At 41.8% G+C, this 115,343-nt stretch carries 81 protein-coding genes, 1 pseudogene and 1 CRISPR repeat array (1 of these 83 only partly in view); of the genes and pseudogenes, 43 read left to right on the top strand and 39 right to left on the bottom strand.

Annotation, left to right across the window (positions count from 1 at the left end; all coding sequences use genetic code 11):
- On the bottom strand, positions 1-480 hold the 5' end (the start) of the coding sequence (locus RMX69_RS14145; RefSeq protein ID WP_289797617.1) for a CTP synthase. It extends 1,158 nt beyond the left edge of the window; only the first 480 of its 1,638 coding nucleotides appear in the window; its start codon is at positions 478-480; its stop codon lies beyond the left edge, outside the window.
- A gap of 84 nt (positions 481-564) precedes the next feature.
- On the opposite strand from RMX69_RS14145, the gene RMX69_RS14140 reads away from it, so the two are divergent.
- The 4 genes from RMX69_RS14140 to RMX69_RS14125 all read left to right on the top strand — a co-directional run bounded on the left by RMX69_RS14140 (position 565) and on the right by RMX69_RS14125 (position 4,724).
- Positions 565-2,346, top strand: coding sequence for an N-acetylmuramoyl-L-alanine amidase (locus RMX69_RS14140; RefSeq protein ID WP_322637817.1), 1,782 nt, complete (start codon positions 565-567; stop codon positions 2,344-2,346).
- A gap of 265 nt (positions 2,347-2,611) precedes the next feature.
- Entirely contained in the window at positions 2,612-3,985 is a 1,374-nt protein-coding gene (locus RMX69_RS14135; protein ID WP_322637839.1) for an IS110 family transposase, read from the top strand.
- A gap of 87 nt (positions 3,986-4,072) precedes the next feature.
- Positions 4,073-4,321: a hypothetical protein gene (locus RMX69_RS14130; protein ID WP_322637816.1), complete on the top strand. Its 249-nt coding sequence runs from the start codon at positions 4,073-4,075 to the stop codon at positions 4,319-4,321.
- Positions 4,308-4,724 (top strand): putative toxin-antitoxin system toxin component, PIN family, encoded by a 417-nt coding sequence (locus RMX69_RS14125; protein WP_322637815.1) that lies wholly within the window; start codon positions 4,308-4,310, stop codon positions 4,722-4,724. The genes RMX69_RS14130 and RMX69_RS14125 overlap by 14 nt, the downstream gene beginning before the upstream one ends.
- 80 nt (positions 4,725-4,804) lie before the next feature.
- Here the strand turns inward: RMX69_RS14125 and RMX69_RS14120 are convergent, their stop codons facing one another.
- The 3 genes from RMX69_RS14120 to RMX69_RS14110 all read right to left on the bottom strand — a co-directional run bounded on the left by RMX69_RS14120 (position 4,805) and on the right by RMX69_RS14110 (position 8,282).
- Positions 4,805-7,354, bottom strand: coding sequence for a DEAD/DEAH box helicase family protein (locus RMX69_RS14120; RefSeq protein WP_322637814.1), 2,550 nt, complete (start codon positions 7,352-7,354; stop codon positions 4,805-4,807).
- Positions 7,355-7,836: 482 nt separating this feature from the next.
- The gene (locus RMX69_RS14115) at positions 7,837-8,079 is read right to left on the bottom strand and encodes a DUF1902 domain-containing protein (protein WP_322637813.1); all 243 of its coding nucleotides are present in this window, start codon (positions 8,077-8,079) and stop codon (positions 7,837-7,839) included.
- A 71-nt stretch (positions 8,080-8,150) separates the two neighbouring features.
- Positions 8,151-8,282 (bottom strand): hypothetical protein, encoded by a 132-nt coding sequence (locus RMX69_RS14110; protein WP_322637812.1) that lies wholly within the window; start codon positions 8,280-8,282, stop codon positions 8,151-8,153.
- Positions 8,283-8,477: 195 nt separating this feature from the next.
- On the opposite strand from RMX69_RS14110, the gene RMX69_RS14105 reads away from it, so the two are divergent.
- Complete coding sequence (locus tag RMX69_RS14105) at positions 8,478-8,855, top strand: hypothetical protein (RefSeq protein WP_322637811.1); 378 nt, start codon at positions 8,478-8,480, stop codon at positions 8,853-8,855.
- 65 nt (positions 8,856-8,920) lie between these two features.
- Here RMX69_RS14105 and RMX69_RS14100 read toward each other — a convergent pair whose 3' ends face one another.
- Positions 8,921-9,526 (bottom strand): pentapeptide repeat-containing protein, encoded by a 606-nt coding sequence (locus RMX69_RS14100; protein WP_409878026.1) that lies wholly within the window; start codon positions 9,524-9,526, stop codon positions 8,921-8,923.
- 14 nt (positions 9,527-9,540) lie between these two features.
- Between RMX69_RS14100 and RMX69_RS14095 the strand changes: the two genes are divergently transcribed.
- The gene (locus RMX69_RS14095) at positions 9,541-10,083 is read left to right on the top strand and encodes a YraN family protein (protein WP_322637809.1); all 543 of its coding nucleotides are present in this window, start codon (positions 9,541-9,543) and stop codon (positions 10,081-10,083) included.
- Positions 10,084-10,153: 70 nt separating this feature from the next.
- Here RMX69_RS14095 and RMX69_RS14090 read toward each other — a convergent pair whose 3' ends face one another.
- Positions 10,154-10,543, bottom strand: a complete 390-nt coding sequence (locus RMX69_RS14090) for a hypothetical protein (protein WP_012412259.1) — start codon at positions 10,541-10,543, stop codon at positions 10,154-10,156.
- A gap of 245 nt (positions 10,544-10,788) precedes the next feature.
- Between RMX69_RS14090 and queA the strand changes: the two genes are divergently transcribed.
- Together queA and RMX69_RS14080 are read left to right on the top strand one after the other, a co-directional pair.
- On the top strand, positions 10,789-12,018 hold the full coding sequence (queA, locus tag RMX69_RS14085; protein WP_322637838.1) for a tRNA preQ1(34) S-adenosylmethionine ribosyltransferase-isomerase QueA: 1,230 nt from the start codon (positions 10,789-10,791) through the stop codon (positions 12,016-12,018).
- Positions 12,019-12,127: 109 nt separating this feature from the next.
- Positions 12,128-13,222: a tetratricopeptide repeat protein gene (locus tag RMX69_RS14080; protein ID WP_289797625.1), complete on the top strand. Its 1,095-nt coding sequence runs from the start codon at positions 12,128-12,130 to the stop codon at positions 13,220-13,222.
- A 206-nt stretch (positions 13,223-13,428) separates the two neighbouring features.
- Here the strand turns inward: RMX69_RS14080 and RMX69_RS14075 are convergent, their stop codons facing one another.
- A complete protein-coding gene (locus tag RMX69_RS14075) occupies positions 13,429-14,124 on the bottom strand; it encodes a potassium channel family protein (RefSeq protein ID WP_289797626.1) in 696 nt (231 codons plus the stop codon).
- A gap of 151 nt (positions 14,125-14,275) precedes the next feature.
- Entirely contained in the window at positions 14,276-15,610 is a 1,335-nt protein-coding gene (locus RMX69_RS14070) for a TrkH family potassium uptake protein (RefSeq protein ID WP_289797627.1), read from the bottom strand.
- 264 nt (positions 15,611-15,874) lie between these two features.
- Here RMX69_RS14070 and RMX69_RS14065 point away from each other — a divergent pair, with 264 nt between their 5' ends.
- Positions 15,875-16,717 carry a methyltransferase domain-containing protein gene (locus RMX69_RS14065; protein ID WP_322637808.1) on the top strand — a complete coding sequence of 281 codons (843 nt, stop codon included), beginning with the start codon at positions 15,875-15,877 and terminating at the stop codon, positions 16,715-16,717.
- Positions 16,718-16,814: 97 nt separating this feature from the next.
- On the opposite strand, the gene RMX69_RS14060 is transcribed toward RMX69_RS14065, so the two are convergent.
- Positions 16,815-17,279 (bottom strand): hypothetical protein, encoded by a 465-nt coding sequence (locus RMX69_RS14060; RefSeq protein ID WP_289797629.1) that lies wholly within the window; start codon positions 17,277-17,279, stop codon positions 16,815-16,817.
- Positions 17,280-17,711: 432 nt separating this feature from the next.
- Entirely contained in the window at positions 17,712-18,455 is a 744-nt protein-coding gene (locus RMX69_RS14055; protein WP_118170349.1) for a response regulator transcription factor, read from the bottom strand.
- A 156-nt stretch (positions 18,456-18,611) separates the two neighbouring features.
- On the opposite strand from RMX69_RS14055, the gene RMX69_RS14050 reads away from it, so the two are divergent.
- Positions 18,612-19,676 carry a YheT family hydrolase gene (locus tag RMX69_RS14050; RefSeq protein WP_322637807.1) on the top strand — a complete coding sequence of 355 codons (1,065 nt, stop codon included), beginning with the start codon at positions 18,612-18,614 and terminating at the stop codon, positions 19,674-19,676.
- A gap of 93 nt (positions 19,677-19,769) precedes the next feature.
- On the opposite strand, the gene RMX69_RS14045 is transcribed toward RMX69_RS14050, so the two are convergent.
- Positions 19,770-19,937, bottom strand: a complete 168-nt coding sequence (locus tag RMX69_RS14045) for a hypothetical protein (protein ID WP_180277755.1) — start codon at positions 19,935-19,937, stop codon at positions 19,770-19,772.
- A gap of 294 nt (positions 19,938-20,231) precedes the next feature.
- Between RMX69_RS14045 and hetI the strand changes: the two genes are divergently transcribed.
- The gene (hetI, locus tag RMX69_RS14040; RefSeq protein WP_322637806.1) at positions 20,232-20,951 is read left to right on the top strand and encodes a 4'-phosphopantetheinyl transferase HetI; all 720 of its coding nucleotides are present in this window, start codon (positions 20,232-20,234) and stop codon (positions 20,949-20,951) included.
- A 53-nt stretch (positions 20,952-21,004) separates the two neighbouring features.
- Here the strand turns inward: hetI and RMX69_RS14035 are convergent, their stop codons facing one another.
- From RMX69_RS14035 to RMX69_RS14005, 7 genes and pseudogenes are all read right to left on the bottom strand, one after another.
- On the bottom strand, positions 21,005-21,808 hold the full coding sequence (locus RMX69_RS14035) for an SDR family oxidoreductase (RefSeq protein ID WP_322637805.1): 804 nt from the start codon (positions 21,806-21,808) through the stop codon (positions 21,005-21,007).
- A 571-nt stretch (positions 21,809-22,379) separates the two neighbouring features.
- Positions 22,380-23,894, bottom strand: a complete 1,515-nt coding sequence (locus RMX69_RS14030) for a thioester reductase domain-containing protein (protein WP_322637804.1) — start codon at positions 23,892-23,894, stop codon at positions 22,380-22,382.
- Positions 23,895-23,896: 2 nt separating this feature from the next.
- Entirely contained in the window at positions 23,897-25,573 is a 1,677-nt protein-coding gene (locus RMX69_RS14025) for a PfaD family polyunsaturated fatty acid/polyketide biosynthesis protein (RefSeq protein WP_322637803.1), read from the bottom strand.
- 149 nt (positions 25,574-25,722) lie between these two features.
- Complete coding sequence (locus tag RMX69_RS14020) at positions 25,723-30,471, bottom strand: PfaB family protein (protein ID WP_322637802.1); 4,749 nt, start codon at positions 30,469-30,471, stop codon at positions 25,723-25,725.
- Positions 30,472-30,767: 296 nt separating this feature from the next.
- Positions 30,768-32,495 (bottom strand): SDR family NAD(P)-dependent oxidoreductase, encoded by a 1,728-nt coding sequence (locus RMX69_RS14015; RefSeq protein ID WP_322637801.1) that lies wholly within the window; start codon positions 32,493-32,495, stop codon positions 30,768-30,770.
- Between the two features lie 178 nt (positions 32,496-32,673).
- Positions 32,674-38,037 (bottom strand): polyketide synthase, encoded by a 5,364-nt coding sequence (locus tag RMX69_RS14010; protein ID WP_322637800.1) that lies wholly within the window; start codon positions 38,035-38,037, stop codon positions 32,674-32,676.
- A 273-nt stretch (positions 38,038-38,310) separates the two neighbouring features.
- Positions 38,311-38,588, bottom strand: a pseudogene (locus tag RMX69_RS14005) (hypothetical protein).
- Positions 38,589-40,143: 1,555 nt separating this feature from the next.
- On the opposite strand from RMX69_RS14005, the gene RMX69_RS14000 reads away from it, so the two are divergent.
- The 7 genes from RMX69_RS14000 to RMX69_RS13970 all read left to right on the top strand — a co-directional run bounded on the left by RMX69_RS14000 (position 40,144) and on the right by RMX69_RS13970 (position 49,014).
- Complete coding sequence (locus RMX69_RS14000) at positions 40,144-41,334, top strand: ABC exporter membrane fusion protein (RefSeq protein WP_322637799.1); 1,191 nt, start codon at positions 40,144-40,146, stop codon at positions 41,332-41,334.
- Between the two features lie 73 nt (positions 41,335-41,407).
- Positions 41,408-42,586, top strand: coding sequence for an ABC transporter permease DevC (devC, locus tag RMX69_RS13995; RefSeq protein WP_069073678.1), 1,179 nt, complete (start codon positions 41,408-41,410; stop codon positions 42,584-42,586).
- Positions 42,587-42,743: 157 nt separating this feature from the next.
- Complete coding sequence (locus RMX69_RS13990; protein ID WP_322637798.1) at positions 42,744-43,748, top strand: NAD(P)-dependent oxidoreductase; 1,005 nt, start codon at positions 42,744-42,746, stop codon at positions 43,746-43,748.
- Positions 43,749-43,979: 231 nt separating this feature from the next.
- Entirely contained in the window at positions 43,980-44,963 is a 984-nt protein-coding gene (locus RMX69_RS13985) for a glycosyltransferase family 2 protein (protein WP_289797637.1), read from the top strand.
- A gap of 232 nt (positions 44,964-45,195) precedes the next feature.
- Positions 45,196-45,663, top strand: a complete 468-nt coding sequence (locus RMX69_RS13980; protein WP_322637797.1) for a DUF2141 domain-containing protein — start codon at positions 45,196-45,198, stop codon at positions 45,661-45,663.
- A gap of 210 nt (positions 45,664-45,873) precedes the next feature.
- A complete protein-coding gene (locus RMX69_RS13975; RefSeq protein WP_322637796.1) occupies positions 45,874-47,160 on the top strand; it encodes a glycosyltransferase family 2 protein in 1,287 nt (428 codons plus the stop codon).
- Positions 47,161-47,736: 576 nt separating this feature from the next.
- Positions 47,737-49,014, top strand: coding sequence for a glycosyltransferase (locus RMX69_RS13970; protein WP_322637795.1), 1,278 nt, complete (start codon positions 47,737-47,739; stop codon positions 49,012-49,014).
- A gap of 208 nt (positions 49,015-49,222) precedes the next feature.
- Here RMX69_RS13970 and RMX69_RS13965 read toward each other — a convergent pair whose 3' ends face one another.
- From RMX69_RS13965 to RMX69_RS13935, 7 genes are all read right to left on the bottom strand, one after another.
- Complete coding sequence (locus RMX69_RS13965; protein WP_322637794.1) at positions 49,223-49,864, bottom strand: Uma2 family endonuclease; 642 nt, start codon at positions 49,862-49,864, stop codon at positions 49,223-49,225.
- Positions 49,865-49,952: 88 nt separating this feature from the next.
- Entirely contained in the window at positions 49,953-50,477 is a 525-nt protein-coding gene (locus RMX69_RS13960; protein WP_289797642.1) for a DUF2085 domain-containing protein, read from the bottom strand.
- 34 nt (positions 50,478-50,511) lie between these two features.
- On the bottom strand, positions 50,512-52,623 hold the full coding sequence (locus RMX69_RS13955; RefSeq protein WP_322637793.1) for a TIGR00300 family protein: 2,112 nt from the start codon (positions 52,621-52,623) through the stop codon (positions 50,512-50,514).
- 750 nt (positions 52,624-53,373) lie between these two features.
- The gene (locus tag RMX69_RS13950; protein WP_322637792.1) at positions 53,374-54,981 is read right to left on the bottom strand and encodes a DUF1565 domain-containing protein; all 1,608 of its coding nucleotides are present in this window, start codon (positions 54,979-54,981) and stop codon (positions 53,374-53,376) included.
- Between the two features lie 277 nt (positions 54,982-55,258).
- Entirely contained in the window at positions 55,259-57,640 is a 2,382-nt protein-coding gene (locus tag RMX69_RS13945) for a phosphoketolase family protein (protein WP_322637791.1), read from the bottom strand.
- A 288-nt stretch (positions 57,641-57,928) separates the two neighbouring features.
- Positions 57,929-58,636 carry a ribosome maturation factor RimM gene (rimM, locus tag RMX69_RS13940; RefSeq protein ID WP_322637790.1) on the bottom strand — a complete coding sequence of 236 codons (708 nt, stop codon included), beginning with the start codon at positions 58,634-58,636 and terminating at the stop codon, positions 57,929-57,931.
- Positions 58,637-58,858: 222 nt separating this feature from the next.
- Positions 58,859-60,142: a valine--pyruvate transaminase gene (locus RMX69_RS13935; protein WP_289797649.1), complete on the bottom strand. Its 1,284-nt coding sequence runs from the start codon at positions 60,140-60,142 to the stop codon at positions 58,859-58,861.
- Positions 60,143-60,495: 353 nt separating this feature from the next.
- On the opposite strand from RMX69_RS13935, the gene RMX69_RS13930 reads away from it, so the two are divergent.
- Positions 60,496-61,605 (top strand): S-(hydroxymethyl)glutathione dehydrogenase/class III alcohol dehydrogenase, encoded by a 1,110-nt coding sequence (locus RMX69_RS13930; RefSeq protein ID WP_289797650.1) that lies wholly within the window; start codon positions 60,496-60,498, stop codon positions 61,603-61,605.
- A 737-nt stretch (positions 61,606-62,342) separates the two neighbouring features.
- Here the strand turns inward: RMX69_RS13930 and RMX69_RS13925 are convergent.
- Positions 62,343-64,022: an ATP-binding protein gene (locus RMX69_RS13925; protein WP_289797651.1), complete on the bottom strand. Its 1,680-nt coding sequence runs from the start codon at positions 64,020-64,022 to the stop codon at positions 62,343-62,345.
- A gap of 322 nt (positions 64,023-64,344) precedes the next feature.
- A complete protein-coding gene (locus RMX69_RS13920) occupies positions 64,345-66,255 on the bottom strand; it encodes a GTPase family protein (RefSeq protein WP_322637789.1) in 1,911 nt (636 codons plus the stop codon).
- Between the two features lie 225 nt (positions 66,256-66,480).
- On the opposite strand from RMX69_RS13920, the gene RMX69_RS13915 reads away from it, so the two are divergent.
- Together RMX69_RS13915 and RMX69_RS13910 are read left to right on the top strand one after the other, a co-directional pair.
- Positions 66,481-66,798: a DUF433 domain-containing protein gene (locus RMX69_RS13915; RefSeq protein WP_289797652.1), complete on the top strand. Its 318-nt coding sequence runs from the start codon at positions 66,481-66,483 to the stop codon at positions 66,796-66,798.
- The gene (locus tag RMX69_RS13910; protein WP_289797653.1) at positions 66,795-67,169 is read left to right on the top strand and encodes a DUF5615 family PIN-like protein; all 375 of its coding nucleotides are present in this window, start codon (positions 66,795-66,797) and stop codon (positions 67,167-67,169) included. Before RMX69_RS13915 ends, RMX69_RS13910 begins: the two co-directional genes overlap by 4 nt.
- Here RMX69_RS13910 and RMX69_RS13905 read toward each other — a convergent pair.
- The 4 genes from RMX69_RS13905 to RMX69_RS13890 all read right to left on the bottom strand — a co-directional run bounded on the left by RMX69_RS13905 (position 67,166) and on the right by RMX69_RS13890 (position 71,403).
- On the bottom strand, positions 67,166-67,879 hold the full coding sequence (locus RMX69_RS13905; protein ID WP_322637788.1) for a serine/threonine protein kinase: 714 nt from the start codon (positions 67,877-67,879) through the stop codon (positions 67,166-67,168). The two genes, RMX69_RS13910 and RMX69_RS13905, sit on opposite strands and share 4 nt — an antisense overlap.
- Positions 67,880-67,991: 112 nt before the next feature.
- Positions 67,992-69,098, bottom strand: coding sequence for an AI-2E family transporter (locus tag RMX69_RS13900; protein ID WP_289797655.1), 1,107 nt, complete (start codon positions 69,096-69,098; stop codon positions 67,992-67,994).
- Between the two features lie 120 nt (positions 69,099-69,218).
- Positions 69,219-70,652: a bifunctional orotidine-5'-phosphate decarboxylase/orotate phosphoribosyltransferase gene (locus tag RMX69_RS13895; protein ID WP_322637837.1), complete on the bottom strand. Its 1,434-nt coding sequence runs from the start codon at positions 70,650-70,652 to the stop codon at positions 69,219-69,221.
- A gap of 154 nt (positions 70,653-70,806) precedes the next feature.
- Positions 70,807-71,403: a cytochrome b/b6 domain-containing protein gene (locus RMX69_RS13890; protein WP_322637787.1), complete on the bottom strand. Its 597-nt coding sequence runs from the start codon at positions 71,401-71,403 to the stop codon at positions 70,807-70,809.
- Positions 71,404-72,014: 611 nt separating this feature from the next.
- Between RMX69_RS13890 and RMX69_RS13885 the strand changes: the two genes are divergently transcribed.
- The 4 genes from RMX69_RS13885 to RMX69_RS13870 all read left to right on the top strand — a co-directional run bounded on the left by RMX69_RS13885 (position 72,015) and on the right by RMX69_RS13870 (position 75,988).
- Positions 72,015-73,490 (top strand): SIMPL domain-containing protein, encoded by a 1,476-nt coding sequence (locus RMX69_RS13885; RefSeq protein WP_322637786.1) that lies wholly within the window; start codon positions 72,015-72,017, stop codon positions 73,488-73,490.
- A gap of 225 nt (positions 73,491-73,715) precedes the next feature.
- A complete protein-coding gene (locus RMX69_RS13880) occupies positions 73,716-74,561 on the top strand; it encodes an AraC family transcriptional regulator (RefSeq protein WP_322637785.1) in 846 nt (281 codons plus the stop codon).
- 63 nt (positions 74,562-74,624) lie between these two features.
- Positions 74,625-75,176, top strand: coding sequence for a DUF6640 family protein (locus RMX69_RS13875; protein WP_289797658.1), 552 nt, complete (start codon positions 74,625-74,627; stop codon positions 75,174-75,176).
- Positions 75,173-75,988, top strand: coding sequence for a nickel/cobalt transporter (locus RMX69_RS13870; protein WP_322637784.1), 816 nt, complete (start codon positions 75,173-75,175; stop codon positions 75,986-75,988). Before RMX69_RS13875 ends, RMX69_RS13870 begins: the two co-directional genes overlap by 4 nt.
- 92 nt (positions 75,989-76,080) lie before the next feature.
- Here the strand turns inward: RMX69_RS13870 and RMX69_RS13865 are convergent, their stop codons facing one another.
- A complete protein-coding gene (locus tag RMX69_RS13865) occupies positions 76,081-77,679 on the bottom strand; it encodes a PAS domain-containing protein (protein ID WP_322637783.1) in 1,599 nt (532 codons plus the stop codon).
- Between the two features lie 551 nt (positions 77,680-78,230).
- Here RMX69_RS13865 and RMX69_RS13860 point away from each other — a divergent pair.
- Both RMX69_RS13860 and RMX69_RS13855 read left to right on the top strand, forming a co-directional pair.
- Entirely contained in the window at positions 78,231-80,228 is a 1,998-nt protein-coding gene (locus RMX69_RS13860; RefSeq protein ID WP_322637782.1) for an AAA-like domain-containing protein, read from the top strand.
- Between the two features lie 466 nt (positions 80,229-80,694).
- Entirely contained in the window at positions 80,695-81,498 is an 804-nt protein-coding gene (locus RMX69_RS13855) for a PEP-CTERM sorting domain-containing protein (RefSeq protein ID WP_322637781.1), read from the top strand.
- A 167-nt stretch (positions 81,499-81,665) separates the two neighbouring features.
- On the opposite strand, the gene ebsA is transcribed toward RMX69_RS13855, so the two are convergent.
- Complete coding sequence (ebsA, locus tag RMX69_RS13850; protein ID WP_289797664.1) at positions 81,666-82,040, bottom strand: type IV pilus biogenesis protein EbsA; 375 nt, start codon at positions 82,038-82,040, stop codon at positions 81,666-81,668.
- 617 nt (positions 82,041-82,657) lie between these two features.
- Between ebsA and RMX69_RS13845 the strand changes: the two genes are divergently transcribed.
- Positions 82,658-84,088, top strand: coding sequence for a glycosyltransferase family 2 protein (locus tag RMX69_RS13845; RefSeq protein ID WP_322637780.1), 1,431 nt, complete (start codon positions 82,658-82,660; stop codon positions 84,086-84,088).
- A 65-nt stretch (positions 84,089-84,153) separates the two neighbouring features.
- Here the strand turns inward: RMX69_RS13845 and dnaX are convergent, their stop codons facing one another.
- Complete coding sequence (dnaX, locus tag RMX69_RS13840) at positions 84,154-87,492, bottom strand: DNA polymerase III subunit gamma/tau (RefSeq protein WP_322637779.1); 3,339 nt, start codon at positions 87,490-87,492, stop codon at positions 84,154-84,156.
- A gap of 366 nt (positions 87,493-87,858) precedes the next feature.
- On the opposite strand from dnaX, the gene RMX69_RS13835 reads away from it, so the two are divergent.
- From RMX69_RS13835 to RMX69_RS13805, 7 genes are all read left to right on the top strand, one after another.
- A complete protein-coding gene (locus RMX69_RS13835; protein ID WP_289797668.1) occupies positions 87,859-88,557 on the top strand; it encodes a hypothetical protein in 699 nt (232 codons plus the stop codon).
- A gap of 197 nt (positions 88,558-88,754) precedes the next feature.
- Positions 88,755-92,612 carry a CHAT domain-containing protein gene (locus RMX69_RS13830; RefSeq protein WP_322637778.1) on the top strand — a complete coding sequence of 1,286 codons (3,858 nt, stop codon included), beginning with the start codon at positions 88,755-88,757 and terminating at the stop codon, positions 92,610-92,612.
- Between the two features lie 170 nt (positions 92,613-92,782).
- The gene (locus tag RMX69_RS13825; protein ID WP_322637777.1) at positions 92,783-93,664 is read left to right on the top strand and encodes an HAD family hydrolase; all 882 of its coding nucleotides are present in this window, start codon (positions 92,783-92,785) and stop codon (positions 93,662-93,664) included.
- 332 nt (positions 93,665-93,996) lie between these two features.
- Positions 93,997-95,682 (top strand): M14 family metallopeptidase, encoded by a 1,686-nt coding sequence (locus RMX69_RS13820; RefSeq protein WP_322637776.1) that lies wholly within the window; start codon positions 93,997-93,999, stop codon positions 95,680-95,682.
- Between the two features lie 61 nt (positions 95,683-95,743).
- Entirely contained in the window at positions 95,744-95,926 is a 183-nt protein-coding gene (locus RMX69_RS13815; RefSeq protein ID WP_322637775.1) for a hypothetical protein, read from the top strand.
- Between the two features lie 84 nt (positions 95,927-96,010).
- Entirely contained in the window at positions 96,011-96,367 is a 357-nt protein-coding gene (locus RMX69_RS13810; RefSeq protein ID WP_289797673.1) for a GNAT family N-acetyltransferase, read from the top strand.
- A gap of 745 nt (positions 96,368-97,112) precedes the next feature.
- On the top strand, positions 97,113-98,786 hold the full coding sequence (locus tag RMX69_RS13805) for a fasciclin domain-containing protein (RefSeq protein WP_322637774.1): 1,674 nt from the start codon (positions 97,113-97,115) through the stop codon (positions 98,784-98,786).
- 51 nt (positions 98,787-98,837) lie between these two features.
- Here RMX69_RS13805 and RMX69_RS13800 read toward each other — a convergent pair whose 3' ends face one another.
- Positions 98,838-99,503, bottom strand: coding sequence for a class I SAM-dependent methyltransferase (locus RMX69_RS13800; RefSeq protein WP_322637773.1), 666 nt, complete (start codon positions 99,501-99,503; stop codon positions 98,838-98,840).
- A gap of 67 nt (positions 99,504-99,570) precedes the next feature.
- Between RMX69_RS13800 and RMX69_RS13795 the strand changes: the two genes are divergently transcribed.
- From RMX69_RS13795 to RMX69_RS13785, 3 genes are all read left to right on the top strand, one after another.
- Positions 99,571-99,978, top strand: coding sequence for a hypothetical protein (locus tag RMX69_RS13795; RefSeq protein WP_322637772.1), 408 nt, complete (start codon positions 99,571-99,573; stop codon positions 99,976-99,978).
- A 371-nt stretch (positions 99,979-100,349) separates the two neighbouring features.
- The gene (locus RMX69_RS13790; RefSeq protein WP_322637771.1) at positions 100,350-101,123 is read left to right on the top strand and encodes a hypothetical protein; all 774 of its coding nucleotides are present in this window, start codon (positions 100,350-100,352) and stop codon (positions 101,121-101,123) included.
- A gap of 151 nt (positions 101,124-101,274) precedes the next feature.
- Positions 101,275-101,595, top strand: a complete 321-nt coding sequence (locus tag RMX69_RS13785) for a hypothetical protein (protein ID WP_322637770.1) — start codon at positions 101,275-101,277, stop codon at positions 101,593-101,595.
- Between the two features lie 129 nt (positions 101,596-101,724).
- On the opposite strand, the gene RMX69_RS13780 is transcribed toward RMX69_RS13785, so the two are convergent.
- From RMX69_RS13780 to RMX69_RS13770, 3 genes are all read right to left on the bottom strand, one after another.
- Positions 101,725-102,609, bottom strand: a complete 885-nt coding sequence (locus RMX69_RS13780; protein WP_322637769.1) for a hypothetical protein — start codon at positions 102,607-102,609, stop codon at positions 101,725-101,727.
- Positions 102,610-102,678: 69 nt separating this feature from the next.
- Entirely contained in the window at positions 102,679-103,272 is a 594-nt protein-coding gene (locus RMX69_RS13775; protein ID WP_289800030.1) for a DUF1517 domain-containing protein, read from the bottom strand.
- 84 nt (positions 103,273-103,356) lie between these two features.
- The gene (locus RMX69_RS13770; protein ID WP_322637836.1) at positions 103,357-104,928 is read right to left on the bottom strand and encodes a pentapeptide repeat-containing protein; all 1,572 of its coding nucleotides are present in this window, start codon (positions 104,926-104,928) and stop codon (positions 103,357-103,359) included.
- Positions 104,929-104,998: 70 nt separating this feature from the next.
- Here RMX69_RS13770 and RMX69_RS13765 point away from each other — a divergent pair, with 70 nt between their 5' ends.
- From RMX69_RS13765 to RMX69_RS13745, 5 genes are all read left to right on the top strand, one after another.
- Positions 104,999-105,835, top strand: a complete 837-nt coding sequence (locus RMX69_RS13765; protein ID WP_322637835.1) for a prephenate/arogenate dehydrogenase — start codon at positions 104,999-105,001, stop codon at positions 105,833-105,835.
- 507 nt (positions 105,836-106,342) lie between these two features.
- A complete protein-coding gene (locus RMX69_RS13760; RefSeq protein ID WP_289797677.1) occupies positions 106,343-106,639 on the top strand; it encodes a hypothetical protein in 297 nt (98 codons plus the stop codon).
- Positions 106,640-107,038: 399 nt separating this feature from the next.
- Positions 107,039-108,600: direct repeats of the CRISPR family, unit length 37 nt; unit sequence ATTGCAATTCATCAAAATCCCTATTAGGGATTGAAAC.
- 280 nt (positions 108,601-108,880) lie between these two features.
- Positions 108,881-109,627: an SDR family oxidoreductase gene (locus RMX69_RS13755; RefSeq protein ID WP_322637768.1), complete on the top strand. Its 747-nt coding sequence runs from the start codon at positions 108,881-108,883 to the stop codon at positions 109,625-109,627.
- Between the two features lie 6 nt (positions 109,628-109,633).
- The gene (locus RMX69_RS13750; RefSeq protein WP_289797679.1) at positions 109,634-110,572 is read left to right on the top strand and encodes an SMP-30/gluconolactonase/LRE family protein; all 939 of its coding nucleotides are present in this window, start codon (positions 109,634-109,636) and stop codon (positions 110,570-110,572) included.
- A 223-nt stretch (positions 110,573-110,795) separates the two neighbouring features.
- Positions 110,796-111,362: an antibiotic biosynthesis monooxygenase gene (locus tag RMX69_RS13745; RefSeq protein WP_322637767.1), complete on the top strand. Its 567-nt coding sequence runs from the start codon at positions 110,796-110,798 to the stop codon at positions 111,360-111,362.
- Between the two features lie 179 nt (positions 111,363-111,541).
- Here the strand turns inward: RMX69_RS13745 and hetF are convergent, their stop codons facing one another.
- Positions 111,542-114,046, bottom strand: a complete 2,505-nt coding sequence (gene hetF, locus RMX69_RS13740; protein WP_289797681.1) for a cell division protein HetF — start codon at positions 114,044-114,046, stop codon at positions 111,542-111,544.
- Positions 114,047-115,343 lie beyond the last annotated feature (1,297 nt).

Raw genomic sequence — 115,343 nt, 5'->3', positions numbered from 1 at the left:
CTGGCGAATTGCTTCCAAAAACGGCAGTGACTCAATATCTCCCACTGTCCCGCCGATTTCTGTAATTACTACAGAAGGATTTGTACTTTTAGCAACTCGCAGAATCCGCTCTTTAATTTCATTGGTAATATGAGGAATTACCTGTACAGTACCGCCATTGTAGTCTCCGCGCCGCTCTTTATTGATGACTGCCTGGTAAATCGAGCCAGTAGTCACGCAGTTCAAACGCGACATCGAGGTATCGGTAAAGCGTTCGTAATGCCCCAAGTCCAAATCTGTCTCTGCACCATCTTGGGTAACAAATACTTCCCCATGCTGAAAGGGACTCATCGTCCCAGGATCGATATTAATATAAGGGTCGAGTTTGAGAATCGACACCGAATATTCGCGCGACTTGAGCAAACGCCCTAGACTTGCTGCTACAATGCCCTTACCAATACTGGAAACTACGCCTCCAGTAACAAAGATAAACTTAGTCATAGTATTTTGAATTTCTAACAACTTCTAAAAATACATCCCGTCATTGTGCCACAGTTGTTGTGGTGTCATCTTCTGTGATTTGCTGTGAAAAACCTCTTAGGATTAGTAATATTAGGCTGTATTCTCACCTCCTCAGTAACCTTGGCAGAGCCATCTCTCATAGTCGTTTTTCCCCAGACAAACTACCAGACAAGTGCCCAAAAAATCTTCTTTCTGGGCACTGCACCACCAGATGGTCAGGTTTTGATCAATAGTAAGCCAATTAACCGCAGCAAAGCTGGTCATTTTTCGCCTAGTTTCCCCTTACAGTTGGGGGAAAATCTTTTTACTGTGCGTCACCAGAATCAAGAACTTAAAATTAAGGTGATCGGGCTTAACGCTAGCCCTGAACTACCACAGGGGGTAGCCTTTGCGAAAGATTCTCTGACTCCCGCAGTTGACATTGCCAGATTACCGGGAGAAGTAATTTGTTTTAGCGCGATCGCACCTCCTAACGCTAATGTCTCTGTAACCCTGGCTAATCAAACTATTGCCCTTTTACCACAACCTCAACAAGCACAACTACCAAGTAATTTGGCAGCTTTGACAGGTCAAAATCAGCCTCATGCCCAGTCTAGCGTAGGCAACTATCAAGGTTGCACCGCAGTAGCAACAGTTGCCGATCTAGGAAAACCTCAATTTCAACTGACGCTTGATGGGAAGACAATAACTCAATCAGGATCTGGTAAGATTGAAATCCTCTCAAGATCACAGTTGCCAGTTTCTGAGGTTACAGTAGAGTTAGGCGTTGCTCGTACTGGCCCTAGCACCGATTATTCCCGACTTACACCATTGCCCAAAGGCACACGCGCAACAGTTACAGGTAGGGAAGGTGAATGGTTGCGCCTAGATTATGGCGCTTGGATTAATAGTAAAGAAACCCGCATTCTCCCTGGTGCAGTTCCGCCACAAACAATAATTCGCAGTGTCGGATACCGTCAACTCCCTAGTGCGACAGAGATAGTTTTCCCCTTGCAAGTTCCCGTACCCGTGAGCGTACAACAAAGTGAGCAAACTCTCGCTCTCACTCTCTACAATACCACTGCCCAAACAGACATCATTCGCCTGGATGACAACCCCCTAATTAATCGCCTAGACTGGCAACAGGAAGCCCCAGGACAAGTAAAATACACCTTTAACCTCAAAAAAGCTCAACAGTGGGGATACAAGCTGAGATACGACGGTACAACCCTGGTTTTGGCTTTGCGTCATCCGCCTAAAATCGGGAACACAAGACGAAAGCTTTTAGCTAATTTCAAGATTGTACTAGATCCAGGGCATGGCGGTAAAGAATCTGGTGCCAGTGGGCCAACTGGATATTTAGAAAAAGATGTCAATTTGGTAGTTTCCAAGTTGTTGCGGGACGAATTGGTGAAGCGAGGGGCAACGGTGGTGATGACGCGGGAGGACGACAAGGAAGTTTCGCTAGTAGAACGTCAGGCAATTATCAGTCAAGAAGAACCTGCGATCGCTATTTCCATACATCACAACTCTCTACCCGATAATGGCGATGCCGAGAAAACCAAGGGATTCGGCACGTTTTGGTATCATCCCCAAGCCCACAGCCTCGCAATATTTTTACAGAACTATGTAGTCAAAAAACTCGGCAGACCTCATTATGGGGTGTTTTGGAACAACCTAGCACTGACACGTCCCGCTGCTGCGCCATCAGTATTGCTGGAATTGGGTTTTATGAGTAATCCTGATGAATTTGAGCAGGTAGTGAACCCAGAAGAACAGAAGAAAATGGCAAAAGCGATCGCTCAGGGGATTACTGAGTGGCTTAGGAGCAACTGCACAGGCGGCACTGCCACCCGCGATGAATGAAAGAAACTATTTTGAGGCGACTAATGAACGGGTACATTAGAATTATCCTGACAGTTAAAACCGAACCCACAATAGTGTGTTGAGCCTGATTAGGAGCATGGTTCTGGGGCATTATGGCTATGACATTGGTGAAGGACTTGCGTTTCCTATCCCGTTTGAAAGATTATCTATGAGTACCTCCCCAGGTCAGGACATCCATAATAACTAGAACAGGGTTGCAGCAATGAAATTGCCAGCAAATCAAGAGAAGAACCAGCCTGTACCTGTGGTAAAACCTTCATCCACTTTAGAAGAAATTAACCAGAATGCAGCCGGAATAGACCTTGGTAGTGGAGAACATTGGGTTTGTGTACCCACTGATAGGGCAGATAAAAATGTTCGCCGATTTGGGTGTTTTACCCCTGATTTAATTGCAATGGCCAATTGGTTAAAGGAATGCCGAATAAATACCGTGGCAATGGAAGCCACAGGAGTTTCTTGGATTCCAGTGTTTCAGATATTAGAATCCAAGGGTTTTGAGGTCAAATTAGTCAATGCTCATCACGTTAAAACAGTCCCTGGGCGCAAAACAGATGTGTTAGATTGCCAGTGGTTACAAAAGTTACATACATATGGACTACTGTCTGGTTCTTTTCGACCAGAAGACCAAGTTTGTGTGCTACGCAGTTATATCCGTCAGCGAGATACCTTAATCAAGAGTGCTAGTGCCCATATACAACGGATGCAAAAAGCACTCATCCAGATGAATTTACATCTCCACAAAGTCATCAGCGATGTGACTGGTTTGACCGGAATGAAGATTATAAAAGCAATCCTTGCTGGTGAACAAGACCCACAAGTTTTAGCATCCCTCAAAGATCCACATATCAGAAGCAGCACAGCAGATATTGCTGCATCTTTAACTGGTGATTACCGCCGTGAACATTTATTTGTTCTCCAGCAAGAATTAACACTGTATGAGGTTTATCAACAACAGATTATTGCTGTTGACGCTGAAATTGAAAAATGTTTAGCATCTTTTGAACCTAAAACTTTAGATGAACCGCCAACAACAGGAAGAAAACGCAGAAAAAAACCGACTGCAAATCACCCCGATTTTGATTTGCATAAATATCTTTATCGGATGGCAGGAGTAGATTTTACATTGATTGATGGTCTTGATGCTTTAACTGTTCAAACCATTTTATCTGAGGTGGGATTAAACCCGAAACGTTTTCCTAGCGTTAAACACTTCACCTCTTGGTTGGGTTTATGTCCTGGTCAAAAAGTGACCAGCGGTAAAGTCAAAAGCTCTCAAACTCGTACTGTTGTCAATCGTGCTGCAAATGCTTTTCGTATGGCGGCTTTTTCTCTGACTCACAGTCGTTCTGCTCTAGGTGCATTTTATCGCCGCTTACGTTCTCGCTTGGGTGCGCCCAAAGCAATAACTGCTACTGCACACAAGCTGGCTCGTTTGTTCTATCAAATTTGGACAACTGCTGGACGATATACTGATCCAGGTATGGACTACTATGAGCAAAAATACCAGGATCTGATTCTCAAAAATCTCCAGAAGAAAGCCCAAGCTTTTGGTTTTCAACTTGTCCCCAAATCTCAAGATAAGGAGGAAGCTTCATTTTATCAAACCCTTTCTACATAAGCTTTACGTCAAGTGTTTCTTGAAAGTGAGATAAATTTTGAGGTACAACACTAGTTCCTAATTGTATTTGGTGGAGTGCGATAGACCATGATTACTAAAGAAGAAATTACTATCAAAGTTCCGTCTGAGGTAGCAGAGGCATACCGCAATGCCACTGAAGAAGAACGAGAACAATTGCAACTTAAGATTGTGGCAATTATGCAGTCTCAATTTACAACTCCGAGACTTGAATCCATTGCACGTTTAAGAAACACGATGGATAAAGCTAGTGTTGAGGCACAAGAGCGAGGATTAACGCCTGAAATCTTAAAATCAATTTTGAATGATGACAAATAATCGACGGTTCGTTTTTGATACTAATGTGCTAATTAGTGCATTTTTGTTTAGTCAAAGCAAGCCACGTCAGGCATTAGATCAAGCTCAGGATATTGGCATTATCCTATTATCAAATTCTGTATTATCGGAGTTAGAAGAAGTTTTATATCGTCCCAAATTTGATAGGTATCTCACTAAAGAAAGGCGGCAAGAATTTATAGAAAATTTAACAGAAACCTCTCAGTTGATTGACGTGACGGAGCAGATTAATGAATGCCGAGACATAAAAGATAACAAATATTTGGAATTAGCACTCAGTGGTCAAGCAGAGTGTATTGTTACCGGAGATGATGATTTGCTAGTGCTAAACCCCTGGAGGGACATTGAGATTCTGAATGTTCAAGAATTTTTAGCAAGCAAATAAAGCGAAGAAACTACAACGTTTTGAACCAAATTAGTTCAGAATTGCTTGACCAAGATTAGCGATCGCTCCTTTCGCTACATTTATTTCTTTGTAGTAACTTCAATGTTGTAAACCTGACGACCAAGCCTATCTTGAATATACTTGAGAAGTTCTGCTTTATGTTTAAGTAACCATTTACAATTATTGCCGGAGTGTAAATATATACTATAGCCGCGAGTGGATCTGTCCCATTCTATTTTGTCAACTGCTTTGCAATGGTAAAATAAATTAATTATTCTTGTTAGAGTCCTCACAGAATATTGACTTTCTGTTCTAAATGATAAATCCAGATTTTTGGGAATACTCAATTTTGTTGTCTTGCACTGAAAATCAATTTCATTCCTGCCTTTACATTTATTGCAAATAACACACAGAGTTTGTGAGTTTTTTATAGATGTTTCTCCACCCATAGAAAACGGTTTAATATGGTCAATTTGTAATTTACCTTCTGCCTTGACTCCACAACATAGGCAAGCATAACCGTCTCGCTCTTTTACTTGTTCTTTTTCTTCTTCCGTGAGTTCCCTCGGTGGTTGAGGCATACGCTTAGATGTAGATGTAGGTGCTTTACTACCATCTCCATCAGTAATTATTTTATTGATAACCAACTGAAGGGCTGTTAGAAGACGATTTGGTGTTTTATAGAAAGTTTCCCACAACATTCCAGCTTTTGAAAACTCTTGCTTGACATAGTTGTTTAGTTGTGGATTTGAAAAATTAATTAGCTCATGAGCAATTTTATCTAAGTCATAGATTTCTCTTTCTTCAAAGGAATGATACGGGGGTTTAGAATGTAGATCATCTTGAGCAATGTGACGAACAATCTTAATTAAATCTGAATTAAGTCTTCTGCCAATGTCATCAGTTTCATCGTCAAAATAGTTATCTATCCATTCTTCAATTTGAGGCTGCATCCATTTATCATCAAGATACTCTTTAGACCATTCATCTAATAGCTTTGGGTCAGTAATAGAGCTAATAAAAGCCTCAAACTTGGATTGTGTATGTTCATAGACCATGACAAATTCGGTAAATGGCTCCATTGAGTCATTGTCATTATCAGAGTTAGCATATACAATTTCAGTTTTATACCATCCAATAGGAAATATTTTATTGTATTCTATTGGATGAACTTCATTATTCTCTAATGACTTCGATAATTCTTCGATTAGACGAATTGATATATATTCGAGTGGATAGTTTTCTCCTTTATCAGGCTTTACAGGATCAGGTTCAGGATCACCATCTACTGGGTTAACCCAATCAATTAAACGTTTCCAGTCATCGAAGAATAAAATAACATTTGCCTCATCACTGCTCCCTCCTGCTTTTTTCCCACGTAAAGCTCTACCAATCATTTGAGTCATTAGAATTGAACTTGTTGTTTGGCGAGTAATAAATACAGTTTGAACATTGGGAACATCAACCCCTTCTGTTAACATTCGTACATTGATTAAAACATCAAGCTTATTACTCTTAAAATCATCTAAAATTCTTTTATTGTCATCTGATTTCCGTTTATTTCTTGCATCTGCCGAACCTGGATCAGCATCTATACGCGAATAGATTGCATCTGCTTTAATGCCCTTTTCAACAAGTTTATTCTTTATGTGTTCACATTGAAACCAACGGTCAGCAAAGATAATAGTTTTACCATAAGTATCTTTTTTAGATACATAACTGTTTACGATAAAGTTGTTTCTATGTTTGTCTTTTGCAAGAATTTCGATAATTGATTCGGGAAGGTCTTTATGTTGCTTAACTAATCGGTCGTATAATTTATCATCAACTTCCATTTCTGTGCCAGTTGAAACTTCAATGTAATTAGGTCTAGCTAAAATATCTTGTGTTATTAAAGTTTCTTTATCAGCTTGATAAATAACTCCATTATCTCCATCTTGAAATATTTTCCGTAGCCAACCTCTTCTAGCCTTATCTGTATAAGTTGGTGTAGCTGTTAAACCAAGTATATTGCAATTGGGTACTAGCTCTCGAAGTCCTTTTTCACCAATTAATAAATTTCTGCAACCATAAGCCGGTGAATGGTGAGCTTCATCAACTATTATAAAAAGTCCTGTTTCTTTAGAATCCTCAATAAATTTTCTAAAAGCTGTTTTAACTTTATTACCCAAACCGTCTAGAGCATCAGGGTGTAAATTACTGATAGCTGTTTGTATTGTCATAATGACAATATCATCGGTTAGTTGTATAGATGATGCTTTGGCATGAGAAGGATTGCTGGAAACGCGCCTAATATTTAATATTTTTTTAGAATGTGAAATATCTCTGGCATTTTCACAAAAAGTTGAGAATGCTTGATCCAGTAGATAAAACGAAGGAGCTAACCAAAGGATTTTAATATTTTTAGGGATTACATGATCACACAACCACTTAACAGCTGTAAATGTTTTGCCTGCACCTGTTGGAAGTACTAATAGTCCACTCCTCGGTTCTTTACTGTCAAGCTTAAATGTACTACTGAGTTTTTTAAACGCCTCGACTTGATGCTGAAAGGGAGGCTTAGGGGAAAAGTGAGTATCTTTTTTTCTCAGTTGCTCAAGATTGAACGATTCATACTCTTTATACTCCATAAATATTCTCTTTTTTTGAACACAAGTTTTTGTGGATGAATACAATTTGTATTTCAAACTTATAATTCCCACAATTTTGTGTAAAGTATCACTGTGTCGAATCGGGAAAATTGTACATTAAGAAATTTGATAAACCTCGACTGCGCAAGAATGGCGCTCAAAATCATTGATCTAGCTTGCCTATGCTAAATAAAGTAAGAAATTTTGTGCAGTAGTTTCTTACTTTAGAGTTTTTCAAAGCATTTTTTCCTCTGCTGCTTTGAGGCGATCGCTCTCCTAATAAACTCAAAAATGCTTATCTAAACCAGCTTGTTTCAATACTCCATTTGCAGTATGACGTGATTTTATTTTACTATCAACTACAAAGTTATTATCTGTAATTGGGCTATACCAAATTTAATGATCTCCTTTCCCTTGCCTTTTAAAATAACATCCGGCTTCTGTTAAAAGCTTTTTAACTTCAGGAGTAAAGGAAACACTCATTAGCCAGCCACTTTGATTAATTCATGACGATGCGTTGTTAAGTATAAATCAATGTAATCTTTGTTGCCAGATTCAACTCTATTTAATTCAATAAGTTCTGGAATCATAGCTTTGAGTTTTGCTGTTAACATCTCAATAGTAGAAGCTTCTGTAACCAACCCAGGTAGATTATCACTGCTAGCTACCCACACATCAACCTCAGAATCCCAAAAAGCGCTTACTTTGACAATAAAAGTATTCATAATTCGCTTTTTTAGCTATCGCACGTATGTAAGCAATTTTAATTCAGAACTTTGAAAATTTTGCAAGTAACTTACAATCTTGACTTTTTATCAGGTGCGTAGGCGTAGCCCGCACTTCGGCTCATTTCGGCTACGCTCAATGACCAACGCTCAGTGACCATCGTAGACATCGCCCCACTGCCAAACCCAAAAGATGGAGCCATGCAGAACATAGCAAAAACAGCCTCAAGTTATTGAAAAGTGAAGTATTGCAGCTATTTATCTAGTGCTTTACGCTTCCCATCAGGTATTAAGAGTTACTAGAATACCTCGCTATATATTGATTTCAGTGCTTTTACCCTGCCAGAACCGCTTTGATCGCGGGTAGAAATATATGAAATCTGATATTTTTAAACTGTATGTATTTTAAGTTAGGCGGCATAGTAGGTGCGATCGCTATTTTATTAAGTAATGGTAGTGCCATCGCTGAAGATGCACAAAGATATATCACTGTAGGGCATGATAAATTAGGAAACAGTGTAGCTCTGGATACGGAAACTATAAAAGGCACTACATACAAGCTTTACGGAATGTATGGTGATGGCATTTTCGAGACTACATTCGATGCTTCGTGCAAAGAATCGCGGCTTTTTCGGAATCGCATTGCCATTTATGGTTCGGAGGGACAGCTACTTCAAGAGGATCGAGAAAAAGGAGAAATACCTTTTGTAGCTAATTCTTCACCAGGCAAAGGAATGCAAATTGTTTGTCAAAAGATTGGTGCAGATGGTTGGTAGGTTAAGTAGGGAGTGGGAAATGGGGAATGCCCCATGCCCAATCACTAGTGCCCAGGTAGAAAATACTAAGGACAAAACAACGTGTCACGCGTATCTCGTCCTGTAATCGGATTAGTCCCTTTGGCAAGTTTGCACAATTTTTTTTGCTCATCGGGACGCAGCAGCGTATCGGTAAAATCTGCCCCGTCAATGATTGCACCATCAAATCTGGCGTTAGCAGCAAAGGCACCCTCCAATAGTGCATTTGTCAAATTTGCTCTGACTAAACGAGCTGAGTCTAAAGTGGCATTTCTCAAATCAGAACCTTCCAAATTCGCAGACTCTAAATTTGCTGCAAAGAAACTGACACCGTTCAAATTAGCTCGGCTGAAGTTGCTCTGGCGAAGATTAGCTTTAGTAAAGCTAGAGTCTGTTAAATCACGTCCTGAAAAATCAGCCTCTACCAAAATTTCCTTATTATATTCAAGTGCCAGAGCTGTTGGAGTAAAACCGACTGTTGCGGTGATGCCAACTATTCCCCACAGGAATAAGCTGAGTATACTTACCCAAATGTGATGGTTTGTTTTACGCTTCAATTCCAACTCAGTGCTGAATAAGTTGAGTGTAGAACCCGTTGTGCGTAGGCATAGCCCGCCGCAGGCATCGCTTAACCTAGAATTCACAGAATTCATCATATTTTTAGTCAATGGCTAACCTTCCTCCATCTCATTATCCAGATATTGGTCATTTAGGAGAAGACCTAGTAGCCCAATGGTTGCAATCTACTGGTTGGATAATTCTCCATCGTCGCTTTTCTAGCCGCTGGGGAGAAATTGATATTATTGCTCAATATGATGGACGAACTGGGGAAAAACTCTTTACTCAGGACTCCTTACGGGCTAAACGCCCCGCTACCGCTAACAGCACTCAGCACTCAATATTGGCATTTGTTGAAGTTAAAACCCGTAGTTCAGGTAGTTGGGATGCCGGGGGAAGAAGCGCAATCACTCCACAAAAGCAAGCAAAAATCTGGCGTACAGCTGGAATCTTTTTAGCGCAGTACCCTGAGAAGGCAGATTATTCTTGTAGGTTTGATGTTGCTATTGTCTACTGCCAAAAAATATCAAAAAATCTGACTGGGGTTACAGCAAATCAGGAAGCTCTAGCTACTTCATCAGTACCCGGATATAAGTTTAAGCTGCAAGAATACATTCTGGCAGCTTTTGACTCTTCAATTGATAATGGTTAATTGGTAATGGATAAAATATCTTAATTACCAATGACCAATAATTTTGTAGTGGCGTTACAACCAAATAGTCTCAGGCCAGAGTTTCTGGACAGTAACCTAAGCCCCTGACAAACTGTTGCCGGAACGCTTCAATTTCGTCTCTTTCTGGGCTACCATGAGAAACGATCGCTACCTGATAGCGACGCATCACATCCACAGGGCACTGTCCCGCTTCCAAACTCCAAAGTGCCATTTGCACCCTCATTGGCGGTTCGTAGCTAATTCCTAATTCATTTAGAAAAGCCCGAAAGTCGCCATCTTCTTGGGGCGAGACTTGACCTTTGAGTTTGATCCTAACCACCCAGCCATCAATTTGATGAATTACGGTGACGAACGAAACTGGTGTCTGGGGTCTAGCGTGGAGGTGTTGAACGACCCTCAGGGTTAGACTGGCATTTGCCAGATAGTACAAGTATTCCATGTTTGTTGGTGCTTGGGATCAAAGCCAATCCTACATATCTATATTCGTCAATAAGTACCTGTTCCCGGTAGGGTAAAAGCCCCCGTTTTTAGATGGGGAGGTTTACCCAATTTTTATGTTAATTTTTCCGTGTTACTTAATAGTAACAATCTTATAGCCTTGCGACAAAACTGAGCGAAAATGCCTTAAAGTTCCTTTAGAAGGGAAAACTTAACTCAACCTTTTTAAGAGAGTATAAATACTAAATAAAGCAAAAACTAGTACAAGCCAATTTGAAAGATACATCTCGTCCACAAGCAAAAGATTTGGAATTAGATTGCTCGGTAGCTGGCTATGACTACACACTACCTCCAGAACTCATTGCCCAAAACCCAGCAGTTCCTAGAGATAGCTCACGGTTACTGGTAGTTGATTCTCCCACTACAGGCATCGAAACAGCACCTCTACACCATATTTTCCATGATTTGCCTGCACTGCTACGCTCTGGTGATTTGTTGGTTATGAACAATACAAGAGTCATTCCAGCGCGGCTTTATGGTCATAAATCCACTGGTGCGAAAATCCAGGTTTTGCTGTTGGAAGAACGGCAGCATAACTGTTGGTTAGCTTTAGTTAAGCCAGGAAAAAGCTTCAAACAGGGAGCGAAGATTATCTTTGAACCAAGGCAATTAGGGATTCGGGATTATAAAGATTCTTCGCCAATCCCCAGCGATGCACTGAGCCTGTCGTTGGCGCAGCCTCTCGTAGAGAAGTGTCCCCAACTCACGGCTACGGTTCTAGAAACAGACGCAGCTACCGGGGGGCGTTTGTTGCAATTTGATGTACCAGAGGGAAAGACTTTGGTAGAACTGTTAGAGGTATTTGGTGAAGTACCGTTACCACCGTACATCACTACCTCAAAAGCTGCTGATGAACAGTATCAGACAGTTTATGCTAAACAACCAGGAGCGATCGCAGCTCCAACGGCAGGATTACACTTTACCCCAGAGTTATTACAAAAGTTGCGCGATCGCCAAATCAATCAAGCTTTTGTGACGCTACACGTTGGTGTCGGCACATTTCGCCCTGTGGAAGTAGAGGACGTAACTACCCATCAGATGCATGAAGAATGGATTGAAGTCCCTGCTGCTACAGTAGAGCAAATCCGCGCTACTAAAGCTGCTGGCGGTCGAATTATTGCTGTCGGAACAACGGCAGTAAGGGCTTTAGAAGGGGCGGCTCAATCTGGTAATTTACAACCATTTTGCGGAAAAACAGACTTGTTTATTTATCCCGGCTATCAATGGCGGGTGGTAGATGGTTTGATTACGAATTTTCACTTACCGCGTTCTAGTTTATTGATGTTGGTAAGTGCCCTAATTGGTAGACAACGGTTATTGAATATATACAATGAAGCGATCGCTTTTAAATATCGCTTTTATTCATTCGGTGATGCCATGCTAATTTTGCCGTCAGGTGTGGGAGTGGGGAGTTAGGAGTTAGGAGTGAGGGGTTAGGAGTTAAAAGTTGGAAATTAGGAATTTTTTCTTTCGTGGTGGGTACTCTGACTTATAGGAGTTAAAAATAAGTACAGGTCTGCTATTAATGTCTGAAAAATACCTATTTTCTCATTGGTTAAATTTATTTTGTCAGGTAACACTCGGTGGCTGTTCTGCATTTTTGCTCTTGGCTGCACCGACAATTACTAATTTTCCAGTTAGCAAGCTGCTGGCAGAAACTGCAATTTCTCAGGATCTCGAAGTAGCTAGCTTTTTCCAGCAGGGAGTTACGCGCTATAACCGCCAAGACTTACAAGGTGCAGAATATGCCTTTCGCCAAGCGTTGCAGCGAGATCCTAACCTTGGGGCAGCACGGAATTATCTGGGTAATATATTAATAGAGCAAAATCGCCTGGATGAAGCTTTACAAGAATTTACAGAGGCGATAAAACTTAATCCCAATTCTAGCGAAGCTTATTACAACTTAGGGTTAGTGTTGCATCGACAAGGAGAAAAAGATGCAGCAATTACGGCTTATCGCCAGAGCTTAGTGATAGATTCCACAAGGGTGGCAGCACTGTATAATCTGGGTTTGTTGCTGTACGAACAAGGAAAGTTAGAGGAAGCGATCGCAGCATACCAAAAAGCGATTAATCTAGATGGCAGCAATGCCAATGCTTATCTTAACTTAGCGATCGCCTTGCAACAACAAGGTCAAATCGAGCCTGCGATCGCTACTTATCGCCAAGCTTTGAAGCTAGATCCTAAAAATGCCACAGCCTACAGCAATATGGCAAATTTGCTAGCAATGCATGGTCAAGCTCCTGAGGCTATTTCTGTTTATCGGCAAGCTATTCGCCTAAATCCGAAAAGCGCCTCAACTTACTATAACTTGGGAGTAACTTTATATAATCAGGGCGAGTTCAAAAAAGCCAGTGGAGTTTTGAAACGCGCTCACAACGAATATCGCGAGCAAGGCAACATTGAACAAGCCCAGAAAATTGAGCAGCTAATGCAGCAAATTGCTCAGAAAACTGGGCAACAGCAACCTCAAGCTAGTCAAACAGCTACTCCTTCTCAGAGTTCAGATTCTACAGCACAAACACCTGAGTCACAGACGCCAAATCAACCAGAAACGTCCGCGAACCCTGGCGATGTGCCTGTCTCAGTTGAACCACAATCCACTTCAACAAGTCCCTGACAATAAAAACTCAGAGTTAAGGCGATTTGCCCTCATCCCCCAACCCCTTCTCCCAAAATTGGGAGAAGGAGAACGAATTTCAAAGTCCCTCTCCCAAGCTTGGGAGAGGGCTTTTGATTCATGCAATAAGTCTATTCTCTACTGGAAGTTAGGTTGGAGTAAAAGTTGCACACAGCATAACTCCTAACTCCTAACTCCTAACTTTTTTAAATCGGCAAACGATTAATATCTTTATTGCAACCAATAACAACCATTGCTGAACCACGCTCTAAACGCTTGGTAGCGTCAGGATTAATTTGAAATTTACCATCCTGGCTTACTGCTAACAAATTTAAACCATAGCGGTTACGAAGTTGCAGTTCAGTGATGGTTTTGCCGTGAAATTCATCAGGCACAATCAACTCTACAATACTGTTATCTGGGTCGAGGTCAAACCGATCTAGAATTGCTGGTTTGGTAAGAGTACGCGCTAAGGCACAACCCGCTTCATACTCAGGAAAAACAACATGATCTGCTCCTACTCGCCGCAATAGTTTACGGTGAACTTCACTAGAAGCTTTAGCAACTACATGAGGTACACCAGCCTCTTTCACATTTAGAGTGGTTATGATACTTTCTTGAACGTAGTTGCCAATTGCAACAATTACAGTATCAAATTCAAAAATTCCAGCTTCTTTGAGTGCGGCTGGTTCTGTAGAGTCTAGTTGCAAAGCATGACCAACTATTCCCTCAGTTAATGCTTCTGAAACTCGTTTTTCATCAATATCTGTTGCCAGCACTTGATAACCAAAATTGTGCAGCGTGGAACAGACAGACCTTCCAAAACGACCTAACCCAATTACAGCAAATTGGTGGTTATCTTTACGTAAACTGCGAAAAAAACTTAATGATGACAGATTCACCGTTGTTATCCTTATTATGGCTCCCTGTATTTAGGGCAAAAAACGGTTATACCGCTTGAATTAAAAATTTTATTTTTGCCTTCTAATGTATATTTTATCAGTTTGGGCATTGGTTATTCTTTCTCCCCCATTCCCTATTCTGTCTCCATAACTATCCCACAAGTAAATTTTCTTCAGGATAGTGAATTCTCGTAGGGCGGGGATCTCCTAGTACGGCAGACATCAGTAGTAAAACACCTACTCTTCCAACGTACATAGTGACAATTAAGATGAGCTTTGCTGCTGTAGATATAGTTCCTGTAATGCCTGTAGAAAGCCCTACAGTAGCAAAGGCTGATACTACTTCAAACAAAATTTGAATAAAATCTAATGTTGGATCTGTGAGGCTAATTAAAATCGTGGCGAAAATCACGGTCGCTACCGATCCTACTAACACACCTACAGCTTTTAAAATTAAAGTTATTGCTATCTTGCGATCATACAACAAAACTTCTTCTTTTCCCCGGAGAATAGCTTTTGTACAACTGGTTAGAACTCTTAAAGTTGTTGTTTTCATACCTCCCCCTGTACCACCTGGACTTGCACCAATAAACATTAGTGCAATCGTAATAAATAGACCAGCCGTAGTCATTTTGCTAATATCAATGGTGTTAAAACCAGCAGTTCTGGGAGTAACTGATTGGAACCAAGCTACTAATATCTGGTCACGAAAACTTAGAGAGCCAAATGTTGCAGGGTTTCTGATTTCTATACAGAAAAAGGCTATTATTCCTATTACTAATAATATCAGAGTTGTACTAGTCGCAACTTTGAAATCTAGGGTAAAGACTTGGGTTTGAGTTTTTTTGTGGATGCAATCGCGCAACCAAAGATACATTTCCAAAATTACCTGATAGCCAATTCCCCCAAAGATAATCAACATGCTAATGGTGAAGACTACTAAAAAGGATGATTGATAGCCAATTAAGTTATCTTTAAACAAACTAAAACCAGCATTGTTCCAAGCATTGATGCTATGGAAAATCGCTAACCAAAGTCCTTGACTCCATCCATACTCTGGAACAAAAGCTGGTATAAGTAAGAAGACTCCGGTAATTTCAAAAATTAAAGTTGTGGCAATAATTGAACGGATAACTTGGGAGCTACCACTCATCCCTGGTCGGTCTAAAGCTTGTTGAATGGCGATTTTTTGCCGCATATCAAACTTACGACCAATTAGCAAAATCAGAAATGTGGTGGTTGTCATGTAGCCCAACCCGCCAATCTGAGCTAAGAGGGCAATAAATAACTGACCCCAAAAGGAAAAATAAGTACCAGGATCGACTACTGATAAACCTGTGACACAAACTGCGGATGTGGAAGTAAATAGTGCCACAATCAGGTTATCCCATGTACCATCGCTAGTTGAGAAAGGCATCATCAACAGGATAGTACCAACAGCAATGACAGCCAGAAACCCCAAACAAATTGTGCGAGCGACAGTCATAATTAATTCAAAATTCAAAATTCAAAAAGTCAGATTTAAAATGGGTTGCCAGATGCTTTAAGCTGTAGCCCTATTTAGGAGAATTGACATAAATTCGACTCAGTAAAGTTTATTAAGGTAAAACTGAGAAATTTTTCCCAGGAGGATAAATCTCGGTTTACCTTCCCTGGAAGTAAAAATACCCTTATTTAATTAAAAACATACATGGTAGCCTACCTGTATGTTTTTTTTTGAATTCTACTTCGTCTCAATACTACTTTTTTCATGAGTGCAACACTTTACCAGCAAATTCAGCAGTTCTACGATGCTTCCTCTGGTCTGTGGGAACAGATTTGGGGCGAACACATGCACCACGGCTACTATGGTGTCGATGGCAGCCAGAAAAAAGACCGCCGTCAAGCTCAAATTGATTTAATCGAGGAACTGCTCAATTGGGCGGGGGTACAAGCAGCAGAAAATATCCTCGATGTGGGTTGTGGTATTGGCGGCAGTTCTTTATATTTGGCAGAAAAGTTTAATGCTAAGGCTACAGGAATTACTTTGAGTCCTGTGCAAGCTGCCAGAGCAACGGAACGCGCAACGGAAGCGAATTTGAGTCTGAAAACTCAGTTTCAAGTCGCCAATGCTCAAGCAATGCCTTTTGCTGATAATTCTTTTGATTTGGTTTGGTCGCTAGAAAGCGGCGAACACATGCCAGATAAAACTAAGTTTCTCCAGGAATGTTATCGGGTATTGAAACCTGGCGGGAAGTTAATTATGGTGACTTGGTGTCATCGACCGACTGATAAGTTACCACTGACGGCGGATGAGGAAAAGCATTTGCAGGATATTTATCGGGTGTATTGTTTGCCTTATGTGATTTCTTTACCAGAATATGAAGCGATCGCACGTCAACTTCCATTAAACAATATTCGCACCGCCGATTGGTCAACCGCCGTCGCTCCCTTTTGGAATGTAGTCATTGATTCGGCGTTCACTCCCCAAGCACTTTGGGGCTTACTCAATGCCGGTTGGACTACCATTCAAGGGGCGTTATCGCTGGGGTTGATGCGTCGCGGTTATGAGCGTGGGTTAGTTCGGTTTGGTTTATTGTGCGGGAATAAGTAGAAAAGTTCTTTGTTAGAAAACCGCGCTGTTTCACCACAGCGCGATCGCACTACAATTTAAGAAATTCAATGACGGCTAATATCTACCTTCAAAAACCTTACTTTGCTGTGAAATTGCCTATAATGCCACCAGCTTCGAGCGAACACCTAAAAAGTGTACCTGTTTCGCTATTCCCATCAGGCCCATCATTTACATCAAGGCTACCGAGATTCAGGGTTTGCCAATCTTTTGGCCCAGAAGTAGTATAAACTAGAGAACTAAACGAGAAACCGTTTCCAACACCATTAATCGAAACTGCTTGACACGAGCTATTATTTCCATAAATTCTGACTGACGTTGGGTGAGAACCTGGTGACAGTTGCAAGGTTCCTACAACTTGAACACTGTAACTACAGTTATTGATAATTCCCCCATAACTCGAAGTGCTTAAACATGAATTGTCTTGGGGAAAGGAATTCTTCATAGTAGCTCCTGGTGCCGTTACTGCCAAAGCTTGGTTCGCTATTAAGCTTATAACTCCAGCCAACATACTTACCAAATAACCTTTTATAAAAAACCGCATTTTTTTAACTCCAATTTTGTATATATTTCAGTTTCATAAATTGAATTTACCTAAGAATTAAGCACGTTTTTGACAAAGTTATTCTGTCGTTACAATACTTTTTTATAACTTTTTCATATAATATTTAAGCTGTCAAAAACTTTGAAAATAATGATAATCAAAAAGAGGCAAAGAAGTGCGATCTATACTCGCATCCTCTCCCTCTATACCACATGATTATCATTTTGATTAAACTTATTTTAAGTATTTTAACTCATTGACAAAATCAGCTTTATCTTAAAATCTCAAGGATGCGTTTGTAGAGACGTTGCAATACAACGTCTCTACACAGCAGAAAGTCTTACCAATAACCTTAACTAAGCGGTAAGGAATAAGAGTTACAGAGAAGTTCTTGCCTAAGTGATAGCTTAGTTAAGGCAATTTAGCGTCATTTTATTCAACGACTGTTACCGAAGCCCCTTCATTTGCTGGAGGTACACCGGGCAATTCAAGACAATATCCAGCACCATACACTGTCTTGATATAGCGGGGATGGCGGGGATCTGGTTCTAGCTTGGTTCTCAAGTGGCGAATATGCACTCGAATCGTTTCTATGTCATCATCAGGATCGTAGCCCCAAACTTCTCTGAGGATTTCGCTGGGAGAAACTGTTTGACCGTGGCGTTGCAATAAGCAGTGAAGTAACTCAAATTCCAAGTGAGTCAATTTCACCGTCTCATTGAACCATATTGCCTCAAATCTTTCGGGAACGAGGGTTAATGAGCCATAGTTGAGAATCTCACTGTGCTTTGCGGCTTGGGGAATCCGGTCAGTCCGCCGCAAAAGTGCCCGCACTCGCGCCAGCAGTTCTTCAACTTCAAAAGGTTTGGTGAGGTAGTCATCTGCGCCAGCATTAAAGCCTTCCACCTTGTCCTGAGTTTGGCTCAAAGCCGTCAACATTAACACGGGAATCTCAGAGGTGCGATCGTCGCGGCGCAGGCGTTGGCAAACGGTAAACCCATCTACTCTGGGCAACATTAAATCGAGCATGATCAAGTCTGGTTGTAGCTGGAGAGCCAGCGCCTGACCTTTGATGCCGTCTTCAGCTTGACTAACATCGTAGCCAGCCATTTCCAAGTTGACGGCAACTAGTTCTGAAATCGCTGGGTCATCGTCTATGACAAGAATCCTCGGCATTCTTAAAAATTACTACTACTTATTAAGGATAATTAACAACCTTTGATAGATACAAAGATTTTTGAATCAATGATGAAAAAGTTTTTAAATCTTACATAAATATTAAGATTAAATGACTGTGAAATCAAGACTCAATTACACGAAATCTTATAGTCTATGATGTGTTATACTCCCACCTACAATCCGTCTTGGTTTTTACAAAACGGTGTGATTATGACTGTATACACCGCTTTGTGGGGAAAACGTAACTGGCAAAGTACTACTAAAGACCCAGAACCGTCTTATCACGAGAAAATCTTCATTGGTGGTCAAGGTGTGCCAATTTTCGGCTTGGTTGCCATCCCGGAAAATGCTCATAGCACGATTATCGGCACTTATGGCATTACTGGAGAGTTAAAAACAGAGTGGTTTTTGAGAGTGCTAGGACGTAAGGCTTACGCTCAAGGATACGCGATTGTGTTATTTGATTGGCGGGCCCACGGCAAAAGTGCCGAATTGTCCCCGACTCTCACCTCTGATGGTTTGTATGAGGGGGAAGATTTTGTTCGCATCGCCGCCGCAGCTAAGGCAATGGGATGTCCGGGGAAATTTTGGTTTACAGGGTATTCTTTAGGGGGGCAATTGGCGCTATGGGCGGTGAAGGTTGCTAGTGAGGTGATTAGGGACTATGGAGATTTAGGACTAGAAGATAGGGATATTGGCGGTGGTATGGTGATTTGTCCAAGCTTGGATTCGGAGCGATCGCTATCTTATCTGGTTACAAAGCCCTTTGGCAGATATTTGGAAGCGGGGATTGCCCAAAATTTAAAAAAACTGGCGTGGCGGATACATGATGCCCATCCTGGAAGCCTTGACCCAGAAGCGATTGAACGGGCGAATAGCATTTGGGGTTTTGACAATGAACTGGTAATTAAGCGACTTGGTTTTCCTTCCGTGGAAGCATATTACCAAGCTAGTAGTGCTTTACAGATATTGCCGCAAATCTCGAAACCGACTTTGATTTTATATGCTGCCGATGACCCACTTTTTGACCCAAGTATCATACCGGAATTAGAAGAAGCGTGCGATCGCAATCCTGCAATAGATTTGTTACTCACTCAATACGGCGGCCATGTTGGCTATTTGAGCAGTAAAGACTGCCAGCGTCAGGTAAACGATTCTGATCCTTGGTGGGCATGGAATCGGGTCTTACAATGGTTAAAGCAACAACGAACAGAGTAATAGGCGAGACGATATTCTAGTTGTAGAATACTCGACGGATGGAGTCGTATTGCTTGGAAGCCCAAAATAGAGAGGATGGCATTGACCCAGAGGCTACCACAATATCATTGGTAAACCAGCAAGAACAGAAGCAATACCTGTCCAGAGAGTAAAACGCGCAATATCTAACTCATCCAAAGCAACGCTCATTTGCCTAATTGCTAATAGCAGCGCTGCTAGTAGCAGTATAAAAAAGGCAAAGTACTCCAAATTAATGATCATTCATCCTCACTATGTTCTACAAAAAAGTAGTTGTAATAGGTTTTTAACAAGCTTTGGCAAGAGTTTTTTGTTCCAGATTTAACACTTTCTGAAAAAAACTATTTACTACTGAAGAGATATCTACTTCAGAACACTTGCAGACATTGGTCGTAGTTCCTTTGAGGTATGGAAAATTCTAGGAAAAACACGCGCAGTTGTATATAGTAATGCTAAAGCGTTAAACCAGATCCACCCATAATAATCGTCGTAATTAAACAAACTATTAAAGTACAATTCCCTTGACTTTTTGACTCAATGACCGCTTCTAATGATATTTGGCTACCTGCACCCACGGATTTCACTTTGCTACCGGATGATATTCATGTCTGGCGTATAGAACTTGACCAACCAGAACTACAACTACAAAATTTAGCAGCAACTCTTTCCAGTGACGAAATGGCCCGTGCGGAACGGTTCTATTTTCAGGAACATCGGCAGCGTTTTATTGCTGGTCGTGGTATTTTGCGAACTATATTAAGTCGCTATTTAGATATCAAGCCTTTACAAGTGCAGTTTAATTATCAACAGCGTGGCAAACCAGTATTAGCAGATACATTTGCCGATAATGGACTGGCGTTTAACTTGTCTCATTCCCAAGGGTTGGGTTTGTGTGCAGTGAATTGCACCAGAGAAATTGGTGTAGACCTAGAATATATTCGCCCGATGTCTGATATTGAAGCTCTTGCCAAACGGTTCTTTTTACCGAGAGAATATGAAATGTTGCGATCGCTATCTCCCAACCAACAGCAAGAGGTATTTTTCCGTTACTGGACTTGTAAGGAAGCTTATTTAAAAGCAACTGGAGACGGACTATCCCAGTTAGAGCAAATTGAAGTGTCGCTCACTCCCACAGAACCAGCCAAGTTACAGATAACTGAAGACTGGAGTTTATTTGAACTAGTACCCGCTAACAATTATGTTGCTGCTGTTGCGGTAGCAGATTTTGGCTGGGATTTAAAGTGTTGGCAATACTAATTCTAGGCATTAGTCATTAATTAAGTTAATTATTCTTCCCCTGCTCCCCCTGCTTATTTATCTTCCTGCATATTTCTGACAATTTTTGTTACCAGATTTCTAGGTACAAATCTGACGCTTTTTGCAAGTATTGTATTGAGTAAACCAGGAATGACAATGGTTTGACCCTTCATTAAGGCACGAAAACCAACTTCTGCTACTGTTCGTGCATCCATCATCCTCTTACCCTTGAGCAACTTAGAGTCAGCCATTCCGGTTCTTTCGTGAAAAGCGGATGCGGTTGAGCCTGGGCAAAGAACTGTCACAGTGACACCAGTACCTTCTAATTCATTAGCGATCGCTTCCGAAAACGATAAGATATAAGCTTTAGTAGCAAAATAAACTGCCATCAAAGGCCCTGGTTGAAAAGCAGCAGCCGAGGAGACGTTTAATATCTTACCTTCACCTTGCTTGACCATGTGTTTCAGGAATAGCTTGGTTAAATGGGTGAGACACACCAAATTTACTTGTAGCATTTCCAGTTCAGTAGCTAGGTCTGTTTCGTGAAATAATCCATAGATACCAAATCCGGCATTATTTACCAGCACATCAACATTAATATCGGCTTTTTGTAACTCCGTGAAAATTTCTTCAGGAGCCGTTGATATAGATAAATCTTTAACAATAGTTTTGACAAAAATTCCAAATTTCTCTTGGAATTTAGCTGCAATTTCTACTAGCTTTGGCCCGTTTCTATCTACTAAGACCAGATTGTAATCATGAGCAGCAAAAATACAGGCTAATTCGTAGCCAATTCCACCGGCTGCCCCGGTAATAAGAGCAGTTTGTTTGCTCTGTCTTTGAAGTGTTGTTTTCATTTAAGAATATTGGTGAATTCAACTTGATCAAGCTGCGTTGCATTTACAGTGGTTCTCGTTCTACAATTAAGTACGCGTAATATCTCAACCTACAAGAAATATCTTGAGTTATTACTCTTTCAAATGCTTGTTTAGTGCATTGGATAGATGTAGCAGTCCAAACGCAAATTTAGGACTTATGCATCGAAGAAGTTGGGCATTAAATAAGTTCGGTTATTTCAGACTACTAGCATAAGGCTTTTAATCACTCACAAAAGCCAGCAGGTAAAATCAAACTTTTATGCCCGACATTAACCATTCTATCCTCAATTGCTTCTGTCAAGGGGTGAATACTAAATATTTACATGATTGAGCATAAAAAAACAGGGCAATTATATTGCCACTGTTGGTATATAAGTTGTTGCTGGCATCTGAAATATTAACTATTCAGCAGTACTGAGTTTTAAAAAACATCGACTGAATAAACTTGTTTTGTTGTATTTGTAGGGTGTGTTAAGGCTTCCGTAACGCACCGAAAGTATCCGGGATAATACGTTACGTTCCTAACACATCCTACGCAAGTTGTGAATTTCTAAGCGAGATTCAAGAAGCCGCTTTGAATCAAGTAGGAAGTATAAGTCATAAACAATTGAGAGTCAATGGGAGGACAAGCAATAGAACTACCTGCCAATGCATGAAGAGTATCTTGGCAGCTAATATGGGGTCTTCTAGCTTGTAAATACAAATCAGGAATAGTCAGTTGTTCATCAGACCAACGTTCCAGCAAAAATGGTCGCAGAGTGTATAAAGGATTGTCAGCAGAAGTGACATTATTGATTAACTCTGATTGCCATTTTTCGTAAGGAATCATCTCAACTGAATAACCAAAAGAGCGTATCCACTCAACTAGCATTTTTAAAGCGGCGGGTTGGGGATGTTGTAAATTGAAAGCCTTACCTATGGATTCTTTCTGTCTTGACAGATAAACGATCGCTTTACTTACATAGTCCACAGGTGACATATCCAACATATAATCTACATCAGGAAAATATCCCATTTGTAGACAACCTTTGGTCATCAGATTGATAAAGTCATGTGTGTTACAAATACCTGTTTTGCTATCACCAGAAATCAGTGGTGGTCTGTGGATAGTTACAGGCAGTCCACGGTCACGAGCAATTTTGACTAACTTTTCAGCTACCCATTTAGTTTGGGAGTAACCAAGATAAATACCTTCCCAATGATTGAATTCATCCTGCTCTTTGACAACCTTGCCAGCATAAGCAGTGGATTCAAAAACAGCAACACTAGAAACGTAATGTACAGGCTTGACTTTAACTTGACAAGCCAATCTCAAAACTTCTTGCGTTCCTAAAACATTGGCTGCTTTCAGTGCTGAGTAAGGAAAAACATAATTTAACAAAGCACCACTATGATATATAGTATCAATATTGGTAGCTAAAATTTGAAACTGTTCCGAACCAACACCTAACAATGGCAGAGATAAATCGCCGACAATCGGAATAATTCTGGAGGTAAATTCTTCCTGCCAAATAGCATACTGTTCCAGATTATTTTGGAGTTTGCTTTTGCCTTCTTGGGCATTAGCAGCACGTACTAAGCAATAGATATCCGCATTAGTTTCTTGTAGCAATTCCCGGATGATGAAAGCTCCTAAAAAGCCTGTTCCTCCAGTTAAAAAGATGTTCTTGGGTTCACCCACAAGTACATTAGATGCAGCACCAGGATGGATGGTAGGATCAAGAACAGCCTCAGCACCTAAATCTAGAACAGAGGGTGCAGTATTGGCATTAGAGGCTACTACCTTTGTATCTTGAACTGGTGAACCTTCTTGCACTTCTTCAGCTAAACGCTGTGAAAGAGCTTCAATATTTGGATAATGCCACAGCAGCAACGGAGATGGTTGAAATCCGAGCAACTTCTCTAAGTTACTGACTAGAATCATTGCTTGGGCTGAATCCAAACCATAGTTTTCTAAATGTTCTTTGACATCTATTTCATCAGTTGCTACGTCTAGCAATTTAGCTAAATTAGATACCAAAAATATTTGAATATCGTCTGCTGTGAAAGACTGTTTTATAGTCATTTTTAAATCTCCAACAAGGATGTAGAACGAACAGGGTGATACTGACTGTAATAATCGGAAGTTTGCAGCCCTTGAATTTTCAAATTTTGGACACGATACAAAAAGGCTGCACCAGTCATAATTTGATTAGCAACATCAACTACCTGACGATTATTTGGTTCAGACAAATAAGAACCGCGTACCCAGTCATTGAAACCGCCCATTGCCGGGCCACACCAAATTTGATAATCGACTTCTCTACCTTTTTCACCAGAACTAGACCAGCGAGAAGATAATCCTAGATACCAGCGGAAAATCAACGCCATTTTCAGTTTGGGATTATTGACTGCTTTCCCAAGTTTTTCAGGATTCTTTTGGGACAAATAAGCCGCAGTTCCTTCCCATACTTCGGCAATAGTTTTACGAAAAACTTGTTTTTCTAATTTCTCTCTTTCTGCCAAAGGGATGCTTTCAATGGAATCATAAGCGCGATAGAGTTCAAATAATTTCTGCGCTCGCATGGGGAACATTGTACCCCGTTTGAGAACTTGCAATTTGACTCCCATTTCAAACATATCTGCTGCTGGGGCCATTATCATATCAGCCATTTCTGCTTGGGCTAGTAACTTTTTGGTATGTTCACAAGCCCCAGATTCAACACATGACTGATTAATGGAACCGGTCATTATATAAGCAGCACCCATCATGAAAGCTGCTAATGCTGATTGTGGTGTTCCAATTCCCCCTGCAACGCCGATTCTAATCGGTGTTTGGTAATGATATTGTGCTTGAATTTCATCACGCAAAGCAATAATAGAAGGTAACAAGCAAACCAGGGGACGGTTATCTGTATGACCTCCAGAATCAGCTTCGACGGTAATATCATCAGCCATCGGAACTTTAGTTGCAAGGGTTGCTTGTAACTCGGTAATTAACCCTTGTTGAAGAAGTTCTTTGAGAATTCTTGCTGGTGCTGGTTGCAAAAATTTAGTCGCAACTTCTCGACGAGAAATTTTGGCAATGACTTTATTTTTGATTTCAATTTGATTGCTGCTATTTAAGCTCAATCCAGCAACACGGTAATAAACAATGTTGGGTGTCAAGTCGAGAAATGCAGATGCTTCTACTGTTCTCACTTGATATTTGAGGTATAAATCCACTGCGCGGCGTTCAATCGCAGGTTCATTGGGACTGTGGATTAAATTAAATGCGTAGGGCCCTTGAGGTAAAGCTTGTTGGATGCGATTGATGGCTGCTTCCAAACGTTCTGGAGTTAAACCACCTGCACCAAAGGAACTCAAAATTTGCTCTTTTCCGAGTGCAATGACCATTTCTTCGGAAGCAATTCCGCCAGCCATTGCACCTGTAACGTAAGCATATTTTACTCCATGAGAGGAGAGAAAATTGGGATCTCCAAACTGTTGAATGCGGATTGGGGCTGCAAATGTCAGCAATTCTACTTGTGCTGTTGTGCCATTATCACCAGGGCATAAATACCCCTCGTTTGTGACACCGATTTTTCCGGCAACTTTCACGATGTAGCAGGGTTTATTTAACACCATCAATTTATCTTTGATGGTTTGTTTTTCAAAAGATACAGTTTCTAAAGAACCTTTCCAAACCTGGTTTTTGTTATATGACCAGGAAGAAAAATTAAGGCCATTATCGTGTTTACTTAGTACCGTATCTACGGTTGTCACGGCAGTTATCCCTCGGATTACAATTATTAAATAAGGGGAGTGGGGAGTGGGGAGTGGGGAATAGGGAATGGGGAAGAAATATTTTCCTTTTATCAATCCACCTTTCCCCTTACCCAAGGTTATTGACGGTTGAAGTATGTAGACTTATGTCAAGATTCGTCGTTAAGTAAGTTTTGGGCGCAAGCTAGTTGCAATTGAATGATTTCGCTCATTTGCTGACTGTAATCTTGTCTAGCTTGTAAGAAGGCTGTGTGTGCTTTAGTTATCTTTGAATTATTCGCATTGAGCTTTTGATACTGGGTCTTATTTAAATCGAACATGCTGATGATGCTACTAATTTTTTTAGTGATGACAGGTGGCGAATGAAGAAGATTTTGCTGCCCAATTGCACTTGACTCAGAAGATTGTAATTGTTCTCTAGTTTCAAAAACGTTATCAATGATATTTTTCGGTTTTACTTCTTCTGGCTGAGGCAAGATGTTAGGGGAATGACTTTCTTGTTGAGTTATGTGGTTGGAAGTGTTAAGAAAATCTGTGATTTCAGGTTGTTGGAGATTAGGTATATTTGGATGCTGTATTTTGAAGCGATCGCATTTAATATCCTCAACCAAATCTTTAACAATCTGGCGATTTTCTTCACTCAAAATTGTAGCAGCGATTGCTTTTCCACCCAAGGTAACTGTTCTCAATGTTGCTTTATTTTGATTAGCAGTTCCTTGAGCTTTGTTGTACAACGGTGATAAATCGACATTCACCTGATGACTGAGTAGTTTTGCTAATGCTTTGACCATTGCAGCATGGTCATCCATCCCTCTACGATTTAGAGAAACTGTGATATGTTCTTGGTTGCCGAGAATTTTGTCAATCCATCGCGAACAGACATTACCTGCGCCTGCTTCTAGAAATATTTTGACTCCATCACCATAGACACGATTAACTAATTGCGGAAAATCAAGTTCTTGGCACAATCCTTTGGCGATGTTGTGGGCAATGGTATCACTATCAAGTACGATTGGTTGATAATCGGCGGCTGAGTAAAACACAATACCAGGGAGATTTTGCGATGGTAAGGTGTTTACCTTCTTGATTTCCTCGTACTGCGATCGCATTGCTTCACAATGTATCACATGGTCGAAGGGCGCGGGGAAGGCATTACAACCTAATGTTTCAATCACTCGCTTACAGGCGGCATCATCACCAGCAATTAATACTTCTTCTGGTGTGTTGATTTGAGTTAAGTAGACGCGATTCTCATGTTTCAGGCATTCTCTAACTTGCGATGGAGTAGCCATGAGAACATAGGTATTCCAAAGATTGTTGTTTGGTGAATCGGTTAATCCCCAATATTCACGCACAGCATTTTTCGGCCCAGATAACTTATCGCCAAATAGAGGTGATGAGTTTAAGGTGTTACTTCCACCCTCAAAATCACTCCAAACCCCTTGGGCAACCATCATGCTAGTTTCACCCAAGCTATACCCAAATACAGATTGCGGCTTGACTTTAAAATCATCTCGGAAAATTGCCGTCATGTATCTAGCAAAGGCGATTTCACTTTCAAACATTGCCAGTGAATCATCTAACAATTGCTTTTCGAGTGTTTCTAGTTGCCTGGTTGTTAATTTAGGTAAGCTTCTGGGATAAACTAACTTTTCGACATCGGCAGCCCGGTTGTAGAGATTATTACTTTTTAAATCCTCGAATACTTTCGGAAATAAGCGGAAGACGCTGCGACCAATACCAATGTAAGAATTGACTGCTGCGGGGTAAACATAAGCAACTGCTCCAGTTTTACCTAATGGTTTCGCTGTGAAATAACTACCTAGTGGTGTTTGCCAATCTGTGCCGTTTTCAAAAGCATTATTTATACCTTTGCGGGCAGATTCAATTTCTTTGAGTAAATCTTTTGTGTTACGTCCTGTGATTGATAAGACGTATTTTGGATTAGAATGCTGTTGAAAGGTAGCAAATGTTTCGCTGGCGGTAGCTGATAAAGAAGAACTCGCTTCTATGGTATTTTGGAGATTGTTGAGAAGATCGGAGATGGTGGTGCGATCGCTAACTGCGATTGGAAACAGATGAAAAGGCATTTGTTGCAAATATCTGTTGTCGCGCTCCTCTTGGCTGGGTTCCTCTGACAAGATTAAATGGGCGTAACTGCCATCTATACCCATACTATTAATTGCTGCTATTCTGCGTGTGCCGCCTTTATCGACAAACCAAGGTCTTGATTCCATTGCCACATAGAAAGGGCTACCTTCCCATACTTGCGGTGTTTTGACACCAGACCATTTTGGTGTGGCGGGAATATACCTGTAATAAAGACAGAGAGCAGTTTTGATTAAGCTAGCAATTCCCGATGCTGTGTAGGTGTGGCCGATATTGGATTTAACACTACCTAACGCACAGTGCAAACCATTGCCCACTTTTGGATAAGCTTGCAGTAAACCTGTGATTTCCGCTTCATCCTCCTGGGGAATGCCGCTACCGAAGACTTCCACATAGTTAACTTCTGTGGGTTGAATATCTGCCATCTCGAAAGCTTGTTTGCAGACATTGCTGATAGCTGAAGCATCAGGTTTTACCAGAGCATCACTCAAAGTAGAATTACCTTGTGCGAAACTCATGGCATCAATTACTGCATAGATGCGTTCATTATCTTCCTTAGCTGCTTCGTAGCGCTTGAGGACAACAGCACCCGCACCTTCGCCAACCGTCCAACCATTAGCTTGTTGGTCATAACCCAACGTATTGACACCTGTATTAATTGGTGCAAATTGGCTGCGGAACAAGACGTTTTCTACACCACCGGCTAAATCTACCGCACCCACAACCACCGCGTCTACTTCGCCCGTAGCAAGTAGCATTTGGGCAACTTCCAACGCTTTGAGGGCAGAATTTTCGCCAGCGCTAACAGTGAATGCAGGGCCAGTGAAATTCCATAAAGCAGAAATCCGACTCGCCATGATGTTGGCGATGTGACTCACATATTCGCCGATTTCTACTGGTTGGTGGATGCTATCTTTGACAATGGTTTCCAGTTGCGCCAGTTGTTCAGCAGGTAGAGAAATTCCTTGGTTGAGTAAGCCGTCCTTAACTTGCCAAGATAGATTCCATCTTTGCTGTAGCTGATGCACAGAGAATTCTGTCTCGGCGGCGACTATAACTGCCACATTGCCACCCTCCTGTAGTTTCGCATCTTTCACGGCGCGATCGCTAACCTTCAGAAGCAACAATTGTTGTGGATTTAATTTCTCTATCTCATTCGGTGGGATTTTGCACGATAAAGTATCGATTTCAAAATCTTTAATATATGCCCCTACTGGTGCTTTCCCGTCTGGAAAACCGTACTCTTTCAGAACACTTTCTTGATTTTCTATCCCATGCCATCTTTGAGGCGGTAGAGAAGTAAAATGTTGTGTTCCATCATAAATACTGCGTTCAAAAGCATCTAAGCCATTGCAGTTACCAAAAAAGGCATCCATGCCGACAATGGCGACTTTGGTAGGCGGAACAGGTGGAGTTGGTTCAACAGATTGTGTTGTATTTCCTTGTTCTAAAATCAGATGAGAATTAGTGCCACCAAAACCAAAAGCGCTAATAGCCGCCCGTTTAATTGGTGCATTATTATTCGGCCATGTTGTAGCTGTTCTAACAATTTTATCGGCAGAAATTGTACCTTTTTCTGAAGTTAAAGGTTCCGAAACATTCATGGTTGCTGGAATTACACCATGCGACATACTCAAAATCACTTTAGTCAAGCCAACCATGCCAGCAGCAGTTAACAAGTGACCAGTATTTGCCTTAGCAGAACCTACCAGAGGCGCAGCTTGATTTTGGCCAAAGAATGTTTCGATGGAGTTAAATTCGGTTGTATCTCCTAGCAATGTGCCGGTGGCGTGACACTCTAGATAATCGATGCTTTTGGAACTAAAATTCGCCTCATTATAGGCTCGTTCAAAAGCTAAGGTTTGTCCTTTAGGATTCGGACTGAGTAAATGTTTACCTTTGCCATCATTGGAGAGTCCATTACCGCAGATAGTGGCAAGAATATTATCGCCATCTCTAACGGCATCAGAATATCTCTTCAGCATCACCATCCCCACACCATCAGCGGGAATTAGCCCTCTAGAGGATTTATCTAAGGGGCGGCTGATACCGTTTTCTGCATACCCTTGAACACCGGAAAATAACATCCGCACAAATAGGGAATCTGCACAACTGATGGCTCCAGCTAACATGACATCAGCTTTGTGTGACCATAAGTAATGAGATGCTAGTTTAATCGCATAAAATGATGACGAGCAAGCAGCATCCAGACATAAATTAATCTGGGATAGAGACAGAGCTTGAGCAACGATAGATGCTGGTAAACCAGATATCATTGCATTGTATAAAGACGCTTTGGTTGCACTTGGTACAGCTAAATTAAAGTCTTCATCCTGCAAAAGTTCTCTGACAGCAGGATTAATAGCTTGCTGGTAAATTGGCGAGAATAATTGATTAGATAATTTTGTTGGGAATGACAAATTACCTAAAATTACGCCGCATTTTGCCAGGACATTTTGATTACCCCAATAACCACTTTGTACGATTGCTTGTTTAGCGGCATACAATGACCATTTGAAGGTGTTATCTAAACTAGCAACAAATTCTGATGGTAGATTGTATTCAGATGGATTAAACTGGAAGTTGCGGATGTAACCGCCTTTGAGAGAATAGGTTTTGTCTGGTGTACCTTTAACTGGATTGTGAAAAATTGTCGGATCTACTCCGATTTCTTCGACGGTTGCAGAGGATGTCGAATCTTTTTGATTAACGATGTTTTGCCAGTATTCTTCAGGATTCTTTGCATCGGGGAATAGGCATGATAATGCGATGATGGCTATTTTTTCCACGATTTATATGCTCCGAGTTTGGGTATTTAGCAAGAGATAATTAAAAGGCAGGATTTACGCTGTTCCCCAAACTTTAAACGAGGCAAGTTATAGCAATCTGAAGATTAAGCTAGCTTGGATAGTTTACAGTAAAGACTTTATTCCTTAGTACAAGATATTTAGCGAACTCTCTGCGAACCTTTGCGTTTCCCTTTGCGTTTAAAATTCAACCCTCAATTCGCCACAATTTAATACAAATCTGTACTTATAAAACAAGGACTAAAGTCCTTACTACAAACTTTGAATTTCACAGATTACTAGCTTCTGAGCATTTTCATTGACCAAATAATGGCATGAGCGCCGAGCATTCGTGAATAGATTTTACCTTGGCGGTCGTGTATGATGAAGTTTGCGATCGCACTGCTTGGTGTCTTAGATAGTACTTCACAAGAAACGTAAAATGTTTCGTTATGTGGTATCGCTTCAAACTGTTCAAATTTCTCTACTTTTCCAGGTAAACAACCTTCTTCATGAAAGTGTTGTGTCCAAATCCATAAAGCGTGCATACTCAAGTCAGTGGTGTAAGGATTTACCCATTGGACTGGGAATTGTCCTTGTTGCTGTGCGCTGAGTTCTGGCCAAAGACATTCTGTAGTGATTTTTTCAGGACTAATGTTTAAAACTCTCTTAACTTCTTGAAAACCGGGGCCGTGAAATAATGTCGCCCCACCATTTTGGTAAAATGCTTTTCCTGTCGCAGTGATGATATTATCTGGTTCGAGATTGAGAGATTCATAGATGGGTGCATCTGGAATTTCACGCTGGAGATTGAGTTGAGCGCTAAAATGAAAATGGGTTCTCCCTTCAGGGTTTTTACTCGAAATTTTGGCTTTAAGTTCGATTCGTTCGAGATTAACTTTAGAAATTTCTTCTATTTCTAAAATATGTTCCTTTGCTAATGTTTCATTAAAAGTAATCCCCTTCAAAACTTTGAAATCTTGGTAATTAAACAATCGATAACCAGGATATAATTGTTCAGAAGCATTGATAATCCAGGTCATTGCACAAGTTGCTGGTAAAACAGGAGAACCAGCAATTGTATGATCGTGTAAAAATGGATTAGCCTCCAATGTCATTTGGCGACGAATACGATAAGTTCGTAGTTCTGAATCTAACTCCGCCGCCAGGGGAACTAATGGACTACCAATAACAACTTGTGCAGTTGCATGATTGGAATTATCCATTTCTTTCACGAGCATTTGTGCCCCAACTGCAATGGGAATTATTTCAATTTTTCGCTCTTGAAAAATCTTCTTTAATTCTGCTGTCACCATCCCACTGTCCCAAGCGCCCCAGTTGATAGCGACGACATGACATGAGGGATAACTTTGCTTAAATATATGGGCTGATTTGTTCAGAATTTCATTTGCGATCGCATAATCAGATTGTCCAGGATTTCCGTAAAAGCCCGTTACTGAAGAAAACAAAACTAAATGCTGAAGTTGATTAGGGTTGACGCAAGTTAGCAGGTTTTCTAAACCTTGAACTTTGGCGGTGTAAACCTTTTCAAAATCCTCTTCTGTTTTCTTTTCAATTAACTTATCAGCTAAATTTCCCGCGCCGTGGATGATTCCGGTAATTGGGCCCAGATGTTGGACAGCAGTAGCAAGTTTTTCTTGTAAAGCTGCCGTATCTGTGACATCGACGCTGATATATTCTGCTTTAGCTCCGGTTTTTTCAATTGCTGCTAGAGTCTTTTTAATCTCGCGGCTGGAGGTAATTTTGTTATATATTTTTTGTACATTCATGGGTGTGGGCTTTTCTCCTTGAGAAAGAAGATTTTCCATGATGCATTTTTTCAATGCGGAGTCATCAGAATTTTGAGCATAATCTGGCTCGGTTTCTAATAGTTCGGAGCGACCGAGGAGGATGAATTTGCAGGGTTGCTGTTGGGCTAATCTGATAGTACACTCAGCCGTAATCCCTTTTGCACCGCCGCTCACGACAAAGACAGATGATGGACTAAGCTGGGCTGTTTGTGTCATAAATCCTCGTGAATACCTGCTTTAATTTGGTTTTGATGTGCAACTGATACTTGTAACCCCCACTTCCATTCCTCTCCCCCACAGGGAGAGAGGCTTTGATTCTTACTCCCCTTCCCTTGCAGGGAAGGGGTTGGGGGTTAGGTTCGAGAGAAAGTTGCACACGGCGTTAATCAACTTTTTAATCGGCGATAATGGTGACTCGTCCCTGTGAACCATACCCAACTTCACTGATATAAAGATTGGGGTCGTGAAGCTCGGCGATGATGTTTTGTACTGATTGTTTAGCGTCAAGTCTGGGACTTAGGTCGATCGCACGAGTAAATACCTTTGGCCATTCCCATCTGAGAGTTTTGGTTAATCCGAATAGTCCAGCGCCGATCGCACCGAAGTTGACTTTATACTCTAAACCGAAGGCTCCATCAAGGTGAGCAACTGTGCAGAAACAACTGCGTCCATGCTTTGCAGCTTCGTTGAGGGAAGGTTTCAGATGTTTCGCCATCAGAAATACGTGCTTGACGATCGCCTTTTCTGATTCGTTATAAGAAATACTTCCGGTGTGATTTCCTACAAACATCGGATGGAGATGGATGAAAGCCCCAATCGCTCCGCAGTGAGATGCGATCGCTTGCAATTGTTGTTGAAGATGTTCTTCACTCAAGTTTGCTAAGGTGACGCGGGTTACTCCTGTAGGTAAGGGCGCTTGTTGGGCGATCAGCGATTGGGGGAAGCTGATAACTACTACTTTCCAGCCTTTCTCAATTAAGGATTCAGTTAATTTGTAAGTGGTGAGGGAACCATCATCGGTGATTAAACCGATGTGTCCCTCTGGTAACGTGAAATCCAAATAATCGGGCTGTGGTAAACTTCTGAGTTTGACCGGATGGCGCTGGATAGTATGCTCTAATTCCGGTGGTTGTTGGACAAACTCAGGCTCAGACTTTTTTTTTTCACCTCCAGCCAACTGCTGTAGGTAATCAACTATTTGACCGATGGTGCGAAGATCGCCGAGTTCTTCGATATTTGGTTTGGGTAAGTTGGGGTACATTTCTTGCATCGCCCCTAAGATTTCTACCCGTTTAATTGAGTCAATACCTAAGTCGGCTTCCATGTCCATTTCCAGTTCCAGCATCTCCACTGGATAGCCGGTTTTATCGCTGGTGATGGCTAACAGGGTTTCACCTAAGTTTGCAAATTCATCACTTGTAGAAGGAGCAACTTCTGGTTCTGGGGTGAATGCGACAACTACGCTTACTTCTGGTGTAGTAACTACCTCAACTACTGGTGCAGTCTCTACTGGAATCTCAGTTACTTGTTGCACTTCGTGAACTGCAATTTCTATCGAAACACCTTTGGAAGCATGGGATTGCAGATACTCTACAACTTGACCGATGGTGCGTTTTTCTGACAGTTCTTCTAAATTGGGTTTGGGTAGGCTGGGGTACATTTCTTGTAGCGCCCCTAAGATTTCCACCCGTTTGATGGAGTCAATTCCTAAATCCGCCTCCATGTCCATGTCCATTTCCAGCATTTCGACTGGGTAGCCGGTTTTGTCGCTAGTGATGGCTAAGAGGTTTTTATCCAAGTCAATAATATCAATGGTTGCAACAGGTACAGGTGCAGCAGTTGTAGGTGCTGGTTCTGCAACAACTTCCTTGACTGGAGGTGAGCTAATTTTGACTACAACCTCAGCTTGGGGTTCTTCTACTACTGGGACAGGTGGCGCAACTACAGGCTCGACTGTCTCGACAGTGGCAAAATGGGGAGTGGGAAGTGGAGAGTAAGAAGTTTCAACTACAGGCTCTACAGCAGCCGGGAGAGGTTCTTGGGTAACAGCTACAGGCAAAGGCTGGCTTTCTACTATCTTGGTAGGTGCATCACTAACAGTTGTTTCTGTGGTGAACGGAGTGAAATTGCTGAGTTTCTCTGTTAGTTGCGTTACTCCCTCACCTGAGATGATTTGAGAATATTCTTGCTGTATTAGTTGGAAAAAGCTCTTAGTATATTCCAACTGCTCTTGAAGATATTGCTCATGGATGCGTAGGGTTTCACCTTGTTGGGAATGAAACTGCATCATGCTACGCTCTAAGCTTTCCATGACAACGAGCTTCATTTTGGCAGTTTCGGCTGTTGATTTACTTTCACTCAACAAGGAATTCTGCTGCTGCATCAGTTGGAAAAACGCTTTAGCGTATTCCATTTGATGGTTGAGATAAGTACCGTGAACTTGTAAATTCTCGGCTTGATTTTCCTGGAACTGTGTCAGGAGGTATTCTAAACTTGCTAAAAGTTGTTCGTAATTTGTAAGTTTTTCTGGTGTTGGTTGCATCTTAGATTCCTGGGCTGGTTGTGACAGGGTAACAGGATTCATCTGTTGCTCTGGCTGGGCGATGATAGTAGCAGTCACACCGTTCATTGCTGGGGTAAGTTTTTTATGTCCGTTAGTCTCGATCGCTGCGAGAGTTGGAGTCACACCTGGGCTGCTAAATAAAGGAGCCACAGTTTCAGAATATTCAGGAGTAGGTAATGTGACTTTATGCCCATCCTGTAAAGCTAGAGCGAAGGCATTTTTCGTTTTTTCGGATCTATAATTGATGCCGTTTAAACGAACATTTAATGTCTTCTTCGTCTCAATTGGGGGAATAGTTTGGGGAAGTTGGTAAGGATCGAGATTATTCAAAGTCAAACCAATCACCCGCAACTGCACAACTGCTTCTCGCAAAGAGCGATCGCTATTCTTTTGAGTGCTGGGGTTCAAAGATACGGTGATGTGTGGGCGATCGCCAAGAATCTCTTTCACCAAGTTACTAAGAATTCTCCTCGGCCCAAATTCCACAAAGCAAGTACCACCCGCCGCATAGATATTTTCAATTTCCTGCTTAAACAGCACTGAGTTGGAAAGGTGCGTTTCTAGGATTTTTTGAATACCTTGAGCTTCCTTGGGATACTGCTTACTGGTAACGTTGCTGTAAACAGGGATTTTCGGACTTTGGAACTTGACAGACTTAGTGGCGATCGCAAAGGATTTTTGAGCAAAGGCAATTAACGGTGTATGGAACGCTGCTGATACAGGTAGCAATACAGCTGTATATCCTTTCTCGTGTAAAGCGTCTTTGATTCTCGCTATTTCTGCGGTAGGCCCAGCCAAGACAAATTGAGTTGGGGAATTTTGATTAGCGATCGCAACTTGGGGAAAATGTCTCAGCACTGCTTCCACTTTGCTGATGTCTTCTTTGACAGCCAACATACTACCCGCATCATGATCTGGGTCTTCGGGTGCAGCCATTGCTTGACCCCTAGCTTTCACTAAGAACAAGTAATCTTCAGTACTCAAAACCCCCGCAGCCCATAGCGCTGTGAGTTCACCAAAGCTGTGACCGGCAACAAAATCTGATTTAAACCCAGCTTGTTGCAGTATGCTGTACATTCCTGCACTCAACACCCCAATGGCTGGTTGAGCATATTCTGTGCGTTGCAAGGCAGCAATTTGGACATTTTTTTCTGCCTCTCCAAACACAGGATGAGGGAAAACGATTTCTGACAACGGTTGCAAGTTATCTTTGAGCAACAGGCTATCCATATAGCCATGAAGACGACGCATCAAAGGAAAATTCATCACCAGTTCGCGTCCCATCTCCAGGTATTGCGAACCTTGACCAGAAAATAGAGAGACAACTTTTCCGCCCAACTCCATACCAGAGGAACGGTAATAAATCCCTTGGGGATGCTCCCAAGATGCTGCCGAACCTTTGAGTTTCAGCCAGTCAATGCTAGTTTGCAGAAACTTGCAAGCTTCTTCGAGATTTTCAGCGACAAACCCAAATCTGGGAACAGAAAGAGGAATTTGTTGTGATTTGCACTCATTGACTAATTGTGCGTAGTGTGTAGGTGCTTCAGGCGATCGCAACTTGCCTAAAATCTCTTCCGACTTGCTCAACAATTGCTCTACCGTAGGAGCAAACAACAACACTTCACTAGCACCACTGTGTAAGCGGTAAGCCTCGTTTTGGTCAGCTTCATATTCTTCTAAAACAACGTGATAGTTGGTTCCACCAAAGCCGAAAGAACTCACACCCGCACGTCTTGGCGCTTCGCCCTCTGGACGAATCCAAGGTCTAGTTTGGGTATTCAAATAAAAGGATGAATTTTTAATGTTGAGTTTGGGATTTGGCTCAGTGATGTTAATTGTCGGCGGTAATACTTTGTGATGTAAAGCCAAAGCAGTTTTAATCAAACTCGCCGCACCCGCAGCCGCTTTTGTGTGTCCGATTTGCGATTTCACACTACCCAAAGCGATATGCTGCTTTTTATCATCATGGACATCAAAGAAGTCTTTTAAAGAACCGAATTCTGTCGGATCTCCAGCCATTGTCCCGGTGCCATGTGCTTCCATCAAACCAACAGTTGCAGGAGAGAAGCCGGCATCTTCATAAGCACGTTCTAAGGCTTTAACTTGACCTTCTTTGCGCGGAGCATAAATGCTCTTGTAACGTCCATCGCTGGAAGTACCAATACCTTTAATTACGGCATATATTTTATCGTTATCACGTTCAGCATCTTCCAAACGTTTGAGAACCATCATGGCGATACCTTCACCCAACATCATCCCATCGGATTTAGCATCGAAAGGTTTGACATTTTCACTAGGAGAAACCGCCGGTGTTTTGCTGAATGAGATGTAAGCCATGATGGTGTTATCGGTATCAACACCACCAGTTAGCATCATGTCAGAACGATGCTCAACTAGTTCGCTGATTGCCATTTTCAAAGCACCAAAGGAACTAGCGCAAGCAGCATCAACTACACAATTCATCCCGCCAAAATTGAGGCGATTGGCAATTCTACCCGCGACTACGTTAGCTAACATTCCAGGGAAAGCGTTCTCATCCCACTTCACATAAGCGCTTTTGATTTTATCAACGATTTTTTGGGTATCTTCGTCAGATAAACCACTGCTTTTAAGCGCTTTTTCCCAAATCGGATATTCCAACCTGGCAGAAAGTGGCATTCCTAATTGCTTGGCCATAGCCACGCCTAAGATTACCCCAACCATCTCGCGGTTAAACTCACGTTTTTCGCCATAGCCAGCATCTTCCATCGCTTCTTTCGCAACCACTAAACTTAATAGTTGCGATACGTCTGTGACTTCCAAAATGCTAGGTGGTATGCCAAATTCCATCGGGTTAAAATCTACCTCTGGAAGAAACCCGCCTCTTTTACAGTAGGTTTTATCTTCAGTAGTTCTAGGATTTGGATCGTAATAATCTTCGACGCTCCAGTGAGTAGAAGGAACATCAGTAATACAATCAATTTTGTTTACTATATTTTGCCAGTATTCCCGCAAATTTCTAGCTTGAGGTAATAGAGAAGCCATTCCAACAATGGCGATAGGATTGTGTTGTAATTGTCTGTTAATTTTGTTGATTGACACTGATTTATCCGATTTCATTTTTTTTCCCTCGATAGACTTAATCACAGCCTGTTCACAATTATTTATCAGGCTCTCTAACTCCGTTAAGGCAGTATCAATTGAATAAGCAGACATAGGGCATAGTTAGTACTGTGAATTGTGTAGCTACAGTAATTTCTGTTGCCTACTAAATAATGAAAAGCTATCGTTTTGTAAGCAGTTAACAGATATGAAATCCTGGCAAAAAAGTAATTACGAATTACGAACTTGTACTGAGCGTAGTCGTTGGCGCAGCCTCTCGTAGAGAAGTATTACGAATTACGAATTATGCCAGGTAAAGCCTTATGTTTCCAGGCGACTTTGGCACACTGCGTAGGCGTAGCCCGTCGTAGACATCGCACAAAAATGTTATCCAACGCTAGACTCTTGAAATTGTGGCAATAGGTCAAAGACGTTGTTAAAACTGGTAAAATAGTTTTGGAGTGTAATAGCTGCTTGACCAGTGAATTTAATCCATTTGTAATGGTAAAGATTTTGAGTAATGGTATCCTACTGGAGTGATGGGAACTGAGGAGTAGCTAAGAGAACAGAAACGTTTTTTCACCCAAAAGCATTTGATTATCTAGGCTAACCACAGCAACATAGCTGTTGTGAATGACAACGTTCTGTATCTTGTTCAATGTCATAGCCAGTTTCAACGTCCGGGATAATATATTTTATGCTATTTAAACCAGGAAAGTTGACAAGCTTGTTACACAAAAGACACCACCTTGAATCCGAATTTATGTAACTTGAACAAGTAATGAAACGGTCACAAGGTAATGACAAAGCAGTTATCTTTAGTTATTTTTAATTTAAAAATCTCAATTAAATAACTAGTTTGTTTAACTACTTTAAAGCATTGAATTAATAAAAATACTAGCATATTTTACAGAAACTAAATCATTTCTTTAAAGTTATTTCATAAACAAACATCAACAATTACTGATGTTAATTTGAATAAAAATAAGCAAAAAAGTATAATTTATGACTCTATAAATGTATGAGATATTTTGTTATCTACGTGTTAGCCATAAGTTTGTGCTGAATTAAGTTAACAATGAAAATCTGTTGTCTAGTAAATCACAATTCAATGAATACATAGATAAATTGAATAGTCATAAGTATTTTTTCTCAGAGAAACATCATAATTTAGTCAAAGTTTTTGGTTATTTTTCAATATAAGTCAAGTTAAAAAGCAAGGTGGTTATTTATAAAGCAAATATTAATTTTTAGTATGTTACTTGATAAACATAATCGTGATTGCATCAGTTAGGGCGAATAGAATTCGCGGCTACACAAACAAAGTCCGCGGAGGCGGACTTGAAAAGTATTTCTCTGTGACTTTAGGCACTTTAGATCCCCCCTAACCCCCCTTAAAAAGGGGGGAACCGGAGTAAAAGTCCCCCTTTTCAAGGGGGATTTAGGGGGATCTAAAACTTTTGATACCAATAAGAGGACTTTTCAAACATCCTCTAAGAAAAATTGAGTGTTTTAATCCCACGGAGGTGGGTTTTGTTTGTGTAGACGCGGTTTCTAACCGCCCTTTTAACTAGGTATTTTTAGATGTATGTTAACGTAACTCACCAAAGGTATAACTTCATGCATTGAATTAGTAGAATCGAAAGCAATAATAATGTCTTATAGTACACAACCTTGCTAATAATAATCTGTTAGTAATATCAAATCTGCTTAATAACTAACTATCTGTTGGTATTCAATTGCTAAACAAGAGATTAGTGACAAGTAACTTTTGCAGCATCTCATCTTACTGGGATGAAATAATTTAGTGAGAGAATCAGGATTTATGCAAAGCTTTTTGGTTGACAAAAATCAAATTTTACGCCATAATTAATGACAAGTTTATCCAATTTTGAGTTCATTTTTATTAGCGCTTCGTTCTTCTTGAGAGTTAAGTTTTCTGGTTAGCGCTATTGTATTTTACGCTACTGGATTAGATGTCAAATTAGGATATAACTTAGGAAGCTTTGAAGTAACACGCCATTAATTTTCACGCCACAATAGTAACTTTGGGCGGTAGAAGCGTAGAACAATTCATATAAAACCAATTTAGATCCATCCACATTATTAAGGTAGAAACCCTAGAGGCAAAATCCTCTTGGTAATTTGCGGATGAGTCTATATCTAATCGACTAAATATAACCAGGCTATCTCCTAAAAAAGCAGAATTGGAATGAAAATATGGCAGTAAATAAAGAAAGCCGATTATTCACAAAACCCGTAGGCCGATCGCAAGTAATTTTAGCAGCTTCTCTAACTTTAGCGGCTGGATTAATCGCTTTTTATAGTTTGGTACCGTTTTGGTCTAAACCTAAAGTTGTGACACCAGCAGCAAATCCTGCAAAAGTTGCTGTAACCGCCTTGGGACGTTTGGAACCAGAAGGCGAAGTTACTTCTTTGACTGCTCCTGCTTCCAATAATGGGGTGCGAGTAGACAGACTGTTGGTGAAAGAAGGAGATGCGGTTAAAGCTGGGCAAACACTGGCCTATCTCGAAAATTATGGTCGTTCTAGAACTGCATTGCAACAGGCTTTAGACCAACTGCAAGTTGCCAAAGCTAAACTAGCGCAGGTGAAATCTGGAGGTAAAACTGGAGATATTGATGCTCAAAAGGCTGTAATTGCCCGGTTAGAGCCACAATATAAAGGGGATGTTGCTACTCAAGAAGCGACAATTGCCCGCATCCAGGCAGAAGTAGACAACGCTCAAGCCGAGAATAATCGCTATCAGCAATTATATAAACAAGGTGCGATCGCGGCTTCTGTAGCAGATAGCAAAGCTTTGCAACTAAAAACTACCCAACAGCAGCTAGCAGAAGCTCAAGCCACCCTCAAGCGAACTCAAGACACATACCAAGAACAAGTTAAGCAAGCACAAGCACAACTCACCAGTATTAGCGAAGTGCGTAGTGTAGATGTTCAAGTCGCACAAACCGAAGTCAACAGTGCAACAACATCTGTTCAACAAGCAAAAGCCGACTTGGATTTAATTTATATAAAATCTCCCATAAATGGCAAAATTTTGAAAATTCACGCCAAAACTGGAGAAGTAATCAACACCAACAAAGGATTTGCTGAAATCGGTAAAACATCTCAAATGTATGTGATTGCAGAGGTGTATCAAACCGATGTTCAAAAAGTGCGTGTAGGACAAAAAGCCACCATTAACAGCACTGCATTTACTGGAACAATAAAAGGAACTGTCAAAGAAATTGGTTGGCAAGTTGACAAGCAAAATATCTTCAGCATAAACCCTGGTTCAGACACAGACCGCCGAATAGTTGAAGTTAAAATTTCCATCGATAATCCCGCAGATAGTGAAAAAGTTGCTCGTTTAACTAACTTACAAGTGGATGTCGCCATTCAGATTTAGTCAATTGGCAGATGTCATTCACCAATGACAAATGACAAATGACAAATGACAAATGACAAATGAAAATAAATCCATGAATTTTAAAATTCCTTTAGGATGGCTACAGCTAGCCCAGCAAAAAGTTCGTTTACTAGTAGCTGTAGCCGGAATTGGTTTTATTGTGCTGCTAATGTTTGTGCAACTTGGTTTCCAAGATGCCCTCTATTCCAGTGCAACTGCTGTACATCAAAATCTCAAAGGAGATTTATTTTTAGTTAGTTCGCAATATAAATCTTTGACCTCAAATCAAAGTTTTTCGCGGACTCGTTTATACCAATCTTTGGGGTTTGATGGCGTTGATTCAGTTAGCCCCATGTATTTGCAATTTGCCAAACTGAAAAATCCGGCTACTAGTGAGAAATATTCAATATATGTTATTGGTTTCGATCCAGGTAGACCGGTGATGAATCTCCCAGAAGTGGAGAAAAATTTAGATAAACTCAAAATTCCCGATGTCGTGCTTTTTGACCGAGGTTCTCGCCCAGAGTTTGGCCCAATAGCTGAAAAATTTAATGCGGGAGAAACTGCACAGACAATTGAAATATTTCCCTACAGTTCATTAATTGGCTATAGAGTAAGAATTGGTGGTTTATTCACATTAGGCCCTTCCTTTGGGGTAGATGGAAATTTGCTTGTTAGTGACTCAACTTTTTTGAGGATAAATCCCAATACTCGTCCAGCAGATATGATTGATGTCGGTTTGATTTCCCTCAAACCTGGTGCTAATGCCGAAAAAGTACTAAAAAATTTGCAAGCAAGTTTGCCTAATGATGTCCAAGTTTTTACCCGCCAAGGCTTCATTGATTTTGAGAAACAATACTGGGCTGTCAGAACACCCATTGGTTTTATTCTTAACTTGATGTTGACAATGGCTGCGGTTGTTGGGGTGGTTATTGTTTATCAAATTCTTTACAGCAATATTGCTACACAGTTCGTTGCATACGCCACTTTAAAAGCCATTGGTTATGCCAATAGCTACTTATTAAATGTGGTATTTCAACAAGCTTTGATTTTAGCAATCTTAGGTTATATCCCAGGATTTATTACTTCTGTTCTGTTATATAGCTTTGCGGCAGAAGCAACTAAACTACCAATAATGATGACCACTAATAATGCAGTGATTGTCTTAACTTCAACAGTTTTAATGTGCATAACATCAGGAGCGCTTGCGATTAACAAACTCCGCTCCGCAGATCCGGGAGATATTTTCTAACCAAGATAACTTGCTCAGAGTAACTTGTTAAAAACAAGCAAGTTTGTAGTAGGGACTTGAGTCCTTATTTCCTAAGCACTAAAGTGCTGACTACAAACTATCAAAACTAGCACTTTTCTTTTAATTAAAAATCCAAAATTGGTATAACCTTTACTATATGAACCTCAACAACAAAACCCTCCTAATTACTGGGATTAATGAATTTGTCGGATTGCGTACAGCCGAGTTAGCCATAGCGCAAGGGATGAAAGTTCGGGGACTACAAAGTTCTACAGAACAGAACAAACAATTACAGAATTTAGGTGTAGAGGTAATTATTGGTAGTATTACCGATTCTACTATTGCTCAAAAGGCTTGTCAGGGAGTAGATATCGTTTTACATACAGAGCAAATTGCCGAAGAAGCTGGTGCAATTAAGCATTTTCGTGAAGTCAATGTTGGCGGTACTGTCAACATGGCTAAAGCTGCTAAACAGGCTGGGGTCAAAACATTTGTGCATCTATCTAGTGTGATGGTTTACGGTTTCAACTATCCTGATGGTGTTACAGAATCCGGGCCACTTTCTGGCGAAAATAATCCCTACTGTCAAACTAAAATAGAAGCTGAAACAGCAGTATTAGAACTGAATCATCCTCCAGATTTTGGCATCATTGTTATTCGAGCCGGCGATGTTTACGGCCCTGGAAGTATCCCCTGGATAGTCAGACCAATTCTGATGATGCGCCAAAAGTTATTTGCCTGTGCCAATGATGCTAAGGGAGTGATTAATCACGTATATATAGATAATCTGATTGATAGCATCTTTCTCGCGATAGAAAAAGAAACCTACGGTGAAATATTTAATATCACCGATGGACAAGAAACTTCGTGGAAAGAGTATTTTATGCGTTTAGCAGCAATGGAAGATTTACAAGCACCCCTTTCATTATCGAAAGATGAAATCAAGTTGTTTCTAAAGCTACGCGTTCAAGGACAAAAACTCTTTCGGAAAAAAGTTGATATATTACCAGAGTCTATAGATTTTATGACTCGTCCCTATGCTTGTTCCATTGCCAAAGCACAAAACCTGTTAAATTATAAACCAGCAATTGACCTCGAAGAAGGAATGCAGCGAACACATGAATGGCTGCAAAAAACAGATATTCAAAGCTTGATGAAATAGTTCATAGATTTTTAGTAGTTCAGGAGTCAGGAGTCAGAATGGGCTAAACGCCCCGCTATCGCTCACAGAATGATTGGAAAATGAAACATCTGGGAGACTCTTGATTTACTTGAAATGATTCAGGTTGGTATCAAAGTATCCTGAATTCTGAATTCTGAATTCTTACCTTGCATCTACCTAACTACGATTAAGCGTAAACTAATCCACAGATTTTCCGAATACTTGTTTTCTATGAGTAGCAATCAGCCACGATTGAGCATCGGATTACCTGTATACAATGGTGAAAAATTTATCAAAGAAGCCATAGATTCACTCTTGGCACAAACATTTGAAGATTTTGAGCTAATTATTTCAGATAACGCATCGACAGATAAAACTGAAGAAATTTGTAGAGCTTATGCAGAGCAAGATCAACGTATTCGTTACTACCGCAATGACAAGAATATAGGTTGTGCTGGTAACTTTAATCGCGTCTTGCAACTGTCATCAGGTGAGTATTTTAAATGGGCAGCCCATGACGATCTACATTCTCCAGATTTTATCAAGAAGTGTGTCGATGTGCTTGACCAAGATCCTACCATAATCTTGTGTCACTCCCATGCATATTTCATTGATGAACAGGGGAATTTTATCCAAAATTACAATATCAAAGTCAAGGCAGATGCACTAAAACCACAGGAGCGCTTTCACGAATTACTGACCAAGCATTTATGCAATCAATGTTACGGGGTAATTCGCGCTAGTGCTTTGAAAAAAATACCGCCTATGGGTGGTTACGGTAATGCAGATGGAATTCTTTTGTTAAGACTTGGTATTCTCGGTAGGTTTTATGAAATCCCTGAATACCTGTTTTTTTTCAGAAGTCATCCGCAACAATCAATGAGTATGTTTTTCCCCAATTATTTGTTGTTAACAAATACAAATCAAAAATCATTCTTGAGTATGCTGCCTGATTTTTATGAGTATACAGTCTGGTTTGATTCAGCAAAGAAAGGACAAATTTTATTCCCACATTGGAGAATAATCTGGGAGTATATACTCTCTATATGGCGTAGTCCTTTGAGTTTGAATGAGCGGCTTTGCTGTCATAGAAGTCTACAACAGCAGTTAAAAGGGACAGAATATCTTTTGCTGAAAGATTTGCTAAGTGTGCTGCAAGTACTTTGGAAAGGTTGGAAAACAGCATTCGTTAAAGAAAAGCAAGTCATTTTTTGAAAGAGCCAGTTTACAAATAAAAGCTAGCGATCGCCAGCTTTATATCAACCCCAAAATCTGAGTTTTCACGTCATGTGGAAAAGCCAACGGAAAACCTAACCCCCAGCCCCCTTCCCTTGTAGGGAAGGGGGAGAAATCAAAGCCTCTCTCCTTGTAAGGGAGAGGTTTGCAGAGGGGTTTTCCAGATCCCGTGAAAAGTCAGCCCCAAAATCACCTATTTGACTACAAAATTATGCTGAAACTATCTCAACTATCTCATGTTTTGCTTGCTACTTTAGTGAGCATCAGCTTTGCTAAAACAGTGAACGCAGAGCCAACTGCAACACTTAATGTTGTAGTAAATGGAATACATCACCAAAAAGGTGAGATTTGCTTCCGAGTTTATGCAAATGAAAAAGGATTTCCAATGAGTAGTACTAGTGAAGCTAAAAGTGGCTGCGCTAAGATTACTGGCACTTCTGTAAAAAAAGAATTCTCCGGTTTGAAACCTGGAACTTATGCTGTAGCTGTGGTTGACGATCAAAATGGCGATCGCAAACTCAATAAAGACTTTTTCGGTATTCCCAAAGAAGGTTTTGGGATTTCCAAAAATCCAACTGTGTCTATACAAACAGGTACACCAAAGTTTCGTGATGCCAGTTTTGTTGTAAACAAAAATACAACAGTGACCATCATCATGAAATATTCACTTGATTCGTAAAGGGAATGGGGAAAGAGGCAGGGGAGCAGCACTTCTCTACGAGAGGCTGCACTTCGACTACGCTCAGTGACCACGCCAACGGCTACGCTCAGTGACCGGGGAGCAGGGGAGCAGAGGAGAAGTTGCAGTAAGTTTTTCCCCTTTGCCTCTTGTGCCCCATGCCCAATCCCTAATTTCCAATCCATTATTCTGTCGGAGATTAAAAATTTAATGGAAGATTTGGCAATATTTCTGTCTAAGTCTTTGATGGGTTGGCTGGTTATTCAGGTGTGTTTTACGCTTGTCTTTATATGGTATCTGCGCTCGTCTAAAAAAAACTTATTACCAGACGATCAGTTACCCAAAACAGCAGTAATTCTTTGCTTACGTGGAGCCGATCCATTTTTGCCTAGATGTTTGCGATCGCTCCTAAATCAAAACTATCCACAGTATGATTTAAAGTTGATCGTTGATAGTCACGAAGATCCTGCTTGGAAAATTGCTAGTGAAACCATCACTGAGCAAGAAGCAACCAACGTTCAAATCAGCCCTTTGAGAATAGTACGTAACAGTTGTAGTCTCAAATGCAGTTCTTTAATCCAAGCTGTCCGAGAGTTGGACGACTCCTATAAGGTGGTTGCTTTAGTAGATGCTGATACTATAGTTCATCTGAATTGGCTGCGAGAATTAGTCAGTCCTCTAGGCGATGCGAAAGTAGGCGCAACAACGGGTAATCGTTGGTACGTACCAACAGGTAGGTATTGGGGTTCTTTAGTGCGGTACGTCGGCAATGTATCCACAGTAGTGCAAATGTTTATCTTCCAGATTCCTTGGGGTGGAACTTTGGCTGTGAAAACAGAAGTGCTTCGCCAAACAGAACTGCTAGATAAGTGGGGACAAGCTTTAGGCGAAGATTTTATGATGCACGACATCCTGAAAAAACATGGTTTTCAGGTAAAGTTTGTGCCTTCGCTGCTAATAGTCAATCGTGAAGAGACTGATTTATTCAACTTAATAGACTATCTCAAGCGCCTTATCCTTTTTTCTCGACTGTATCACCCCCGTTGGTTGGCTCTTGTAAGTGAAGCTGTTTCTAGCATTTTGTTTCCGACTCTACTGAGCGTGTTAGTTCTAGAGTCGCTATTAGAGGCAAAATGGGAAGCTGCGGCTCTGTTGTTAGTCTGCTATGGAGTTTACACTGTCGGATTACTCTTGATAATGCTGGTGTTGGAATTAGAGATACAGCGAGTGGTTCACTCTAATGACCAGGCGATGCCTACCGGCAAGCCGTTCCACGTCTACGCCAAATTATCAGCTGCTACAATCATTAAAATGTTGATTGGGATTCCGTTGACACAGTGGGTTTATGGGTTAGCGATGCTATCATCCCTGTGGACATCAACAGTTACCTGGCGCGGTGTCAGCTATCGCGTTAAAGGGCCTTGGAATATCCGCTTAGTGGAATATCGCCCTTATCAATGGTTGGATCAGCCTATTAATAGCAAGGTTTCTCTTTGAATTAAATCGCTAAATATCAACTAGGGCATGAAAGTTATTACACTAAACATTCCCTAGTCTTCAAATTATATTATCTTATATTTAGTAGAACTATATTAGCTATAACCCTTGTAAAAAGATACGTTTATACTTGTTGATTATCAAAACGTATTTACATTTTTAGCAAGGGTTTAGACAAATATATTAAGGGGAATTTTGACTCAATACGGTTCAGTTAAGAAGAATAGTAGGTTGGGTTGAGCTTAAGCGTTACCCAACAAAGCCTTGATAATGTTGAGTTACCCTGCGGGAAGCAAGCTACGTTCCTCAACCCAACCTACGCCAGTTGTAGTTTTTAGCCTTAACTGAACCGTCTTGAATTTTGACTTAGTATTTTGGATGTTTTGATAGTTTCAAGTTAGTTTTATAAACATCCACTTCAAAATCGAAAATTTCAGCTATTTGACAATGCGTAAATCCTTAGTCTAACTGTATTGGTGGGAATTTCTGAGCCAGATAATCAGGATGTTCATGAAACATTTGCTGCGTAAATCCTAAGTTAAAAACCAGCAATTTTGTGAAATATTCCCCTTTATTATGACTAAGCAAAAACTTCGCATTGCACTGTTTACAGGGTTGTACGCTCCTTTCTTAACTGGTGTTTCCGTTGCAGTTCACCAACGAGTTCGTTGGTTACTAGAGCAGGGACATGAGGTTTTTCTAATCCATCCGCAAATCAACGATCGCTACCCCAAAAATGTTGGCGATCGCCCCATGCCAGGTTTGGAGGAAATTCAGTCTTTCCCCAATTTCTCTGCTTACGCATTCCCCACAGAACCGCTGCTATTCTATAAGTCTCTTCCTCAACCGTTGAACTATCGGTATTGGAGTGATACCAAGTTGCTGGAGGAATTCAAACCCGATATTATCGTGGTTGAAGAAGCAGCACAAATGAGAGGTTTGTACTCATTTTTCTTGCAAGGTTATGGTCGCCCTATCGGCACTCAATACGCAAAACGAACAGGCACGCCAATAATATCACTCTTCCATACAGATATCGTTGCCTATATCAAATATTACTTTGGAGACCGATTCTTCAATTTGGTTCGTCCCATCGTTCCCATTTTAGTTAAGCAATTTAGTGAGTCTTATGACTTCAATTACTTCTCTTCTAAAGAGCAACTGACTAAATACGAAGAACTGAAATGCCAACGCGCTGAATACGTCGCTTATCAAGGTATCGATTGCGAAAAATTTCACCCGCGAAATATTTGTTACAACCCAATTCCCAACGATAACCGACCAACTCTGTTGTTTGTCGGACGCATCACACCCGAAAAGAATGTCAATCAATTGCTTGATATCTTTCCAATCATAGCTGCCAAAATTCCTGATGTTCATCTGGTAATTGTTGGTAGTGGCCCGCTAGATGAAGAGATCCGTGAGCGTGCTAAAAAGTTTGGATCGAGTATTACTGTATGGGGCGAGTCTCATGGTACAGAACTTCTAGGTTGGTTTGCCAGAGCGGATGTTTTTGTTAATCCCTCCGTTACCGAGAACTTCTGCACGACAAATAACGAAGCATTAGCATCTGGAACTCCTCTGGTTGCTGTTGTTGCGCCGTCAACCTCAGAACAGGTATTTCCTGGTCGTAACGGCTTCCTTGCCCAACCTAACAACCCTACAGACTTCGCCCAAAAGGTAATTGCGATTCTGGAAAATCCCGATTTGAAAGCAGATATGACTAGACACGCTCGCCCCTCTATACTCGAATTTGATTGGTCAGCGTGTATGCAGAAATTTGAACACAAACTCTACCAAATCATTGAAGGAGCGCAGAAGGTTGAGGTAAGTACAAGCAGTATAAGAGGATAACAATCACAAACAGATCGCTAGTATTTACAGTACTAGCGATCGCTACTGCAACTTTTTGCACCAACGAGTTTTAGGATTATTAAACACATCCGACTTGCATTCTTGTCGTTTTAGCTAGCAGAAGTTGTGAGTTAATGATTTATCGAGGTCTTTATCTCTTTATCATTAAATGCGATCGCCTTTCAAAATCAGTCAAGTGGGATTGTAACTATGTTGTTAGACCTCCAGCTTGAAAAATCTGTTCGACGGTTAAATTCAATTCCGGGAAAGTAGGTGAGATAATGCTTATACCGCTACAGGCATCGCTACCTCGAAACTGCCTGACTTGGTATTCTCCTTCAACTAACGAGTAAATCCAGATAGTTGGTTGTTTAGGATTGCCTATAAACCGCTTACCACCTAAAGCTGCATAATCTATAATCCAGTATTCAGGAATGCCTACTGCCTCATAGTCTGCCACTTTTTTTAAATAATCATCTCTCCAGTTAGTACTAACTACCTCAACTACTAAAGGAATTGATGCTGCTTGGCTAATAGTTGATTCTTTTTTCCACAGAGGCTCATTTACTAAATTAGTCCGATTTAATATCAGCACATCTGGAGAATAAGCTGATTGACCTTCCAATGGTTTAATAAACGCTGTTTTAGGAATGAAGTAGGGAAGTTTTAGCCTCTTAATTTCGGCAGATATTTCTAGTACCAAAAATCCAACGACCTCTTCATGGTCGCCTTTTGGTGGTGCTATCTCAACAATTACTCCATCATGCAGTTCATAACGTTGTTGCGAATTTTCTGGATACCAAGCGATGAATTCATCGAATGTTACTAGTTTACGTAAGGCTTGAATCATAATTGATCGCCCTCAGCACTTGGTTTCGGTCATGCCGCACCCTTGCCTCTATCAGTTGGAAGAGGCTACTGACGTGCGGTTTCTAATTCTACAATTCATGCAAGCTGATTTTACCAACCCGCCACCCATGCAAGATTGGCATAGTAAACAATCCCCATGCCAAACCTGTAATCAACCCAAAAGGCGTAACCAGATAATTATTAAAACTCCACAAACCGAAAACCTGTGCTGCCAATTCCAAAGGATAAGCCATCATTAGCACACTAGCTAGTGCCGCACCACTCCAGCCATACTGACTTAACCAGTAAAATCCCTTACCACCAGTTACGCCATACAGCAGACGAGTAATCAGCAAACCCGTTACAGTGCCGTAGCAGCGCATACACACAGCCATAATAAACGGTGGTGCTAAATCTAACCCCATATCTGGTTGCGGACAGACATGATTACCCATGAAATAAATGATGTCCGCAATTCCAGGAAGCAAAGACACTCCAGACGCAGCCAAAAAGGGAGCGATAGGCGGGCCAAACACCATCCCTACCAACAAGAAATCAGCTATAAAACTGACCCAATTAATCTGCAACTCTTCACTGAAAGCTACTCTTGTCATTTCTCTTTGTCTGCGTCTTTGCGTCTACGTTTTCTTAACCTACCTTATTTACATAAGGACTTGTCAACTTATCCAACTGCTGAATCAACAGACTGAGGAATAATCCCACATCTGTCACCACACCCACTGATTCTACAGAACCGCGATCGCTTAACTTAGTCACCACAGCTGGATTAATATCCACACATACCATTTTCACACCAGCCGGGGTCATATTCCCCACGCCAATGGAGTGCAGCATTGATGACAGCATCAAAATCATCTCTGCACCTTCTAGGTGTTTGGCATATTGCTCCTGTGCTTGAATCAAATCCATTACGGTATCAGGCAAAGGCCCGTCATCCCGAATCGATCCCGCAAGCACAAAAGGTACATTATTGTGGACACATTCATACATTACGCCACTTTTAATTGCTCCTGCCTCCACAGCTTTGGGAATGCTGCCATAACGGCGGATACTATTAATTACCTTCAGGTGATGGCGATGTCCACCACGGACGGCGACACCCCGCTTCATGTCTACACCCAAGGAAGTGCCCATGATATTTTGCTCGATGTCGTGAACTGCGATCGCATTCCCACCCAGCAACGCCTGTACATATCCTTCCCGAATTAGTTGCGCCAAGTGTTCGCCGCCACCAGTGTGAATTACCACTGGCCCAGCCGTGACAACTACTTTACCACCAGCATCACGGATTTTACGTAATTCCCAAGCCACTTGCTCAACGACCAATTCCACGCGTCGTTCGCTGGAAACTCCCGCCGACATAAAGCTGAATTCTTGAGTGCTACGGATTTCCCGCGATTCCGTTTTGCGGATGGTGCGGATACCTAAAACGTCTACAATTACCTGTTCGCCAACTTCTAAATCGCGCAGTATTTTACACCGAGCAACTAAACCTCTGGGAGTTTGAGTAATGGCGATCGCTCCATCCATTCGCTGATTTTCTACTTTCACCCAGTGACCATTAATTCGCACTTCTGTGGGATAAATGGTACTGACATAGAAATCATCGGGCGCTACACCATTTTGAATTACCGGCTCCAGCTTGGCATCTCGCTCATCATGGGGTAAATCCACTGCACCCAAATCAATCAACATTGAGATGATTTCTTCCATCACCTCATGAGATGGTGCTGATACCTTCACTTCTGCGGCTGAGGTACTTTGTCGTTGTTCTCCCAAGTTGAAATTCAGGACTTGGAAACTTCCCCCAGCATCTATAATCAAATCCAAGGCGCGGTTAATTAAGCCAGCATCTAGCAAATGCCCTTCCATCCGAATGATGCGGCTTTCTACCGAGACATTGGCATGAATTTCATCTCTAACTGGTTCCGTAACCCGCAGAGTTAAGCATTTAGCCGCACCACCAGCTTTGAGAAATTCCGTCAGCGGTGTTTCCAGCACTTGGAAACCTACATCTGCAAGACGGGTTTTCAAAGCATCACTCGCCTTGTTCATGATGACGATGTTATCCACATTCACCGTATTACAAGCGAAGTTCAGTGCATCGGCTTCTTCAATTGCGATCCGCTTTTCTGGTGCGACTCGCATTTCAATTAAGCGGTTGGAGTAAGAATCAAAAGCACCAGGATAGTAAAGCAAATATCCATTTGCTAAAGGACAAAAGCAAGTATCCAGGTGATAAAAACGTTCGTCTATTAATCGCAGGGATAGCACCTCAATATCCAGCCATTTAGCCAGATAAGGGTGAGAATCTAATTCTGAGCGGAAACCGTATCCTGCCCATAACCAGCGTCCTTCCCGATCTAGGAGTGCGTCTCCTGCGCCTTCAAAGGGCAAATCTTTGGGAAGTTCATTGACTGTATAACCATTTGCCTCAAACCATTGTTTGAAGAAAGGCTCCTCTCCCTGACGTTCCTTGTGCAAAAAGCGACTGAGGACGACATTATCGCCCAGAACTAAGCCAGCATTGGCGGTAAAAACTAAATCAGGCCAGCCTTTTTCAGGTGGTACTAAGTCTACAATGGCGTGTTGTTTAAGGATTTGATGTAGTCCCTGCCACTGTTCCACGGCGCGATCGCGCGATGACTTGTGAATATTCCCTTCCATCCAAGGATTAATCACATAGTCCACATCGTAGTGGTCAGGAGGGCACATTAAAAAGCGAATCCGGGAAGTCATAAAAATCTTACAAGCGTTTTATATGCTACAAGCTTACTTTGAATACAGATTTTTGTTTTTTTACAGGTAAAATCTGCTACTAAAGCTTCTATCTTTTGAGAGTTGAAGACTTTACCAAGCCTTCGTTATCAATTCTATTACTGGAACATAGTAATAATACCAATTCAAAATTCCAAATTCAGAAAGCCTGATTTAATTTGGGTTTCCAGGAAAGTGGGGCAGGTGAAGACACCGTTAAAAGCAGTCAATATTTGGTGGCGATCGCTCAATACGCTTGCATTAAAGCTCAACTTTTTATCAAAGCCAATTTTTTTAACGCAGACGCAAAATTACCGTAGGCTAACGCAAAGAACGCATACTCCTACGGAGAAGCAAGCTACGCATTAGCTTTCGTAGAGAAGAACGCAAAGGAAGAAAAGGAAGAAATACTTAACTGAACTGATTGTCCTATATAGCAACGGACAGGGAGCTTAGGACAGCAATAAAATCACAAAGTATGCTGTTGAAGACGCGTTTGCCGCAAACTGTCCTAACGGCTTTGGCGACTGCTATAAATGATTTACTCCTCTGCTCCCCTGCTCCTCGGTCACTGAGCGTAGCCGTTGGCGTGGTCACTGAGCGTAGTCGAAGTGCAGCCTCTCGAAGAGAATGCTCCCCTGCTCCTCGGTCACTGAGCGTAGCCGTTGGCGTGGTCACTGAGCGTAGTCGAAGTGCAGCCTCTCGAAGAGAAGTGCTGCCCCCCTGCCTCCCTCAAGCAGTCACTATATAAGACGAGTTGATCGCTGCTACACGCCCAGCATCTACCAAAGCTTGATACACGATCGCCGCTACCTCACCCCGTGTAGCATCGCGGGTAGGATTGAGTTGTTTGAGGTTTGGGTAATTGACAATAATTTCCTTATCTATAGCTTTTACTACCTCATCCTTAGCATATTCAGGAATCTTAGCTTGGTCATCGAAAACTTTGATATTTGCTGTACCATCAGCAGATAACTTCAGTCCATTCACCAGAGAGACAATCACTTGCACGCGCTGAATATTTTTGTTAGGGCCAAAGGTATTGTCGGGAAAACCAGAGAGAAATGAACCTTGATATGCTTGATCAATAACTTTAGATGCCCAGAAGTCTGCTGGTACATCTTTGAATTTGATCACCGCACGGTTGGGCGATGGGTTGAAAGCTTTTACCAGTAATGCAGCGTATTGTGCCCGTGTCATAGTTGCATCGGGTTTAAATGTGCGATCGGGAAAACCATTAACTATCCCCAATTTGACTAATTCCCGAATAAACCCACCTGCCCAATGATTTGCAATATCAGTTAATTCGATAGTTGGAGTTGGAGTTGGGGTTGGAGTTGGAGTTGGAGTTGGGGTTGGAGTTGGAGTTGGGGTTGGCGTTGGCGTTGGCGTTGGAGTTGGGGTTGGCGTTGGCGTTGGTGTCGGTGTTGGAGTTGGTGTCGGTGTTGGCGTGGGTGTCGGTGTTGGAACCGAACTATCTGCAAACTCTATGTTTCCGGCGACTTTAGACACATCTATTTTATTTCCTAGAGAAATCAGCTTATTGGAACTGACATTTTGCAAATCAAATTTACCGTTATTGCGTAGAGTATTGCCCCCTGGATTATTGATACTGCCGATATCCGGTAGAGCAGTTCCAATTACTGTGATCCCATCATCAGTATTATTTTCACTGACATTATTACGTAATACGGGACGGGCACTACCAGAGATGACGATCCCAGAACGGTTTTCATAGATTCTGTTATCTCGAAGGATTGGTGATGCAGTATCACTAATGGCAATGCCGAAACCTGTTTTAAAGTAGGTATTATTTTCAATTTGACCTTTAGAATTTTTAGCGATCGCAATTCCATTAGCTGCATTCTCACTGAACACATTACCTAGAATCACTGGGTTAGCATCGCCTGTAGCAAATACTCCCTCCCGCTTATTGTTGATGAAGGTGCTATTAGCAACAGTAGGGGCAGTTGATTCGATCCAGACACCACTACCACGGCTAGCTAAATTTGTTACAGTCACTCCTCGGAGTTCAGCTTTATCCAGCAGTACAAATGTGACATTCTGACCAGCAAAAGTACGGCTCAGGTAACTACCACTTCCTTCAATTAAAATACCATTGCCTTTATTGGCTTCATTACCCACCACTGTTACGCCAGATGGAATCGTCAACGGAAAGACTTCACCATTAGCAGCATTGTAATTACCATCTGCTAGTTGAATCTTGGTATCAACAGTCGCTACCTTGAGGGCTTGCGTAATTGTTTTGAAGGGGGCTTGTTGAGTACCTGGGTTGGTATTGCTGCCTGATACTGGATTTACGTAAAAAGTTTGAGCCATATTTATACTTTCATAAAATACATAGCTATCCTAGCGCTAACTATGAAAGTAAGTAGCGTTTGATGCATTAAGTAACTTTAAGTACTTCTCACTGCAAAGTTAAAAAATTATGCAGATGCTTTTGGGTTTCATTAGTACTTGACTAATTCAAAAGGGTAGGACATGAGGAGTTAGAAATTTGAGTATCTAAAGTATCTTAATGATCAATAATACCCTCCTAAAAAAGAGAGAAGCAGGGAGAAGAGTTTCCCCTCTGCCTCTCTATCCTCATCCCCTATTAATAAGGCCACTTCCAATCACGAATTTCCGGCATATCGTCGCCGTACTTCTGAATGTAATGCTTGTGTTCAATCAGCTTATCTTGCATGTGCTGTTTGACATAAGCTGCCTTAGATCCTAGTTTTGGCACGCGATCGATTACATCAATTACTAAATGGAAGCGATCTAAATCGTTGAGAACAACCATGTCAAAGGGGGTGGTGGTAGTTCCCTCTTCCTTGTAGCCACGCACATGGATATTTTTATGATTAGTGTGGCGGTAGGTTAGGCGATGAATTAGCCAGGGATAGCCATGAAAGGCAAAGATAACAGGTTTGTCGGTGGTGAAAATTGTGTCAAAATCTTTTTCACTCAAGCCGTGGGGATGTTCGCTTTTGGGCTGGAGTGTCATCAAATCGACTACGTTCACTACCCGCACTTTTAAATCTGCAAAATGCTGACGCAGGATGTCTACAGCCGCCAAGGTTTCTAAGGTGGGAATATCCCCAGCACAAGCCAGCACTACATCTGGTTCGCCGCCTTGGTCGCTGCTTGCCCATTCCCAAATGCCGATGCCTTTGGTGCAATGCTTGATAGCGGCATCTATGTTGAGATATTGCAATGCTGGCTGTTTTCCAGCAATGATGACGTTGACATAGTTACGGCTTTTTAGACAATGGTCAGTTACCGACAATAGAGTATTGGCATCGGGGGGCAAATAGACGCGAACGATCTCGGCTTTTTTGTTAAGTACATGGTCGATAAAACCGGGGTCTTGGTGAGAGAAGCCGTTATGGTCTTGTCGCCAAACGTGAGAGGTGAGTAGGTAATTGAGGGAAGCGATTGGTCTACGCCAGGGAATGTGTTTGGTGGTTTTCAACCATTTGGCGTGTTGGTTGAACATGGAATCAATGATGTGGATGAATGCCTCGTAACAAGTGAAGAATCCGTGACGCCCGGTGAGGAGGTAGCCTTCTAACCATCCTTGGCAAGAAGTTTCGCTGAGAACTTCCATTACCCGACCGTCGGGGGAAAGGTGGTCATCTTCAGGGTAAATATCAGCTACGGAAACTCTGTCAGTAACTTCCAGTACAGGGTCTAAACGATTTGATGCTAATTCGTCGGGGGCGAAGATACGAAAGTTGCGACTTTCTTGGTTAAGTCGCATGATATCTCGCAGAAATTTGCCAGTTACTTTAGTAGCTTCCGCGATCGCTTTCCCTGGTTCAGAGACATCTACAGCATAGTCTTGAAAGTTGGGCATCTTCAGGTCATGCAGCAAAATACCGCCGTTAGCGTGGGGATTGTCACCCATGCGTCGATGCTTTTTGGGGGCGAGTTCTGCTAGTTCGGGAATCAGTTTACCGTTAGCGTCGAAGAGTTCTTCTGGTTTGTAACTCTTCATCCAATCTTCTAGAAGTCTCAGGTGGTCTGGCTGTTTGGCTATATTGCCAAAGGGAACTTGGTGCGATCGCCAATAATCTTCGGTTTTTTTACCATCTACTTCCTTGGGCCCTGTCCAACCTTTGGGGGTTCTCATGACAATCATTGGCCACTGGGGACGTTTGGTGAAACCATGTACGCGGGCTTCCCTTTGGATACTTTGAATTTCGGCGATCGCTGTTTCTAGAGTCGCCGCCATCTGCTGATGGACATCTGCGGGATCGTCACCTTCAACAAAGTATGGTTTGTAGCCGTAGCCTATAAATAAACTCTCCAACTCCTCATGGCTAATCCGTGCCAGCATCGTTGGGTTAGCAATTTTATACCCATTCAGGTGCAGAATCGGCAGCACAGCACCATCACGTACAGGGTTAAGAAATTTGTTAGAATGCCAGCTAGTCGCTAAAGCACCTGTTTCGGCTTCACCGTCACCGACAACAGCAGCAACGATTAAGTCAGGGTTATCAAAGGCAGCACCGAAAGCATGGACGAGGGCATAACCTAATTCGCCGCCTTCATGGATCGAACCAGGGGTTTCCGGTGCTACGTGACTGGGAATACCACCGGGGAAAGAGAACTGTTTGAAGAGTTTCTGAATTCCTTCAGCATCTTGAGAGATGTTGTGATAATACTCAGTGTAAGTGCCTTCTAAGTAAGTATTGGCTACTAATCCAGGGCCTCCATGACCGGGGCCAGCAATGTAGATTGTGTTGAGGTCATATTTGTTGATGACCCGATTCAGGTGAACATAGATTAAGTTCAGCCCTGGCGTTGTTCCCCAGTGCCCCAATAGTCTGGGTTTGACGTGTTCCAGCTTTAGGGGTTCTCTTAGTAGCGGATTGTCGAGTAGATATATTTGCCCAACGGAAAGATAGTTAGCTGCACGCCAGTAGGCGTTTATCTTTTGTAATTCTTCATCAGTTAAAGGCTTTGTTTGTGGAGTCGTTGCTAATGTCATTATCGACACTCCATTCCAAAAGGTTTTTGATGGGTTCATCAGTAAGCAATTATACTTGTTTTCCAGATGATGGCCATCTACCCATGATGAATTTTTTCAGCCTTCGTGACTAAATTCCTTGCTTCTAGACACAGGATGGAGAGCGATATATACGATGGATTCGGGGTGGGGTTCTTTCTTATTTTTGATTTATGCAAGAGGTCTTCTAATTTTCTCATACTTCAAGCTTTGCTTTTCCTTGAACCATCCAGTACAGCAAAACTAGCTAGAGGCAGATCAAGGAATAACCTAATTATTAATTTCCAATAACCCAGGCGGTGGTGTGATTTCAATACGATTAGATTTCAAGTCTACTACTGGTGCGATCGCTTCTACAAACGGAATCAAAACAGTCTTTTGCTTTTTGTCGCCAGCCAATGATTCATGCAACTTTACTTCTAACAAATCATTGCCGGCGGGGATGATGTCTACCACCGTACCAACGAGTTCGCCAGATGCTTGCATGAAGACTTCCAAGCCAATCAAATCGAGGACATGATATTCATCTTCGCTTAATTGGGGGCGATCGCTAGCTGGCACCATTAACTTACAACCGCGCAACGCCTCCGCCTGATCGCAATTTTCCACACCAGCTAATTTGATGACATACAAGTTTTTGTTACTGATATAACGTCCTGTCAATAATTCGATTGGTTGCGGTTCTGTACCATCTAAACGCAACAACCAACGTTTTCCTGGCACCTCAAATCTTTCGGGAAAGTCTGATACAGGATAAACCCGTAATTCTCCAGATAATCCTTGAGGGGAAACAATCTTACCAATTTCTAGCCAATCGTCGAGATTGGGGGCTGGGGATTGGGGACTGGCAACTACGGGCTGGGGATTAGGGGCTGGAGATTGGACATTTTTAATTTTTGAATTTCCTCCGACTCTCTTACCCCTCTGCTTCTCTGCACCTCTGCCTCCAATCTCTTTATTAGCTTCTTCGTGTTTCATTTCCATTTTTCCTACTAGTACAACACGGCGGAAATAAACCACCATTCCAAATCAATGAAATGCTTACACTGTATTGATTTTTAATTTTTAATTTTAGGGACTTCCAGAAAATAAATTATCCAATTTACTCAGATAATATTTTTCTTTCTCCCCTTGCCCCCCTGCCTACTCAGCGATGGGATATTTTTTTAGTTGGAAGTCCCTTAATTGCGCCTTGCGGTATTAGGCAGTCACAGCCGCACCTTTATAAGCTTCTTCAGCCACTTTTGCTAAACGTTGCATAGCAGTAGCAATCTCCTCATCGCTGCCTGTGAGACTGATGCGGAAACATTGGTGCTTGTGCGCCCACTCTTCGTCTAAACCGGGGAAGAAGCTACTTCCGGGGACAATAATCACACCTACTTGTTTAACTTGCTGATAAAATTCCCAGTCACTTATGGGTAGATCCTGCAACCACAACCAAGCAAAAATTGCTCCTTCACCGCGATGGAGGAACCAAGGTAAATTCTTGGGCATTGCTTGTTCTAAGCTGGTTTCTAAAACAGTAAATTTATTTTGGTAAAAGGGACGGATGACAGTGTGAGAAATTTCTACTAAAGCGCCAGAATTAATTGCAAGAGCTGCGATCGCTTGGCCGTAACGTGAAGAATGGAGACCAATATTTGCTTGGAAACACTCCAACACTTCAATCCACTTTTCATCGCCAATGGCAATACCTACCCTTTCTCCTGGTAATCCTGCTTTTGATAAACTCATGCAGTGTAAGATATTATCGCCAAACACTGGTGTCATTTCGGTAAAGTTCAATGCCGGGAAGGGAGGCGCATAAGCCGAGTCAATTAACACGGGCAGATTGTAAGGCGCAGCTAAAGCAGCAATCTTTTTCACTTCATCCTCAGTGAGGACATTACCAGTGGGATTACAAGGGCGAGAGAAGAGGATACAACCCGTATTTTCTGTAATCGACAGTTGGCTGAAGTCGGGGCGATATTTAAATCGGTGGGCGGCTTCATCAATATCGAGAGTCGGTTTGTAAGCAGTTAAAGCTTTTGGAACTAAGGATAGTCCGCCGTAACCTGTGTAGTCAGGGCTGAGGGGCAAAACGATTTGTTTTAACTCGCCGCTAGGGGTGTAGCCACCGAAGCTATTTACAGCATAGAAGTAGAGGGTTTGACTACCGGGGGTGATCAGGATATTGCGATCGCTTAAGTTTAACCCGTAGCGTTTGTTAAAATCATTAGCGATCGCTTCCACAAATGGTGCATAACCCTGACTTGAGCCGTAGCGACAAACTACTTCACCATATTCTGGACTAGCCAAAAGCTGTGCAGTGCAATCCCGCCATAATTGTTCTACCTCTGGCAAAATCAACGGATTACCAGCACTCAAATTAATAAACTGCTGCCCTGCACCCGCTCGTAATGTTTCGATAATATCCTTCATGATTGCTCTGACGCCAGTCAGGTTGGACATTTGAGCGCCAATTTGAGTTAGGGCAGGGTTCATAAGCTGTGAAAAAATATATTAATTTAGGGGTGGACAAATTATTTGAGGTTTGCTGCTGACATCCAGTTTACATCGTTGCCAAAACAGCTGTTGCCGCCTTTAACCAATCTAGCTAGAGAATGACATTTTAACAAAGGTAATAATATTTATCGTTATAGCCGCGATCGTGCTTAATAAATACGATGAAGTAATACAAAAGTTTATCATGCGTTCAATGCCTGTGAGGAAACTGGGGAGTCAAGAAGAGAATAGGGTACAGGGTAGAGATTATTCCCTATCACCTGTCACCTCTCCCCTAATCCGAATGACAAATGACAAATGACAAATGACAAAACTATACAGGAGCGCTGACATTGGAAGTTAAAGCAGCAGTAGCTTATAGTGCAGGTAAGCCATTGACAATTGAAACCGTTCAATTATCGGGGCCAAAAGCCGGCGAAGTGTTAGTTGAAGTGAAAGCAAGCGGGGTTTGTCATACCGACGCTTTTACTCTATCTGGTGACGATCCCGAAGGTTTGTTTCCGGCTATTTTGGGACATGAAGGTGCTGGTGTGGTAGTAGAAGTAGGCGCTGGTGTCACCAGTCTCAAACCAGGGGATCATGTGATTCCCCTTTACACTCCCGAATGTCGCCAGTGCGAATATTGTTTGAGTTTCAAAACTAATCTCTGTCAAGCCATTCGCCTAACTCAAGGACGCGGTGTGATGCCTGATGGCACTAGTCGCTTTAGTCTCGATGGGCAAATGATTCATCATTACATGGGTACATCCACCTTTGCTAACTATACGGTGCTGCCGGAAATCGCTTTGGCAAAAATTCGGGAAGATGCCCCCTTTGATAAGGTTTGTTACATTGGCTGCGGTGTTACTACTGGTATTGGTGCAGTCATCAATACTGCCAAGGTGGAACCTGGGGCAAATGTTGTAGTTTTTGGTTTGGGTGGTATTGGCTTAAATGTCATCCAAGGGGCGCGGATGGTAGGGGCAAATATGATTGTCGGGGTGGATATTAATCCCAATAAACGCGCCTTGGCGGAAAAGTTTGGCATGACGCACTTTGTTAATCCTCAAGAAGTAGAGGGTGATTTAGTTCCCTATCTAGTTGATTTAACAAAAGGCGGTGCCGATTACAGTTTTGAATGTATTGGTAATGTCAAATTGATGCGTCAAGCATTAGAATGCTGCCACAAAGGTTGGGGTGTGAGCGTGATTATTGGTGTTGCTGGTGCTGGACAGGAAATCAGTACTCGTCCTTTTCAACTAGTAACTGGTCGCGTTTGGAAAGGTTCGGCATTCGGTGGCGCTAGAGGGCGTACAGATGTGCCAAAAATTGTTGATTGGTATATGGAAGGTAAGATAAATATTGATGATTTAATTACCCATGTAATGCCCATTGAGCAAATTAATGATGCTTTTGAATTAATGCACAAAGGTGAATCAATTCGCAGTGTGGTGACTTTTTAGTTGTTAGATTCTAAGCTTTTTCGCAAACCGTAACGAACAGTAGAGGCATATATCTTTCATGTGTGTAAATTTTAGATAAAACACCAAATTTACCAGGACAAACGCATCTAAATATTGAAGATTGACCTCGATATAGAATTCTCCAATACTTCATCAGATGGCACTTGCAAAAAATTAAGTTTTACTAGACTTATTGCATGAATCTATGAGCTTTCACTCTAAATTCCTATCCCAAGCTTGGGAGAGGGATTTAGGGTGAGGGTTGAGGGCGAATTTTGCATTTTTACAAAAAGTCTACTGAAGAAGAATGATAATCGTTGAAAGAGCGAAGGAGAATTCTCTTTCTAAAAATACAAGAATTGGCTAGCTTTCAAGGCGTTGCTGAATTAAGGGATGATTCTTGTGGGGTGGGCATCCTGCCCGCCCGGAAATACAAGGGACGGGCAAGATGCCATTGGTGTCAACTTAAGCCAAAAACTATATCAGACAGGCGTTTTGCAAATCCCTCACGCCCTCATCCCCTAACCCCCTTCTCCCAAGGGAGAAGGGGATATTTAATGTCTAGCTCCCCTCTCCCAAGGGAGAGGGGCTGGGGGAGAGAGCAAAACGTTTTCACCAAGCAGGTTTCACGTTAAATTGACACCAATGGCAAGATGCCCATACCACAAAAATAGTAAAATCATCCCGCAAATGTGCAACCCCGCTTTCAAAAGGGTTATTAAAGCTTTTTCAGAATTTTAGCTTGATAATACTTCATCAAAGTATCGATCGATTTCTGCTATCAGTATTTCAAAGTCTACAGGCTTGGTTAAGTGACATTTGAAACCAGCCTTCAGCGCAAGCTGCCGATCCTCTTGGCTACCGTAGCCGGTAAGCGCAATCAGAATTGAGCGAGTAAATTTGGAGTCTTTACTTAGTTCCTGTGCAACGGCGAATCCATCCATTTCAGGAAGTCCGATGTCACAAATAATTACATGAGGCTCAAGCTTCTTTGCAGTTTCTACCCCTAAAACTCCATTTTTGGCAATGGAAACTTCATGCCCAAAATGCTCAAGTACTGCTTGTAATGATAAGGCTGAATCCTCGTTATCTTCGATGACTAAAATCTTCAACGATTTTTTCGCCGCCTCTGTAATCTCTAGGTCTTTGTCTAAGGTTGTAATCTCTTCGCATATAGGGAGAGTAACTTTGAATTCTGCTCCCAAATTTATCCCTCTACTTGAGGCTTCAACATTACCACCATGAAGTTCTACAAGACTTTTTACTACCGAAAGTCCCAAACCTAGCCCGCCCCGCGAACGATCTAAACTGCGATCAGCCTGGGTAAACGGCTCGAAAAGTTCTGGTAATATTGTCGGGTCTATCCCTATGCCTGTATCTCTTACGGATAAGGCCGCCACACTACCTGAGCCATTCTCACCTGGAATAACTGAGAAATCTACCCAGATCGTCCCATCTGGCTGGGAAAACTTTAAGGCGTTATCAAGAAGGTTCCCAAAGATTTGGAAGAAGCGAGTGGTGTCAACATAGGCCCACACGGGTGTGTTTGGCAGGTCTTGTACTACTTTAAGATTCCATCTGTTGATTGCTTGTGCATGGTCATTGAGACTTTGGCGAACCAATTCCACCAGATTAACCTTCTCAAGATTTAATGAAATCTTCCCGTATGTGATGGACGATACGTCAAGTAACTCATCGATCAATTTCGAGAGGTGCTTAATCTGGTTTTGCATCATTAAAACTGTTTCCCCAACTGCGCCAGTCTGTCCTAGCTTCAACTTTAGTAGCTGAACGCCGTTGGAGATGGGGGCAACGGGATTCCTTAGTTCATGAGCCAGCATGGCAATAAATTTGTCTTTTAGGGCATTTTGGTTCGTTAGTTTCTGGAAAAGTTGCACGTTTGCGATCGCAACTGCTGTAGTATCGGTTAAAATCTCTAGCATTCCGATTTCTTCGGGTGTGGCTAGGTGGCGTGTACTCCAGTAGGCTCCAATCGCACCCAGTGGATCGGAAACCCGAATCGGAACCATCACTAAACTTTTGACAAAAGTTACTTTGTACGCCTCAATCGGAATTCGTGCATCCTGGTAAATATCCTCAATTACGGCTGCTTTTTTATTGAGCATTGCCCAACCAGAAATACAAGACTTGAGCGGAAAACGCATACCTTTCCAAAGTGGGCCAATGGCGTTTTCATCGACATAGTGGCAACATTCACCATCCCGCAATACAAAAGTTACTCCATCAGCATTTGTGAGATCGCGAGCAGCCAAACGCACAATCTCAATAATTTCCTCAATAGTCCGCACACAAGCTAAATCCTTCACTACCGAAAGCAGCCTGTTGTAAGACGAAATGTTATAGCTCGGATCTGAATTCTGTTCTTGAGAGATGGAGGTTTTTAACATATTTTTCATAAATAACTCCGAACAAAAATATATTTGTATAAAAACTTAGCTAAAGCGGGTAATTCAGCAGACACATACTCTTAATCGTAATCTTAACCTTGATATTGAGATTACAATCTGTTACAGCATTTTTGCTTTTACTTGTATAGTATGAAATTGTTCAAAATTCCTAAGTAAATATTCGCAATTTATTTTTATTTCCTAATACAACTTTTGGTGTTTAATCTACGGGGGTTACGTAACAGCTTAAACTCGTTATTTAGACGTAGTATTTGCAAGAGAATCGAAGATACGTAACAATCATTCGTAGATATTGCCGATCGCAGACAAATTATTTGGCGATCGCTAAATAATACTCAAATCGCTCCCGGAGTTTTTCAACCGTCAAATTTTGAGTCCAATACTCCACTAGGGCGTGACCAAATGCCCAGGCGTTGCGATCGGGTGCAGCGGTGTTTTCCAGCAGTAGCGGCCAAAGGGATAGCAATTCAAAGTTGAGCGACTTGGGGTTTAAGAGTGAGAAAAGTTCATATCCCATTTGCAATTTGCCAATCACAATCGGCAACTGTTCCACGGGAATTTGCTCCGCCAGCATATACGCTAAGGCTGGAGATCCGGTTGAGAGGGTAGAAACAAATTGAAGGACGGGACTTTTGAGCAATGCCGTTAATCCTTGTGTTGTCGTCATTTGGAAGGTGTAGTGGTCGATGATTTTGGCGGCGGCGACGATGCGAGTTTCTAGATTACGCAAAAAGCGGGCGAGACGGAGTTGCTTGGTAGGTGCGATCGCATCCACTAATCCCAAGGATAGCGCTTCTACTCCCCAGGCAACTCGATTTGTTTTGCTGTCACCTGTAACCACAGGTAAAACTAGATTACAGAAGTTTCCTAGCAGTTTAGCGCGATATTCAGTGGCTTCTCTAATAGCAATTTCTTTGGGGCGATCGCCCCATTCCCAATCATAAGGTGGTTGCCATTCTCGGATTGGACGCAGCCGGTCTACTTGGGTGACGATCGCGATCGCAGGTAAATCTGCAACTTCTGCTTTGATGTCTTGCAAAAAATCCACATCCATTTGTAGGGCAGGATCGAGGGCAGGAGTAGCTAACAGCAGCAAATCTGAATTGATGGCATAATCAAGCACCACGTTTCGGAGTTCGGCACGGTTGACTTGTTCGTAACCAGGTGTATCCCAAAGCGTTAGGGTTTCGCCACTTTCAGTTTGCCATTGATAATTTTGAATGCGATCGGTACTGGGTAAAACATCAACGGCTGCGAGATCCGCCTGAAATAACGTATTAATCAGGCTACTTTTTCCCGATCCCGTGCGCCCCACCAGCAGAATATTCACGGGTTTTTGCTCAACCGCCTCGGCTGGTTGAGCTTGAGTCAGGATTTCTCGGAGTGTTTGGGTTTTTGCCTTGGGTAAAGTTGCTGGGGAAACTACGGTTGCTGGCACTGGTAAGATGCTACGTCCGTAAAGTGCGATCGCTTGTCGGCATAAGTTTCTCAGGGCAGCTTCCCGAAATAACTGGCTCAAATTCCCCAATAATTGCTGAGTTGCTTGGTTACTAGAACCCTGACTGGCTTGTTTTGCCACCGCCGCCACCGGGTTTAAGATCCATTGTGCCCAGTTCCAAACTTTCCAGAATTTCCGAGCCGATGGTTCCAACTTCCGGTAGACCTCATATCCTTGGTATGCTTGTCCAACCGTTACCTGATTGAGGATTGGGGATAACTTTTGCATCCACTTATCCATATCATCCACCGTTCCCCGAATCAGCCCGTAAGCTTGGGGAACGTAAATATTCAGCAGAGGATATTGAATTTGAGGATTGTAGATATGAGCGATCGCCACAACTAAATCCTGACATCGCGTCCAAAAAGTTTGCCAGTCTTCCCAAATCGGGCGATCGCTTTGTGCTGCTTGGAGAATTTCTTGAAGGGCGGTTTCTGCAAGTTTTGTGGTGTCATTTCCCACAGGTAGGCTTACTGTATCCTCTGTTGTCGATTCCAATTCTTCACGGACTTGAGTTAATACAGCTTCCACCTCGTTAACAGCTGGTTGAGTCCATTTGACTAGCAGCCAACGCCAACCAACAAATAAAACAGTGAATACACCCCAAATCCAATTAATGCCCCACGCATGAATTTGCGAACCGGCGGACACCAGTAAGAAAATGATGATAAACGCGATCGGGATTGCTAAGACTACCCACTGCCACAGTTTTAATCGCACCATTGCCCCATACCTGCTTTGAAATGTTGGGAGATTCGAGTTTTTGTCAAAATTACTCTTATAAAAAGTCTATCGTCTCCAATGCAGGCAGGATGTTTGGTATTGTGGGATTAATGGTAGACTCCTAATTATTAGGGATAAATGTTTTATTTTGCTGTGGGTAGCTAAATAAACAACTGGATATTTATATTTCTAGATTAGAAGAAGTTTAAAATTGCTCAGTTGTCTATGAGAGCAAAATTTAGTAAACAAGCTATGCAAACAATTACCGATATTGGCACACTGATTGTCAGCACACCGGGAACCTGTGGTGGTCGCCCTCGGATTGCGGGACACCGGATTACGGTACATAATATTGCGATCGATTTCAACGCAGGCGTGAAACCGGAAGAGATAGTTGTCCAAAGACCACAGCTAATGTTGGCACAAGTTTATGCCGCGCTAGCTTACTACTATGCTAACCAGCAAGTAATTGACAGGGAGATTGCCGCAGAAATTGAAGAATACGACCGTTTGGAAGCTGAGTACACGGCGAAGAGACAGTGAGCCAAATTCGTTTGTATTTAGATGAGGACAGTGTTGAGAAGTCCCTAATCAAAGCTTTCTGTAATGCAAACTTGGATGTTGTGACAGTGGCCGATGTGAGCAGGCAGAGCTATTCTGATGATGAGCAGCTAATTTGGGCAACAGAACAAGGGCGTGTTATCTATAGCTACAACCGAAGAGACTTTTGCTGCTTACATAACGAGTTTTTAGCCACAGAAAGAAATCATGCTGGCATTATCTTGTTGCAGCAACAACGCTATTCCGTAGGGCAACAGTTACAAGGGTTGCTCAAGTTGGTTGCTACTCGTTCGGCTGAGGAGATGGTAAACCAACTAGTATTTTTGAGTGCTTATATTGATAAAAGCTCTTAACGTTTTAAATACTTATTTAAATACTTAATATTAGTTAATCTTAGGAATAGTTGCCAACAAAAAGTTTTAACAGAAGTTCCCAAGCGATAACATTTGCGGACGATATCTAAGGCAAAGTATGGTACGCGCAGTCGCAGTGGGTAAAACACGGGCAGATATAACCAGTAGTAAGCCTTTTTTAGGTTATTCCACTTTGAGCAAGCTTCTTGATGCAGGAAATCTGATATATCTACGACTAATCCTCTGCCTTGGTACATCATGACATTACGCCCGTGGACATCATGAGGGTGGAGTCCACGACTTCGCGCATAGTCAAGAGCTTCATCAATGTCCTTTATTACCTGCTTGGGAATTAGTAAACCAAAGTGCATACAATCGTAGAGGGTTGTTCCATAAAGCCGTTTCAAGACTAAAAACCCATCCTTGGCGTACAAACACTCAGAAAAGGCTGGATGAGAACCTAGACGATGGTAAACCTCTACTTCCTCTTCAAAGCCTATCCTTCCTGGGGCATAAATCTTAACTACACAGTCAGGGGAATCGGGGTGATAAACTACTACTGCGTAATTTCCTCTGCCAAGTAGGCGCCAAGGTTGTGGAAGATAGCTTACCTTAATTGGATCGCAGGGATTGACACTTTCAATCTGTAATCTAGGCAGTAGTTCCTGATAAATGTTTTTGACTAACTGTTTTAGGGGCAATTTGTCCATATTAATTCCTTAGCCAATTTACGAGGTTTGGGAATAAGGTTGACTTGAGTGAATTACGACCTAAATGATACCGTTGCAACTTCTCGTTAACGGTAGAGATGGCAATTTTTATCTACAACTCATGTGATATTGATTTTTCTACCAACAATTCTGATGCTGCTTCACCCTCACCCAGGTTATCAGAATTAACAGATTTAGAAAAACCATCTGCTACATCTTTGATAAAACCAGCTACAGGTACCGCAACTAGTAAACCCAAGACTCCACCAACATTGGTTCCTACAAGCAGAGCAATTAATACCCATATTGGTCTAATGCCAGTAATTTTACCTAAAAGACGTGGTGCGATCGCCTGATCGATTAACTGATCGATAACAACAGCTACCGCAAAAACCTTAACTGCTAACCAAAAGTCATGTGAGGCTATTATTAAAGTTATTAAAACAAGACTGACGACATCACCAAAGGGAATTAAGCTCAAAAGCCCAACTCCCAAACCAAAGAGTAAAGCAAACTGGACTTGAAAACCTAAAAACAATAATGTTATGGAAACACCCATCAGCAAAGCCAAAGTTCCCTGACCAATCAAGTAATTTTGGAAATTTTGCTGAATAGACTGGCTTATTTGCTGGGCAAGATTTCCAGGTAACTTCTTAAATATCGCCTCCCAAATTCTTGGGCCATCTAACAACAAGTAAAAAGTTAGCACTACTGTGATTAACGCCTCAGAAATACTATCAATTGTATCTATGATAATACTTAAAAGTTTATCGGAAACAAACTCTATTTCATTAGGTAATTGGTCAGTAATTTTTGCTAATAGCTGACTTAGATTCACATTTAATTTATGTTTAAAAAACCAATTATTGACACTCTGAAGTTTTTCTTCGCTAGAATCAATCCATTGGGGAAAGACTTTAACCATTTCATTAAATTGCTCTAAAACAATAGGTACTAATGTGATACCCAAAGCCACAACAATTACCAATGCTAATATAAAAACTAATGCTACTGCATAGCTGCGTTTAACTCTCCGCTGTTGGAGAATCGAAACAGGATAGTTTAAAACGAATGCAAGCAAAGTAGCCAATACAAGAATTGTGAAGACAGGTTGAAAGTTTTTAACTAGCAAAAATGCCAGCCAACCATTGAGAAATACTATAGGAAATAACAACGTAAAAATTAACCATCTAAGTAGTTGATTCAGTGAAAAATTCATAATTAATTTTAAAGCGAAAATTATTCTATTTACTACATTTAACCGAGTAATTAAATCTGCTCAACAGGAAGTAGACAATAAAAATATTTCCCGATTCTCCACTTCCCATTATTTAAATGATTAACTTTCAGCCAAAGCTGAAAATTGCTCCTCATTTATTCGCCCTGCTTGATAGAGAGTATTAGTGATTTCCGAAATAGTTAAAACCGCATGACTGCAATAACCATTTTGCTGTAACCTATCTTTCACCCCTTGTTCATGGTCGATAAATACCACAATATCATTAACCTTTAATCCTGCTGATTCCAACTTTCCTGCCCCTTCCATGACACTTTTGCCGCTAATGAGAATATCATCAACCACTACAACTGTTTCACCAGCATGAAAGTTACCCTCAATTACTCTTCTAGTTCCGTGTGCCTTCACCTCTTTACGCGGGAAAATCATCGGACAGTGAAGGCGCAAAGCTAAACCAGTCGCAGTCGGTAATGAACCATAAGGAATACCTGCTAATCTATCAAAATTTAGGTTCTTCAAAATATCCTCATAAGCTGTAAGAACTTGATTAAAAACTTGGGGGTTGGAAATAATTTTGCGTAAGTCGATGTAATAAGGAAATATTGCTCCTGATGCTTGGACAAAGCTGCCAAACATAATGCAATCAAGATCGTAAAGTTGTAAAATCAAATCTTGGTGGGGATGCTGATTTAGAAAACAAACATCAGGAAACCACACAGAACAAGTAGAATTTTCGTGAACAATTTCAGTTTTTATTTGATTTATTTCTGCACGTAAAGACTGGACTTCTTCTGATAATTGGGTATTTCCCAACATATCTTGAGGGACAGGAATCAGTAAACCATCACCATTACTATTCAAGCCAGCTTCTAAAATTTGTTTCAGGTTTTTACCCTCCGCCCAGATGCTACGCGCCATAATAATTCGTTCAGGTGCAACTGCTCGAATAAGTGCTAAAACTTCAGGATTTGTAGTTCCCACTTCCAAACCCAATTGTTCTGGAGTTCCCCAGGTTTTTGATTCTTTTACTACCTGTAAATAAAGGGGTGATTCCTTTGTAGGATATTGCTGTAGAGCTTCTGCACCTGGATTAGAAGTACAACATAAAATAAACACCGCTTTATCAGGATAGACCAAAAAAGGTGCTACGTGATCTTGTCCTGTATAGGGACTGAGAGTGATTGCGTCCACCTGCCATTGTGTAAACACAGTCTGGGCAAAGATGGTACTAGTATTTAAGTCACTGTGTTTAGCATCTAAAATCACTGGGATATGGGCTGGAATAGCTGCTAAAGTTTTGTACAGCAGTTCTAAACCAGGAATACCTAAAGCTTCGTAAAAGCCAAGTGTCGGTTTATAAGCACAAACGTAATCAGAAGTTTCCGCAATAATGAATTGTAACCACTTCTCCAAACCAGCGATGAGTTCTTCAGATTCATAACGCCCAGGCATCATCTCTGGATTTGGATCGAGTCCTACAAATAGTAAGCTTTGATTTTGTAAGATATTTCCATTCAATTTATCAAAAAAGTTCATTTTTTTTAAAGAGTCATTGGTCATTTGTCACTTGTACTGAGTTTCGACTGCGCTCAACTACCGCGAAGTCGTTCGCGTAGCGTCTCGTAGAGAAGTATTTGTCATTTGTCATTTGTCTTCTCGTTTATTTATCTCCATGACCATAGTTTGTTTACTAAAACATTGATTCTGTTAGTTGAGTACCTCCAGCTTTTTTCCCTAATTGATAGTGAATTACTACAAATAAGATAACCATCGGTACTGAGGCAAAGTGAACAATTCGCAATGCTTGCCAATCGCCAAAGCAATCCACAATCCAGGGAAATTGAGCAGGTTTATACATTCCTATCCCTGTAAATAATGCCAGCAGCAAAATAGGAATAATTGCTGTATAAGCAATCCGATGCCAAGCATAAATTAGGCGTTGGGAATTTTGAGTTTTTTGTAATGCTTTGAAGTCATTAGCACCGACAAAGCGATGTCGCCAGCGCCGGGTAATTAAAATGTAAATTCCATACCACAACAGATTCAGTGAGAATAGCCACATTGCGGCAAAATGCCAGTGTCTACCTCCTGCAAGCCAACCTCCTAAAGTAAATATCGGCGGAATGTGCAAACCTGCGCGTCCACCAAAAACAGGGTTGGCGTTGTAAATTTGTAGTCCACTGGTGAGCATGATAAATAGACTAATGATGTTACACCAGTGGAAAATTTTGGCTCCTATTGCTTGAGTGGGTCGCTTTCGAGTTGGAGAGGAAACCTTGGAAGTCATAAATTTTGACTGATAAAATTTGCTGTTTATCTGTCTTGGGTAAATAGCCCAGCAAGTTTGGATGGGTATTACTCACTTTTATTTTCCCATCATTTAGATTCAGTATTTTGACATTGATGGTCTACCATCTGCTGTTTTAGCTGTCAGTTTAGGTATGGCTAGGGTTGTTCTAAGCTAAATTACGCCTACCTAATGTGAATTAACGTGAGTTCGACAAGTCTTATTTGACCTCTCCCCCAGCCCCTCTCCGACGCGGAGAGGGGAGCAAAAAGCTTAATTTTTCGTTTCTCCTCCCTTTCCGTTTCGGAGAGGGAGGCTGGGAGGGAGAGGTTCATCGAACTCACGTTGAATTAAAGTCCAGATACATTACCAGTAGACCAGTGTCAATCCAATACCTAAATCAGCAGCGTAGCAGTACAGGATTGCTCTTTCTTGGTGGAATGGGGTTTTCTGACGACCCTAGAGTTGTCAAATTATCAGATTTTGGCTGGCGAATGCGAGAGCGTTTTTTATCGAGTATGTATTGGTGATAAACGCGGTTTACTTTTCAGACATCCTTTAAGATTAAAACATCAACAGGTATCAAACATCATTTAAGCAAGGAGAATAAGATGGCTGGCACAAATAATCTCACAGGTGTGAGAAATCCTGGTCTTGCGATCGCCGATCCCCTCATTGGTAGCACTGATGCAAAAACTCCTCAGATATTGGAAGTTACTGGTCAAGGAGAAGTCAGTGTTGCTACCACTTTAACTGATGTAGAATTGGGGATTAAAGTACAGGGAAAAACTGCAACCGAAGTTCAAGAACAAGTTGCTCAACGTTCAACAGCGGTAGTTGATGCACTGCAAAAGCTTGGGGCGAAAGAACTTCAAACTACATCTATTCAACTCAATCCTGTCTATAGCTATGAAAATGGTACTCAAACCCTCACCGGCTTTGAAGGCCTCAACACGCTTCAGTTTGAGTTACCAACAAATCAAGCTGGGGCAGCAATTGACAAAGCTATTCAAGCAGGCGCAAATGTCATACAGAATATCAGCTTCAGTGCCTCAGACGAAGTATTGCAACAGGCACGCCTGCAAGTTTTGAGCGAAGCTGTTAAAGATGCTAAAGCTCAGGCTCAGGCTGTTTTTAGTACTTTGCAGTTAACCCCCGGACAGATTATTGACATTGATATTAACTCAGATGATAATCCTAGACCATCTCCATTGGTGTCTAATCTAACAGCAGATAAGGTTTCGGCAGCAGCTAGTACAACTCCTATAATTGGTGGTTCTCAGACGATAGAAGCTAGTGTTTCTCTAGATATCAGTTATTCTCCAAATTCAGCAGGAACTCTTGCTTCGGCTACTGATAATCTCATCGGTGTGAGAAATTTGGGTCTTGCGATCGCCGATCCCCTCATTGGTAGCACTGCTCAGATATTGGAAGTTACTGGTAAAGGAGAGGTCAGCGTTGCCACTACTTTAACTGAGGTGCAATTGGGGATTAAAGTAGAGGGAAAAACTGCAACCGAAGTTCAAGAACAAGTTGCTCAACGTTCAACAGCGGTAGTTGATGTACTGCAAAAGCTTGGGGCGAAAGAACTTCAAACTACATCTATTCAACTAAATCCTGTCTATAGCTATGAAAATGGTACTCAAACTCTCACCGGCTTTGAAGGCCTCAACACACTTCAGTTTGAGTTACCAACAAATCAATCTGGGGCAGCAATTGACAAAGCCATTCAAGCAGGTGCAAATGTCATACAGAATATCAGCTTCACTGCCTCAGACGAAGTATTGCAGCAGGCACGACTGCAAGTTTTGAGCGAAGCTGTTAAAGATGCTAAAGCTCAGGCTCAGGCTGTTTTTAGTACCTTGCAGTTAACTCCCGGACAGATTATTGACATTGATATTAACTCAGATGATAATCCTACACTATCTCCCTTCGTGTCTAATCTAATAACAGATAGGGTTTCTACAACTCCTATAATTGGTGGTTCTCAGACGATAAAAGCTAGTGTTTCTCTAGATATTGGTTATTCTCCAAATTCAGGAGTGATTCTCGATCTACCTCTTAATGGATTGCAGCAAATTGCTTAATTAGGGACTTATGCCAATACGGTTCGGTTAAGGTTTTTTGATGAAAATTCTAAATCGCAAAGACGCGATAAATCGCCGTCTCTACAATAATCAGTCGTTTTGTCTTGACGGCGATTCATTGCGTCTCTTGCCTTAACCGAACAGTATTGCCATATCTTGTTCTTTGTGGACATTTTTTTCAAGGCATAAAAATGGGATTTACAGCGATCGCTAATTGGACTGCTTATGAAGGAAACATGGATTTCTGAGCGCCGGGTGATTCAATTGCCTGGATTAACTATCGATCGCCATATCTCAGCACCGAACGAGCTTGAATTCCCTGGATGCAACCATCATCTGCTTTGTCTTTTGTTGAGCGACCATAATCAACAAAAAATCACTCATATCGGCGAACAAAAATCGGAAAAGTCTCAAGCTAAAGGAGATTTCTGGATTTGTCCTGCGAAGATGTCGGGGGTTTGGGCGTGGGAGAGTACCGATGAATCATTGATGTTTGCGATCGATCCATTGTTTTTGTCTCAAACGGCAGATGAAGTCGGGGGGCTGAATGAAAACAAAGTTGAATTGCTCAGTACGGTAAATGCCCACGATCCACAGATAGAAGCGATCGCTCGTTTGTTTCAAGCAGAATTTGACACGGGTGGAATCGGTGGAAATCTTTATGCCGAATCACTGATACAAGTGTTGATAATTCACTTGCTGCGACAATATTGTGCATTTTCACCAAAAATGCAGCCTGATGTGAGAGAGATGCCCAACAATCGACTCCGACCAGTGTTGGACTACATTCATAGCTATTTAGATCGACCGCTACATCTGGCTGAACTGGCAGAAATTGTGGGCATGAGTCAATATTATTTTTGCCGATTATTTAAACAGTCAATGGGTGTAGCGCCCTATCAATATGTGCTGGGGCAACGAATGGAAAAAGCTAAAGAACTATTGCAACAAAGAAAATATGCGATCGCAGAAATTGCTCTGCTTGTTGGTTGTGCAGATCAAAGCCGTTTTACAAGGCATTTTAAAAAATATGTCGGAGTCACACCCAGGATGTTTTTAAAGAAAAAGTAAAACTCTGCAATGCTAACTGCGTAGGCGTAGCCCACCGTAGACATCGCAAGAATGACCTAAATCATGATTAGATATAGCAAGAAAAGTCTATCGTTTATCCAGCAGCACACTGTACCTTCATTTGTGGGATCTACGGTTGATGAACCCACAAATCAACAAAACCGATTAACTAAATTTATGAGAAGAATTAGTCGTATTTTGCTTTCTATTGTTCTCGTCAGCACTGCTGTAGTTTCCGTAGCAGTCGATTGGAACGCGACTCACCTCTTTAACTCTGAATGGCATCCCCATGCTAAATTTCATGATGCAGTAATGCTGTGGTTGCTCAGTGGCATGAGTATTGTGGCGCTGTGGTTACTATGGCGACGAACAACTGAACCTGACATCGCTTATACCTTTGCCATGTTAGTACCTGTAATCTTCTGGTCGCCCTTTTTCTTTGTGACGCTAGTGGTTCCTGGAACCAGTTTGCAAGCCGATCTGAAAGAACCTCCACCAATCATAGGAGGCATTCCGATTTATCCTAACGTCGCCGTTGCAACAGTCAGCGTTATTTTGGCGTTGATTGGCTATGGTTTGTACCGCGCTTCTAAATCGGAAACGAGTAGTTTATGAACAGGCCGATGCTGATTTTAGGTTTAGCATTGCTAGTTAGTTTCCTGCCGAGTCAATCAGCCGTGGCTCATATCGGACATGGTAGCTTTCTGATGCAAAATCTGGCTCAGATGACCCTCTCTCCATCCTTAATGTTCAGTGGTATTGGCATCGCTTTGGTGGCTGGAGCCGGACACGCTCTTTCTCCTGGACACGGAAAAACGATGGTAGCAGCATATCTCGTTGGTTCGCGGGGCACTCCTGGGCAAGCAGTTGTGCTGGGATTGGTGACAACTCTTACCCACACAATCAGCGTTTTTGCACTGGGTATTCTAGCTTTATTATTATCTCAATATATTTTACCAGAGCAATTGTATCCATTTCTTAGTTTATTGAGCGGATTGATGGTCTGTAGTGTTGGTTTTTGGTTACTCGATCGCTATCTCAACCCCGCACCAGAGCATCATCACACTCACAATGATTCTGAGCATCACCATACTCACAACGATCGCCATCATTCTGCAAATCAAGTTACATTACAGTCTCTTTTAACTTTGGGGATAGCTGGTGGTTTAGTTCCTTGCCCATCAGCGCTGGTATTATTGTTGAGTGCGATCGCACTTCACCAAACTGCATACGGTTTAATTTTGGTGTGTGCATTTAGTGTGGGATTGGCAGTTGTACTAGTAACCATTGGTTTATTGATTATTTATGCTCACCAATGGCTGAAGCGTTTTTCATGGGTTCAACCATTGCAGCAGTATACGCCGATAATTAGTGCGATCGCGGTGATTATCGTAGGAAGTGTACTGATGGCTTGTGCTGTAATTTAGGTGTTCAAAAGACAATACCAAATGTATCAAACTCAGATATTGTGAATGTATCGACTTGCAAAAATTAATATCTCCTCCCCAAAGTTCATTACCTAAAAGCTGGCGTGTTTTCTAATCGCGGCATAGTGTCTTGGTGTTGTATTCATCTCAATCACCAACTCTGTCCCTTGACCTAATTGAGAATTACACTTAAGTTTTCCTTGATGTTTTTCAACTATAATTTGCCGACTAATTGATAGCCCTAGCCCTTGACTTTTACCTATTGGTTTGGTTGTAAAAAACGGTTCAAATATATGTCTTTGGATGTGGGGAAGTATACCTTTGCCATTGTCAAAAATGCGAATGATAACTTTGTGTTTTTTTCCTAGTAGTTTGTCATTTACCCAAGGTTCATGATTATTGACCAATGATAAATGACTGCTAATAACTTCTGTATGAATCAAAATTTTGGGAGTAAAAGAATCATCATACTTCATCCTCTCTTCTAAAGCATCAATAGCATTAGTTAAGATGTTCATGAATACCTGATTTAGTTCACCAGGATAACACTCAATTAAAGGTAATTCACCAAAAGTTTTAATTACTTTAATCTCTGCTCTATCAGGTTTTTCTTTGAGACGATGTTGCAAAATCCTGAGAACACTATTAAATCCTTCATGTATGTCAACCTTTTTCATTTGACTTTCGTCAGAGGTGGAAAAATTACGCAAGGCGAAAACAATATCTTTGACGCGCTCAGAACCGGCTCGCATTGACCATAGTAATTTTAAAAATTCTGTCTTCACGAAACTAAGGTCAAGGTGTTGCAAATGTAAGGCAATAACTGGGGTAGGCGTGGGATAGTGATGTTGGTAAAGTTCAATAATTCTGATTAAATCTTCAGCGTATTTACTAGCCGGATGGAGATTACCGGAGATAAAGCTAACGGGGTTGTTAATTTCGTTAGCCATATCCGCCACCAGTTGACCAAGATTAGCCATTTTCTGGTTCTGCAATAACTGCTTTTGGGTATATTTGAGTTCTTCGAGGGTAGTTTCTAGCTGCTCTGATTTTTCCCTAACTTGGTCTTCGGTAGACTGGCGTTGAGCAATTTCGGTTTGGAGTTGTTCAAATAGTTGGTATTGTTGAGTAGCGTAGGCGCAGCCCGCACTTCGGCTCATTTCGGCTACGCTCAATGACCAACGCTCAGTGACCGTCTTAGACATCGCCTTATCCTGATTAATATCCTTGTGCGTTCCCACCATCCGCGCTGGTTTACCGAATTTATCCCACTGAAATACTTTGCCACAAGTCAAAATCCACTTCCACTCCCCGGATTTAGTCAACATTCGCAATTCGACTTCAAACACAGGTATGCATCCTTGGAGATAATCGTGCAATACCTGGCGAATTCTTGGTAAATCCTGTGGATGTATAAGTTGTTCAAAGGATTTATAATCGTTGTCGATTTCGTCTACTTTATATCCCAGGATGCTTTTCCACTGGGGATCGTAATAGGTTTTGTCAGTTACCAGATTCCAATCCCACAACCCCAAGCCACTAGCGATTAGTGCCATTTGTAAGGCGGCTTGTGAGCATTGGCAAGGATCTAAATTTTCTAGAGATAAGTCTTTGGCTTCGGGGAAACTTTGAGAATCTTGTACTGAAAGTGGAGCTTCCGATTCATGGGTAGCGGGTTTTTGGATATGCATAGCTGCTGGTACGATGAGGAAGATATTCTGTAGCTTTCTCTCTACGCTGTTTTAGCACCCTAAAGATTCAGTTATGGGCAAATCGCCTAGTTGGTTTATTAGGCTGTAACTTAAGTCAGGGATATATCAGCCCATATCATAAATTGGCATGGAATTTAGAAGAATGTAACCTCTGTTGCGATCGCAATAGCAATCTTTTAGAAAACAATCGCTACATTGTGTGCATCTACATTCTAAGATATGTCTAAAAAAAGTAGTTCAAGTCACATATAATTACCTAAAAACCCCGAAAAATTTGTAAAAAAAATTCTATGATTAAATCACGCCAAATAATTTAAGGATGCAAAAAATTGTCAAGGCTTTTTTGTAGCTTTTTTAGTCAGGGCTGGCCGCTATGCATAGAAGGCAGCCGACATTGACCGTGCCAATTTTAGATTTTAGATTATTCGGTTCAGATCAATCCAAAATCACCAATCCAAAATCCAAAATCAGTTGACTTACAAAGCTGAATGGTGTGAAAAAATATCATACTGAATTAGAGTCAATGAGTAATGACTATAGATGAACTAGTATTGCTACTAAAAGCCAGTCAAGCAACCGGTTTAACGACGCTCCAAGAATTGATATTGCGTTCTTCATGGGAAGGAAAAACCTACACTAATATAGCTAGTGAAGCGCACTACGGCGAGGAACGTGTCAAGAAAACCGCTGCTCATTTATGGCAAGTACTGAGTAATTTTTGCAAAGAACCAATACATAAATCCAACTTTCGCCAGACTCTAGAAAATCACCCTTTTAGCGAAGCACATCAGCAGTTAATTAAGGAATTCAACCGAGCCGCCACAGCGATATCCTTAGAATTTCCTACTGGCCCAGTATCTCTTAATTCCAGATTTTACATCCCTCGCCCGCCAATTGAAGAACTCGCTTACGTAGAAATGGCTGAACCTGGGAGTGTAATTTGCATCAAAGCGCCCAAAAAGATGGGAAAAAGCTCTTTGATTCTCCGGTTGCTTGCACACGCTAACAAACAAGGCTTTCGCACCGTAACTTTGGACTTTCAGCAAGCAGACAAAGCAGTATTTGCCAGTTTGGATAAATTTTTGCGCTGGTTCTGTGCCAATGTTAGTCGGGAGTTACAGCTAGAAACAAAACTCAATGATTATTGGGATGAAGATATGGGTAGCAAAGTCAGCTGCTCTATCTATTTCCAAAAATATTTACTGTCTGCGCTCTCAAGTCCCTTGGTTTTAGTATTAAATGAGGTGGATTGGGTATTTGAGTATCAGGAAATTACTGGAGAATTGCTACCATTAGTGCGATCGTGGCATGAACAAGCTAAAAGGGTAGAAATTTGGCAAAAATTACGTCTGGTTCTGGTTTATTCAACGGAAATTCTTGTTCCCATAAAACTGACTCAATCGCCATTTAATATTGGTTTGACAATTAATTTACCTCCTTTTACGAAAGAGCAGGTGCAGGATTTAGCACAACGTCATGGCTTGGATTGGACAGATGGTAAAGATGCCGATAGTTTGATGGCAATGGTGGGAGGAAATCCTTATTTGGTGCGATTGGCATTGTATCACCTTGTGGGTAAAGGCGGATTAAAAGGGGATTTAGGGCAATTATTGCAACAAGCACCCACAGAAGCCGGAATCTATAACCAGTGTCTAAGGCAGTATTTACTAGCACTTCGAGATGAGCCAGAATTGGAAGATGCTTTTTATGAAGTGATTAATACTACAAATTATGTAAAATTAGAGCCAAGATTGGCATATAAATTACAAAGTATAGGGCTAATTAATTTAGAAGGCGATCGCAGTACTCCTGCGTGTGAATTATATCGGTTATATTTCCAACAATATCTCAAAAAAAGTGAGCATTTCCACAATATTCATGTTGAAAGGTTGAGGCAAGAAAATCAACAGTTTCTCTTCCTCTCTAGTTTAGATGAACTAACTCAATTAGTTAATCGCCGCTACTTTGAAAGCTACCTACAAATTGAGTGGCAAAATTTCGCTAGTCAAAACACTCCAACATCACTGATTTTGTGCGATATCGACTATTTTAAAATTTATAATAAAACTTATGGTAGAGCGGCGGGAGATGAGTGTTTACGACAAATCGCTAATACTATCTGTAACAGCATTAAAGACTCACTAACTCATAGCAGTTTCTCATATAGTAGGAATATCAATTGTTCTACCAGTAGTGCTTTTGTAAGTTCCCAAAGAGGAGATTTTCGAGACGAAAGCAGTAGAGTATTAGTGGCTCGTTATGGTGGTGAAGAATTTGCCATTCTTGCTCAAATAGATGTTACTGCTGCAATGGATATTGCCGAATATATTCGAGAGCAAGTAAAAGTTTTAGAGATTAAATGTGAGTATCCTAGCATTGGTGGTTTACCTGCTGCTGTTTTAACCGTCAGCTTAGGTGTGGCTAGCGTGATTCCGGCAATAGGAACTGAACCTGCTACTTTAGTTAATGCTGCTGAAGAAGCACTCAATCAAGCCAAAAGAAAAGGACGCGATCGCGTTGTAGTTTAATCTAAAAATTAGAAGCAATTGAAGAAGAAGTCAGAATTCAGGAGCGGAGCCGGAGACGCTCTCTACGTTCCCTGCGGGACGCTTACGCGAACGCGCAGCGTGTCGCAGACAGACGCTAAAAGTGTAGCTTGCAACTCTTACAGAGTAAGCGGACTCGCTTGCCACCGGCGCTATCAGTCGGGGATTCAGACCCGCGACTTTCTTGTTGACCAATAAATTTTCAATAAGCGTAGGGGTGCAAAAACGCCGATTATTCAGACGCTTTTTCGGTCAGAAAACATTGCTGAATTCTGACTCCTGACTCCTGAATTCTGTTCGATAAAAATAGCGATTGACAAGACTTTTTGTTGCCGATGAAGCTTCCATCACTAGCTTGGGAATAATAAATCATGCTTGAGAAATATTTGTAATAAATCTCAGCAAATTAGGTGTGTTTACTATCGGCAATTAAAGGAACAGTTTGTTAATGAAAGTCAGTTCATCAGGGATTAAGCTAGGTTTTGTAGCTGTTAGTAGCAGTTGTCTTGCGGCAGTCGCGATCGCTATGAGTGGAGCAAGTGCAATTGCTGCTCAATTCATCACAATTGAAAGCACCGGCACATTATCAGGAACTATCGAACTTCCCAGAAATAATCCCAATTTCAATAATAGTACCACTCGTATTGATACGGATGAAAATGGAACTTATTACCGGAATTTAGGCACTAATAATAATCCTAATTATGTTCCTGTATACCAATCAGACTATTTACAGGTAGAAACACGCTCCGATGGAAGTCTGCATCACTTTGTTGACTTTAAAGGTATTCCAATTGTCTCGTTTGATGGTGTTTTGACATCGCCGGTGCTTTCTGGTGGTCAATTGACTACCTTTCTTTACCAGGGACAATTGTCAGGAACCACATTTCAAGGAGTAGTTCAAGATGAATTTAATCTGACAAAAGCTTTCTACACTGGTACTGTCACTGACCCAAACACCGGAAAGAAATATCAAGGTACTTTTGAAGTGAGTGGATATGGGGAGCGATATAGTAATCCCAATGGTAATTTAACTCCCACGGTCTTTGATTTCCAGTCTGATATCCCAGGTTTCCCAGGCGTAACATCCTTGACCATAACTAACGCTAGTTTGGCAAATCTAAGAATCATAGTACCTATAAATGAAACTTCTATTCCAGAACCCGCTAGTCTTCTCGGAACTCTGATGGTAGCTAGTTTTGGTGTCGTTCTGAAAAGAAGAAAAGACAGCGGACTTAGGAAGACGTTTTAAAACTGAAAGGTTGTTGTAAAAAAGCTCACAAGGCTGAAGCTGAATTGTAAAAATCAGTGCCTTGTGAGCAAATAATCTTAGAAAATAAGGACTAAAGTCCTTACTACGAACTTATTTATCTATCAATTTAAAATAAGCCGGACTTTTGCAAATCCGGCTGAGTTTAATCAATCATCTATACGCAGTAGCTTGCGGTAAAACGGTTGTGAAAAATCGGTTATACGATAACGTTTATAGTTGTCCATAAGTTCAATTAAAAAATTAATAAACTCGAAACTAGCCATCATCAGTTCATAACTCAGGTCAGCATTACCATCAAACTGAATTCGGCAACGGGTTAAGTCTGAGGGTAAAGTAGCAACATTCCAGGAGGCGACAAAGGGGACATGTTCGCTGGCTTCTATTTTCCGATGTCCTTCCAAGACGCCTTTTTGATAAAGACTGATGGCATAGGGTAAGAAATTGCGCCTAGCGCCCTGAACATAAGGTAAGTAAACACTGGCTTGTTGTTGAGTTGCAGGCTGGAGTTGCTCAATAGACATAGTTAAATATTCCTCAAGTTAGTTAGCAACTAGGGATATTAGTGGATGTTAGTAGTATTCCCCAAAGATGTGTCTAAAGCACATAGTAGTCAGTGAAGAAGGGAATAGGGTACAGATTATTCCCTATCACCTGTCACCTATCTATAATCCCAATGCCCAATAAATGAAGTTACTACTAAGAAATATTAAAATTTCGGTTACAATAATGCTGCATTAACTGTTATCGAATCTGGAAACGGTAACACTAAAAATGCCTACTGTAAAGTGGTGGATGCCGTTATTGCAGTTTTTCCCAACAAAAAGCTGCTGCTACCTTGCGATTACTTTACCCAAACCGGGGTTCTCGTTGGAGAAAGTCCGACTCTACAAGCTTCCTGCCGAAGTGGCTATCAAAGGAATCAAGCTTCTGTCTAAGAGTAGTAAACGCGGTTAATATGAGGTAATTACGCACAGTGGCGGTGACAACAAAGGTAGTCCCAGGGGCTTTTGGCTTAGGGATAGCGGGTATTGCAGTTTGCCCATTCCGATTAATATCGGGAAAAGTAGCTTAGGGATATTTGTCCGTAAAATTACTAACTGTAGACAAATAGTGGTTTTTGAATCAAGCAACCTAACCTATGCCAGCGAATTCCTGGCCCGAAGAAGATTCTTATCAAGAGCTCGATCCGCTCAACTCCTTGTTGTCTGACCTATCAGTAGATGAGGAGTCAGTGTTAGAGACAAATTCTATGTCTCTACCATCCCGGTTTCAAGGTCGTAGAGGCAAAGCAGCTCTAGTCTTGACTATCGTCTGGAGTGGCACGATCGCTCTACATTTAGTTTCTTGGGCTTCAATTTTTATTCTAGGACTGACCACCATTCTAGGATTTCATGCTTTGGTGGTGGTGTTTACTAAATCCCGTCGCTATCCAAAAGAAATACAGGGAGATTTGCCTTCTGTTTCTGTGCTAGTAGCTGCGAAAAATGAGGAAGCGGTAATTGCTAAATTAGTCAAAAATCTTTGTAATCTGGAATATCCAGGTGGGCAGTACGAAATTTGGATAATTGACGATCACAGCAGTGATAGCACGCCACATTTATTAGCAGAACTCGAACAGAAACACGACCAACTGAAAGTACTAAGGCGTTCAGCAGAAGCTACTGGTGGCAAATCGGGGGCGTTGAATCAGGTATTGCCGTTGACAAAGGGCGACATTATAGCAGTATTTGATGCTGATGCCCAAGTAACACCAGACTTGCTGCAACAGGTAATACCTTTATTTCAAAGAGAAAACGTGGGGGCGGTGCAGGTGCGAAAAGCGATTCTGCAAGCAGACGCTAACGCGAACGCCAACGCTAAAGACAACTTTTGGACTAAGGGTCAAATGGCAGAAATGGCCCTTGATACCTGGTTTCAGCAACAGCGGACTGCCCTTGGTGGCATTGGCGAACTGCGGGGCAATGGCCAATTTGTCCGGCGTTCCGCCTTGGAAAGCTGCGGTGGCTGGAATGAAGAAACCATTACCGATGATTTGGATTTGACAATCCGCTTACATTTGGATAAATGGGATATTGAGTGTGTTTTCCATCCAGCGGTGCAAGAAGAAGGAGTGACAAATGCAGTTTCACTCTGGCATCAGCGTAACCGTTGGGCAGAAGGCGGTTATCAGCGCTATTTAGATTATTGGGATTTAATTCTCAAAAACCGCATGGGAACGCGTAAAACCTGGGATTTGCTGATTTTTATGCTGATTATGTATATCTTACCGACAGCAGCAGTCCCAGATTTATTAATGGCGATCGCTCGTCATCGTCCACCCATGTTAAGTCCGATCACAGGCTTATCCATTTCTATGTCGATGGTAGGGATGTTTACAGGTCTGAAGCGGGCGCGTCAAGATCAAAAGTTCCCACTTTCTACATATCTGACGATGCTGGTGCAAACCCTGCGTGGCAGTTTATATATGTTGCACTGGTTAGTCGTCATGAGCAGTACTACTGCCCGGATGTCGGTAAGACCAAAGCGCCTGAAATGGGTGAAAACATTGCATACGGGGAATGGGGAATAGCCCCTTTGGGGAATAAAAAATTCAAAATTAAAAATGCAAAATTACCAAAAATAATTTTGCATTTTTTATTCATCATCCACGTCTGCTTCTTCTACCCATTCTGGTGTAGTTATGGAATCGGAGAATTCTGGGAAATCATCTGCAAAACGGATAATTTGTCCGTTGAAGAATGTTGCTATACGTTGAGCTGCGATCGCTACTTCATCAGGTTCCCAATCAGGTGCGGGTGTTTGTTTTGGGGGTGGAGGCAAAGTTTGCGCCCCATTTCCATTTGCCCCATTTCCATTTACACCGTTTCCATTTACACCATTTCCATTTTTTGCTGCTGTCGGTGCTGGTGGTGGATTAGTTGGCTGTGGTGCTGACGCTGGAGGCGGAATTTGCTGGTTGTAGCTAGGTGTGGGTGGTTGCTGAACGCGAGTAGAGTCTTTTGGCGGAGGATTTCTTTTGGCGGAGGTAGAGTTTGAAGAAATTCCTTTTTCTATATTTATCTGGATTTCACGCTGGAAAGTCTGCTGGAAAGCTGCCGTAATCATCGGTAGATAAGATTTCCCCTTGTCATACCATGCCTGTTTGATAGCAATTCGAGCCATAACACCGTCGAACTCTATAAGTTGGCTCATTTGACGCAGCATTTCTTGCCTTGATTTTGGCTGGAGGTTGGCAAGCACTTGTTGCCAAATCTGAGTTAAGTCATATTCTGCTTCGCCAACAACTTCTGAAATTACTGGTTCAATGTTCGCAGGTGGCACAGGAACAGCAACAGGTTCTGGGGTTGGTGGTGAAACTGATTTAGCACCAGAATTGTCATTGGTTTGCTGTTCAACTAGAGGAGATGAAGTGATGGGCTGATTTTGGGCAGCAGCTTGATGATTGGCAGATGCAAAATTATGATTTGTTTTCGGTTCAGCCAGAGGTACAGAAGAGACTGGGTGATTTTGGGCAACTACTGGAGGATAGCTTGGAGATACAGCAGGTGTATTAACTCGCGCCGCGACACTTGGGGCTTGTGGCTGAATATTCGTCGCACTGGGTAACAATCCTAGTAATGTTACTTCCAACCACAAACGCGGCTGGGTGGTGTTTTTAATTTGCACTTCTGATGTTCGCAGGTGTTGCTGTCCCGCCAAAATCACGCTGATATCGAAGTATTGAGCAAATTCAACCAGCGCTGTCCAAGTTTGCTGAGTACAAGCAACCAAATCATGGCGGTTGGGTGCTGTTTTCGCTATGAGTAAATCGCGGTAAAAAGCAGCGAGATTTTGCAGAATAGTTAGGGGTTCTCGACCACGATCTAGGATGTAGTGAGTACAGTCTAGAACTGCTTCCGGTTTATCTTGAGCGATCGCATTTAAAAGCGCTAACAAGTCCTGTTCGCTTACCGTCCCCACCAAATCCCAAACTCGCTCTGGTGTGACTTCACCCGCTAACAAGCCCAATTGATCGAGTAGACTTTCGGCATCTCGTAACCCTCCCTGAGAAAGTTGGGCTACCAGGGTGACAGCATCGGGTGAAATATGAATGTTTTCTTTAAAGGCGATCGCACTTAAATGCTTCACCATCGCTTCTAATTGAATGCGTCTGAAATCAAACCTTTGACAGCGCGAAATAATCGTTGGTAACACCCGTTGCGGGTCTGTTGTCGCCAATACAAAAACTACGTGTTTCGGTGGTTCTTCTAATGTCTTAAGTAGCGCATTGAATGCCTGGGTACTAAGCATGTGGCAATTATGCACCAAAAGCCCATTCGCAACAAAGTTATGATTATCTGCTACTTCAATGTCATAGACTCGCTCGATCCCAGCGAGGTGAACAGATTCGACTGTCTCCAAACTTGTAATCCATCGAGGGGATGGAATATTGTTTAAGGTCTGCCAGCCATTTTCTACTGGTACTTGCCCCCAACCGTATATAGTGGTATGTCTTGCCTGTACTACTTCTGGTGTAAAATTTTGTTGTAGCTGAGTATCCCATTGCTGTAAGCCAAGTAGCAATGAGTTGGTTTTCTGTGACAGAGAATCCTTCAGTATGTAGTTGAATTTGTGGACTTCCTTCTGGACTGAGGGCAAGTGAACCATCATCGCAAAACCACCAAGCAATTCCCTCTGGGGTAATTCGATTAAGCCAGTCCATAGAGACGAGTTTTTTATCCCTATTCGGTTTAACGATGTCAAAGACATCTTTGAGTTGGGGATGGCAACCTGTGTTACAGGCAACTGATATGTTTCCGTATCCTTTGTTAGATGTAATTCGCAGTTTTGGACGTAACTCTTGAAGGCGATAGGCTTTGTATTCCAACCATTCTTGCTGCTTTTCTGAGTGCGTCCAACACAATCTGGGGAATCTGCTGTATTTATTGGGATAACTGATAGAGCAATCTCCAAGCAAGGTTCCGTAGATAAGCCCAAGTGCATTTGGTTGTATAACTGCCGCATCTGCAAGGAACTTTTCTGTTCTAAGTTCCCAAATTCCGTGTCCTTTTTTATATGGATGTTTTTCCCAGCGAGACTGGATACTGATGATTCCTCGCCCCTTTTTTTGTAAAAAGGTTGGGATATCAAGCTTTTCTCCACACCCGCAAGCACAGAAAGGTCGGAGTAATTCGGCTTGTTTAAGGATAGATTCCAGGTCGTATGATTTTTGCCCTGATGTATTTCCTTTAAACTGGTGTCCGCTAGCAAATCTCCGGGTGCGTCCATAGATACCAAATTTGTAAATGAGGATGCCGCATCCACATTCACAGGGGATAGTATCTTCACTCCTTCTTTTACGTTCTTTGCTGGTAGCCATCCCTGGTTTGTCCTAATTAAATGATTACCCGTACATCTAATTTCTCGGTTAGTTGTCTTTATAACCAGGGTTTGCCGTTCTCCTTGATCTAACCATCTGACAACTTTCTTGAATTCCCACTTAAGAGATGAGTCGTTATAACTCAGTACTTTCTTGCCTTTAATTTTGGGATCGTCAATTCTGTGAAGTCCCTCATCAGTCAAGACCAGAGAATCTCCAGTTAGGCATTCGTCGATTACATAAACCTTGTAGCGACACTGCACAGGAGCAAACTGGGCTTTTTCAATCAACTCGCGGATATTATCGACACCAGTGTTACTAGCGGCATCAATTTCAATTACGTCTAAGGCATACCCCTTGGTGATCCCCTGACAAACCTCACACACACCACAAGGTTCAGCAGTGGGCTGATCACCTTTGAGACAATTGAGGGATTTAGCCAAAATCCGGGCACTAGAAGTTTTCCCCGTACCTCTTGGCCCAGTGAATAAATAGGCAGGGGCGATTTTGGATGTGCCGATCGCGTTCGTGAGGGTGGTGGCGATCGCCTCTTGGCCCACCAGTTCAGCAAAACTTTTGGGGCGATATTTGTGGTGCAGGGGTTCGTAAGACATGGAAATATAGACTTCAATGCCTTTCAACGTTAATTAGTAGCACCGAGTCGAGTTGAGGATTCAATTATTTTAAACTCTCGTACCTGCTTTGTTGATCGATGTTGCCATAGCCCAAGACTCAACTAATGCCGTAAATTTTGGCACTCAGGAAAGCAAGCAACCAGAGCTTATCCTCTACTATGATTTCAACATCAATAGTATGGGAATTATAGCATATCATTTAGTACATTTGTTCTATATAAAGATTGGTCAGCAGGGGAGGCAGGGAGAGAAATAACTAATGACCAATGACTATACGTTTTATTTACTGAACTAACGCCATAGTCCAGTGCGATCGCTACAATTTTATAGATAAAGTAAAACTCGATGGTGCAGCAGATGCTCAAGCGGCTATTTCAATGGCTCAAAAAGCTTTTTCAGAGCTTGTTTGGTGGAAAACAGACTACCTCAAAATCTAGGGGGAATGTGGAAAAAGAACCAGCACCACCCTTGAGCGATACTGATCTGGAATTTCTCTTCAACGAACTGTTGCAAGGGGTACATCAAGCACGAGGGGAAGCATGGGCACAGAAGTGGCTGCATAATATTGAACATCGCATCACAACTCAAGACTGGGTTGAGTGGTTAGGGCGCTTTGGCGACAGATTGCTCGCATCTCCGACACCCAATAATGAAATGGCTGCGCGGTTAGTGCAATTGGGTGAGTTAAAAGTCGGAGAAATTGGAGATGTTGCCTATAATATCGGGATGCAGTTGTTGACACGCAATGAAGGCGAACCAGTTTGGGAATATGAAGGGCCAGATGCTTTTAGCACTCCTTTGCCCTCTGAGGTAGTTGCCCCAGTATCAGAGTCAGCAGATGCACCAGAAAACCTCCCAGAGGGAGAATACCAAACTGTCACCCTAGAACAGTTGTTTGTAATGTTACAGGAGGATGAAAATTTACGTCAGCAAATTGCTCAACAGCTTGCCGTTGAAACAGACGATCCACAAGTGCTTGTCCAGGCATTAATTAGTCAGTTATATCCTGACGGTCAATCGACTACAGAGCAAACTGAAAATTAACTGCTTGCCAGAATCAAATTCAAGAGTTAAACCTGGGAATTGTAACGTTGTAATGCTATGCTCTTGAAGATTTGTATATTTTTTGCTAACCTGCTACGGAAGCGCTGTCCGAATCTAATGGATTTTTACGTAATTGATGATTTTTTTAACACAACGATGGCTACAATCTAGAAAAACAAAATCCAAGAGTGTGGCAGATGCTCAGGCGGATATCGCAGTCGCTTAAAAGGTTTATAAAGCGCCTCATTGCAAGTAAACAGAATAGTTCTCTCAAGGGTGCGAGAGGACGCAATCTGGTGGGGGTACTACCAGAACTAACCAATGCGGATCTGGAACAATTGTTTATCCAATTGTTAGAAGGCGTGCATCAAGCACGAGGACGACAGTGGGCATTGAGGTATCTGCAACGGATTGAAAATCGAGTTCCGGCTGAACGTTGGATAGACTGGTTGGTGATGTTTGGTGAAAGCTTGCTAGCTTCACCTACACCAAATCCTCTTTTAGCAACACAGATGGTGCAATTGGGGGAACTTGGTGTTGGCAGAATTGGAGAAGTTGCTTATGACATTGGCATTCGGCTAATGCAAAACTTACCTACAGAAATAGAAGATTACCCTGACAATCAGGCACAAGATGATGTAGAAATCACTCCTGGGCAAGAACTGATCCGCGATTTGGGCGAACAGTTATGGGAGCATGATGAGCCAGATGTAATAGAAACTACTCCTGGACAAGAACTGATCCGCGATTTGGGCGAGCAGTTATGGGAGTATGATGAGCCAGATGTGGTAGAAACTACAACCGATGAAGAAATTATCCCAACTTCTCCTGAACAAGAGCTAATCGTTAGCTTTGGCGAACAATTATGGGAATATGATGCGCCAGATGTTGAACCAATAACGTCAGCACCTCAAAATGTCTCTTTTGAGGAGACATCGCCCGAAAACTTCGAGGAAGTGGTATGGGAATATGAAAGGGAAGACGCTCAAGCCACAATACCAGAAAATATCCCTCTCCCGGCAGCGGAAGATTCAATCAGCTTGTTAACTGAATTGAGGTTTGACGAAGAAGTTGTTGTTCAAATTACAACACCAGTAAATCTCCTTTCCACTAGACAAAAGACTGAATTAGCAACGTCTCCCTCGGTGGAAACCTGGGATAACACTTTGACGAATTTAGAGCCAAATGTGGCTAATACTTTAGATGAGTTGTGGGTGAGGTTGGATCAAAGTACCAATTTAGTCCAGCAACTTGCTTCTGATTTGGCTGTTCAAAGCAGTAATTCCCCTGGTATTATTGAGCGGCATAGTGATAATCCGATTACCCACGCTCAAGGGTGGTTTTACCAAGGTCTTCAGCAAGCGAAAACAGGCGATCTGTTAGGTGCGATCGCATCTTATGACCAAGCTATTGAAATGCAACCCGAATTCTCAGAATATTGGTTTAATCGAGGCTTAACGCTGTTCCATTTAGAACGTTTTGATGAAGCGATCGCGTCTTATGAAACAGCCATAGAATTGAAGCCAGACTTCTACAAAGCTTGGTACAACCGGGGTGGAACTCTCGGAGAATTAGGATATTTTGAAGAAGCGATCGCTTCTTTTGACAAAGCTATAGAAATCAAGCCAGACTATCAAGAAGCGTGGTCTAGCAAGGGTTTGGCACTGCTGAAATTAGGTTGGCTACCAGAAGCTATTGCTAGTTATGACCAAGCGCTACAACTCGAACCAGAAGACCAGGAAAACTGGTATCACCGAGGCATAGCCCTAGCTGTCAGCGAACAATTTGCTGAGGCAATTATATCTTATGACAGAGCTATAGAAATTAACCCAGAATACCATGAAGTTTGGATAGACCGGGGTGTAGTACTGTTTAATTTGGGAAGGTGGTCAGAAGCGATCGCCTCCTGGGATAAAGCACTTTCAGTTCAAGCCGACTTCTACTTAGCTTGGTACAACCGAGGTATAGCATTAGACAATTTAGGACGGAGAGAAGAAGCGATCGCCTCCTATCGGCAAGCGATCGCCATTAAACCCGACTTCCACTTAGCTTGGTATAATCAGGCAATAGCACTGTTTAATTTAGAACAATTTGCCGAAGCGATCGCTTGTTATGACAACGCTTTGCAAATCAAACAAGATTATTGGGAAGCTTGGATTGGTCGGGGAACTGCGATCGGTCATTTAGTGAATTATGACGAATTACTGAATTTGCCGAGTAGTATCACAGCGACAAATCCCGCTTTACAACAGGGCGGCTACGAAGGAAAATTAGCCAGCTACGAAGAAGGGTTAAGGCATCTGCGGACAGATACCCATCCAGAAGGTTGGGGGAGATTGCATTTTGCGATCGCTAATACTTACTACGAAGAAGGTAAAAAACATACCAATACCCGCGATTATTGGCGCAAAGCTGCATCTGAGTACCATCAAGCGCTGTTAACCCTGACATTAGAATATTTTCCCCAGTTGCATTTAGAGGTTTTACAATCTCTAAGCAAAGTTTTGATGGGTTTGGGACAAACCACACAAGTTCAAGAATTGCTGCAACGCGGGACAGATTTATTGCGACAATTACTGAGTGAAGAAACTCGCTCAGACGAAAGTAAAAAACAGCTAGCTCTAAAATTTGCCGGCTTCGATCAATTGGCAGTTGATTTAGCTGTGGAATCAGGTGATTTAGTAGAAGCTTGGGAAATTGCCGAACAAGGTAAAAATGCTTGTTTAAACTGGCTAATTTCTGGCTGGAATCATAATATTTACTCGCCTTATTATGGCGCAATTCAACAACTATTCAATCCCACAACAGCAATTATTTACTGGCATATTAGCCCAGTTGCCCTACATACTTTCATTCTCAAAGACCAGGCGCCATCACCAATTCTCCTGTTTACACCCATGCAAGATACTGGGGTAATACCTTTAGGAGAAGATGCTATTCGTCTCAATGAATTGCCTCTACCCGAAGCAGTGCAGCGCCTAATTGAATTTGAAATTTGGCTAGAAGATTGGCATCAACAATACCAAGAATATCGCAGCACAGCCCACGACAAAGAAAGTAAAAGTCACCATTCTTGGCGAGTTGAAATGGAAGAGAAACTGTTGCAACTGTATGAAATCCTAAATATTTCCACAATTGCACAGGAACTCGAAGGCATCACCCAACTGGTCTTAATTCCTCACCGTGACTTGTACAGATTGCCCATTCATACACTTTTCCATCTTTCTTCACCATCACCAGAAGATTTACCCAACGTAGAATCAAATTTCAGCGTCACCTATCTACCTAGTGCCCAAATAGGTTTATCAATCAGAACTGAGGATATTTGGCAGTGGCAAAATAAGTTCTTGCTCAGTGTTGAACATCCTGAAAGTACAGGTTATCCCACACTTAAATTTGCCAAACTGGAGTCTGAAGTTGTTAGCCAGATGTTCAATAATATCCAACGAATTCAGGGGGTAGAAGCAACGAAAAATATTGTCGGAAATGCCTTATCTGATAATTATAATATCTTGCATTTTACGGGTCATGTCACTAATAATTTAGCTGAACCTAAAAAATCAGAATTAGCATTAGCAGGTGAAGACAGACTTACTCTAGATGAAATCTGCCAACAAAATCTAGATAGTTACAATCTTATTACCCTCTCTGCCTGTGAAAATTTAAGTACTAACAACTACACTATCAGCAGCGAATATGTGAGTTTAGTCAGTGGTTTTGTAACTCAGGGTGTACCTCATGTAGTGAGTACTCTCTGGAGTGTAGAATCTTCGGCTAGTGCCTTGGTGATGATCGAGTTTTACCGGCGATTACAGCCTAATAAATCAGCAGTTATTGCTTTAGCCGAAGCAACACGATGGCTAAAAGAACTAACTGCTGGAGAACTGACAAAATGGTATGAAGAGATCTTAAATAATCTGCATCCAGAGGAAGTAAGAATTCAAACTTATTTAGCGACACAACTATATAGAAATAGTAAAATGGCATCAGACAAAATTCTTTATAACCATCCTTACTACTGGGCAGCTTTTACGATTATGGGTAAGCCGAATTAATCTTTTGAAACTTAATCAAAATAATTCGTAATTGATAATAACGTTCGATAGCGTTAGCGCAGCGTCTCTCATTCTCTACGAGGCGCTGTACATATATATTACATAAACTCTAGCGATTTACCGTAAATTTAAGATATAATTTTCGTCTCAATCAGTGGTAGCTAAAGTTTATGAACATTATGAACACTGTCTATGTTTCAGATTTAGACGGTACATTGCTTGGAGATAATGCAATTCTTTCTTTGTTAAGCAAGAAAGTCCTTCACGAACTCTTGCATCAAGGATTACAGTTTACTGTGGCTAGTGCGCGTAGCGTTGTTTCTATGCAAATGATGCTGAAAGGTTTGAATCTTACTCTACCGGTTATCGAATTTAATGGTGCTTTTATTTCTGATTTGGATTCTGGCAGACATGAAATCATTAACTCTATTTGTCCTTCTGTAGTTGAAAGTATCTACAAACTTATCCTAGAGTTCGGCTGTGTTCCGTTTGTATCTAGTTTTAATGGCAGAGAAGATTGTGCTTACTATAAAGATGTAATTAACGACGGTATGCGATGGTATCTTAACGATCGCCTAACAAGCAAAGACCGAAGATGGCGAACAATTGAAGATTTGATGCATTCTTTTGGCGATCAAGTTGTTTGTCTGACCGTGATTGGGCACGCACAACAACTGCTCGAACTTCAAGGTGCGATTATTCAAAAACATGGAACTACCGTAGAGACACACTTGATCGAGAACCAATACTCTCCGGGGTGGTACTGGTTAACAATTCATGACTGCAAAGCTACTAAAGACCAAGCTATTCGGACTCTGGTAGAGAATTATGGGTTACAGGAAAGTGAGATTGTGGTCTTTGGAGATCAAATTAATGACATCAAAATGTTCAAAATTGCTGATCGTGCCATTGCAGTTGCTAACGCAGATGCCGAACTCAAGCGTTACTCGTCATTGGTAATTGGCTTAAATACAGAAGACAGCGTGGTTAAATACATTCGTCAGGATTGGTCGAACAAATGTGCTATGAAATCGGACTCTGACATACGCTAGCATCGTTGAGGCTGCTATTTTGATGGAGATGCGATCGCTCAGTAATACTTTCAAGAAATATTAAGCGGTCAAAAATTACTCTTAATAGTACTGAGAAGATGAAAATTAAGCCGAAAGTAACGCTTGCAGACCATTTTGCAGCAATGCAAGACGCACGAGTTGAGCATACAAAACGGCATAAATTAATTGATATTATTCGGACTTGATAATTACGAACTAGTAATTATTTGATCGAGATGATAATACTTCTAAATTCGCTTATCAATAGTGTTTGAGATGCACTTACCTTAGTATGGTAAATAATGATCAACGAGTGTATGGGGAGGTTTGTTATGCCAGATGTTCGGTTTGATAAATACTATCGTTATGAAGACCTGACACGCATTCTACACAGTTATGCGAAGGAATTTCCCCAACTAGTACGCATAGAAAGCATTGGCAAAAGTTACGAAGGACGTGACATCTGGGTATTAACAGTTAGCAACTTTGCCACTGGCGCACATCAAGAAAAACCTGCCCTCTGGGTTGATGGCAACATTCATGCCACTGAATTAGCACCGTCAAGTGTTTGTTTATACCTATTGCAAACATTAGTGACAGCTTACGGTACTCACCCAGAAATTACCCGTTGTTTGGATACCCGCACCTTCTACATTTGTCCCCGTGTTAATCCTGATGGCGCGGAGTTGGCATTGGCTGACAAACCGAAATTTATTCGCTCCAGTACTCGCCCTTATCCCCATGATGAAGAAGGCAATGACGGGTTAGTGATGGAAGATATCGATGGCGATGGTCGGATTTTACTGATGCGAATCCCCGATGACAATGGGGCTTGGAAAGTCTGTCCTACTGAACCTCGGCTGCTGGTGCGACGCGAACCAACAGAAACAGGTGGTCAATATTATCGCGTACTACCAGAAGGAAATATCGAAAATTACGACGGAGTTCAGATTAAAATTCAGCCTTCTAAAGAAGGACTAGATTTAAACCGGAATTTTCCATTTTTGTGGCGGCAAGAATCTGAGCAATTTGGGTCTGGCCCCTATCCTACATCTGAAACAGAAGTGCGATCGCTAGTTGAATTTATCACTACACATCCTAATATTACAGGAGCGATCGCCTTTCACACCTTTAGCGGTGTTTTCATTCGTCCCTACACCCACCTCAGCGATGACGAATTCCCCGTCAATGATCTCCGCACTTATCAACGCATTGGTGCAAAAGGTACTGAACTTACTCAATACCCAGCCATCTCTGCCTTTCATGATTTCCGCTATGACCCCAAAGATATAATTACAGGTACATTCGACGACTGGGCTTATGAATATCAAGGTCTATTTGCCTGGACAGTAGAAGTCTGGAGTCCGCAGCGCCAAGCTGGAATTAATGATTATAAATACATCGATTGGCAGCGAGAACACTCTATAGAAGATGACCTGAAATTGCTGCGTTGGAGCGATGAAAAACTTGCAGGTAAGGGCTACATAGATTGGTATCCCTTCGAGCATCCCCAACTCGGACAGATTGAACTAGGCGGCTGGGATACGATGTACGCTTGGGCAAATCCACCCTCTCAGTTTCTGGAGAAAGAAATAGCCCTCTTCCCAGAATGGCTGGTTTGGCATCTATTAATATCTCCGCGTTTAGAGATTTACGAAGCCAGTATCCACAGCTTGGGTGATGATACTTATCGGGTGCAATTGGTTGTGCATAATACAGGCTGGTTGCCCACCAATGTCACCCAAAAAGCTTTAGAAAAAAAGTTGGTGCGGGGCTGTATCTGTGAAATTGAACTGCCTCCTGGGGGAACTTTGGTAACGGGTAAGCCCCGTGAAGAGTTAGGTCAATTAGAAGGACGAGCCTACAAGCCTTCAACTCCCATTAGACGGCACAGCGATCCTACCAAGGATCGGGCGAAGGTGGAATGGGTGGTGCGTGCGCCTCATGGTAGCACGGTTAAACTGCTAGCTCGTCATCAGCGTGCTGGAGTTATTCGCACTGAATTGACATTCCCATAATTTTGACATTTGAAATTGCCAAACATACTTCTTGGGATAATTAAATTACCCTAATACAGTCTTGTCTAAACCGATAATTACCGTTCGCCTCATTACACGCGACGAACTTCCCCAACTTTTGGTTTTATATAACCATCTAAATCCTGTTGATGCGCCTCTACCGACTGATGATGTTTTACCAAAAAAATGGGTAAAAGCCCCGTCGTTCTACGACAGATTTAAAGTAATGAGTAAGGAGCAATGAGTTTCATAGTGGATGAAAAATGGGTATTTACTCATTACTTATTACTTATTACTCCTTCTTAAGAGCGCCTTTAGGTCGGTGAGGATGTCAAAATCTATCTGGGATGGAATTTTACATGATCCCCGGTTGTATTACATAGTGGCTGATGTTGATAACCAGCTAGTAGCAACATGCAACTTAACTATTGTTCCCAACTTAACGCGTGGTACACGTCCATACGGCATTATTGAAAATGTTGTCACCCATCTCGATTTTCGACAACAAGGATTAGGTACACAAGTGCTACATTATGCCCTAGCTTTAGCATGGCAGCAACAGTGCTATAAAGTGATGCTTCTAAGTGGCTCAAAAAACGAGGAGACGTTGCACTTCTATGAAAAAGCAGGATTCAAGCGTGGACTAAAAACCGGATTTGTTGCCCTACCTCCAGAGGAATTGTGAGCAAAATTGATACAGATTAGCCATCCTCCAGAAATCCTAGTTGATCTTTGGGTTCCCTTTTATCAAATAGTCTTTTGTAAAAAAATAATTCCTAGCCAAAAATCTTGGCGCAATCAGGCTCGAAAATTTTGATTGCGATCGCTAATTTCCAGTCTAGTATTTGAAAATTTCCCACCAAGGACAACTATCTAAAGAGTGAAAGTTTTTCCTCAAAATCTAGCCCTGAGTTAGTTGTATAATTTCGATCAAAGATTAATAATACATCATATCGCCAAAAGGCATTTTATTTCTTAAATCTTGTTAAAGATCATGATACATTAAGTTTGACGGCATGAACCCTCGTCGGCAATTATAAAGAGATGGCTATTAAAGGCCAATTATTTTACTGCTTGACTGCAATTTTAGAACTGATAAAATCGCCTACTTGCATTAATTATCTTTATTGTTGCAACAGAAGAGATTACCACAGTATGCCTGCTTCTCTTTAGTGCGATCTGCGGTTCTTTAAAAAACAAACAAATAGGAATCCGATACTACATAATGTGGTAAACATTTGGATAAATGTTATGAGATATCAGAGCAGCTACTCATAATGTCCCACATTTGAACTTTCCAGAGTTAACGGGTTTCATTTTGGTTTCCATATCAAGGCAACCAAATAATCATCTGGATATTTGTATTCACTTAACCTTGCATCCAGTATTTTCCAATAGTCAACCCAAGAAATTGAAAAGAGGATATTTCCATGTCTAGTTTGTTTCGTTGGTCATCAACAAAGGTTACTTTGCTAGTTCTGGGAATGACAGCTGCTACAATAACCCCCATCATAATTTCTGCCCCAGCTTCATCTCAAACTCCTGTTCCATCTGCAACACCCTCACCTGCGACACCATCGCCTACTTCAACAGTTAACCTGTCTGATGTTTCCTCAGATTATTGGGCGCGTCCCTTCATTCAAGCCCTAGCTGAGAATAACGTGATTAGTGGCTTTCCTGATGGTACTTATAGACCAAATCAGCCTGTGACTCGTGCTGAATTTGCTGCCTTGATTCAAAAAGCTTTCAGTACCCAAAACCGAGTCCGGCAATTAAGTGCGGGTGGATTTAGTGATGTTCCTGCTAACTACTGGGCGGCTGCTGCAATTCAAAACGCCTACGAAATTGGATTTTTGGCAGGCTATCCTGGGAACGTGTTTAGACCAAATCAAGAAATTCCTAGAGTGCAGGGGATCGTTGCTTTAAGTAGTGGCTTAGGTTTAACTGGTGGCGATACAAGTACTCTCACTAATTACTACAACGATGCCTCAGCTATCCCTGAGTATGCTGTTGGCAGTGTGGCAGCAGCGACAGTAGGTAATCTTGTTGTCAACTACCCGGATGTAAAACAACTCAATCCGCAACAGTCTTTGACTCGTGCTGAAGCAGCAGCACTTTTATATCAAGCTTTAGTTAGACAAGGACGGGCGCAACCCATTGCTAGCAATCTTCCAGCTAGTCAGTACGTTGTCGCTGGAACTCCTGCAAGTACTGATATTGTTTCTCTGGCGGCATCCAGTAGTTCTTTTACAACTCTGACTTCTTTATTAAAGACAGCCGGTCTATCAGATATTCTTCAACAGCCAGGCCCTTATACAGTCTTCGCTCCTACCAATGATGCATTTGCTGCTTTGCCTGCCGCTACTTTACAACAGTTAGAGCAACCAGAAAACAGAGAAGCATTAGTTAAGATTTTGAGATATCATGTGGTTCCCGGTGCGGTAACTGCTAGTCAACTCTCGGCAGGGGAATTGACAACCGATGAAGGAAGACCTGTAAATATTCAAATCGATTCCGCTAACAGTCAAGTCTCGGTGAATAATGCCAGAGTTCTCCAAGCAGACGTGAAAGCTAGCAATGGTGTCATCCATGCAATTAACCAAGTCCTGATTCCGCCTGATGTTAACATCAGTCAGTTAAATCAGCCATCAACAGGAAGTACAACGCCTGATGTGAATGTAGGTAGAAGTACTCGTGGTGGCAGAAGCTATATCGGAGTTGGTGGTAACATTGGTTTGAGCGGCGACGATACAGCTCTGAGCGATACTAACTTTACAGTAATCAGCAAACTTGGTCTGACAAACTATCTATCAGTGCGACCATCAGTAATCTTTGGGGACGATACAATATTTCTAGTTCCCGTAACTTTGGATTTTTCTCCCCGCAGAGCAGGTTCGGTAGGCGAGAGAACTTATAGCATATCTCCCTACATAGGTGCTGGCATAGCAATTGAAGCTAACACTGATACTGATATTGGATTGTTGTTAACAGGTGGTGTAGACGTTCCTATCGGTTCTAGATTTACGCTAACAGGTGGTGTAAATGCTGCTTTTGTAGATGACACAGATGTAGGACTACAATTAGGACTTGGCTATAACTTCTAAGTAAATAGAAATGTGGTAAGGGCGCACAATTAGTTGTGTGCCCTTGCTGTATTAAGGTCGCTTGATTGCTAAAGTAAGTCCATCGGCGATGGGGACAAGGGAGAGAGTAACTCGTTCATCATGATGTAACTTTTCGTTCAGCGCTCGGATTGCTTGGGTGCTTTCATCTTGATTTTGCTCATCAGCTACTTGTCCAGACCATAAAACATTATCGATCGCAATCAATCCACCTGGACGAACTAATTGCAGCGATCGCTCATAATATCCATCATAATTTTCTTTATCAGCATCAATAAAGGCAAAATCAAAAGTTTCGGCTTGCCCAGTTGCCAATAGCCGATCTAAAGTTTCCAAAGCTGGTGCTAATCGGAGATCGATTTTATCAGCAACCCCAGCTTCTTGCCAATACCGCCGAGCAATCGCAGTAAATTCTTCACTCACATCACAAGCGATAATTTTGCCATCAGTCGGTAGTGCCAAAGCTACAGAAAGTGAGCTATAACCCGTAAACACTCCAACTTCTAGGGTTTTCTTCGCTCCAATTAACTGTACTAGAAGGCTCATAAATTGCCCTTGTTCTGGTGAAATCTGCATTCCACTCCGGGGATGATTGGCGGTTTCTTGGCGCAACTTTTCGAGAATTTCTGGTTCTCGCAGCGAAACAGATAAAAGATAATTGTAGAGTTGGTTATCAAGACCTATAGACTGTTTTGGCATGATATATGAGAGAATTGAGAGAAACTACAGTTATACTATCGCTGATAAGTGGAATCTCAGGAATAAGATGGTGCGGTTAGTTTTGACAGCAATATTGCTGGTGCTAGTGACAGCTTGTGGCAGTATTGGACTGCTACCGACTAACGAGTTAGTGCAAAAAGCGATCGCACTTGGGCTAGAACAAACTCAACAAAAACTTAGCCAACAGCTGGATTTAGATTTTCAAGGATTTGAAATCAAGCGGCTATCAATTACTCAGGAACAACCCCTGACGATTGACAATTTACCAGCTTTTCACGTGCGGGGAACCTACGATTTGATTGTTAAGCTACCAAAACGACGCTTGACGCAACCAAAACAACCCTTTGATGTTTATCTACAAATTCAGCAAGAAGGTAAAACTTGGCGATTGCTGCTTCCAGAAAAGGGTAGTCAAAATACTCAAAAAATTTGGCGCAGTTATTTAGTTGAGTAAACCTGTGTCATCAAAGTGCTTTTTTCCGGTTATGTAAGATTTTGCTGACATCATGATTTCTTACAAGTTGTTAATTATTGAAATCAGAAAATTTTTTTAAGAGGTTGTTTGAAAAGTCTTTGGGTGTGATTTTAGGCACTTGTTGATCCCCCCTTTCCCCCCTTAAAAAGGGAATCAAAGTCCCCCTTTTTAAAGGCGATTTAGGGGTATCTAAAACTTTTGATACCGATAAGAGGACTTTTCAAACATTCTCTAAGTCTGAATTCTGCACAGTATGATATGTGCTACTAGAAAAACCATCACAATCATTTCCGTATAACTGGTGAGGCATAGTAAAGATCGAGGTATAGTTTCACCGGAGACAGGGCAAGATGTATATTAACTTTTTCATCAGTTCCATTGCAGGAATTGTGGTTGTGGTGTTGGCAGCTTTTGGCTTACTGCAATGGTTGCACATCCCTGCTGGGAACTTTCTTGATTGGGTGATTGGTGGTGCTAGTTTTTGGTGGCTGTTGGTAATTGTTACCGTACCTTGGAATGTGCATTTTCAAGCCAAAGAAGTCTTAGCAGAAGCAGCACAATCAACTGAGAAAGGAATTCCAGTCGATGAGAAACAAGTGAAGTATGTCACATTGTTGGCAAAGCGATCGCTCTGGGTTGCTATTGCTTTACACTTATTCTCAGCTGTTGGTCTTTATACCCTTGCTGTCACTGGTATTAGTACAGTTGGATATATAAGTTCTGGTGCAGCTTTATTATTAACAATTCTGCGTCCCGCGATTCGCGCTTATGAGTATTTATATGCGCGGTTAGCGATGATTCGCCAAGAATGGAAGTATCCGCGCGAAGATATTTTTGAACTGCGCGATCGCTTCTCGATATTGGAACAAAAAATTCAGTCATTGGAAGATCAACTCAACCCCGAACAACCCTATTCTTTATCCGCGACTCAACAACGTTTTGCCGAAGAAACGCGCAGAGATGTAGCCCGGATTGCAGCTAATTTAGAAGAATTACGGGCGACAAATCAAACAGAACATGAGCGTTTGGGGAGAGAAGCCAGAAATGCGATCGCGCAACTTTCCACGGACGGGCAATTTCTCGATCATGTCCGCGAAATTATTCGATTTTTTAAGACTGCTTAATGATTGCTTTAATAGCTACAGCTATAGCAGTTATCGTTTATATAAAGTAAATTTTTGAACCTCAACCCCAAACCTCTCCTCACAAAGGGGAGTGTTTGCATAAGCAAATACGGCGTGAGGTTCCGAATGTATATGTTATAACTTTGTACGAATGATGATTAGTAAAGCTTACATAACTTCAGGAGTACTCACGGTGAATCAGATACAACTGACTTTAACTATTGGTTACTTATTAATGACATGCTATTTTTTAACTAATTGGTTAATATTTTCCCTACGTCATCCTGCTTCCAATCCAGAAGATAAATTTTTATCGGTTGTGATGTTTGTGGTGACAACTATCTTCTGGCCTCTGATGATTCCGATATCTTGTTTAGAAATGGTTCAACAAAAGCGAATAGACTTTAGTAAAATGATTCCTGTTCTCTTAGCAATATTTGTATTTAGTATTTCATATTATTTAACCGAATAATTAATAATTCCTCGTCGCAAATTGCATAGATATAAAGAGAAGTCGGAGGTTTGACTTGTTACCCTCCGGCTTCTTTATGTACAACTACCTTTACTTGTTAGGCAGTCTATTTATTCAACTTGTAATTGATTAACGGCGTCTGCTGCCAAAACCACTTGAGCGGCGGGGTGCTGTGCTACGCCCACTACCAAAACCACTGCCAGAATTGCGTCTAGGTGAGGTGGCTCTGCCAGAAGGTTGCAATGTGCTACCACCAAAACCAGAACCAGAAGGACGGTTATTACCTGTAGTGCTACGCGGGGTATTGCGTATATTTGAATTACCAGGATATGACCTTCTAATTGTCCCTGTATTGCGGAACGCAGTGCGATTTGTTACGGCTGCTGGTGGCGCATTATAGCGAGTTTGGTAACTTTGAACTGCTTGGCCATAGCTTCCGCCATATCCACCAAAGCCACTTAATCCTTGTCCTGGTTGATAGACAGGGGGTACATAATATTGGGGTCTAAACAACATACTACCAATTGCCTGTCCCGCCAAGCTACCAGCCACAGACCCAGCAAATGGTGCCCAGAAGCTATTTTCTCGACGGACTACAACCGTCTCTTGTTGTCCGGTTTGGGGATTGGTTTTATTCTCGGTAACGTTATGGACGTACTCAAGTTTAAAGTCTTCTGTTAGATATAAAATCGGTTGTCCTTTTTCTACCTTCAGATAGGTTTTTTTACCCTCCTTAATTTGATCGTCAGTTAACCGCGCCATTTGCAAATTTTCGGTTGAAAAAGTTGGGGGCTTATTGTTTAGTAAAAACAGGTTGTACTCACCAGTTGCATCATCATAAGTAGCTTGTTGTATTTGATACTCTCCGTCACTCAGTTTTGTGTTAACTGAGGTTTGGCTAACGTTCTTAGCCGGAGGAGTAGTTTCGTTTCCTCCACCACAACCGACAGTTGTGATACACAAACTCAGAGCTAAAAAAACGGCTGTAAATTTACGTACTATGGTCATGATCATTGGATTATTGTCCTATCTCTGAGCTTAACAATTTATCATGTAAGTAGTAGGTACGGACTACCCAACAAATTACAAAGGAATCAATTCTGGGTAATATTGCAACAGTTGATCGCTAGTAAGTTCATCGCCTAACTGTGCTGGTGAGAAATGTACTTGGATTGCCTTTAATCTATGTTTATAATGCAAATTTATCAATGCTTTCAAGCCTTCCTTGAGCGCCTGAACGTTAGAAAGATCGGTTTCCAATTCTGGTACTTCTCCTTCATAAGCTACTGTAATCATCACAATGACGTTGCGGGTTACAGGTATAGATAAAGGTTCATTCAATCCAGAGTCAGAACTGTAATTTGGTTCGCTGAGATATCTTTCGGCAGAGTCAGTAAATAATTCATTCACGTAATCCCCCGCTTCGCCTTCATTAAAAAATACGTCACCTTCGTTAGCAGCAGAAAGCCAATATTCATCATATTGCAGCAGGGTTTGGCTAATTTCTACCAATCCTTCTCCCAAAACTTCTAAATCGCCATCGACATCGATCGCATCCCGTCCAGCACTATTCAATACTCCCAAAATTGGCGCTACTTCACCTCCCCCTAAGTGCAGAAATAGGCGAAACACTACATAGCGAGTTCGACCAATCATTTTATTAAAGGTATCGCGCATTTTTTCCTCCAAAATTTTTGTTTCTTGTCGTTTGTCATTGGTCATTTGTCATTAGTCATTTGTCATTAGTTCAATGCCCCATAACTAATGACTAATATAATGAAATCCTTTGATAAAATCTATAATTATATCTAATGAAGGTAATATATTTTTTGTTGAATCGCTGGACATATCATAAGCTGAAGCGTTGAGAGCAGAACGATTAATAAATCTTTTCCCAAAGTTGGGATGGTCATAAACAATCAAAGTGTGGGCGCTGGAATTCGTTAAAACTATTTGGGTTGGGGCTTTACAAAAATTTAACTTTGCGGCTACTTCGATATTTTTTTTCGTCTGTTTAATTATTGTAGCCTGATTTATAGCTTGTTCTAAAAGAGTATTTAGTTGTTTCACTATATGAGGTGATTTTAGCAATTTTAAGTTTTGATTTGCAACAACTTCACTGTTAATCATTTCCATAATGCTACAAATATTCTTTTGGATAGATGCTGCATCTAGAAAGGGAAGAATGACAATGTAAGCAGTGATAAATAATGCTTCGTCGCTATCTACATGAAAGGTAAAAATAGTTCGACGACGGCCACTTTCGATGCTTGGAGGTTGTTTCAGCCCCCGATATTCTTGAGCAATTTGGTAGTAAGCGCCAGCGATCGCAAAATTGGCTTCGTGTTCTAGGGCTGCATCAACAATAATCCGAATTGTTGGCGGTGTTTCGTTAAAAAAATCTCGTGATTCTTCAGAATGGAAGTTTTGGACAATGGAGCGATCGCCATTTGGGCTAAGATCGACCCATTCACAAACCATGCCTTCGGTTTTTAAACCAAATCTGGAAGTGGCATAAAGCTTGGCTCCCGTTAAAGTTGCTCCTGTTAAGTCAGCACCGATCCATTCTGCCCTAATTAATTTTGCCTGAGTTAAATTGGCGTGGACTAAACTTGTATTCGTTAAATTGGCATTGCTTAAATCTGCACCAATTAAATCAGCCCCGCTCAATTTTGCACCGCTCAAATCTGCCCATCGGAGATTTGCGCCACTCAAATCAGCCCATCGGAGATTTGCACCACTCAAATCAGCCCCGCTCAAATTAGTATGGCTAAGATTGGCTTGTCTGAGTTCGGCATCTCGCAAATTTGCACCGCTCAAGTCAGAACGACTGAGATCGCTGGCGTTTAAGTTAGCCATCTCCAAGTTGGCTCCAGTTAAAGAAGCACCTCTCAAGATAGCCTCACTTAAGTTAGCGTGACGGAGATTCGCTTGGCGGAGTGTCGCCTCTCGCAAATCAGCACCAGTGAGATCGGCCTCCAATAAATCAGCGCGACTGAGATCAGCGCGAACTAACTCGGTGCGGATTAATGAGGCTCCTCTGAGTTGAGCGCGACTTAAATCCGCTCGAATCAAATTAGCGACGTTGAGACTGGCGTTATTGAGAATGGCGCTGCATAGATTCGCACCACTCAGTCTAGCTACATTCAACTTGGCATTGCTTAAGTTAGCTTCACTCAGATTCGCGCCACTCAGGTTGACTATACTCAAATTAGCATCGCTCAGATTTACACCACTGAGTTTTACTCCACTCAGATTGGCTTCTGGGAGGTCAACACCATTAAAGTTTAAGACTCCTGCTGCGTATTGTTCCAGTAATTCCTCTACAGTCATCGATGCTACCCCTTGGATGCCAACTTTAATAGTTGGTAAAGTCATAAAAAACGGAATGTCAAAATCAAAAATGAATATTGGGATTTTAGGATTGGGACTGATTGGCGGATCTTTGGGCTTTGATTTGCGATCGCAAGGACATCATATCTTAGGAGTTAGTCGCCGTGAAGCTACCTGTCAAAAGGCAGTTAGCTTGGGCAGTGTTGATGAAGCATCAGTCGATCTGAGCCTATTAGCAGCCGCAGAAGTTGTATTTATTTGTACACCTCTAGCCCTTATTGTGCCTCAATTTGAACAGTTAGTCGCTCATTTGCCTGTTACTACAATCGTCACTGATGTAGGTTCGGCGAAAGCACAGATAGTCAAGGATATTACTCCCCTTTGGGATAATTTTATTGGTGGTCATCCAATGGCGGGCAGAACAGACAGTGGGATAGAAGCTGCACAGCGAGATTTATTTGTTGATAAACCTTACGTATTAACACCGATAACTACAACCCCAACTAGTGCAATTACAGTTGTGGAAGAAATTGTGCGATCGCTGGGAGCTAATATCTATTATTGTCAACCAGAGCAACACGATCGCGCTGTGAGTTGGATTTCCCATTTACCTGTAATGGTCAGTTCCTCGTTGATTGCGGCTTGTTTGAGCGAAACTGACCCCGATGTTTTGCAATTAGCCCAAAAGTTAGCTAGTTCAGGCTTCCGGGATACTAGTCGTGTGGGTGGTGGGAATCCAGAGTTGGGCGTGATGATGGCACGGTATAATCGTCAAGCATTGCTGCGATCGCTGCAACAATATCGTCAAAACCTCGATGAGTTGACTAACTTAATTGAGCAAGAAAATTGGGTAGTTTTAGAGGAAAAGTTCAAATCAAGGCAACAGGCACGACCTGATTTTGTTTAATAGTTGTCGGGTGCGTTTAGCTATGGATAACGCACCCATTTTTTAATTTAGTAAGTTAATTGATAAACAGAATTCAGAATTCAGAATTCAGGAGTCAGAATCAATCAGGTTATTCAGACGCTCTCTACGAACGCTAACAGCGTGTCGCAGACAGACGCTAAAAGGATGTCTGAGAAGTATTCAATATTTCGCTTGATCCCCCCTAGGCTTAAAAAGGGGGGAACTGGAATCAAAGTCCCCCTTTTTAAGGGGGATTTAGGGGGATCTACAAGTCTCGAATACAACACCAAAAAGTTTTCAGACATCCTCTAAAAGCATAGCTTGCAACTCTGAAAGAATACGCGGACTCGCTTGCCGTCGGCGCTATCCGCCAGTCGTACAAAATTTATTCTGAATTCTGATTCCTGACTCCTGAATTCTGTTCGATAAAATCTTTAAAAATGCTACTCTACAGTCTGACAGTCACCAAACCGATGTACCATACAGATAAATTTACAAAAATCAACAATGGTAGAACGTCCAATTAAGAAATCGGAACGTCAGTCTCAAGGAAGCACTGACAGCAATTCCGAAAATTCGGATTCTGTAACCCCGATTGAATCCAACCCCAAAAGCTCAAAACCGAGCCGCGAACGCTCGTCTGACAAAGGGAAAAAAGGATCGTCATATAGGGATGAAGGCAGACAACCGGTGAATCCTGCACTAGCACGTGGTCCAAAACCCGTTAAACCTCCAGCCCCCAAAGTTCAAACAGAAGAACTTGAAACCGAATCAGAATCTATCTCTGAGGAGTCTCAAGACTAAAATTACAAGTGTTGTTGTGTGTGATGTGGGAGGCTATAAGCATATAAAGACTGGGATTTCTGGCTCCGAAGGCAGCGATCGCGCCCCCCATCACCATTAGATTATTTTTAGCGATCGCGTCTCTCATTGAGTTTTTGTATTTCAAATGCGCGAATGGGTAGGTGTACAAATTCCACAGCCATAAAAAAGTGCTTCTATCTCAATGCCAGCAAGCATTTCACCCCACTCATCACCCAATTATCATCCGCGCAATCTCTGAAATGCTTACAAAAACTAGGATGTCAGCCTTTAACTTTGACCGACACTCTTCCCAAAGGAATTCTCTAATGCTATGATTGCTCCAGAATCGCGCAACCGCACCTTGAAAACTAAATATAGCTTGGCTTTCACGCTCCCGCTATTGCAATTCATCAAAATCCCTATTAGGGATTGAAACTTAAGTGGTTTATATATTCCATCGCAGGTGGAACTATTGCAATTCATCAAAATCCCTATTAGGGATTGAAACGTAACTGGTGTGGGAGAAGAACTCGAAACTTGCGATTGCAATTCATCAAAATCCCTATTAGGGATTGAAACTACTACGACGAAGACCAACAATGGGAAATGAAAGAAATTGCAATTCATCAAAATCCCTATTAGGGATTGAAACCATTTGTGCCTTAGCCCAGAATGACACGGCTGAGATTGCAATTCATCAAAATCCCTATTAGGGATTGAAACTGTAACGACTGATTGCTTTACAAGATTTTCCTTATTGCGATTCATTGCAATTCATCAAAATCCCTATTAGGGATTGAAACAAAAATGCTTCAACTATCAATGAAGCAGTGAAATATTGCAATTCATCAAAATCCCTATTAGGGATTGAAACTTTTACACGGACACCCACCATAAGTAGCATCTTGAATTGCAATTCATCAAAATCCCTATTAGGGATTGAAACTCGCCCTTGACTTCCAACAGACCTATAACGGCTAAATTGCAATTCATCAAAATCCCTATTAGGGATTGAAACCCTTTCATCATTTGGCTCCTGGCGCACTTATTCTGATTGCAATTCATCAAAATCCCTATTAGGGATTGAAACGTATATACGCGCATACAACGAGCTAGCAAATCTACCAAATTGCAATTCATCAAAATCCCTATTAGGGATTGAAACCCCTAATTTTTCGCTCTACCATTTCCATGAGGCGAGAAATATTGCAATTCATCAAAATCCCTATTAGGGATTGAAACCCAAGTAGCCATTACTCTGTATCTCCCCCCAAGCCATTGCAATTCATCAAAATCCCTATTAGGGATTGAAACATCGCTGAATCTGTAGCGGATATCTCTGAATCTGTGATTGCAATTCATCAAAATCCCTATTAGGGATTGAAACGATTCTTTCTGAGCAGTGGTTAGTCGCTGATCATTGCAATTCATCAAAATCCCTATTAGGGATTGAAACGAGAGAAACTTTCACGATACTTATCAAGATACTTTATTGCAATTCATCAAAATCCCTATTAGGGATTGAAACCAACCGCATGGATGGAGATCGGCTTGGCGGATCTATTGCAATTCATCAAAATCCCTATTAGGGATTGAAACTCGCTGTTGTCGGCAAAGCTTTAATTCGCTTTGTATTGCAATTCATCAAAATCCCTATTAGGGATTGAAACTCCTGCCCAATTGCTCTTGGTGGGCTTTGTAGCCGATTGCAATTCATCAAAATCCCTATTAGGGATTGAAACATTTCTGGCAATGGGTAAAAACCAGAAATAAACTATTGCAATTCATCAAAATCCCTATTAGGGATTGAAACACTATGAATGCTCAACTCTGATTCTAGATAAACTTTTTCATTGCAATTCATCAAAATCCCTATTAGGGATTGAAACAACCCACAAACTGGGCTTGAGGAATGTTTGAATAAATTGCAATTCATCAAAATCCCTATTAGGGATTGAAACGTTTTTGATATCGCCTCATATATAGCAATCCTAAATGAGTTGTGAAAATGCGCGGTGTCCAGATCCCCGACTTCTCGAAGAAGTCGGGGATCTAATTTTTCACGAATGATTTAGGATTGCTATATTAAAGGCCGCCAAGATTGCAATTCATCTTTACCAGAATCATATTTGGTATTTATTGTCAATATATAAACCATAAAATATATATTGCTAAAATCAATTTGCTTAATTTACAACATCTCAGTACAGTAAACTTAAAAGCAGTTTGAAGGTCATAAAAATGACGACTCAAAAAAGGATTGCTGTAGTCACAGGAAGTAACCGAGGGCTAGGATATGCAATTTCCCGTCAATTATCCCAAATTGGCAACCGCGTAATTCTGACGAGTCGTAATGAAACAGATGGTCTTGCTGCCAAGCAGCAGTTATCCAGTGAAGGGCTTGATGTTGACTATCACAAGCTGGATGTTACCAATGATGGAAGCGTGCAGCAGTTTACCGAATGGTTGCGTGAAACTTACGGCAAAGTAGATATTCTGGTCAACAATGCGGGTATAAATCCGACAACCAAGCCTGAAGAGTCCAGCTTACTGACTGTCCAACTGGAAACGATGCGATCTACCTTTGAAACTAATGTTTTAGCGGTACTCAGAATTTCTCAAGCATTAATTCCGTTAATGAAGGTGCAAAACTACGGTCGCATTGTCAATATCTCAACGGAAATGGCGTCTCTAGCGTCAGTTTCAAGTGACTACTACCCTTTAGCACCTTCCTACCGACTCTCAAAAGTAGGAGTAAATGGACTAACAGCAATTCTGGGGAAAGAACTTCAAGGTACTAACATTCTCGTAAATGCCTATTCTCCAGGTTGGATGAAGACCGATATGGGAGGAGATGATGCTCCTTTCACAGCAGAAGAAGGAGCGCAAACAGCTGTTTATTTGGCAACACTTCCCGATGGAGGAGCGCAAGGACTATTTTTTGCAGAGATGCGAAAGTTTGGTGGCCCCATTCAATTACAGTGGTAGGTTAATATGGGAAATTCCGCAGTTTTACCGCCGATTTACGCAGATACAACTATTGAATTAGCACCAGCTAAAGTTGTTACCTCATTCCCCATTAATACTTTTTTAGAAAATCTAGCAATCGCACCAGATGGCACAATATTTGTAACTAATCACGAAGTTGGCGAGATTGTTCGTATTAGTCCAGATGGCAATCAGCAGATTCATGCCACTCTTGAGGGTAAAGTGAGTGGTCTTGCTTTCACTGCAAACGGGGGTTTAGTGGCAACAGGCTGGAATGCTGATTCTATACCAGTGATTTCTTTAGTTGCCAGTGATGGGACAGTGGAAACCTTGCTGAAACTGCCAGATGCAATATTTCTCAATGGCATCACTCCTCTTTCTGACACTCAGTATTTAGCAGCAGATTCTTATCGGGGTGCAATTTGGCTGATTGATATCGCTCAACCTCGCGCCTCAATTTGGCTAGAACATCCAATGCTTGCTCGTAGCAATTCGGAAAATGTCATTCCTGCGGCTAATGGTTTGAAGCGTTTTGGTGATTTTCTCTACGTTTCAAATACGGAAAAAATGTTGCTGTTGCGAATTCCCGTCGATACCGCAAATCGACCAGGTGAGCCGGAAATTTTTGTTGAGCAAACTAATATTGATGACTTCGCCTTTGACGTGGAAGGCAATCTTTATGGAGCGACGCATATTTACAACAGTGTTGTGCGAATTGCAAGCGATCGCAGTACTACTATTATTGCTCAAGCCGAGCAAGGTGTAATTGGCAGCACAGCCGTGGCTTTTGGTCAAACTGAAGGCGATGTCTACGACGGGCTACGCCTACGCACCGCAATTTATGTTGTGACTAATGGTGGAATGTTTTTACCTCCACCCACTGGTGTCGTTCCTGCTAATGTTGTTCGGCTTGAAGTTGGAAAACCTGGATATCCCCTGGCTTGAGCGTGACCGAATTTTATATTTTAAATTTGGGATTTTCAATTGAAAATCCCAAATTGCTACTCGCTCTGCAATTGGTAAGCTCAACCGCATTTAGTTTGCATAATCTGAAATTGTAAATTTCTTGTGGGGTGGGCGTCTCGCCCGCCCAATATATGCAAATTAAATGTGGAACAGTTTAAACTACGTGAAAAAATCTAAAATCCACAATTGATTGGCATAACTAATGGAGATAGAACAGAACGATCAATTTGTAACCGTGGTCATTACACAACTTGTCAAACCAGGATGCGAAACTGCTTACGAAGCTTGGTTGAAAGAGATTACCAGGGTTTCTAGAACCTATGTAGGTCACATGGGAACAAATGTGATTTGTCCTCAACTTGGGGTGCGAAATGAATATGTGATTATCTTCCGATTTGACAGTTATGAAAATTTAGATGTGTGGATGACATCGCGCGATCGCGAACATTTGCTCAATCAAGGTAAGCATTTGGTTGAATCCGATCCTTATGTTCAAAAAATTAGTGGATTAGAAGCTTGGTTTTCTCTTCCCGGTCAACCCTTAAAAACTCCGCCGCGCTATAAAACAGCCTTGCTAACTTGGGGAGCTGTATATGTGTTGATTAATTTATTGAATACGTTCTTAGTACCCGTAATTCGGGCTTTACCACCCTTGATTATTTCGTTGATTATAACGATTACTATGGTTTTGCTATTAACTTATGTTGTCATGCCTAGAGTTAGCCGCTTGTTTAGCTTTTGGCTATATCCTAAATCACGAAAAATTTAGGAATAAAGTCGAACTCCTAAGAAATAAGGCAGGAGGCAGAAGAAAAGAGGATTTGACTTGTTTCTTTCGCCCTTCCCGCTGAATTAAAGATTTCACTCATTACTCATTACTCATTACTCATTACTCATTACTCATTACTCATTACTCCTTACTCCTTACTCCTTACTCATCACAATATATTACTGCTCTTCGCCTTTTTGCTGAAGGAGCGATCGCCAATCTTCAATCGCCTTCTCCGTCCACAGCCAATTTTTAGCTAATTTATCTACCTGGAAATTTTCTCGGTCGGACTTAAGAACTGTTTGTCGCAATTTGATCGCTTCATTCAGATATTGCGTCTGCTTTCCATTAGATTGACTAAGTGCAGATTTATACAATCCAAGAGCTAAACCAGCATAAGAAGTTAAAGCATCTTGAGGAACTGCTGTATTTCTGGATGTTGAGTTTGTGTTCTGTTCTTTGAGAGCTAAATTCAAAGCCTTGAACCAAGCATCATTGGCGCGATTCAGATTGCCTTCTGTGTAGTAGGCAAATCCCAAAGCGTTATTATACAAAAGCGATTCGGGTTTAGCTTTGGCAGCAGTTTCCCAATAACGGCGGGCATCATCGACACTATAGTTATTGTCTCCAGTTTGGATCGACTGCCACGCCAATCGTCCCTTGTAAAAATTCACAGAGGGATCGTCAGCTTGTTTACTAGGAATTAGTTTTAAGGAAGTTTCAGCCGCAGCCAGTGCGCCCCGATTCAGTAGTTCTTCTACAGCCAATAGCCCACCTTGCAAGTCACCCTGGCTCAATTTTTCCGTAGCAGTAGCAGTGACAATTCCAGTGGGTGCTATTCCTAAATCGATATTCGGCTGCTTTTGAATCGGTCGAGAATCAGGTAGAGACTGGGCAGGAATTTCTGGTATTTTAGGCAGTGCTTGGGGGCGATTTTGCCACCACCAATTTAAACCGATCGCAGCGGCGATCGCACTGATCCCCACAACACCCACAATCGGCCACAGTTTGCGGCGACGGGTACGATTTCTTGGCGGGGGTGGTTGCGATTGCGAAAAATTAGAATTTTGCCAATTTTCTTCAAGGTTTCCTGGAGTTGCAGGTGGCGGTGGTGGAACTTCTCCCCACAAATCTGCTGACTCTTCAGAGGAAATGACTTCCTCAGAAATCTGGCTTTGGTGAAGACTATTTTCGCGAATTTGTTGATCCGGTTCAGTTGGAGGTTTTTGGTTATCTAGCTGACGAAACAAATCCGAAACGATTGCAGAATCTTCTTCATAGCTTGGGTCATCATACTCAATTTCATCAACCAGATCGCCCCAAGTATCTTCACCCAGCCAGTCCAACCCAGAAGAGTCCCGCGTCAAACCAGAAGGAATCATGTCTTCCATTCCTAAAGGCATCTCGCTATCATCAGGTATACCAGGGTACATCGTGGAAGTTGCCCCTAAAGGCGAACTATACTGATTCAGCGACTCCGTACTTGCGGATACCTCAGTTTCCTGACTCAGAAAACCGTCAAATTCTGGCTGAAGATATAAAATCGGTAATGCCCAGTACATCTGGAGAGAACCATAAGCAGAAATTAATCCTTGGCGCACCCTACTTACACACAAATCTACTGGATATCCCTGACTCAAGTTGCGGTAAAACAATTGTGTGAGCGTCAATGCCACTTCATCAGGAATCCTTTCTGACATCGCCAAAACGCTTCTAATTCCTCGTTTCACGAGACTTTCCGCTAAGTTTCGTTCGCCAGTATCTCCAGAGGGATTAGACGCTGCTGTGTACGCGCCCAAGCAGGAATTAAACACTGCCATTTGGATATTATTATTGACGAGCAAACCTGCCAAATCGTCTCCAGTCAAGATTTCCGTTAAGCCAGTTCTGCGACTAACAAGATAAATTTCTCCGCCATTTGCGCCTAAATTACTATGACCAGAGTAGTGGAGAACGTGGTATCTGCCTTGTTCTAGGGCTTGCGTCAGTTCTTCCCGCCCTGGTTGGTCTAATACAGTGAGTTCAATTTCGGGGAAACGATTCCGACTTTCACCAGGTCGTGACGTTTGACGGTGAAGTTCCGTTTGTAGTTTAATCGCTTCTTGTTTCTGTAAGTCAAGACGGACTTGATCTGAGGGGGAAGCAATTACCATCAAGACTCTGACACCACCTTGTTCTGGTGGTGTGGGCATATTTTGCGACCGCAAAGGAGAAGCCCCCGAAATTCCACTTTGGAAGCGAGAAAAAGCCACATAAGGCCCAGTAGCCAGAGGGCGATCGCCTGCGTGCATTACTTCCCAAGGCAAACGAGCTAATCTAGTATCTTTTAGCCCCAAGCGTAAGCGTAGTACTTGCTGATGGTTCTGGGCAATACCTTGGGCAGTAATCCAACTATCTCTGAGAGTGCCTTGAAATAGGGCGTTATAAAATTGTTGACCCAACGCCACCAAATTCACAGAGTTTCTGGCGATATCGCTTTCATGGCCACCAGAGGTGAATGGATCTCCCTGCAACACCGAATTCAACGGGTCATTCATCAAATGCCCAGCAGCCATCAACCAATCAGCTATAGGCCAAGTCACCAATTCTTCTGCCAATGGTACCCCAGGCGCGACTTGTTCCGTCCGCACCAAGTAGTCATTTTGCCCTACTGGGGTTACGGAAATATGGAATTCCTGGGTCACAACTTCTCCTGTCCGCCTCCTAAATCTGGTTTGAAACGCGAAAGTTTCAAGTCGATTTTTCGCTTTCTCTGATAATTTAGATGCATCCTGCCCCTGAATGTTTCTGATTCGGTGTCGTTTTGGTTTTTTTGCCTTTACAACTTTATCCGGATCGGATTACTTGGGTCTAGAACACTTAATTGGTAGATGCACCTTGATCTTCAACTCCCCTAGTTGGCTAACACCCACTGGGGGTTTTTTTATTTTTGGCAAACAACAGCAACTTCTGACGCAGATATTCTCTATCAGAAAATAGTGCTTAATCCTAGAATACTTGATTAATAGATGGATGTCCCTTGATCTTTAACTCCCCTAATTGAGTTAATATCCACTTTGGTTTTTTTGACACACGATAACAATCAATTTTCTCATAAATTTATCCGGAGCATGGTGGTTAAACCTAGAACATTTAAGTGGTAGATGCACCCTGATAACTAGCTCCCCTGGTTGGCTAACGCCCACTGGGGGTTTTTTTATGAAAATTGAGTCCTATTGATTAACCTGACACACCTATTTTGTCAGGCAGCGCGCCGAGCGTTTAATTGGTAGGTCTGTCTTGATAACTAACCCCTTTGAGGTTGTTCTTTGAGCAACAAATAGTAAAAGCTTCAACCTCTGCTAATTTATCCGGTAGCCACCCATTTATTTTAGAAAAGATTATTGGTAGATGCACCCTGATAACTCACTCCCCTGGTTGGTTAATACCCACTGGGGGTTTTTTCTAGTTACGTTACTGATAGCGATCGCGAATGCGTCTCGTAGAAAAATGTTAGCGAGTCTTTTGCTCCCAGAGATGCTACGCGTAGCTTGCTTTTTCATAGAGGTACGAGCTTTACAGCCCATCGTAGACATCGCCTCTAATTTAGTCCATTTTTCCCGGAAGATGCTAGCTGCCCCTAGAAAAGATTATTGGTAGATGCACCCTGATAACTCACTCCCCTAGTAGGCTAACACCCACTGGGGGTTTTTTTATTTAAAAAATAACTGACCCTGATAACTCACTCCCCTGATAGGTTAACACCCACTGGGAATTTTTTCTACTACTTGCGTTACCAATAGCGATCGCAAATGCGTCTCGTAGAGAGATATTTGCGAGTCTTTTTCTCTCAGGGATGCTTTACTTCTCCATAGAGGTATGAGCTTTACAGCCAATCGTAGACATCACCTCTGATTTAGTTCATTTTTCCCGGAAGATGCTGGCTGCCCTAGAAAAGATTATTGGTAGATGCACCCTGATAACTCACTCCCCTAGTAGGCT

The organism is Nostoc sp. EspVER01, assembly GCF_034530635.1.
In the GTDB taxonomy this organism is placed as follows: domain Bacteria; phylum Cyanobacteriota; class Cyanobacteriia; order Cyanobacteriales; family Nostocaceae; genus Nostoc.
This window is presented reverse-complemented; position numbering and strand designations above follow the sequence as displayed.

What these genes read in the sequence shown, in the direction of transcription:
- rimM (WP_322637790.1), bottom strand. Translation starts at nt 58,636, where the DNA reads ATGAAACACGAAGAAGCTAATAAAGAGATTGGAGGCAGAGGTGCAGAG.
- RMX69_RS13745 (WP_322637767.1), top strand. Translation starts at nt 110,796, where the DNA reads ATGGAGATAGAACAGAACGATCAATTTGTAACCGTGGTCATTACACAA.
- RMX69_RS14130 (WP_322637816.1), top strand. Translation starts at nt 4,073, where the DNA reads ATGATTACTAAAGAAGAAATTACTATCAAAGTTCCGTCTGAGGTAGCA.
- RMX69_RS13885 (WP_322637786.1), top strand. Translation starts at nt 72,015, where the DNA reads ATGGCTGGCACAAATAATCTCACAGGTGTGAGAAATCCTGGTCTTGCG.
- RMX69_RS13955 (WP_322637793.1), bottom strand. Translation starts at nt 52,623, where the DNA reads ATGACTTCCCGGATTCGCTTTTTAATGTGCCCTCCTGACCACTACGAT.
- RMX69_RS14055 (WP_118170349.1), bottom strand. Translation starts at nt 18,455, where the DNA reads ATGCCGAGGATTCTTGTCATAGACGATGACCCAGCGATTTCAGAACTA.
- RMX69_RS13985 (WP_289797637.1), top strand. Translation starts at nt 43,980, where the DNA reads ATGAGTAGCAATCAGCCACGATTGAGCATCGGATTACCTGTATACAAT.
- RMX69_RS13780 (WP_322637769.1), bottom strand. Translation starts at nt 102,609, where the DNA reads ATGATCATGACCATAGTACGTAAATTTACAGCCGTTTTTTTAGCTCTG.
- RMX69_RS13945 (WP_322637791.1), bottom strand. Translation starts at nt 57,640, where the DNA reads ATGACATTAGCAACGACTCCACAAACAAAGCCTTTAACTGATGAAGAA.
- RMX69_RS13775 (WP_289800030.1), bottom strand. Translation starts at nt 103,272, where the DNA reads ATGCGCGATACCTTTAATAAAATGATTGGTCGAACTCGCTATGTAGTG.
- RMX69_RS14115 (WP_322637813.1), bottom strand. Translation starts at nt 8,079, where the DNA reads ATGAATACTTTTATTGTCAAAGTAAGCGCTTTTTGGGATTCTGAGGTT.
- devC (WP_069073678.1), top strand. Translation starts at nt 41,408, where the DNA reads ATGAATTTTAAAATTCCTTTAGGATGGCTACAGCTAGCCCAGCAAAAA.
- RMX69_RS14050 (WP_322637807.1), top strand. Translation starts at nt 18,612, where the DNA reads ATGATGTGTTATACTCCCACCTACAATCCGTCTTGGTTTTTACAAAAC.
- RMX69_RS13795 (WP_322637772.1), top strand. Translation starts at nt 99,571, where the DNA reads ATGGTGCGGTTAGTTTTGACAGCAATATTGCTGGTGCTAGTGACAGCT.
- RMX69_RS14120 (WP_322637814.1), bottom strand. Translation starts at nt 7,354, where the DNA reads ATGGAGTATAAAGAGTATGAATCGTTCAATCTTGAGCAACTGAGAAAA.
- RMX69_RS13770 (WP_322637836.1), bottom strand. Translation starts at nt 104,928, where the DNA reads ATGACTGTAGAGGAATTACTGGAACAATACGCAGCAGGAGTCTTAAAC.
- RMX69_RS13825 (WP_322637777.1), top strand. Translation starts at nt 92,783, where the DNA reads ATGAACATTATGAACACTGTCTATGTTTCAGATTTAGACGGTACATTG.
- RMX69_RS13875 (WP_289797658.1), top strand. Translation starts at nt 74,625, where the DNA reads ATGATTAGATATAGCAAGAAAAGTCTATCGTTTATCCAGCAGCACACT.
- RMX69_RS13890 (WP_322637787.1), bottom strand. Translation starts at nt 71,403, where the DNA reads ATGACTTCCAAGGTTTCCTCTCCAACTCGAAAGCGACCCACTCAAGCA.
- RMX69_RS13785 (WP_322637770.1), top strand. Translation starts at nt 101,275, where the DNA reads ATGATGATTAGTAAAGCTTACATAACTTCAGGAGTACTCACGGTGAAT.
- RMX69_RS13760 (WP_289797677.1), top strand. Translation starts at nt 106,343, where the DNA reads ATGGTAGAACGTCCAATTAAGAAATCGGAACGTCAGTCTCAAGGAAGC.
- RMX69_RS14015 (WP_322637801.1), bottom strand. Translation starts at nt 32,495, where the DNA reads ATGACACAAACAGCCCAGCTTAGTCCATCATCTGTCTTTGTCGTGAGC.
- RMX69_RS14000 (WP_322637799.1), top strand. Translation starts at nt 40,144, where the DNA reads ATGGCAGTAAATAAAGAAAGCCGATTATTCACAAAACCCGTAGGCCGA.
- RMX69_RS13950 (WP_322637792.1), bottom strand. Translation starts at nt 54,981, where the DNA reads ATGGCTCAAACTTTTTACGTAAATCCAGTATCAGGCAGCAATACCAAC.
- RMX69_RS13935 (WP_289797649.1), bottom strand. Translation starts at nt 60,142, where the DNA reads ATGAACCCTGCCCTAACTCAAATTGGCGCTCAAATGTCCAACCTGACT.
- RMX69_RS14010 (WP_322637800.1), bottom strand. Translation starts at nt 38,037, where the DNA reads ATGTCTGCTTATTCAATTGATACTGCCTTAACGGAGTTAGAGAGCCTG.
- RMX69_RS14100 (WP_409878026.1), bottom strand. Translation starts at nt 9,526, where the DNA reads ATGAATTCTGTGAATTCTAGGTTAAGCGATGCCTGCGGCGGGCTATGC.
- RMX69_RS13820 (WP_322637776.1), top strand. Translation starts at nt 93,997, where the DNA reads ATGCCAGATGTTCGGTTTGATAAATACTATCGTTATGAAGACCTGACA.
- RMX69_RS13860 (WP_322637782.1), top strand. Translation starts at nt 78,231, where the DNA reads ATGACTATAGATGAACTAGTATTGCTACTAAAAGCCAGTCAAGCAACC.
- RMX69_RS13855 (WP_322637781.1), top strand. Translation starts at nt 80,695, where the DNA reads ATGAAAGTCAGTTCATCAGGGATTAAGCTAGGTTTTGTAGCTGTTAGT.
- RMX69_RS13870 (WP_322637784.1), top strand. Translation starts at nt 75,173, where the DNA reads ATGAACAGGCCGATGCTGATTTTAGGTTTAGCATTGCTAGTTAGTTTC.
- RMX69_RS13830 (WP_322637778.1), top strand. Translation starts at nt 88,755, where the DNA reads ATGCTCAGGCGGATATCGCAGTCGCTTAAAAGGTTTATAAAGCGCCTC.
- RMX69_RS13805 (WP_322637774.1), top strand. Translation starts at nt 97,113, where the DNA reads ATGTCTAGTTTGTTTCGTTGGTCATCAACAAAGGTTACTTTGCTAGTT.
- RMX69_RS13920 (WP_322637789.1), bottom strand. Translation starts at nt 66,255, where the DNA reads ATGGTGCGATTAAAACTGTGGCAGTGGGTAGTCTTAGCAATCCCGATC.
- RMX69_RS13865 (WP_322637783.1), bottom strand. Translation starts at nt 77,679, where the DNA reads ATGCATATCCAAAAACCCGCTACCCATGAATCGGAAGCTCCACTTTCA.
- RMX69_RS14070 (WP_289797627.1), bottom strand. Translation starts at nt 15,610, where the DNA reads ATGACTGTCGCTCGCACAATTTGTTTGGGGTTTCTGGCTGTCATTGCT.
- RMX69_RS13845 (WP_322637780.1), top strand. Translation starts at nt 82,658, where the DNA reads ATGCCAGCGAATTCCTGGCCCGAAGAAGATTCTTATCAAGAGCTCGAT.
- RMX69_RS13980 (WP_322637797.1), top strand. Translation starts at nt 45,196, where the DNA reads ATGCTGAAACTATCTCAACTATCTCATGTTTTGCTTGCTACTTTAGTG.
- RMX69_RS13810 (WP_289797673.1), top strand. Translation starts at nt 96,011, where the DNA reads ATGTCAAAATCTATCTGGGATGGAATTTTACATGATCCCCGGTTGTAT.
- RMX69_RS13835 (WP_289797668.1), top strand. Translation starts at nt 87,859, where the DNA reads ATGGTGCAGCAGATGCTCAAGCGGCTATTTCAATGGCTCAAAAAGCTT.
- RMX69_RS13925 (WP_289797651.1), bottom strand. Translation starts at nt 64,022, where the DNA reads ATGAAAAATATGTTAAAAACCTCCATCTCTCAAGAACAGAATTCAGAT.
- RMX69_RS13895 (WP_322637837.1), bottom strand. Translation starts at nt 70,652, where the DNA reads ATGAACTTTTTTGATAAATTGAATGGAAATATCTTACAAAATCAAAGC.
- RMX69_RS14045 (WP_180277755.1), bottom strand. Translation starts at nt 19,937, where the DNA reads ATGATCATTAATTTGGAGTACTTTGCCTTTTTTATACTGCTACTAGCA.
- RMX69_RS13915 (WP_289797652.1), top strand. Translation starts at nt 66,481, where the DNA reads ATGAGAGCAAAATTTAGTAAACAAGCTATGCAAACAATTACCGATATT.
- hetI (WP_322637806.1), top strand. Translation starts at nt 20,232, where the DNA reads ATGACCGCTTCTAATGATATTTGGCTACCTGCACCCACGGATTTCACT.
- RMX69_RS14110 (WP_322637812.1), bottom strand. Translation starts at nt 8,282, where the DNA reads ATGGCTCCATCTTTTGGGTTTGGCAGTGGGGCGATGTCTACGATGGTC.
- RMX69_RS13755 (WP_322637768.1), top strand. Translation starts at nt 108,881, where the DNA reads ATGACGACTCAAAAAAGGATTGCTGTAGTCACAGGAAGTAACCGAGGG.
- RMX69_RS13990 (WP_322637798.1), top strand. Translation starts at nt 42,744, where the DNA reads ATGAACCTCAACAACAAAACCCTCCTAATTACTGGGATTAATGAATTT.
- RMX69_RS13765 (WP_322637835.1), top strand. Translation starts at nt 104,999, where the DNA reads ATGAATATTGGGATTTTAGGATTGGGACTGATTGGCGGATCTTTGGGC.
- RMX69_RS13960 (WP_289797642.1), bottom strand. Translation starts at nt 50,477, where the DNA reads ATGACAAGAGTAGCTTTCAGTGAAGAGTTGCAGATTAATTGGGTCAGT.
- RMX69_RS14090 (WP_012412259.1), bottom strand. Translation starts at nt 10,543, where the DNA reads ATGGAATACTTGTACTATCTGGCAAATGCCAGTCTAACCCTGAGGGTC.
- RMX69_RS14095 (WP_322637809.1), top strand. Translation starts at nt 9,541, where the DNA reads ATGGCTAACCTTCCTCCATCTCATTATCCAGATATTGGTCATTTAGGA.
- RMX69_RS13800 (WP_322637773.1), bottom strand. Translation starts at nt 99,503, where the DNA reads ATGCCAAAACAGTCTATAGGTCTTGATAACCAACTCTACAATTATCTT.
- RMX69_RS14060 (WP_289797629.1), bottom strand. Translation starts at nt 17,279, where the DNA reads ATGCGGTTTTTTATAAAAGGTTATTTGGTAAGTATGTTGGCTGGAGTT.
- RMX69_RS13975 (WP_322637796.1), top strand. Translation starts at nt 45,874, where the DNA reads ATGGAAGATTTGGCAATATTTCTGTCTAAGTCTTTGATGGGTTGGCTG.
- RMX69_RS14035 (WP_322637805.1), bottom strand. Translation starts at nt 21,808, where the DNA reads ATGAAAACAACACTTCAAAGACAGAGCAAACAAACTGCTCTTATTACC.
- RMX69_RS13900 (WP_289797655.1), bottom strand. Translation starts at nt 69,098, where the DNA reads ATGAATTTTTCACTGAATCAACTACTTAGATGGTTAATTTTTACGTTG.
- RMX69_RS13905 (WP_322637788.1), bottom strand. Translation starts at nt 67,879, where the DNA reads ATGGACAAATTGCCCCTAAAACAGTTAGTCAAAAACATTTATCAGGAA.
- RMX69_RS14030 (WP_322637804.1), bottom strand. Translation starts at nt 23,894, where the DNA reads ATGACTATAAAACAGTCTTTCACAGCAGACGATATTCAAATATTTTTG.
- RMX69_RS13790 (WP_322637771.1), top strand. Translation starts at nt 100,350, where the DNA reads ATGTATATTAACTTTTTCATCAGTTCCATTGCAGGAATTGTGGTTGTG.
- ebsA (WP_289797664.1), bottom strand. Translation starts at nt 82,040, where the DNA reads ATGTCTATTGAGCAACTCCAGCCTGCAACTCAACAACAAGCCAGTGTT.
- RMX69_RS13970 (WP_322637795.1), top strand. Translation starts at nt 47,737, where the DNA reads ATGACTAAGCAAAAACTTCGCATTGCACTGTTTACAGGGTTGTACGCT.
- RMX69_RS14105 (WP_322637811.1), top strand. Translation starts at nt 8,478, where the DNA reads ATGTATTTTAAGTTAGGCGGCATAGTAGGTGCGATCGCTATTTTATTA.
- RMX69_RS13750 (WP_289797679.1), top strand. Translation starts at nt 109,634, where the DNA reads ATGGGAAATTCCGCAGTTTTACCGCCGATTTACGCAGATACAACTATT.
- RMX69_RS13880 (WP_322637785.1), top strand. Translation starts at nt 73,716, where the DNA reads ATGAAGGAAACATGGATTTCTGAGCGCCGGGTGATTCAATTGCCTGGA.
- RMX69_RS13965 (WP_322637794.1), bottom strand. Translation starts at nt 49,864, where the DNA reads ATGATTCAAGCCTTACGTAAACTAGTAACATTCGATGAATTCATCGCT.
- dnaX (WP_322637779.1), bottom strand. Translation starts at nt 87,492, where the DNA reads ATGTCTTACGAACCCCTGCACCACAAATATCGCCCCAAAAGTTTTGCT.
- RMX69_RS14065 (WP_322637808.1), top strand. Translation starts at nt 15,875, where the DNA reads ATGAGTGCAACACTTTACCAGCAAATTCAGCAGTTCTACGATGCTTCC.
- RMX69_RS14125 (WP_322637815.1), top strand. Translation starts at nt 4,308, where the DNA reads ATGATGACAAATAATCGACGGTTCGTTTTTGATACTAATGTGCTAATT.
- RMX69_RS14080 (WP_289797625.1), top strand. Translation starts at nt 12,128, where the DNA reads ATGTCTGAAAAATACCTATTTTCTCATTGGTTAAATTTATTTTGTCAG.